This window comes from Lelliottia jeotgali, assembly GCF_016771845.1.
Lineage (GTDB): Bacteria > Pseudomonadota > Gammaproteobacteria > Enterobacterales > Enterobacteriaceae > Enterobacter > Enterobacter jeotgali.
The window spans coordinates 1-115,343 of the sequence record NZ_JAENMQ010000004.1 but is presented as its reverse complement, the minus strand read 5'-3'; the positions used below and the strand labels follow the sequence as shown (position 1 = coordinate 115,343).

Genomic DNA, 115,343 nt, shown 5'->3' with positions numbered 1-115,343 from the left:
CGTCGGACAGATCGGTATCGGTAAACTTATCGCTGTTGAACAGCCCTTCCAGACCGCCCGCCAGCCCTTCGCCCAGACGCGAGTTGCGCGTGTGTTCGTACTGCGCCCAGTTGCTGGTGGTCACGCCATTATCCCAGCCGCCGTTCCAGGTCAGCGCCCAGTTCTGGCGGTAGATACGGTTGGTCTCTTTGCCGTAATTCTTCTTCACCAGCCCGTTGGAGCTGTCGTCGTTGTTGGTGTTCTGCGTATCGCCCGCGTAGAGGTTGTTCTGGCGGCTGTAGCCCGCTTCAAACTCCAGGGACTGCATCGGGGCAAAGTCCCAGCGCACGACGCCGTTGATGTCTTTGTTTTCCACGCCTTCACGACCGGCAGGCAGGGTGCTGGAATACATCCCGGTACGCTCAGACTGATGGCCCTGGTTGATATCCCACGCGTCGGCCTGGGTTTTGTCCAGGTTGCCGAACATGCGGAAGCTGAAATCGCCGCCCAGTGGGCCGCTCAGGCTGAAGTTAGTACGCTTGGTGGAGCCTTCGTCTTTATGCTCCGGTGCGTTCAGATAGGTGTTCCACGAACCATGCCACTGGTTGTCGAATTTTTTGGTGATGATATTCACCACGCCGCCCGCTGCGCCGTTACCGTAACGCGCGGCCGCCGGGCCACGAATGACTTCGATACGCTCAACCATTTCAGGCGGCACCCAGCCGGTATCGCCACGGGTATCGCGTTCGCCGCGCCAGCCCAGACGGATGGAGTTACGGCTGGTGACCGGTTTGCCGTCGATCAGGATCAGGGTGTTTTCCGGGCCCATGCCGCGAATGTCGATCTGGCGGTTGTTCCCGCGCTGGCCGCTGGTGGAGTTCCCGGTCAGGTTCACGCCCGGCATGGTACGAATGATTTCGGCCACGTCACGAGCGGGAGGATTTTTACGGATTTCGTCTGCGGTGATGGTGGAAACGCCCGGCGCCTGCAGGTTCTGCTCGGCGGCGGTGATCACCATGGTGTCTTCGTGCGCGGCACTGCTGGCGGTTTTGTCTTCTGCCATTGCGGGCATAGCCGCGCCGTAAATCCCCAGGTTGACCAGCAAGGCCAGGGAGTGAATCTTCTTATTCATTGTACGTCCTGCTTTTCGTTGCCGCGTCCCCTTGGCTCCATTCCCTAACGGGAGAGGAGGCGGCATGACTTATCACCGGCACGTTGCGTAAGCAGCCCTGTCCTCGAGCGCACACAATGCGTGGCATGGTTGTTTTTTGAGCGCGCTTCCCACAGCGCGGGCACTACGCTATTGCAAATGCAAATAGTTATCAATAATATTATCAATATATTTTGTCTTGTAACAAAAAAGACGCGAAAAACATGAGGTTAAACGGGTGACGGCGCTAACAACGGGAAGTGATGCCTGGTGGCAGTCAAAAAAAGGTCCGGAATGGGTGCGCGAACAGGATAATTTTCGTGTGACGTTCTGGTGGCGCGATCCGGCAGGGACGCAGCGCACATCGCAGGTTCAGCGGGTGTGGATTTACATCACCGGCGTGACCGACCACCATCAAAATGCCCGACCACAATCCTTAACCCGTCTCCCCGACACCGACGTCTGGCAATGGCAGGGGGAATTCAGCCCCGAGTGGCGCGGCAGCTACTGTTTTATCCCCTCCTATAACGCCCAGGATTTCGACGATATCGTCTTTACCGCCGACGCGCCGGACCGCATCGCGCTGCGTGAAGGCTGGCGCAAACTGCTGCCGAAAGCGATTGCCGATCCGCTGAATCCGCAAAGCTGGCGCGGTGGACGGGGCCATCCGGTGTCGGCGCTGGAAATGCCGAATGCACCGGTTCAGCCGGGCTGGAATCATCCCGGTACGCCGTACTCTGCGCCGCAATGTATTGAGTGGCACAGTCAGCGTCTGGGGAATGTGCGCCGCGTGTGGGTATTTACCACCGGCGAGGAAAACCCGACCGAGCGCCCGCTGGCGATTCTGCTCGACGGGCAGTTTTGGGCTGAAAGTATGCCCGTCTGGCCCGCGCTGGCGGCGCTTACGAACGAACGGCAATTGCCGCCGGCGGTCTACGTTTTGATCGATGTGATCGACACCGCCCATCGCAGCCGCGAGTTGCCCTGCAACCCGGATTTCTGGCTGGCGGTGCAGGAAGAGTTACTCCCGCAGATCCACGCCATCGCACCTTTCAGCGAACGCGGCGATCGCACGGTTGTCGCCGGACAAAGTTTTGGTGGCCTGTCGTCCCTGTACGCCGGACTCAACTGGCCGCAACGTTTCGGCTGCGTGCTCAGTCAGTCGGGTTCCTACTGGTGGCCGCATCGCGGCGCGCAGCAGGACGGGCTGCTTATCGAACAACTCAAAGCGGGTGAAAAATCCGCCGAACACCTTCGCATCGTTCTTGAAGCGGGCCAGCGCGAGCCGCTTATCTTCCGCGCCAATCAGGCCATTTACGCCCAACTACAACACACACAGCAGTCGATTTTCTGGCGTCAGGTTGACGGCGGACATGATGCGCTTTGCTGGCGTGGCGGGCTGACGCAGGGGCTTATTACCCTCTGGCAGCCACTCATTCACTAACGCCAGGCAGGCGATTTTTTTCGACAGGAGTTTGGTATGGAATTCAGTAATCCCTTCGACAACCCGCAAGGACTATTCGCTATTTTGCAAAACGAAAACGGTCAGTACAGCCTGTGGCCCGCCCAGTGCGCACAGCCTGCGGGCTGGCGACAGGTGTGTGAACCGCAGTCGCAGGATACCTGCCAGCAGTGGCTTAGCGAAAACTGGCAAACACTTATCCCGTCTCATTTTGCGGAGGAAAATGCATGAGCACGCATCTTCCTCTTGTCGCCGCCCAGCCGGGAATCTGGATGGCAGAACAGCTTTCGACCCTGCCGAACGCCTGGAGCGTGGCGCACTACGTTGAACTGAAAGGCGAAATTAATGCGCCACTGTTTTCGAAAGCCATCGTCGAAGGCATGATGCAGGCCGACACGTTGCGCACCCGTTTTAGCGAAGACAACGGCGAGGTATGGCAGTGGATCGATGAATCGCTGGTTTTGGCTGAGCCGCACATTATCGACCTGCGCGACAGCGCCGATCCGCACACTGCCGCCGTGGCGCTGATGGACGCTGATCTTGCACAAAACCTGCGCGTCGACAGCGGCCAGCCACTGGCATTTCAGCTCCTGATTCAGGTCGATAGCAACCGCTGGTACTGGTATCAGCGCTATCATCACTTAGTCGTCGATGGCTTCAGTTTCCCGGCCATTACCCGCCAGATCGCCGCCATTTACGCCGCATGGGCGAAAGACGAACCGACGCCAGCATCGCCGTTTACACCGTTTGCAGAAGTGGTGGAAGAGTATCAGCGCTATCGCGAAAGCGAAGCGTATCAGCGCGACGGCGCATTTTGGGCTGAACAGCGCAAACAGCTGCCGTCGCCGGTTTCGCTATCGCCTGCTCCGCTGCCGGGCCGCGCTGCGTCCACCGATATTTTACGTCTCAAACTGTTGGCCGATCGCCGCGCATTCAGCCAACTGACCGCGTCCTGCCCGCAGGTTCAGCGCACGGATCTGGCCCTCGCGCTGGTGGCTCTGTGGCTGGGCCGCTTGACCGGTCGGCTGGATTACGCAGCGGGCTTTATCTTCATGCGCCGCATGGGATCGGCGGCGCTCACCGCCACCGGTCCGGTGCTCAACGTTCTGCCGATGGCGATCAATATCCAAGCGCAGGAAACCTTGCCGGAACTGGCCCTGCGCCTGGCAAATCAGCTGAAAAAGATGCGTCGTCATCAGCGTTACGACGCCGAGCAGATTGTGCGTGACAGTGGTCGTGCCGCCGGAGACGAAGCGTTGTTTGGCCCAGTGCTGAACGTGAAGGTCTTTGATTATCAGCTCGATATCGACGGCGTGCAGGCGATAACGCACACGCTGGCGACGGGGCCAGTGAACGATCTCGAACTGGCGCTGTTCCCGGACGAGCAGGGCGGTTTAAGTATTGAGATTCTGGCGAACAAACAGCGCTACGATGAGGCGACGCTCACCCGCCACGTGGCGCGCCTGAACGCGCTGTTGGCGCAGTTTGCTGCCAATCCTGCGCTGCCTTGCGGCGAGGCGGAAACCGTCTCCGAAGAGGAGTATCACCAGCTGGCGCAGATCAACGACACTGGCGTGATGCTCGAAGCCACCACCCTGAGCGCGCTGGTGGCGGAGCAGGCGCACAAAACGCCGGATGCCCCGGCGCTGGCAGATGCCCACACGGAACTGAGCTATCGCCAGATGCGCGAGCAGGTTGTCGCCCTGGCAAACGGGCTTCGTGAACGCGGCGTGAAACCCGGCGACAGCGTGGCAGTGGCGCTACCGCGCTCGGTATTCCTGACCCTGGCCCTGCACGCGATTGTTGAAGCGGGTGCCGCCTGGCTGCCGCTGGATACGGGCTACCCCGACGACCGCCTGCACATGATGCTGGAAGACGCGCGCCCTTCTTTACTCATTACTACCGACGATCAGCTCCCGCGCTTTAGCAGCGTGTCGGATCTTACGACCCTGTGCTACGGCGAATTACTGCCTGCGAACGGCAGCGAACCGCTGAATCTCAGCACCCCGGAACAGACCGCCTACATCATCTTTACCTCCGGTTCAACCGGGCGCCCGAAAGGGGTGATGGTCGGGCAAACCGCTATCGTCAACCGCCTGCTGTGGATGCAAAACCACTACCCGCTGGACGTGAATGATGTGGTGGCGCAGAAAACGCCGTGCAGTTTTGACGTCTCAGTGTGGGAGTTCTGGTGGCCGTTTATCGCCGGGGCAAAACTGGTGATGGCCGAGCCGGACGCCCATCGCGATCCGCTGGCGATGCAGCAGTTCTTCGCCCGATACGGCGTCACCACCACCCACTTTGTGCCGTCGATGCTGGCGGCGTTTGTCGCCTCGTTAACGCCGGAAAACGCCCACTGCTGCACCAGCCTGAAGCAGGTGTTCTGCAGCGGGGAAGCGCTGCCGACCGAACTGTGTCGCGAGTGGGAAGTGCTGACTCACGCGCCGCTGCACAATTTATATGGCCCGACGGAAGCGGCGGTAGACGTGAGCTGGTATCCGGCGTTTGGCGACGCGCTGGCGTTAGTCGAAGGTAACAGCGTGCCGATTGGTTTCCCGGTGTGGAATACCGGCCTGCGCATTCTCGACGGGATGATGCGCCCGGTGCCGTTTGGCGTGGCGGGCGATCTCTATCTGACCGGCATTCAGCTGGCGCAGGGGTATCTGGGCCGCCCGGACCTGACCGCCAGCCGCTTTATTGCCGACCCGTTCGCACCGGGCGAACGTATGTATCGCACCGGTGACGTCGCCCGCTGGCTGGACAACGGCGCGGTGGAGTATCTCGGGCGCAGCGACGATCAGCTCAAAATTCGCGGTCAGCGCATAGAGCTTGGCGAAATCGACCGCGCGATGCAGGCCTTACCTGACGTGGCGCAGGCGGTGGCCCATGCCTGTGTGTTCAATCAGGCGGCAGCAACCGGCGGCGATGCGCGACAATTAGTGGGCTATGTGGTGTCGGACTCCGGTTTACCGCTGGACCGCGACGCGCTGCTCGACGCCCTGAAAGCGCAGCTCCCGCCGCATATGGTGCCGGTGGTGCTGCTGCAAATCAGCGAACTGCCGCTGAGCGCCAACGGTAAGCTCGATCGCAAAGCGCTGCCGTTGCCAGAATTGACCAGCAAAGCGTCGGGCCGTGCACCGGAAACGGCGACGGAAATCGCGGTGGCGCAGGCGTTCTCCGCGCTTTTAGGCTGCGAGATGAACGACATCGAAGCCGATTTCTTCGCTCTCGGCGGCCACTCGCTGCTGGCGATGCGTCTCGCGGCGCAGCTCAGCCGCGCGTTCTCCCGCAAAGTCACGCCGGGGCAAATCATGGTCGCTTCGACGGTCAACCAACTGAGCACGCTGCTGGATTCCGCGATGAGCGACGAACAAGCGCAGCGTCTGGGGTATGAAACAGTTCTCCCACTGCGTCAAAGCACCGGCCCAACGCTGTTCTGCTTCCATCCGGCGTCTGGTTTTGCCTGGCAGTTTAGCGTGCTGGCGCGCTATCTCAGCCCGCGCTGGTCGATTACCGGGATTCAGTCACCACGCCCGGAAGGCCCGATGGCGCAGGGCGCGACGCTGGATGCGGTGATCGAACATCATCTGCACACTCTGCGTACCCAGCAGGCGCACGGGCCGTATTACCTGTTCGGTTACTCGCTCGGTGGGACCTTAGCGCAGGGCATCGCCGCGCGTCTGCGTGAGCAGGGTGAGGAAGTGGCGTTCCTCGGCCTGCTGGATACCTGGCCGCCGGAGACGCAAAACTGGGCGGAGAAAGAAGCCAACGGGCTGGACCCGGAAGTGCTGGCGGAAATTGAACGCGAACGCGAAGCTTTCATGGCGGCCCAGCAGGGGCAAGCGTCAGGCGAGCTGTTTACCGCCATCGAAGGCAACTACGCCGATGCTGTGCGCCTGTTGACCACGGCGCACAGCTCGCGGTTTGACGGTAAAGCGACGCTGTTTGTTGCCGAACGCACGCGAACGATGGACCCGCATCAGGCGTGGGGCGAGTGGGTGGGTGAGCTTGACGTTTACAGTCAGGATTGCGCCCACGTGGATATCGTTTCTCCGCAGGCGTTCGAGCAGATTGGACCGGTATTGAAGGGGATTTTGGGGTAGTTGCGCGCTGTTGCCCTCACCCTAACCCTCTCCCACAGGGAGAGGGGACTCTGACTCCCTCTCCCTTTGGGAGAGGGCCGGGGTGAGGGGATCAAACTGCACGTTTCCCCAGCGGCACCACCAGCGGCGTTCCCGCTACCGGATCGTCAATAATCATGCAGCGCATTCCGTAGATACGCTCGATAAGCTCTGGTGTCACAATCTCCTTCGGCGCGCCTTGCGCCACAATCTTTCCGTCACGCAGCGCAATCAGATGCGTGGCGTAGCGGCACGCCTGATTCAGATCGTGCAGCACCGCCGCCAGCGTATAGCCCTGAGTGCGGTTCAGATCGCTCAGCAACTCAAGTAAATCAATCTGATGGCTAATATCCAGCCAGGTAGTCGGCTCGTCGAGCAGCATAATCGCCGTCTCCTGCGCCAGCACCATCGCGATCCACGCGCGCTGCCGCTGACCGCCGGACAGCGTATCGACGCTTTGCCTTGCCAGATCGGTGATCCCCGTTGCCTGCATCGCGCGGGCCACGGCCTCTTCGTCCTCTTTGCGCCAGCGGGTAAACAGCGGCTGATGCGGATACCGCCCGCGCGCTACCAGCTCCTGCACGGTGATATCTCCCGGCGTGGTGGCATTTTGCGCCAGCAGTCCAATCCGCCGTGCCACCTCTTTGCTGGCATAGCTTTGGATTTGCTCCCCGTCGAGAAACACGCTGCCGTGCTGGGGCGTCATCAGACGGCTCAGGGTGCGCAGCAAAGTCGATTTTCCGCAGCCGTTCGGACCAATAATCGCCGTGAAATGGCCGTCGGGAATCGACACGGTCAGCTCGTCGACCACGATTTTTTTACCGTAGCCGAGGGTCAGTTTTTCGCCGCGCAAGCGGGATGTTGTGGCATTCATTTCTTGCGGGACTCCTGGACTAACAAGACGATGAGGTAAATCCCGCCAAGGCTGACAGTCACGACGCCCACCGGAAGTTGATAAGGCATAAACAGCTGCTGGGCGCAGAGGTCGGCGGCCAGCAATAACAACGCGCCGCACAGCGCCGACTGGGTCAAACCCCAGCGGGCGGTGCCGCTGATCCGTCGCGCGATGTGCGGGGCGACCAGCGCAATAAACGAAATCGGCCCGGCGATAGCGGTGGAGGCGGCGGTTAGCACCACGGCGACCAGCATCAGCGTCAGGCGCGAACGCTCAACGCTCACCCCCAGCGCACAGGCGCTGTCGTCACCCATCTCCAGCAGGCGCATTTTGCGCACCAGCAGCCAGGAACAGACCATCATCAGCGCGATAATTGGCGTGGCGGGCAGAGTTTTCGCCCACGTCAGGCCGTTGAGTGAACCCGCGTTCCACAGCCCTGCGGAAAGCGACGTTTCTAACGAGGCGTGCAGCAGAAGCCAGGTGTTAAACGCCATCAGCATAGCGCGGATGCCGATGCCGATAATGATCAGACGGAAGGTTTCGATGCCGTTGCGCCAGGCGAGCAACCAGACGACCAGCGATGTGAGAATGCCGCCCGCCATCGCCGCGAAGGCAATCGCCGTGAGATGCTGACCAAACAGTACCATCGCCACCAGCACACCGCTCCACGCCCCGGTGTTGAAGCCCATCACATCCGGGCTGCCGAGCGGGTTGCGCAGTAACGACTGGAAAATCGCGCCGCTCACGCCGAGCGCCGCGCCGACCAGAATCGCCATCACCACGCGCGGCAGGCGCCACTCCGTGACGACCATAGTGATATTACGCGGTGCGCTGCCGGTGAGGGCGTTAAAGACCTGGCTGAAATCGAGCGTCACCGCGCCGCTGCGCAGGCTCCAGACGGCAATCAGCAGGCTGGCGGCGACCAGCAGCAGGCAGGAGAACACTAAACGTCGGGACGGAGACATCACAGGGCACCTCCGCGCTGGCGTCGCACCAGGAAGATCAGCACCGGCGCGCCGATAAAGGCGCTAACTACCGACACGCGCAGCTCACCCGGCACCAGCACGCGCCCGATGATATCGGCAAACAGCAGCAGGGTCGGAGTGGCGAGTAGCGTGACCGGAAGCGACCAGCGGTGATCGGACCCGACAATCCAGCGCGCCATGTGCGGCATCATCAGGCCGATAAAGGCAATTGGGCCGACGACGGCGGTCGCGCTTCCGCACAGCACGGTGATCGCCAGTAAACCCATCAACTGGGTGCGCGCCACGCGGCTGCCCAGCGCGGTGGCGGTATCTGTCCCGAGACTCAGGCTGTTCAACGCCCGGCTGGAAAAGAGCGCCACGGCGGCGGCGATCAGCACCGGAATGGTGACCACTTTCAGGGTTTGCAGCGTGCGAATGTCCAGCGAACCCGCCTGCCAGAAACGCAGCTGATCCCAGACGTCAGGGTTAAGCAGGGCGATGCCTGAGGATAAGCCTTCGAGCACCGCGCCGAGCGCTATGCCCGCCAGCGTCAGACGCACCGGGCTGAGCTGTCCACCGCCCTGGCTGCCGGTAAAGGCTACCAACAGGGATGCAGCCAACGCGCCGCAAAAGGCCATCAGCAGTTGTTCGGTGGGGGAGGAGAAGCCAAACAGCGCCGCGCCGAGGACGATGGCAAAACTGGCACCGGCGTTAACGCCGAGAATACCGGGGTCGGCAAGCGGATTGCGGGTCAGGGTTTGCATCAACGCCCCGGCAAGGCCCAGCGCTGCACCGGCCAGCAGCCCGGCAAGGGTTCGCGGCAACCGCGCATCGAGCACAATAATGCAGTCTGCACTCTGACATGTTCCGGAAAGGGCATCGACGATCGTGGACGCGGGCAGCGGTTTCGCGCCGACCAGCAGGCTGAGTGCAACAGCAAAAAACAGCAGTATCAGTAAAACGGGCACGGCAGTGGCGCGCACCGTCAAAGAGGAAGACGACATAGCAACATCCATGATTTGATAATGATAGTAATTATCGTTATCTATCTTATTTGGCTATGTTAGCATGTGCGGCCAAGGAATTGGTATAAAAGAAACCGTTAAGGCCCTGTAATGACCCGACAATCCTGGCTGCTCAACCTCAGTCTGCTCAAGACTCACCCGGCGTTTCGCGCCGTGTTTATCGCCCGTTTTATCTCCATTTTATCCCTCGGCCTGCTCGGTGTTGCCGTCCCGGTCCAGATCCAGGCCATGACAAACTCCAGCTGGCTGGTCGGTCTTTCTGTAACTTTGACGGGCAGCGCGATGTTTATCGGCCTGATGGTCGGTGGCGTGCTGGCGGACCGTTACGAGCGCAAAAAGCTGATCCTGCTGGCGCGCGGCACGTGCGGCGTGGGCTTTGTCGGGCTGTGCCTGAACGCCATGCTGCCGGAGCCGTCGCTTGTCGCGATCTATGCGCTCGGTTTGTGGGACGGATTCTTTGCCTCGCTGGGTGTGACGGCGCTGCTGGCGGCAACACCTGCGCTGGTCGGGCGTGAGAATCTGATGCAGGCCGGGGCAATCACTATGCTCACGGTGCGTCTGGGGTCGGTCATTTCGCCGATGGTCGGCGGCCTGCTGCTGGCGACCGGAAACGTGGCCTGGAACTACGGACTGGCGGCGGCGGGGACATTTATCACCACGCTGACCTTGCTGCGCCTGCCATTGCTGCCGCCACCGCCGCAGCCGCGCGAACATCCGCTGAAATCCCTGATGGCGGCGATCCGTTTTCTGTTCAATAATCCGTTGATTGGCGGCATTGCGCTGCTGGGCGGACTGCTGACGATGGCGAGCGCGGTGCGCGTGCTTTATCCGGCGCTGGCGCTGGAGTGGCAGATGGGCGCTTCGCAAATTGGCCTGCTGTACGCGGCCATCCCGCTCGGCGCAGCGTTTGGCGCGCTGACCAGCGGTAATCTGGCGCAGAGCGCACGTCCGGGGCTGATTATGCTTTCGGCCACGCTGGCGTCGTTTATCGCTATCGGCTTCTTCAGCCTGATGCCGTTCTGGGCGCTGGGCGTGGTGTGTCTGGCGCTGTTTGGCTGGCTGAGCGCCATCAGTTCTCTGCTGCAATACACCCTGATTCAGACGCAAACGCCGGAAGGGATGCTCGGGCGAATCAACGGCCTGTGGACCGCTCAGAACGTGACGGGCGATGCGATTGGCGCGGCGATTTTAGGCGGGCTGGGGGTCATTATGACGCCAGTAGCGTCGGCGAGCAGCAGCGGGTTTGTGTTAGCCATCATCGGGGTAATTTTATTGATGACGTTAGCGGAGTTACGTCGGTTCCGTCAGGAGCCCGTCGTTATCGAAGAAGTTTAAGGTTTTTGTCGTTATGTAGGCCGGGTAAGGCGTAGCCGCCACCCGGCAGAAAACGCCCGGTGGCGCTTCGCTTACCGGGCCTACGGGGAAGGTGCCGTTTATTTGAAAATGGCCTCTAAACGCTGCAACACCAGCATCGCGCTGTAATAATCCAGGCGGAAGGTTTCCGTCCCGAGCGCCCAGACGCGTTTGTTTTCGACGGATGGGAGATGCGCCAGCAGCGGATTCGCGTAAATCGCGTCGACATCTTTCTGGTCACCCGCAAACAGGAACAGCCCTTGTCCGTTCAGACCCGTCGCCAGGTTTTCACCGCCCAGCTGAATGATGTCGTGGCGTTTGCCCTGGCTTTTTGAGGTTGTCAGACCGGCAGGCAGTTCAGCCAGCTGGAAGCCCAGCTGTTGCAGGAATTTGCCCTGCGCGGATTCAGTGGTCCACAGGTTCGCGCTGTGCGCGGCGGCAGTGTAAACGATGGCGTTGACCGGCTGCGGCGGCAGCTTCATGTTCTGTTTAACCTGCGCCAGTTGCTTATCAAATTCCGCGATGCGCGCGGCGGCCTGTTTTTCCTGCCCGGTGATGGTCCCCAGCTGCGTCAGCAATTCCTGCCAGCTTTTGTCGTCGTAGTTGATGATGAGCGTCGGCGCGATAGCCGACAGCTGATCGTACAGCGCCAGCGCAGAATCGCCGCCGGTGGCGCTAATCAGAATCAGATCCGGCATTTGTGCAGCCACGGCTTCCGCGCTCGGTTCGCCGATATACAGACGAGCCAGTTTGCGTTGTTTCGCGATGTCGCCCCACTGGCGCATAAAGCCCTGTGCGTCCGCCACGCGGTTATTCGGGGTGGTCGCCCCGCTGGCAATGACCGGTGCGTCAATTGCCAGCAGCGAGCCGGTGAGGGTCACGCTGGTGGAGACAATGCGCGTGGGTTTGGCTTCAAGCGTGTGCGTCCCGTGGCTATCGCTCACCTGACGCGGCCAGTCGGCGGCGGTGGCTGAGGTTAGTCCTAAAACAAAAAGTCCTGCTAAAAGCAGGGTGTTACGACAAACAGCAGGGAGTTTCACAAAGCGGCATCCTGTTTTTGTTGAGGTTAATGCTTCTCATTTTCATGATTGCGTCGAAGGGATGCAAGCGATAGTCGCACAAGATGCGCTGTCGGCGGTTGACACCACCGCGCTCTGCGATTAGGTTAGCCATCGAAAATATAAATGATAACTATTCGTAATGCGTTTATCGTTTAAGGAGGATGATATGGATACGTCATTGGCTGAGGAAGTTCAGCACACCGCGACCACGCTGCAATCAGACAGCTTTTTCTTTATGTCGCCTTATCGCAGTTTCACCACGTCAGGCTGTTTTGCCCGCTTTTCTGAATCCGCCGTCGGCGGCGACGATCTGGCTGGTGCTTTCCAGCAAAAGCTGGCGCAGGCCTTCCGGCAGGCCAAAGCCCAGGGGATAACGCACCCGATTATGGTCGGCGCGATCCCGTTCGATACCCGCAAACCGTCGTCACTGTTTATTCCGCAAAGCTGGCAAACCTTCTCGCGCCCGGCGCGACAGAAATCTGCGCGCTACCTTCCAGGGGCGCAGGAACTGAGCGTCACGACGCGCACCGAAATCCCCTCGCAGCCGATTTTTGAAGAGATGGTGGCCCGCGCCGCTGCGCTTACCGCCACGCCACAGGTCAATAAAGTGGTGCTCTCGCGCCTGATTGATATCGCCGCCGATCAGAAGATCGACAGCGGGGCGCTGCTTGAGCGTCTGATCGCGCAAAACCCGGCCAGCTTTAACTTCCACGTGCCGCTCGAAGACGGTGGTGTGCTGCTGGGCGCAAGCCCGGAGCTGCTGCTGCGCAAAGAGGGGACGCACTTTAGCTCGCTGCCGCTGGCCGGTTCCGCGCGCCGTCAGCCGGACGACATGCTGGACCGCGAAGCCGGGAACAAACTGCTGGCCTCGGAAAAAGATCGTCACGAGCACGACCTGGTGACGCAGGCGATGAAAACCGTGCTCGAAAAACGCAGCCACTATCTGACCATGCCCTCTTCACCGCAGTTAGTGACCACGCCGACGCTCTGGCATCTGGCGACGCCTGTCGAGGGCGAAGCGCACGAACACGAAAACGCGCTGACGCTGGCCTGCCTACTGCATCCGACGCCAGCGCTGAGTGGTTTCCCGCATCAGGCGGCGAAACAGCTGATTGCGGAACTCGAGCCGTTCGATCGTGAACTGTTCGGCGGCATCGTCGGCTGGTGCGACAGCGAAGGCAACGGCGAGTGGGTAGTGACCATCCGCTGCGCGCGCATTCATCAGAATTCGGTTCGCCTGTTTGCGGGCGCGGGCATTGTCCCGGCTTCTTCGCCGGTCGGCGAGTGGCGCGAAACCGGGGTCAAACTCTCCACCATGCTCAACGTTTTTGGTTTGCACTGAGGAACGAACATGACGATTCCCTTTACCCGCTGGCCCGAGGAATTTGCCCGGCGCTACCGTGAAAAAGGCTACTGGCAGGATCTGCCGCTAACCGATATTTTGACCCGCCACGCCGACAGCGATGCGACGGCGATTGTCGACTGCGAGCGTCAGTACTCTTATCGCCAGTTCCATCAGGCGGTGAACAATCTGGCGTCTGCCTTGCAGGCGCAGGGCGTGAAGCGCGGTGAGACGGCGCTGGTGCAGCTCGGCAATGTGGCGGAGTTTTACGTGACGTTCTTCGCGCTGTTACAGGTGGGCGTTGCGCCCGTCAATGCCCTGTTCAGCCATCAGCGCAGCGAACTGAACGCCTACGCCACGCAGATTGAACCGGCTTTGCTGATTGCCGACAGGCAGCACGCGCTGTTTGCGGGCGATGATTTCCTGAATACCTTTGTCGACCAGCATCGCTCCGTGCGCGTGGTGCTGCTGCGCGGTGATACGGGCGAACATGCCCTGGAAGCGGCGATAGCGCGCCCGGCGGATAACTTTATCGCCAGCCCAACGCCTGCCGATGAAGTGGCGTTTTTCCAGCTCTCCGGCGGCAGCACCGGCACGCCGAAACTGATCCCGCGCACCCACAATGACTACTACTACAGCATTCGTCGCAGCAACGAGATTTGCGCCATCAACAGCCAGACGCGCTACCTGAATGCGCTGCCTGCCGCGCATAACTACGCGATGAGTTCCCCCGGCTCGCTCGGCGTGTTCCTCGCGGGCGGCTGCGTGGTGCTGGCCAACGATCCAAGCGCGACGCTGTGCTTCCCGTTGATCGAAAAACATCAGATTAACGTGACCTCGCTGGTGCCACCGGCGGTCAGCCTGTGGTTGCAGGCGATTGCCGAAGGCGCGGGCAACGCCCAGCTCGCGACGCTGGCGCTGTTGCAGGTGGGCGGCGCACGTCTTTCTGCCACGCTTGCCGCGCGTATTCCGGCGGAAATCGGCTGCCAGTTACAGCAGGTGTTTGGTATGGCGGAAGGGCTGGTGAACTACACCGCGCTCGACGATTCGCCGGAAAAAATCATGAACACCCAGGGCCGCCCGATGTGCCCGGACGACGAAGTGTGGGTGGCGGATGAACACGGCAATCCACTGCCGCGCGGCGAAGTCGGACGCCTGATGACGCGCGGGCCGTACACCTTCCGCGGCTATTTTAAAAGCCCGGAGCACAACGCCAGCGCCTTTGACGCCGACGGTTTTTACTGCTCGGGCGATCTGATCGCCATCGACGAACAGGGCTACATCACCGTTCAGGGGCGCGAAAAAGATCAGATCAACCGTGGTGGCGAGAAGATCGCTGCCGAAGAGATCGAAAACCTGCTCCTGCGCCACGACGCGGTGATCCACGCGGCGCTGGTCAGCATGGAAGACAGCCTGCTGGGTGAGAAAAGCTGCGCGTATCTGGTGGTGAAAACCCCGCTGCGGGCGGTGGAGGTGCGGCGTTTCCTGCGTGAGCAGGGCGTGGCGGATTTCAAGCTGCCGGATCGCGTCGAGAGCGTGGATGCGCTGCCGCTGACGCCGGTAGGAAAAGTGGACAAGAAACAATTGCGCCTGTGGCTGGCCGAACGCGCCAAGGGCTGAGGAGTTAAATATGGCAATCCCAAAATTAACCGGTTATGCGCTGCCAACGGTGGCCGATCTGCCGAACAACAAAGTGAGCTGGGCGTTTGAGCCTGAGCGCGCGGCGCTGCTGATCCACGACATGCAGGAATACTTCCTCAACTTCTGGGGCGATAACTGCCCGATGATGGAACAAGTGGTGGCGAACATCGCTCAACTGCGTGATTACTGCAAAAAACATAACATTCCGGTCTATTACACCGCCCAGCCGAAAGAGCAGAGCGATGAAGATCGCGCCCTGCTGAACGACATGTGGGGACCCGGCCTGACGCGTTCCCCGGAACAGCAGCGCATTGTTGCCGAACTGGCTCCGGACGAAGCCGACACCGTGCTGGTGAAATGGCGCTACAGCGCGTTCCACCGTTCGCCGCTGGAGCAGATGTTGAAAGAGACAGGCCGTAATCAACTGCTGATTACCGGTGTCTACGCCCATATCGGCTGCATGACCACCGCGACGGATGCGTTTATGCGCGATATCAAACCGTTCTTCATCGCCGACGCGCTGGCTGATTTCAGCCGTGAAGAGCACCTGATGTCCCTCAACTACGTGGCGGGCCGTACCGGTCGTGTGGTGATGACCGATGAACTGCTGCCGTCTGTGCCAGCAAGCATTGAGGCGCTGCGCGCCGTGGTGTTGCCGCTGCTGGATGAATCCGACGAGCCGATGGATGACGAGAACCTGATCGATTACGGTCTGGACTCCGTGCGCATGATGGCGCTCGCGGCCCGCTGGCGCAAAGTGCACGGCGATATCGATTTCGTGATGCTGGCTAAAAATCCAACCATTGATGCCTGGTGGGCGCTGCTTTCCCGCGAGGTGAAGTGATGGCCGGTTTCGATTTCAGCGGTAAAACCGTCTGGGTAACCGGGGCCGGAAAAGGCATCGGTTACGCTACAGCGTTGGCCTTTGTTGAGGCTGGCGCGCAGGTGACCGGTTTTGATCTCGCGTTCCCGGAGCAGGATTACCCGTTCGCGACCGAAGTGCTGAACGTGGCGGATGCGACTCAGGTGAGCGACGTCTGCGGGCGCGTGCTGGCGACGACCGAGCGCCTCGACGTGCTGGTGAACGCGGCAGGGATTTTGCGCATGGGGGCGACGGATCAGCTCTCGCAGGACGACTGGCAGCAGACTTTTGCGGTCAACGTCGGCGGGGCGTTTAACCTGTTCCAGCAGACGATGGGGCAGTTCCGCCGTCAGCAGGGTGGGGCAATCGTCACCGTCGCATCTGACGCGGCGCACACCCCACGCATCGGGATGAGCGCGTACGGCGCATCGAAAGCGGCGCTGAAAAGCCTGGCGCTGACCGTCGGTTTAGAGCTGGCGGGCAGCGGCGTGCGCTGCAATATTGTCTCGCCAGGATCGACCGATACCGACATGCAGCGCACCCTGTGGGTGAGCGATGACGCCGAGCAGCAGCGCATTCGCGGATTTGGTGAGCAGTTTAAGCTGGGCATTCCGCTCGGCAAAATTGCGCGACCGCCTGAAATTGCCAACACCATTCTGTTCCTCGCCTCGGATCTGGCCAGCCACATCACGCTGCAGGATATTGTGGTCGACGGCGGCTCAACCCTGGGGGCGTAGATGATCTGGAAACGTCATTTGTCCCTTGAAGAGCTGAACGCCACCAGCCTGAATACGATGGTGGCGCATCTTGGGATGGTTTACACCCGCATCGGCGATGACACCCTCGAAGCCGAAATGCCGGTGGATGCGCGGACGCATCAGCCGTTTGGCCTGCTGCACGGTGGTGCCTCGGCGGCGCTGGCGGAGACGCTGGGCTCGATGGCCGGTTTTCTGATGACCCGCGACGGGCAAAACGTGGTGGGGACGGAGCTGAATGCGACCCATCACCGTGCCGTGTCGCAGGGCAAAGTGCGCGGCGTGTGTCAGCCATTGCATCTGGGGCGTCAAAATCAAAGCTGGGAGATCGTGGTGTTCGACGAGCAGGGACGGCGGTGCTGTACCTGTCGGTTGAGTACGATGGTGTTGGGGTAGGTTTGGTGCCCGCGTGTTTGTCGGGTGGCGGCTGCGCCTTACCCGACCTACAAAATCCCCGAACATCGGCTCGGTAAGGCGCAGCTGCCACCGGGCAATATGTCCGCCCGAAGTTTGTAGGCCCGGTAAGCGTTAACGCCACCGGGCAATGCCACCATGAAAGTGATCTACGTAACACAGTCACGTAAATATCTGGTTTGACCACGCATTATTGAGTTTCAAAGTTGTTAAATTTTAAGCCGTGATCTAGAAACAAAATGTAACATCTCACTGTTTCACGCTAACGGATATCAACTATGAACAACTCAGGGAAATACCTCATCTGGGCAGTGCTCTCCGTTGTGGGCGCATTTGCTCTGGGCTTTATCGCCCTCAATCGTGGTGAACAGATCAATGCGCTATGGATTGTCGTCGCTTCCGTCTGCATTTATCTGATCGCGTATCGTTTTTATGGTCGTTTTATTGCCGACAAAGTCCTGGCGGTGGATGCCACGCGTATGACGCCTGCGGTTCGTCATAACGACGGGCTGGACTACGTACCAACGGATAAAAAAGTGCTGTTCGGTCACCACTTTGCGGCGATCGCCGGAGCGGGGCCGTTAGTCGGGCCGGTGCTGGCCGCGCAGATGGGCTATCTGCCTGGGATGATCTGGATCCTCGCGGGCGTGGTGCTGGCCGGGGCGGTGCAGGACTTCATGGTGCTGTTTGTCTCCACCCGCCGCGACGGGCGTTCGCTCGGTGAGCTGGTGAAAGAAGAGATGGGCGCAACGGCCGGGGTGATTGCGCTGATTGCCACCTTTATGATCATGGTGATCATTCTGGCGGTGCTGGCGATGATCGTAGTGAAAGCCCTGACCCACAGCCCGTGGGGCACTTACACCGTGGCCTTTACTATCCCGCTGGCGATTTTCATGGGGATCTACATTCGCTACATCCGCCCTGGGCGCATTGGTGAAGTGTCGGTCATTGGCCTGTTCTTCCTGGTGTTCGCGATTATCTCCGGTGGCTGGGTGGCGGAAAGCCCGACCTGGGCGCCGTACTTTGACTTTACCGGCGTGCAGCTGACATGGATGCTGGTGGGCTACGGTTTTGTCGCGGCAGTGCTGCCGGTCTGGCTGCTGCTGGCTCCACGCGATTACCTCTCTACCTTCCTGAAAATCGGCACTATCGTTGGTCTGGCGATCGGTATTCTGATTATGCGCCCGACCCTGACGATGCCTGCCCTGACCAAATTCATCGACGGTACTGGCCCGGTCTGGACCGGCAACCTGTTCCCGTTCCTGTTTATTACCATTGCCTGCGGGGCGGTGTCGGGCTTCCACGCGTTGATTGCTTCCGGGACTACGCCGAAAATGCTGGCCAATGAAAATCAGGCCTGCCTGATTGGCTACGGCGGCATGCTGATGGAGTCTTTCGTCGCGATCATGGCGCTGGTCTCGGCCTGCATCATCGATCCGGGCGTGTACTTTGCGATGAACAGCCCGATGGCGGTGCTGGCTCCGGCGGGTACTGTTGATGTGGTGGCCTCTGCGGCGCAGGTGGTGAGCGGCTGGGGCTTCGCGATTACCCCGGAAACCCTGACCCACATTGCGAACGAAGTGGGCGAGCAGTCGATCATCTCCCGTGCGGGCGGTGCGCCAACGCTGGCGGTAGGGATGGCGTACATCCTGCACGGCGCGCTCGGCGGGCTGATGGATGTGTCGTTCTGGTATCACTTTGCGATTCTGTTTGAAGCGCTGTTTATCCTGACGGCGGTGGATGCCGGGACGCGTGCGGCGCGCTTTATGCTGCAAGATCTGCTGGGGGTGATTTCACCGAACCTGAAGCGCACCGATTCGCTGCCTGCCAACCTATTGGCGACGGCGCTGTGCGTGCTGGCGTGGGGATATTTCCTGCATCAGGGCGTGGTGGACCCGCTGGGTGGGATCAATACCCTGTGGCCGCTGTTTGGTATCGCTAACCAGATGCTGGCGGGAATGGCGCTGATGCTTTGCGCGGTGGTGCTGTTTAAAATGAAGCGCCAACGTTATGCGTGGGTAGCACTGGTGCCAACGGCGTGGCTGCTGATTTGTACGCTCACCGCTGGCTGGCAGAAAGCGTTTAGTCCGGACAACAAAGTCGGCTTCCTTGCGATTGCCAATAAGTTCCAGGCGATGATCGACAGCGGTAAGATCCCGGCACAGTACACCGAGTCGCAGCTGTCACAACTGGTATTTAACAACCGTCTGGATGCCGGGCTGACCGTCTTCTTTATGGTGGTGGTTGTGGTGCTGGCGTTGTACTCTCTGAAGACCGCCCTGGCGGCGCTGAAAGAAGACAAGCCGACTGCGAAAGAGACCCCGTACGAGCCGATGCCGCAAAATCTGGAAGAGATTGTGACGCAGGCGAAAGGGGCGCATTAACAAAACCATGCCGGGTGGCGCTAGCGCTTACCCGGCCTACGCTTCTTATCCCCCTCTCCCTTTGGGAGAGGGCTGCGGTGAGGGGACAACACGAGAATTAACCATGTTCGATACCTTATCCAAAGCAGGAAAATACCTCGGCCAGGCGGCCAAAATGATGATCGGTGTACCGGATTACGACAACTATGTCGAACACATGCGCGTCACCCATCCAGACCAGACGCCGATGACTTACGAAGCGTTTTTCCGCGATCGTCAGGACGCTCGTTACGGCAGCAAAGGCGGGCCGAAGTGCTGTTAACCCTCTTTCGGGAAGTAGAGGCTGATTTGTTCCTGAGTGCAGCCGTAAATGGCGGCCAGCTTTTCGCGGGTACGTTTTTGCGGGCGGGAGTCCAGCGCTTCGAGCTGTGAAACGGCGGACTGACTGATGCCCAGTTTATCGGCCACTTCCTGTTGAGATAAACCGCGCAGGATACGCCAGGCGGCCTGCAGGCTGACGTTTTCGTAAGTCATGATGCTGCAAACGTCACCTGGTAGCTCGACATCATCATAGATATCATGCTCGCACTCGATATCCTCCAGATCGTCATCAGTCTCGTCGTCGATTTCTGACATCTGCAAACACATACGAAAATACTCGTTATACGGGATAACGGCGTACTGCGGATTCCCTTCGTGATCATTAATTATTTGAACGGCCATAGGGTACACATTCCTCATGTAGATAATTGGTAGACGTTCTGCGCTTGACAGACAGAACATGACAGACGCTTGGCTCGCCGTCGTCCATTGTGAGGATGATTCGATAATCTCCCACGCGCAGGCGGTAATGATTTTCTGTCGCGGACATTTTTCTGAGATCGGGTTTTGGTGCTGAATGATCGTTAAGGCTGGATAACCTCTCCTCGATTCGTTTTTGATACCTGCTGTCGATTCTGCTCAACTCTTTTTTCGCCACATTCGACCAGACAACCCTCATCTGTTCCTCCACTTTACACCCCATTTTTTATAAGGAAATAATAAGACTATTAGAAAAATTCCGAATTTCTTATGGGGTACTGTAGAGCGCGGGATTTTACGGCGAAAGGGGCAAAACGAAGGGGGGCGAGGCGGCTCGCAAGCGCCTCTGTCAGGCGACAGAGGCGTGCAAAAAATGTGGAAGCAGGCTTCAGGCGTTTAAGCCGCCGTCCACGTCCAGACCGGTGCCAGAGATTTGCCCGGCGGCAGGGCTTGCGAGGAAGGTCACCGCCGCCGCGATATCTTCCGGCTGGCCGTAATGACCGGTGGCAATCAGCTGGCGCTGAGAGTCAGCCTGCTCGCCATCTTCCGGGTTCATGTCGCTGTTGGTTGGGCCGGGATGGACCAGATTGACGGTGATTCCGCGCGGCCCCAGATCGCGGGCCAGACCTCGGGTGAGAGAGTTAAGGGCAGATTTGGTCATCGAGTAGACGGAGATTCCGGGCTGGGCGACGCGGTTGGCGAGACAGCTGCCAATGTTAATGATGCGCCCGCCGTCAGACAGATGGACTAATGCAGCCTGGGTGGCGATGACTACACCGCGGATGTTGACGTTGATCAGGGCATCGATGTCCGCCAGCGTCATGGACTCCAGCGGGCCGCCGCGCGCAATCCCGGCGTTATTGACCAGAATATCCAGCCCGCCCAATGTTCGCGCGGCCTGCGTCACGGCATCCTGAATGGCCTGTGCGCTGGCGCTGTCGGCCTGAATCGCCTCGCTGTGACGCCCAAGTGCGGCTATCTCATCGGCGACGGCCTGGGCTTTATCAGCGGATTTTTCATACGTAATAACCACGTCAGCCCCCGCCTGGGCCAGCGACAGCGCGATGGCACGCCCCAAACCACGACTGGCGCCGGTAACCAGCGCCTTCTTACCCGTTAAATCAATCTGCATGATGACCTCGTTGCGAGAGTGGTGAGAATCATCATTAGGTATAGACGGTCGAGGCGATTAGCGGCTGAAGTTTTCCACCTTCACCAGCGCAGCGTAAAGCGTCTCTGGCGTGAGGGTGACCGGGAGGAAGTGAATCGACTCCACCGGGCGCAGCGTATGGGCGATCACCCTGTCCAGCTCAGCGCGATTAGTGATATCCACGTCAAGTTCACGAAGCGTAGTTGGCAGATGAAAACGCTGATATGCGGCAATTAACTGCGCAAGAACATCGTCCTGACCGAGCAGGGCGCTTTGCACCAGAATGCCGTAAGCGACTTTGGTGCCGTGCAGGAATTTCTCAGTCTGTGGCAGCACCGTTAACCCGTTGTGCACCGCATGCGCCGCCGCCACGCGGGTGTAGCGCTCACCTAGCCCGCCGACCATTCCACCACCGGCGATAATGGCGTCGACCACATCGCGAAACGCCTGAGTTTGTTCGCCACGATCCTGATCCGCCAGCGCCTGTTCGCTGCTCTCCAGCAATACGTCGCGGATCGCCAGTGCGCCGTTGATGCCGAGCCGCACCGTCAGAGACAGTTCTTCCGGTTTCGGCGCCAGCACCACCGCTTCGTACCATTTCGCCAGCGTATCGCCGATGCCCGCCAGCAGATACTCCGCCGGGGCGTTGAGGATAATTTGCGGCTCGACCAGCACCAGGAAATTGGCGTCATCGAAAATCTCAAACTGTAACGCCTGACCGGCGTCGTTGTACCACACGGACAGCGGCGTCCACGCTGCGCAGGTGGCAGCGATGGTGGGAATACCGACGAACGGTGCACCGAGTCGACGCGCCACCGCTTTGACGGTGTCGAGCACCGCGCCGCCGCCAACGCCGATCACCACGCTAACGTCCGAACCTGATTCATTCACCAGATGAGTAACATCGCGCTCGCTGCAGTGGCCTTTAAACAGCAGATGCTTCGCGCCAGGCGCGTTGAAGCTTTCAGGCAGAAAAGGGCGTGCGCCTTCGATGGCGCGTTCGCCGTAAATCCACACCGCGCGGGAAAGCTGTTCCGGGGTGAAAAAATCACTCAGACGCGCGAGGCTGCCCGAGTGCGAAAAATAGTTTGCCGGGCCGGGTACGACTCGAATATCTGTGTTGCTCATGAGGGTGTCCTTTTTGCGAAGCGCTAACCTGATGTTATGTCTGGACATCCGGATGGCTAATAATATTTCGCTTTATCTTATGCCTTTTCACTCATTGCCAGTCAACCCCAGCTGTGAAAAATTCAATAAATCAAAATATTAAATGAGAAGGAATGACAGCGGATGGGTTCCAGTCGCCTTGAGATGCGTGGTATCAGCCTGGCCTTTTCGGGGTTTCAGGCACTGTCGCGCGTAGATTTCACGCTTACGGGCGGTTCCGTCCATGCGCTGACGGGGGCAAACGGGGCCGGAAAGTCGACGCTGATGGCGGTGCTGTGCGGCACGCATGACCATTACGAGGGTGAAATCAGCATTAACAATCAGCCGGTGGGTATCCGCGAACCGCTGGATGCCAAACTGCTGGGTATTCATCTGGTGCAGCAGGAAGTCGATGTGGCGCTGATTCCTGGCTTAAGCATCGCCGAAAACATCATGCTCGATAATCTGGCGCAGCCGGGTCATCGCTATCGTTGGCGTGCGATTCGCGAACAGGCGCAGCAGGCCCTGGCGCAGCTGGATATTTCCCTCAACGTTCGTCGTTCCATCGACAGCTGCACTCTCGCCGAAAAGCAGCAAATTCTGCTGGCGCGGGCCCTGTCGCACCACTGCCGTTTTCTGATTCTGGATGAACCCACCGCGCCGCTGGATGCCCACGAAAGCGAGCGCCTGTTTGCAGTCGTCAAGCGCCTGCAACAGCAGGGGATCGGCGTGGTGTTTATCTCGCACCGCATTCATGAGCTGAAAGCGATTTGCGACACCTTAACGGTGCTGCGCGACGGTAAGCTGATTGAGTCCGGCCCGATGGCAGCGCTTTCTGGTGAAGCCATCGTCGAGAAGATGCTCGGCCACGAGCTGAGCGATATCTACCCGCCTGCACGCCCAAAGCACAGCGACGAAACCCTGCTGCGCGTGGAAGGGCTGCACGATGAAACGCTGCTGAAAGATATCTCCCTGCACCTGCGCAAAGGCGAAATTCTCGGTATCGCTGGGCTAGCCGGGGCCGGGAAAACGGAACTGTGCAAGGCGCTGTTTGGCGCCTCGAAAAGCCGTATTGACAGCGGAGAACTGAATCATCAGGCATGGAAACCGCGTGACCCGGCAGATTCAGTGATGCGCGGGCTGGCACTGGTGCCGGAAGAGCGGCGCAAAGAGGGCATTTTTATCGACGAACCGGTGAGCATGAACCTGGCGGTGAGTGCGGATAACAGCTTCTCGCGCTGGAGCCTGTTTGGCCATCGTCAGGCGTGGCGCTGGGCCGAGGAAGTGATCGCCCGCGTCGGCGTGCGAGCGCGCGGGCCGGGGCAGATTCTGCGTCGTTTGTCGGGCGGGAACCAGCAGAAAGTGGCAATTGGCAAATGGCTGCGCGGTAACGCCAGCGTGCTGATCTTTGACGAGCCGACCAAAGGCGTGGACGTGAAGGCCAAAACCGATCTGTTCCAGCTGATCGACGGTCTGGCGCGTGAAGGCAAAGGGGTGATTTACGCCTCCGGCGAGTTTGCCGAGCTGGTGGGATTGTGCGACCGCATCTGCGTGCTGTGGGACGGCAAGATCGTGGCAGAAATCGCCGGGGCCGAGGCCCGCGAAGAGACATTACTTTATTATTCAACCGGAGGTACGGCGTCGTGAGCAAGGCCCTTTCAGTGAATGCGACGGCGTCGGGCCGTCAGCAGTTTTTCGATTTTCTCTACAAATGGGGCATGTTGCTGACCGTGGTCGCGCTGGTGGCGATTTTTGGTATTGCGTCGGACAACTTCCTCGATCCGTTCAACATCATCAACATTTTGCGTTCCATCGCCATTGTGACGGTGATTGCGATTGGGGTGTCGATTTCCCTGACCGTCGGCGGGTTTGATCTCTCCGTCGGTTCGACGGCGTCGCTGGCAAATGCGCTGGTGATTTCGCTGTTCGTCTGGCATGGCTTTGGGACGACCGAGTCGATCCTGATCACCCTCGCGCTCTGTACGCTGGTCGGGCTGTTTAACGCCTTTCTGATTGTCATCCTGCGCATCCCGGACATGCTGGCGACGCTCGCCAGTCTGTTCGTCATTCAAGGCGTGGCGATGACCTACAGCTACGGTGGCTCCATTACCGAAAACATGGTGCTGCCGAGCGGCGACATGGCGGAAGGGACCATTCCAGCGGCGTTTGGCCTGCTCGGCCAGGTGCCGACGATTGTGATTATCATGCTGGTGGTGACGGTGCTGGCACAGTTGGGACTGTCGCTGACCACGCACGGGCGGCGCATGTACGCCATCGGCGGCAATCCTGAAGCGGCGCGGTTGTCCGGCATTCGCACTACGCGTTACAAAGTGGCGGCGTATGTGATTGCTTCTTTGCTGGCCGGGTTAGGCGGAATTTTGCTGGCGTCACGCATTGGATCGTCACAGGTGAATGCGGGCGGTGGGTATCTGATGGATGCGGTGGCCGCGGCGTGGATTGGTTTTTCGCTGGCGGGTTCCGGCAAGCCTAATGCGCTGGGGACGCTGGTCGGGGCGGTGATTTTAGGCGTGCTCTCCAACGGGCTGGTGATGCTCTCGGTGCCGTATTACGCGATGGACATTATAAAAGGGCTGGTGCTGGCAGTGGCGCTGGCGATTACCTACATACAAAAACGTTAAAAACTTAACAACACAACGGGATAACAAAATGAAAAAAATAGCACTCTCTTTGGTGGCGCTGGGATTACTGACGGCATTGCCTGGCTACGCCGCGACGCCTGCGCCGGTTCCGGCGGCGATTGCTAACCACGAAGGCCCGATTCGCATTGCGGTGATTCGTAACCTCGGTTCTGATGACAACACCACCCAGTTTGTCTCGGGCGCGATTCAGGAAGGGAAAAAGCTCGGCTTTAAAGTCAGCACCTTCTTAAGCAACGGCGATGACGCCAAATTCCAGGATTTCGTTAACCAGGCCATCAGCCAGAAATATGACGGAATCATCCTTTCTCAGGGGCGTGATCCGTACTCCACGGCGCTGGTGAAAAAAGCCGTCGATGCCGGGATCAAAGTGGCGGTGTTCGATACCGCCGTCAACGGTGAAATTCCGGGCGTGACCGTCACCCAGCAGGACGACGCCTCTCTGACCAACCTGTCGTTTGGCCAGTTGGCGAAAGATTTCAACGGCAAAGCCAACATCATCAAGCTGTGGGTCGCGGGCTTCCCGCCGATGGAACGTCGTCAGGCGGCGTACCAGGAGCTGCAAAAGCAGTATCCGGGCATCAAAGAGCTGGAGTCGATTGGCGCGGTGTCGTCTGACGTGCAGGGCGACACCGCGAACAAAGTCGGCGCAGTGCTGGCGAAATACCCGAAAGGCCAGATTGACGCGATCTGGGGAACCTGGGATGCCTTCAGCCAGGGCGCTTATAAGGCGCTGAAAGAGAACGGTCGCACCGAGATCAAACTCTACAGCATTGATATTTCCAACCAGGATTTGCAGCTGATGCGCGAATCCGGCAGCCCGTGGAAAGTGAGCGTGGCGGTTGATCCGAAGCTGATCGGGGCCACCAACGTGCGTCTGATTGCCAATAAGATCGCGGGCGAAACCACACCTGCGACCTACGACTTTAAAGCAGCAGCCATTCCACAGGCGTTGCTGGCGGCCCAGCCGGGTGCGGTCAACGTGGCGTCGCTCGGAAAAATCATTCCGGGCTGGGGCCAGACCGAAGATTTTATCGCGCCGTGGTTTGCGACGCTGGAAGCCAAGAGCAAGTAACATTGCCCGGTGGCGCTGCGCTTACCGGGCCTACAAAAAACGTAGGCCGGATAAGGCGCAGCCGCCATCCGGCAAAAGGAACGGATATGTCCTCTCAATTACCTCGCCCCGACTACACCCGCAATATGCGGCTGATTGGTCACAGCGATCAGGGCGGTCGCCCGGACGGCGTGCAGCTGATGGTGCATCGTGGTTTTGCCTATATCGGCCATATGGTGTCGCAGGGCTTTTCCATCGTCGACGTGCGCGACCCGAAAAATCCAAAAGCGGCGGGCTATGTGCCTGCGCCGCCGGGTACCTGGAATGTGCATTTGCAGGCGCATGACGATCTGCTGCTGGTGATCAATGCCCGCGATCTGTTTGCCGACGCCCGTTTTGCCGACGAAAAGGTCTACTACACCCGCCAGGTGGGGCACACCGTCAGCGACGTGCAGGACAAAGGCTGGAGCGCGGGGCTGCGGATTTTTGATATCTCCACGCCGGACAAACCGCGTGAAATCAGCTTCCTGTCCCTCGACGGGATCGGTATTCACCGCATCTGGTACGTCGGTGGGCGCTGGGCCTATGTCTCGGCGCTGATCGACGGTTTTACCGACTACATTTTCCTGACCATCGATCTGGCCGATCCGCGCAAACCGGAAGTGGCGGGCCGCTGGTGGTTACCGGGGATGAATCAGGCGGCAGGCGAACAACCGACATGGCCGGAAGGCAAACGCTACGCCCTGCATCACGCGATTATCGCGGGCGATACCGCCTACGGCAGCTGGCGCGACGGCGGTCTGACGCTGCTGGATGTGAAGGACAGAACGCAGCCGAAGCTGATTAGCCATCGCAACTGGAGCCCGCCGTTTGGCGGCGGAACGCACACCGCGCTACCGCTGCCGGACCGGGATCTGCTGGTGGTGCTGGATGAAGCGGTGCTTGATAATCAGGAAGATGGCGAAAAGCTGATCTGGCTGTTCGACATCCGCGAGCCGTCGAATCCGGTCAGTATTTCAACCTTCCCGCAGCCCGATGAAACGGACTATGTGGCAAAAGGGGCGCACTTTGGGCCGCACAATTTGCACGAAAACCGGCCTGGGAGTTTTATCAGCTCGACGCTGATTTTCGCGACCTACCAGAATGCGGGCGTGCGCGCGTACGATATTTCGAACCCGTACCGCCCGGTGGAAACCGGTGCGCTGGTGCCCGCCGCGCCGACAAAAATGATGGACACACGCCCGAATCGCCCGCAGGTGATTCAGTCATGCGATGTGTTCGTGGACGCGCAGGGGATTATTTACAGCACCGATTACAACGGTGGGTTGTCGGTGATTGAGTATTTGGGATAGGTGCATTTATCTCCCTCTCCCTGTGGGAGAGGGTTGGGGTGAGGGCAACAAACCGCACTCAACTATACTGACGCACCCGCGCCACTAACTCCTCGGCGCTGTCGATACGGTCGGCGATCACAATCAACGCTCTGCCGAGGGTGATGGCGTGGCGCAGGCATTCGTGGCGCATCGCCTCGTCGGCGATGGTGTCGATATCCGCCACGTGCGACAGCCCTACACTGCGGCGGATCAGCTCCGTACCGCAAAAACCAATCGCATCGGTCCAGACTTTTTTCAGAAACTCAGAGGCATAGCCCGGCGCGCTCAGGGCCGCATCTCGGGTCTTCTCTCGCGCCAGCGCCTGGAAGCGTTCTGCGAAAGTGTTCCACAGCTCCTGAATATCCGTCAGACGTTGCTCGCGGGCGGCAGCCGCATCACGAATGCCCAGATGGCCCGGCAGACCGCAGAAGTTCAGCAACAGATTGCCGATGGCAGTACCGATATCGAACCCAATTGGGCCGTAATAGCCGAACTCGGCGTCAATCGCCTTGAGGCTGCCGTCAGCAACAAAAATTGAGCCGCTGTGAATGTCGCCGTGCAGCAGGGCTTCGGCCTGCGAGAAGAAGCGGTGCTTGAGCGACGCGACAGCGACTTTTAGTCGATCGTCATTTCGCAGGGCGGCTACGTCTGCTTCCAGCTCAGCCGGATAGTTATTGCGCTCGTGGATCTGGTACGGATCGTTGAAGAACAGATCTTCAGTGATCTCGCACATCTCCGGGTTAATGTACTTCGCCACCTGCGCTTTTTTAGCGTGCGGGTGCAGGTAAAAATCGCTGGTGTGGAACAGGGTGTGGGCCAGATATTCCCCCAGCTGACGTGAAGCCTGTGGGTAATACGCCCCGCTAATCAGCTCGCCGCGCCAGATTTTATGGCTGGAGAGATCTTCCATCACCATCACCGCCAGCTCCGGGTCATAGTGGTGGATTTTGACCGTATGCTGCGGGCTATGCTGATAGTGCTCGACCAGGGTCTGCGCTTCAAGACGGGCGCGATCCAGCGTCAGCGGCCAGGACTCGCCGACGCAGCGCACATAGGGCAGCGCCTGTTTGACGATGATGCGGCTCACGCCCTCGGCATCAAAAATTTTAAACACCAGATTGAGGTTGCCGTCGCCCACTTCCTGCGCCTCCACCAGCGATGATGGGTTATCGAGGCCGCCAAACTGCTTTGCATATTCCACGGCATCCTGGGCGGTAAAGGTACGGTATTGCGACATTGCCTGTTCCTCATCAGTTCTGGTAATAAAGACATTTAGACGTCTATACATCTGAATTTTATCCTGACACAATGTGATACAACAACGCAACAGAGAATTAACGACATGCAGACATTACAGACGACCAGCCTGCGGGTGGCGGATAATCAGCTATTTATTCTCGACCAACAGGCGCTTCCGCAGGAGAAACGCTGGCTGGACGCTTCAACGGTAGAGGCGCTGGTCGGCCACATTCACGCGCTCAGAGTGCGCGGCGCGCCGCTGATCGGGCTGTCTGCCAGTCTGTTGCTGGCACTGTTGGCCGAGTCCGGGAAAAGCCGCGATGAACTGGCTGAATCACTGGAAACTCTGCGCGCGTCACGTCCGACCGCGGTGAATCTGATGAACAATCTCGACCGAATGAAGGTGGCGCTGTGGCAGGAGGATTTTGTTCCCGCTTTGACGGCAGAAGCGCTGCGTCTGATTGAGGAAGACAAACAGCTCTGCGACGCCATCGCCCGCGCGGGGAGCGAACTGGTCAAACCGGGAAGCCGTCTGCTGACCCACTGCAACACCGGTGGCCTGGCGACGGCGGGCGTCGGCACCGCGCTGGGGGTGATTGCGATTGCGCATCAGCAGGGCAAAATCGCCAATGTCTGGGTGGATGAAACGCGTCCGCTATTGCAGGGCGGCAGGCTGACCGCCTGGGAACTGGGTGAGCTGGGCGTGCCGTATCAGCTGATCACCGATTCTATGGCCGCCAGCCTGATGGCAAAAGGGCAGGTGGATGCGGTGTGGGTCGGGGCGGATCGCATTGCCGCCAACGGCGATGTGGCGAATAAAATCGGGACTTACTCTCTGGCGGTGCTGGCGAAATTCCACGGTATTCCGTTCTACGTTGCGGCCCCGCAAACCACGCTCGATCCAAACTGTCCGAACGGTGAGGCGATCCCGATTGAGCAGCGCGCCGCCAGCGAAGTGACGGGCGTCGCCGGGAGTTTTGGCGCGGTGCAGTGGGCTCCGGAAGAGGCGAAAGTCTACAACCCGGCGTTTGACGTTACGCCTGCGGCGTTGATCAGCGGCTGGGTACTGGATACGGGCGTGGTGTGGCCGCACGAGGTGGCAGCAGGGAAATTCGCCTGAGTCCGGCTATCCTTTAAGGGCCTTCCCCGAAGAGGATCAAACCGTGACGCTCAATCCTGATACTGACTTAAAACTGGAACGCGTGGTGAATGCGCCACGCGACCTGCTGTGGCTGTGCTGGACAACGCCCGAGCACATCAAACAGTTCTTCATTCCTGTTCCCCATAAAGTGACCGAGTGTGACCTCGACCTGCGCGTAGGCGGGCGTTTTAACACGGTGTTTGAGGTGGACGGCCAACGGATGGACAACAAAGGCGTCTTTCTGGAGATCGAACCGGGTAAGAAACTGGTCTTTACCGATGGCTACACGGAAGGCTGGAAACCCGCCGAACACCCGTTCATGACCGCCATTTTGCTGCTGGAAGATGTGGGAGAAGGGCAAACGCGGTATACCGCCATTGCACGTCATCCCACGGCGGAAATCCGCGAGCAGCACGAGAAGATGGGCTTCCATGAAGGCTGGGGGATTGTGTTGGACCAGCTGGTGGTTTACGCGAATGGGTTGCCGCGGTCGCTGTAAAAAAGCCGGGTGGCGCTGGCGCTTACCCGGCCTACGGGATCGGAGATTGAATACACCGGGTGGCGCAGCCGCCACCCGACACTGTTTTTAAGCCAGGCGCGGATAGCCGTCCGCAATCTCACTCCCGGTAAACTGTGCCACCCATCCTTCGGGGTTATCGAAAATGCGGATCGCGGTAAAGTTCGGCTCAGAACCCATATCAAACCAGTGCGGCGTTCCGGCGGGGACGGAGATGAGATCGTTTTTCTCGCACAGCACCTGATAAACCTGGTCTTCGATGTGCAGACAGAACAGCCCGGCGCCCTCGACGAAGAAACGCACTTCGTCTTCGCCGTGGGTATGTTCGTTGAGGAACTTCGCGCGCAGCGCCTCTTTCTGCGGGTTGTCCGCGCGCAGGCTGATCACATCCCAGCTCTGATAGCCTTTCTCCGCCACCAGTTTATCGATCGCATGTTGATACGCATCGATCACCGTCTCCGGCGCAGGATCGTGGCCTAAATCGCGATCGGCTTCCCAGCGTTCAAAGCGCACGCCGCGGGCGTTGAGCTTTTCAGCGATTTCGTCCGCGTGTGTACTGTGCCACAGCGGGGTACGGGTGTCGGTGTCGGAATAAAGGGTCAATGCGCTCATGAAGGGATCTGCTCCGGATTAATCTCGTCGAATCGATGTATTTGATGGTGGTGGCTTGCGCCATCCTCATCACCGCGAATCAATTGCAGGGTACGAAAACCTGCCTGTTCAGCGGCGTCCAGCTCCTGGTGAATGTCTGAGAGGAACAGGATTTGCGACGGGGCGATGCCGGTTTGCGCGGCAATGGTGGCGTAAGATTGCACTTCGCGCTTCGCACCCACATGGGTATCAAAATATCCGCTGAACAGATGAGTAATATCACCTTCGTCGCTGTAGCCAAATAACAGTTTCTGCGCCGCCACTGAGCCAGAGGAATAAACATAGAGATCAATGTTTTGCGACTTCCATTTTTCCAGTGCAGGCAGAACATCCGGATAGAGATGGCCGGTGAAATCGCCGTTAACGTAACCGTCCTGCCAGATTATCCCTTGCAGGGCTTTTAGCGCGGTGGATTTGCGGTCTTCATCCATAAACGTAAACAACGTGTCGATAAGCGTGCTTACGCTGGCGTGCGGCTCACTGATTTCATCACGCAGGTTGTCCAGAATGGATTTCACCGGTTCGGCGTACTGCTGGGCGGTAACAAACGCCGCCAGCCGCTCGCGCGCGTAGGGGAATAACACATTGTGAACAAAACGAATATCGCTGGTGGTCCCTTCAATATCCGTCACTATCGCGCGAATCATAATCTCTCCAGTTGTCGTAAACGCATTTCGCATTCAAATAAGAATTCAAGGCCTTCAAGGTGACGGCGGGCTTCGGCCACATCGCGTCCCCAGCAGGTTAAGCCATGACCGCGCAGAAGAAAACCATAATTAAGCGGGCGTTCCTGCGCGTAATGGGCGATTCGTGAGGCGAGGGCGTCAATGTCCTGATCGTTGTCGAACACCGGAATGGTGAGCGTATCCAGATGGGTAGTCTGTCCGCTGAGGGACTTTTGCATCTCAAAACCGCTGATCGACAGTTCAGGCGTCTTCGTCAGACGCGACAGCACCGTCGCGTTGACGGTGTGAACGTGCAGCACCGCGTTGGCCTGCGGAAACAGGCGATAAATTAGCGTGTGCAGGCCCGTTTCCGCCGAGGGTTTGCGCCCGGAAGGCGCGCGGTTGGTAGCAATCTCCACTTGCAGAAAATCGTCCGTGGTCAGGCTGCCCTTGTCTTTACCGGATTCGCTGAGCCAACAGAGCGTATCGTCCTGACGTACGGACATGTTACCGCCGGTTGCGGGCGCCCAGCCTTTTGCGCCAATCCAGCGGCAGGCGTCGACGAGCTGTGTGAGTTGCAGGTGGTCTGTCATTTCCTTTTACCCTCTCGGCCAGGAATATTCATATGGTATAGACGTCTAAGCGTCTTGATTGCCAAAGACTAACATCGTGTTATAGTGTCAGCAACATAAGTATTACACGCAGGCGCGATACAATGAGCAATAACCCGTTGATTCCTAAGAGCAAACTTCCCAACCTGGGTACGACTATCTTTACGCAAATGAGCGCCCTGGCTCAGCAGCACAACGCCATTAATCTTTCGCAGGGATTCCCGGATTTTGATGGGCCAGGGTATTTGCAGGAAAGGCTGGCTTACCACGTTGCGATGGGTGCGAATCAGTATGCGCCGATGACGGGCGCACTGCCGCTGCGTGAAGCGATCGCCGACAAAACGCGGGAACTGTATGGCTACAAGCCGGATGCTAACAGTGAAGTCACTGTGACGGCGGGCGCGACGGAGGCGTTGTATGCAGCGATTACCGCGCTGGTGCGTACCGGCGATGAGGTGATTTGCTTCGACCCAAGTTATGACAGCTATGCGCCAGCGATTGAACTCTCCGGCGGAGTGGTAAAACGTGTGGCGCTTCAGCCGCCGCATTTTCGCCCTGACTGGCACGCCTTCGCGGCGTTGCTGAGCGACAAAACCCGTCTGGTCATCCTGAATACACCGCACAATCCGTCAGCGACCGTCTGGCGCAAAGCGGATTTCGCCGCCCTGTGGCAGGCGATTGCCGAGCGTGAAATCTATGTCCTGAGTGACGAAGTGTACGAACACATCTGTTTTGCCGAAGAAGGGCATGCCAGCGTGCTCGCCCATCCGCAGCTGCGTGAACGGGCGATTGCGGTGTCGTCATTTGGTAAGACCTACCATATGACCGGCTGGAAAGTGGGTTATTGCGTGGCGCCTGCCGCGATCAGCGCGGAGCTGCGCAAGGTTCATCAATATCTGACCTTTGCAGTGAATACCCCGGCGCAGTTGGCGCTGGCGGATATGCTCCGCGCCGAGCCGGAACACTATCGGGAGTTACCGGAATTTTATCGTGCGCGCCGCGATCTGTTTGTGAATGCGCTCAGCAGCAGCCGACTGGAAATTCTGCCTTGCGAAGGGACCTACTTTTTACTGGCAGATTACAGCGCGATTTCCAGTCTGGATGACGTGAGTTTTTGCCAGTGGCTGACCAAAGAGGCAGGCGTTGCCGCCATTCCATTATCAGTATTTTGCGCCGATCCGTTCCCGCACAAACTGATTCGGCTCTGTTTTGCGAAGCAGGAATCGACGCTGTTAGCGGCTGCCGAGCGCCTTAACACACTGTAGTTATTTCACTGTCCAGGCTTCTGAATAACGACGGTCTGCAAACAGTTCCAGCAGGCCGTTGATTTGCTTCAGGCGCAGCACTTCATCGCTGTCCATCCCTAGCTCCTTGCCGATCTTCTCATCGTTCCAGCCCAGCAATACCAGTTCGCGGATAATCTCCGACATGGAGTTGATTTGATGACGACCGCGTGCACGGTTATGCCGGATAGTCGACGCCATTCGGTCGAACTTTTCCTGCCGCTCTTTACGCAGACAGGTGACGGGCAAATAGCCCTTCAGCTGGCGCTTCAGCGCTGCCCGATGGGTACCAATTTCATGCCGGTGAAAGCCATCCACGATGACATAATGATGCGGGCAGTTTTCACTCACCAGGATGGGCTGCGTAAAACCATCCAGTTCCAGCGATTTGCTGAGCAGGCGTTTTTCTGGCGGTGCCACATTATTAGGGTTGTAATCGTTGGCGGTGATCTCTTCTTGTTTTACCCAAAGTACACAGTCGACAGGCTGTTCACGAAAGGGGCTGAGTTCATGAATGGCTTGACGGAAAGAGTTGATGGCGGCAATTTTCTCATCTTCAGAAAGTGATTGCAGATAATGTTTCATTTCATGAATTAATCGCTGTTGCATAAAATTCCCCACTCCTGACGTTTGTTTTTCATTCGGTCGCTGTAGCGCTGGTAATGTTTAGGTTTATTTGGGCTAAATGATAATGCGCGACACCAGTAATCATTATTAAGAAGCACCTTGCAAATTCTTCGCCAGGAGGGGATATCTTTTGAACCAATATCTCCGGTCTGCGTATCGGGAATATTGTTTTCCCCGTGCTTTTGATACCAGTGTAAATAGACCGCAATTTTGTTGCGATAATGTTCCGCCGTCTTCTCTGGCATGCTGTCGAGTAATAACATGGCGTATTCTTGCCAGCAAAGATGCTCAGGTTTAAGGATTTTACGGTGACCGTAGAAATGGTTGTCGTGGCCTGCGTAGATTCCTCCACTTCTGACGCCGCTGACGCGTTCGCACATCGCCGCCCAGCGCTCAGGTTCAAGCACATGGTAGAGCCATAACCCCTGGCGCTGTTCCGGGCCAAAAGGTTCGCAAATACGCATATAGCGTAACGGAACACCGGCCTGATACATCAGGTTGTACAACGGGTTATAGCAACAGCCGCTTTTGGCAAACCAGGTCCAGATATCGGCTGTTTTCCAGTCATAGATTGGATACAGATACCAGGCGTGGCCGCCCGGCGCGATGGTGGTCCACGGCTTATCGTCCGCAAAGCGCTGTTTGCGCGCATTGGCGATGCTCAGAAAGCGGTTATAGGATTCATCAGCGCGAATGCCAATCATCACGGCCGCAGGGCGTTTTTGGGCGTACCAGTCGGAAAACGCTCTGACAAAGCATTCAAAGGTCATACCCTGCTGATAAAAATCAAAGTAAAGCGGGTCGGTGATGGCATCCGCAGGCGGCTGGCGGACCCAGTCAGTGCCGGGTTCCCAGCACTGCCACTCGGGTTGAAATTGTGACAGCGAATTTTGGGTGGTGAGTGGCAAAGCAACCCAATAAAATTGGTCGATCACGTCGTGATACTGTGCGCGCATGTTTTCGATGTGAGCAATAGTGCAGGAAAATTGCGCCTCCCAGTCGATAAATAATACGCTAATTTTGCGCTTCTGCTGGCGTGCGCGTTGTGCCGTAAGATGCAACATGATAGTGGAATCTTTTCCACCCGAAAAAGAGACGCAAACTTTAGATAAGTTTTCCAGTGTCCAGTCGATTCTCTCTATTGCCGCGTCGAGGACATCATGATTAAGGGGATATTTATAGATAGACATGTTTAACCTCGATATGGCTATTTGATGCCATAATAGGCCTTTAACTTAAATTAGCTTCTGATAATAAAGCAATTCTTCATAATGTGTAAAAAGAAAATCATGAGTGATTGATAATGGCCGGGTGTGATTAGCGTGAACGCTGATTTGAACGGACGGTATTCGCGAGTTTTTTATTTTTATGAGGGGCTGTCTGGGTCTGTGAATAATAAACCACATGAATGTTTAAATATAAAATATTATTATTTTGTATTTTTAATGGTTAAATAAAATCGCTCCTTGTTCGGTCAAACCTATCACAGCCATAGACACGAATGCTTCTGCGGTGGATTGCTCAATGTGCGTCCGGGTGGTGTAATCGTTTCGCTGTTACAACCTGACTCAGGTGATGTAGAGCGCAACGCAACGCCAGCGCATGCTGGCACTGAATGACCTTGTAGGGAGTTCAGGTATCTGGGCCGCCCTCTGAGGCGGCCTTTTTACTTTTGGTCCCATCCAAAACGTTCACAACGATGTCTTGTTCGGGTTGTAAGGTATGGCTGATTGATTTGATACGGCAAACGCATTAGCCGCCTCGGCCAAAGTTCGTTACCTTACATCTCAACGACAACACGGAGGAAGTACAGATGTCTTTGATTAACACCAAAATTAAACCTTTCAAAAACCAGGCGTTCAAAAACGGTGAATTCGTTGAAGTGACCGAGAAAGATACCGAAGGTCGCTGGAGCGTATTCTTCTTCTATCCGGCTGACTTCACCTTCGTTTGCCCGACCGAACTGGGCGACGTAGCGGATCATTACGACGAACTGCAGAAACTGGGCGTGGACGTTTACTCTGTTTCCACCGATACCCACTTTACTCACAAAGCTTGGCACGGCAGCTCTGAAACCATCGCCAAAATCAAATACGCGATGATCGGCGACCCGACTGGCGCCCTGACCCGTAACTTCGAAAACATGCGTGAAGATGAAGGTCTGGCAGATCGTGCAACCTTCGTTGTTGACCCGCAGGGTATTATCCAGGCGATCGAAGTTACCGCTGAAGGTATCGGCCGTGATGCATCTGACCTGCTGCGTAAAATCAAAGCAGCGCAGTACGTGGCTTCTCACCCAGGTGAAGTGTGCCCGGCTAAGTGGAAAGAAGGCGAAGCAACGCTGGCTCCATCCCTGGACCTGGTTGGTAAGATTTAAGATTTTCAGGCGCTTTGAAGCCGGATGGCGCTACGCTTATCCGGCCTACAAGACCGGTCTACAAACGGGTGCACCACGCACCCGTTTTATTCCAAACCCCATGATGCAAGCCGCATTCAGGCCGCCCAACAAGGCAGCTTGCATGATGATGTTTTTTAAGCAGGAGATTAATGATGCTCGACACCAACATGAAAACCCAGCTCAAGGCCTACCTTGAGAAACTGACCAAACCTGTTGAGTTGATTGCCACGCTGGATGACAGCGCTAAATCGGCAGAAATCAAGGAACTGCTGGCGGAAATCGCTGAACTGTCACCGAAAGTGACCTTTAAAGAAGACAATACGCTGGCGGTGCGCAAGCCGTCATTTTTGATTACCAATCCGGGTTCTGACCAGGGGCCGCGCTTTGCTGGCTCTCCGCTGGGCCATGAGTTTACTTCTCTGGTGCTGGCGCTGCTGTGGACCGGTGGACATCCGTCGAAAGAAGCGCAGTCTTTGCTTGAGCAGATAAGCCAAATCGACGGTGATTTTGAGTTCGAAACCTACTATTCGCTCTCGTGCCACAACTGTCCGGACGTGGTGCAGGCCCTGAACCTGATGTCGGTGCTTAACCCGCGTATCAAACACACGGCCATCGACGGCGGCGTATTCCAGAATGAAATCACCGATCGCAACGTGATGGGCGTTCCGGCGGTTTACGTGAACGGTAAAGAGTTCGGCCAGGGGCGAATGACGCTGACCGAAATCGTAGCCAAAATCGATACCGGCGCGGAGAAACGTGCGGCAGAAGAGCTGAACAAACGTGACGTGTACGACGTGCTGATTGTCGGCTCCGGCCCGGCGGGTGCGGCAGCGGCTGTTTACTCGGCGCGTAAAGGGATTCGTACTGGCCTGATGGGCGAGCGTTTTGGTGGTCAGGTGCTCGACACCGTGGATATCGAAAACTACATCTCCGTGCCAAAAACCGAAGGTCAAAAACTGGCGGGCGCACTGAAAGCGCACGTTAGCGATTATGAAGTGGACGTGATCGACAGCCAGAGTGCCAGCAAACTGGTTCCGGCGGCGCAGGAAGGTGGCTTACATCAGATTGAAACCGCCTCCGGCGCGGTGCTGAAAGCGCGCAGCGTGATCATTGCCACCGGCGCGAAATGGCGCAACATGAACGTGCCGGGTGAAGATCAGTATCGCACCAAAGGCGTGACCTACTGCCCACACTGCGACGGCCCGCTGTTTAAAGGTAAGCGCGTCGCAGTGATCGGCGGTGGTAACTCCGGCGTGGAAGCCGCCATCGATCTGGCCGGCATTGTGGAACACGTAACGCTGCTGGAATTTGCACCAGAAATGAAAGCCGACCAGGTATTGCAGGATAAAGTGCGCAGCCTGAAGAACGTCGATATCGTGCTGAACGCACAGACGACGGAAGTGAAAGGCGATGGCACTAAAGTGACCGGCCTGGAATACCGCGACCGCGTGAGCGGTGACGTTCACAGCGTGCCGCTGTCAGGGATTTTCGTGCAGATTGGTTTGTTGCCAAACACCACCTGGCTGGAAGGCGCCATTGAGCGCAACCGTATGGGCGAAATCATCATCGACGCCAAATGCGAAACCAGCGTGAAGGGCGTGTTTGCGGCGGGCGACTGCACCACGGTGCCGTACAAGCAGATTATCATCGCCACCGGCGAAGGGGCGAAAGCGTCATTAAGCTCATTTGATTATCTGATTCGCACCAAAACAGCATAATAAAAGAAAGTAAGGCTGCACCTGCACCAGACAAAACCCCGCGAAAGCGGGGTTTTTCTTTTGGGTGATTATCTGACAACCATCACCGGAATGTGGGTGTGGCGAATCACGCTGGAGGCGTTAGAGCCCAGCAGATGGGTGCTGATCGACGGATTGCGTGAACCGATGACCACCACGTCGGCTTTCAGTTCGTTGGCCATTTCGTTCACCGCATCGCGCACGCTGCCGAAGCGAACGTGGGTTTTGATTCTCGACGGATCGATGCTGAAGTGGCTCACCATAGTTTGTAACCGGGCTTCGGCTTCGTGCTGGAGATGCTCTTCAAAGCGGCGGACATCGGCAGCAAAGCGATGCAGGCTCAGACTGGCAGATCCAGGTAAGACGTGAAGAAGATGAATTATGCCGTCCTGTTGCGCCAGAAACTCGGCGTGGCGTACGGCCTTGTCGCTCAGTTCCATTTCAAAAACATCAACCGGCATAATGATTGTCTGGTACATACCCGTTTCTCCATGTTTATAAACGCTGAAATCATTCAAACATAAAATAATATCTGTTTCTGATAGCTGTCAGACACTTTTTCATATCGTTGCGTTTATTGACGTAGATTTGCGAACTGTGGGCGGGAATTTAAGGCTACCAGTGGCGTTCGAGGTAAAGCACGGCCGTGACGATTATCGCCAGAAAAATGAAATAGATCAGGGAGATGACCACTATCTCATTCATGTCCGTCCTTAAGGTGATGAAACGGATTAAGCCTGGATGAAGATAATTATGGCATCTATAAGAAATTAAGGTGATTTTACGGAAAGAGGATGCAGACGCATCCTCTGGGCAAAGCGGTGATGGCGCTTATTCAGATAGGATTAACGAAGGTAATCGCCAGCGGCTTCTGGCTGGTATAGCAATTCCAGCACTTCCAGATGCGCCGAGGTACCGCCGGGTAATTCCCAGTGAATAGTATCGCCAGTACGCAGGCCGAGCAGCGCGGCGCCGACTGGCGCGAGCACTGAAAGCTGGGTGCTGCTGTCAGTCATTTGCGCCGGGTAGACCAGCGTACGGGTGCGCTCTTCACCGGTGGTGAGATCGCGGAATTTCACCTGGCTGTTCATCGTCACCACGTCGTGTGGCATCGTCTCCGGGGTACACATTTGCGCCCGGTCCAGCTCGGCGTTTAGGGCATCGGCAACGGGCAGTGAAGCAAATTCTGCTTTTTCCAGAAGGCGATCGATACGTTCTGCGTCGAGCTCATTAATGATAATTGTAGGTCTGGACATTTTTACTCCATGTCGTTAATGCTGCGTATCCCGCAGAAACCAATCCAAAAGAAAACCCTCGCCGTCTGGCAGCGAGGGTTTTATCTCTCCTGATGATACTCACTGAGCACCTAACTTTGAAGTGATGAATGTCACATTCATTGCGCAGATGGCTTTTATACCGGCATGATTTCAGGGTTGCTGCTGCACCAGGCGAGATCGCGCGGCATAATGAGGTTCTGACTATTCACTGGAGAGCATAGTGTACTTTTATCAGCCTTCGCAGGGACATGGTTTGCCGCACGATCCCCTGAATGGCATTATCGGCCCGCGGCCAATCGGCTGGATTGCCTCACAGGATGCCGTAGGGCATACCAATCTGGCACCGTACAGTTTCTTCAACTGTTTTAATTACCGTCCGCCCATTATTGGTTTTGCCAGCAGCGGCTGGAAGGACAGCGTACGAAATATCGTCGAGACCAAAGAGTTTGTCTGGAATCTTGCCACGCGCGAACTTGCTCAGGCGATGAATGAAACCTCCGCCAGCCTTCCTCAAGGGGAAGATGAATTTGTGTTTGCGGGGCTAACAAAAGCTGAGAGCAGGCTGGTCAAGGTGCCGCGGGTGGCAGAAAGCCCGGTGAACTTTGAGTGCCGACTGTCGCAATGCATTCAACTGACCGCCGCAGACGGAACGGCGATTGATAGCTGGCTGGTACTGGGTGAAGTCGTCGGAATTCATATTGCACAGTCGCTGCTGGAAGACGGCATTTATCAGACCGCGAAGGCCAATCCGGTGCTACGTGCGGGCGGGCCTTCGGCTTACTATTCCATAAGCGAAGACCACCGTTTTGATCTGGTGCGCCCGGATGCGCGCAGGGGGTAATATGCCTGAGCGCTCCTTACCCGCCGATCAGCAGTTTTTTGCCGACCTGTTCAGCGGTCTGGTCCTCAATCCGCAGCAGCTGGGACGTGTCTGGTTTGCGCATTGTCATGCCATGCTTCCTGCGGGTTGTTTTAGCATTGAGTGGCCACGTCTTGATGTGGTGTTGCGCGGTGAATACGGCAACCGGCTGGTTGCTGAACAAAAGGTGATCGGGCAGGGGGAGATGCTGTTTATTCCCGCCGGAGCCGCGAATATGTCGGCGTTTGAAAAACCGACCATGTTGCTGAGTATTGTCTTTGCCCCTTCATGGCTCGGTCTGGCGTTTCTCGACTCTCGCAGCGGGCAGCCCGTGTATCCACAACGAAAAATTGAATTACCGCATCCTGAACGGGGCGAATGCGCGGCGATGCTGATGGCGTTGACCCATCTGAGCGCCTCGCCGCAGGATCAGGCGATCATTCAGCCGCTGACCCTGAGCGTGTTGCACTGGTGCCGTAAAGTGGTGAGTACAAAGCCTGAGCCGGGCTTATCGCGCGGGGATTTTCTCTATCAGAGCATCTGCAACTGGGTGCAGGAAAATTATGCCGGGTCGGTCTCACGCGAGAGCGTCGCCGCGCTGTTTACCATCACTCCCAACCATCTGTCCCGCCTGTTTTCACAGCAAGGAACCATGAACTTTGTGGATTATGTGCGCTGGGTGCGGATGGCCAAAGCGCGCACGATTTTGCAAAAGTACCACCTGCCCGTGAGTGAGGTGGCGAAACGCTGCGGCTACCCCGACAGCGACTATTTTTGTCGGCTGTTTCGGCGCCAGTTTGGCCTGACGCCGGGTGAGTACCGCGCACGTTTTTCAGTTACGGTCAGAAGCTGAGTTCGGCGTTGAGCAGATCAAGGATCTGTTGGGGGGAATTGGCCGCAAACAGCGACGCGCGAAACGCTTTGTTGACCAGTTTACGCGCGAGCTGAGAGAAGACTTTGACGTGGTTGATCCCTTCCTGCGCGCCGAGCGTCAGCATGATCACCAGCTCTACTTCACCCATATCGGACTCCCAGTCGATGGGCTTTTCCAGGCGTGCGATGCTGATGCTGGAATGGCGTATCCACGCGGATTTGGTGTGCGGAATGGCCACGCCGAAACCCACTGCGGTGGTGACAATTTCTTCGCGCTGCCAGAGATCTTCTTCCAGCTCTAGCGGGTTATCTGTACGCCCTTGAATCGCCAGATTGCCGCACAGGAACTGGAGCACTTGCTCTTTCGACGTGAGCGGCTCATTTACCACAATATTCTCCAGCGCCAGCAGCGGGCGCGCAGGTTCTTGCGGGGTGAATTCGGTAAGCAGTTCTTCTATTTCCTCCGCGCTGCGGCATTCGCAGGCGTTATCGGCCAATGCCTGACAGGCGAGACTTTCAAGCTGGCGTAGCTGCGTTTTCACCGGCGGGATTCGAGGGCCGCTCATGCTGAACTCATCAATGCCCAGCCCCAGCAGCAGAGGAAGATAGCGGCATTCACCGGCGAGTTCACCGCAAATACCGACCCATTTCCCGTGACGGTGGGCGGCGGTGACAATCTGGCGCACCATGCGTAAAAATGACGGCGTGATCGGGTTATACAGCGGCGACACGCGCGGGTTGTTGCGATCGACCGCATACAGATATTGGGTCATGTCATTTGAGCCGATGCTGAAAAAATCCACCTCGTCACAGAAGTGATCGATGATGAAACAGACCGAAGGCACCTCGACCATGATGCCCAGCGGCAGATGCGAGGTATGACGCAGCCCTTGCGCTTTCAGCGCCTCCTGTACGTTCCGCAACTCCTGTTTTACCCATAAAATTTGATCGAGACTGTGCACCATCGGGATCATCAACAGGGCGTTACCGCTCGCTCCTGCGCGCAAAATGGCGCGTAGCTGGGTGCGGAAAAGCTCGACAAACTCAGGGTAGATGCGCACCGCGCGGTAGCCGAGAAACGGGTTCTCTTCTTGCGGAATATTGAGCCACGGGATCTGTTTATCCCCGCCGATATCCATCGTGCGGAAAATGACCGGTTTGCCTTCGGCGGACAACAGCACTTGCTGGTAGGCCTCAAACTGTTCCTGCTCGTCCGGCGCCGCGTCACGATCCATGTACAGCATTTCTGTGCGAAACAGCCCCACGCCCTGAGCGCCGTTGGCAAAGGCACCGGGCGCTTCCAGCGCACTGCCGATATTAGCGGCGATCGCCACCGGGACATTATCCCGCGTCACTGCGGGCAATCCGGCGTGCTTGATCTGCTGCTGATGACGTTTGTCGGCGAGGCGTTGTGCCACGCTGTAGTAGTGGCTGACGGCTTCGTCAGGTTCGACGACGAGCACGCTGCACACCCCGTCCAGAATCACCTCTTTGCCGATATCCGCCGTTAGCGACGCCACGCTAAGCCCACTCATCACCGGCACTGATGCCGCACGCGCCAGAATAAGCGTGTGGGAGGTGCGACCGGTTTTCTCGAGGATCAATCCCTGAAGCTTGCGAGTGTCGAGACTTAAAAACTGACTGGGTGTTAAATCCTCAGCCGCCAGAATGGTCGGCGTCTCCAGCGCAAAGGTGGTGGTCTGGCTCAGTTCAGGCCAGGTAATGCTCAACAACTGTTCGCTGATGTCGCGGATATCGCTGACCCGCTCACGCAGGTAGTCACTGGCGGAGAGCGAAAGCTTGTCGCAGATTTGCTCCATATTGCGAATGATGGCATTCGCCAGGCTCAGGCGTTCTTCTGCGATCAGACGACGAATATTGCCGCCAAATTCGTCGTCCTGAATAAGCGACAAATGGGCGCTGATGATGGTTTTACTTTCGCCATCCAGCCCGCGCAAGCGCTGATTGAGCTGTTCGGCGAGGGTCGCCAGACTGTGCTCCAGACGCGTGATATCTTCCGCGCTTGCCGGGTTCTGGCGATAGCGTTCGAGGTTATCGCTCTGCAGACGGCGAAGCGTGCCTGTGCCAATGCCGCTTGCCAGGGTAATGGCCTGACGTAACTGGGGATTGAGCCGCACCAGCGAGCGGGGAAGGGGATGTGCGATATGGGGCGCATCGCCCGATGGAATGCTGTCGCTGTCGATGAACGCGACAGTGAGGTAATGCTCAAGGACGCGCCGGGCTTGTTCTTCGTCGCTGCCGCTGATTTCCAGTACGCAGCTGTCATTAAAGAGTGTGCCGGTACTGATCAGCGCCAGCGAGCTTTTGGCATCCGCGTGGGTGTTGAGGCGCTTGTTGATAAAGCGGATGTCGCTGCGCCACGCGCTGCACTGTTCTTTTAATGCCCAGGCCGGGCGAGCGTGCAGGCCGTTGGGCAGCGGGCAACAGAACTCAATCGATAACATGTTTATCTCCGTTCATCGTGAGGAAAGCATCTGAAGTCCGACAGATGCGCTACGGTCTCACGATTCAGACGAGCCACCAGGGCAACAAGCAGCTGGTGGGTATGGTCAATATCCTGGGTATCGGCGATGGATGCGGCGCAATGGCCGTGCCGGGTCGGTGGCCCGAGCACCACGGTCGGCACGCCGGTGCCGGAAAGGTGGATAGCGCCGCCGTCGGTGCCGCCGTTGCTGAACATATCTTTTTGCAGCGGGATGCACTGCGCGCGTGCAACCTCTTCAACGAAAGCGGTCAGCTTCGGCGGGGCAACGAGCGATTTGTCATACAGCACCAGCATCGGCCCGGCTCCCGTCTGGCGGTGGTTGGCGTTGCTGTAATCGAAGTTTTTTGACCAGCAGGCGGTGTCCAGCACCAGGGCGAGATCGGGATTTACAGCTCGGCTGGCCGTTTGCCCGCCCCGCAGTCCGACCTCTTCGCTGGAACTCGCCACCAGCCACAGCTCGCAGTCCAGCGGTGTGGCGTGCAGCTCGCGCAGCAAGGTTATCAGCAGATAGCAGCCGAGACGGTCGTCAAAGGCTTTGCCCATCACGCGCTGGTGGGGAAGGGACTGAAAACGGGTGTCAAATGTCACGCGGTCGCCCGCGTCTATACCTGACGCCAGAACCTCGTCGGCGGATGTGGCCCCGATATCGACGCGCAAATTCTCGACGGTTTCGCCCTTCGTCTCGCCATCCAGCAAGCCGGGAATTTTACGCCCGTCGCGGGTAGTGATCCGCACCGGCTGCAGCGTACGCGCCATCATGCGGACATTGCCGACGGGCAACACGTCGATAGCCCCTTCTCGTGAAACAGAGCGCACGATGAAACCGACTTCATCCATATGGGCGCAGACCATCACCTTTGGACCGTCGCTGTGATTGACGCGGATAAGCACTGAGCCAAGCCCGTCAAACTGCACTTCTTTCCCGTAATGTTGTGCTTCGATAAGCAGGAGATCGCGCACCTCTTGCTCAGAGGCGGCGATGGCATCGGCTTCGCTCAGCTTTCGCAGCAGTTCTGTGTCCATCAGTTTTCCCCTGTGGCCAGTAGCGTTTTTCCCATAGTGTAAAGAACCTCAGCACCCGTGGCCGTCATCAGCACCACGTCTTCAATACGCACACCGCCCAGGCCATCGATATAGATACCCGGCTCAACGGTGAGCAGCATGCCGGGTTGTAGCAAGGTCATGTCGGTCGGCGAAAATCGCGGATTTTCATGCACGTCGATGCCAATCGCATGCCCGGTGTTGTGGCCGAACTGCGGGCCGAAACCCGCGCGTTCGATGACCGTTCTGGCGGCGGCATCTATCTGCTGACAGGCGACGCCCGGCCTGATAGCTGCGATGGCGGCGAGCTGTGCCTCAAGTACCGTCTGGTAAACGCGGTAGAGCGGATGGTCCTCCGGTTTCTGGCCTTGCCCGGCGACAAGGAACGTCCTCGTCATGTCCGAACAATACCCCTGGTGTTGGGCGCCAAAATCGAGTGTGACCATCTCGCCGGCGGCAATCACTTTGTCCGTGGCTTTACCGTGTGGTAATGCTCCGCGTGCTCCGCTGGCAACGATGGTGTCAAAAGAGGGTTTATCCGCTCCCTGCTGCTTCATAAACCATTCCAGTTCAGCCGCCACCTCGCGCTCGCGCATGCCGGGCTGGATAAAGCAACGAATATGCTGTGCCGCGCGGTCGGCAATCTGGCAGGCCGCGCGAATACGGTCGATTTCATCCGCGGTTTTAATCTGTCGCAACGCATCGAGGGAGATACTGCAAAGCTTCGCATCCAGCGTATCGCGCCATTGGCTTCCGGTTTGCCAACTGACCTGTTCGCCTTCAAAGCCCAGCGTGGCGATCCCCTCTTCAGCGATCAGGCTGTTTAGCAACGCAGTCAGCGGGTTAGCTGCATCCAGCAGGTGAAGGCTATAACCCGACACGCGCGAGGCGATATCGCTGTAATAGCGAAAGTCCGTCAGGATATGCGCGGCTTGATGCGTCACCAGCACGTAGCCCGAAGCGGTTGAAATCCCCAGATGCGGCTGTTTGTTCTGGCGCGAGGAGATCAGCACAGCATCCAGTTTTTCGGCGGTCAGCCAGGCGCGCAGCCTTGTCAGTAACTCCATCTTAAGACCTCTTTACAGCGTATCGACGGAGAGTTTTCCGCGCTTGTGCATGTTGTTGCGAATCAGCACCACCAGCAGGGCGGTGATGGTTGCACCCACCAGAATGCTGAGCATATAGGCTCCCAGATTGGTGACCAGCGGCCACGCCCAGATAGCGGACTCCGGGAACCACTGGACGGCACCGAGCGCAGTGGCCGTCATTGCCCCGGCAATCGCGCCCACCATATAGGCCGGTAAAGTGGCGAGCGGGTTCTCCAGCAGGAAGGGAATGGCCCCTTCGCTGATGCCCATGAACGCCAGGAACATCGCCGTTTTCCCCTGCGGGTAAAGCTGCGGGCTGAACAGGCGTTTGCCGGTCAGGCGGTGGTCGATCAGCGTCGCCAGCCCCAGACCAATCGGCGGGATAACAATCGCGACGGCGCGGGAGGTGATCGGCAGCACGTGGTCGGTGGTGAGACCGAGCCCGACGAAACCTGCCGCTTTGTTGATCGGCCCCCCGAGATCGATAGCGGTCGCCGCCGCCATGCCGATGGCGTACATCATCGAGCCGGACTGGCCTGCGGCGAGCAGCAAGGCGCGCATACCGGCATTTAACCAGCCGCCAATTGGGGTGATGACGTAATACATTGCCAGCATCACAAATAGCGCGGAGAGGATCGGGATCAGGAAGGTGCTTTTAAACGCCAGCAGATATTGAGGGAGCGCGATTTTGCTGTTCAGCCATTTAACCAGATAGCCCGCGGCAATGGCGATAATCAGTGCGCCAATAAAGGTCGAGGGCACCGGTTTTGTCGCAAGCCAGGTGAGCTTTTCCGCGTCGAAATTCAGCACCAGCGTTGGCTGGGTGGAGACCAGTCCACCGATAAAACCGGCCGGAAAGGCCAGCTTGCCGCCGATGGAGTTGGCGACAAAGGCGGAGAACATCGGAATGGCGAAGCTGAACAGCAGCCCGCCGAAGGATTCCGTCAGATAACCAAACTTCAGCACTGACAGGTTAAAGCCCGTAAATTTCCCGGAATTTAGCGCATCCATAATGCCGGTATCCGGCGGGATTTCCAGCCAGACATAGGCGATGAGCTGTGAAATGGCGAGGATCACCCCGCCCATAATAAGCGTTGGCACCATGCGGGAAATTCCCGACATGATGTGCTGCGGAAGTTCTTTCCAGAAGGTATTGCCCGTTGCGACGGGGGCAGCTTTGAGGGCAAGAGTATCGCCTTCGTGACCGTCCGACCGAACCGCACTGCGTTTTTTAATTGCCATAACGAAGACCCCTGAGGTGGAGGATTATTGTTGTTCTGCAGCAATCAATTCTTCGATGTCCTTCAGGGTTCCCGCCGCATTTTTAATGGCGTCCTGAAGGGTGATTTCGTACACATCTCGCGTTTCAAAGCGCTCGTTGTCTTCCGGGGTGATGGCGATGGCGTGGATAATGATGTCTGCTCCCGCGATATCCTGTGGCGTTAAGCGGTTCTGAATCCCATCCGCCCCCTGAGTTTCAATTTTGACTTCGTAGCCCGCTTCTACTGCGGCCTCTTCCAGCGCCTGAGCGGCCATAAAGGTATGGGCCAGCCCCATCGGGCAGGCGCACAGCGCAATCAGTTTTTTAGCCATGTGAACATTCTCCTGTTGATGACACCGCGATTATGGCGGGGAGGTTTCACGATTGTTTACCGGAGAAATGATGCATTGGCTGGATAAAAGTGATGTGAGATCAGAAGTGTGACGCTGGTCGTCATATAAGGGAAAAGGATGAAACGCCGGACGCGGGATCGTCCGGCAGAGGATCAGTAGCCGACTTTATCGATGACAAACTGCTTGCCGCAGTTGCCTGGATGAGGCTGCGGGGCGAAGGACGCGGCAGTCAGCGGGGCGTTGATCGTCGCGGCGTTGAGTGAGATCTGCATTTCGGTGAGGTAAGCGGGGGTGTTGTTACAGGTCAGTTTGACCGCTTTGACCGACGCTTTGCCCCAACTTTTGGCGACTGCTTCGTCAAAGTCGCGGCGCGAAACGGTTTTACCGTAATTATTGGCAAGGAATTTCCCCAGTGCGCTGCCTTTCACTTCCTGATTCATGCGCACCATAGTGCCAAAATAGGCATCGGGGTCGAACCCAAAGCATACGCCGTGCTTGGCGTATTCGTAGCGTTCCAGACAGGATTCACCGCCAGCCCCTGGCATTACGCTGTTGAGCTTAGCGGCGGCTTCGAACGACAGCCCGGTTTCGGCAGCGGCGCATTTACGGCTGGCTTTGGCTTCCGGCATGTTGGGAATAGGGCGAGTGGCGCAGCCAAAACGCGTCCAGCGGCGATCGTCTACTCCACGCGAGGCGATAGATTTAGGCAGGCTCGGCCATAGACCGTGAACCGTCAGGAAGTCCGTTTTGTTCTGGCTCTCTTTTTGCAGTCGGCACTCGTCAGGTTCGTTTCGATCGCGATCGTGCATGCTCTGGCAAAATCCAGTTTGCCAGGAAAGTGCCAGAACGTAGCGATCGAAATCGGCATACTGTGTGGCCTGAAGCGGGGCGGCATGGGCTGAGAATGCGCACAGCGCAAGGGCGGTTGCACTGAACCGAAGAAAAATATCCTTCCTGAACATTTGAATTCCTGATGATTAAAGGGAAATTAATTCCAGGAACTTATTAAAGCACAAAAAGCGCCCGTGGGCGCTTCGGTGTGATGTTTGATGCCGGGTGGCGCTGCGCTTACCCGACCTACAAAACGACTCTGCGGTCTGGTGCCCTCACCCTGGCCCTCTCCCACGGGGAGAGGGAACAAACATTAAAAACGACAACTTACGTTGCCGTTTTGCTTTTACCTCGCTTAATGCGCGACCGTACCCGGCACCAGAATTTCGGTGGCGATAATCACAATCACCAGGCCGACCAGCACCGGAACGGAGGTGCGTTTCACAACTTCGAACGGCGAAATTTTTGCCATCCCAGCGACCGCCACGACCACGCCAGATACTGGCGAAATTGTACGACCAAGGTTGGAAGCCTGCAGCATTGGAATCGACAGATAAGCCGGGTTAATACCGGAAGAGTGCGCCAGTTTTGGAATCATCTCTACAAACGCATAGAACGGCGCGTTACCGGAACCCGTGGTCATCGCCGCCAGCATGGTCAGGACAACCAGAACCAGCATCAGAATAATGCTGGCAGAGCCGAACGAGGTGGCGATGGAAATCAGGCTCTGGATAAAGCCGATGGTGCTCAAACCCTGGGCGAATACACCCGCCGCGACCAGCAGCATGACTACGCCCGCGAAGGCATCTGCCATTCCGCGATACGCGACTTCCAGCCCGGAGAACACTTTCTGAGTGTTAAAACCACGCACAAATTCCAGCACCGCCGCCAGCAACATGCAGATCACCAGAATGGTAATAATGTGCAGCTGTGGACCCCATTTGCCGTCAAAAATCAGTACGCCAATGATCGGCGTGAACGGCAGAATGGCGTAGAACGAAGGCGCGGTGGTGGTGATTTCGCTGACATCCAGCATCTCGTGGCTGATGTTCTCTTTTTTATCGAGATACTTCTGCCAGAAATAGTGCGCGACAGCCATGCCAATAATCGCGGCAATGGAGATTGGCAGCGTAGTTTTAAAGGCAAAGTCGATGAGCGGCATTTCGGCGGCTTTCGCAGCCAGCACCACGTCGCCCGATGTCGGAGAAAGAATAATCGCCGCAGGGGAGGCGCAAATCGCCGCAGCAGCGCCACGGCTGATCCCAACGTTCACCATGACCGGGAACAGGGTTGCCATCAGCAGCACGCCGAGACCGGTAGCGGATGAGACCGCCAGCGACATCAGGCATGCCACGAAATAGGCGGCAATCATCAGAATGTACGGGGAATTAATATATTGCAGCGGTTTAGAGGCCAGTTTGACGACCATATCGTTAGCACCGATATGGGTCATATAGGCGGCAAAACCACACAGCATCATAATCATCATACCGAGGTCGCCACCGCGACTCATCAGCAGAATTTTAATATATTCCACAATATCGGTGGCGGTATATCCGGTGCTGGTTTCGCTGGCCGGTAACACCTGGTGGCCCATTAGCGCGCTAATAATCAGCAGGGTTAAACCCCCGACGAATAATACCCCGGTGGCTGAATAGCCTTTAATGATGTAGCGCGCAACGCCGACAATGACGACCACTCCGATGAGGAGTTCGATAAAGGTAAGCATGGTTTCCCCTGTGCGTGCGCTCCCCAGAGAGCACGGAAAATCAAAAAATAAGAAGTGTGGAAATGTGCCGAATAAATGGGCAGTCATTGATGACTAAAATCAATAAAACCACTACTAGAACTATCATCGACGATATTTTGCCACCACTGCGTCATTTGTGTCATCACACTATTGACCGTAGCTATGATTATTATATGTCACTAAGTTGATAATTAATTGTTGTGATATTTGAAGGGTTTTATCAGCGAACAGATAAAGAACGTAAAACTATTTAAAATAGCTTTAATTTCAACACGCGCTGTTCATATACTCGGGCTCCTTTTGATACCCGACGACGCGAATATGCATGCCAGCTGGACTTACCGCCTGCGCTTTCTGAAAAAACATCTGCTGATGTTTTTGCTCGCGTTTGGCTGGCTGCTGATCCAGAGCCAGGTCGCGGTGGCGTCTCATGACTGCTCCCTGAGCCCGCGCGGCGAAAGTGCCATGATCCAGCATATGGATATGATGGACACGCCGCAGCATCACCAACTCAGCACTATTTCTCCCCTGTGTGAAAAACACTGCGTGCCGGATCAGGTGCAAAAAGATCCTGCTCAGCCGCAGCTGGTCGCTATTCCGGCGGCCATGACGATCACCTTAAACACGCCGTCGTGCAGCGAAGTCGCGCATTCGGCATGGTCCCTGACCCCTCCCGCAGCAGGGCCGCCGGCAACGATTCGTTTTTGCCGGTTCCGGGAATAACTCACTGTTAATTCGTTGAATTTATTTTTCATTTACGATTAACAGGAGTTTTATCATGCGTTCAATTATTGTTTCTGCGCTTACGGGCGTACTGCTTTCCCTTTCTTCTCTTTCTGTTCAAGCTACCGAGCCGTCCGCTGCGCAGCACTGGCAAGGCCAGGGCGTGGTTCAGGAAATCTCTCCGCCACAAATTATCCTGCAACATCAGGCGATTCCCGAGCTGAACTGGCCCGCAATGACCATGCCCTTTGTGCTGGCGAAAAGCGCGGATACTGCCTCGGTGAAAGTGGGCGATCGCGTCACCTTTACGCTCGAACGAGCGGGTGACGGATTCCAGATTATCTCGCTGACGCCGCTGCACTAAGGGAGCACACCATGAAACCACAAACACTGAGCCTCTGGCTCGGTGGGGTGCTGCTCGGCTTTTTAAGCTCAGCGGTTCAGGCGCAGCCCTGGACGCTCGCGCAAACCCTGACCGAAGCCCAGCGCTATTCCGCCGAACTTTCTGCCAGCCGTAATGAGGCGCAGGCCCTGGATATGATGGCGGATTCTGCCACGCAACTTCCCGATCCTAAGCTCAAATTTGGCATCGAAAACGTGCCAGTTCAGGGAAGTAATGACCAGCGTTTTACCCGCGAAGGGATGACGATGCAGCGCATTGGCATCATGCAAAGCTATGTGAGTGCTGAAAAACGGGAGCGTAAATCGCAGACGTTACAGGCACAAGCGCGCGGGGTGGAGGCGAAATCCGAGACCATTCGCGCCGCGCTTCAGCGTGATACGGCCCAGGCGTGGCTCGATCTGGCTTTATCAACTCAGGCGTTGGATGCAGCTAAAAAACTGGTGAACGAAACGGAACGCCAGCAGGGTGCGCAAAAAGCCAGTGTTGGCACGGGAAGTGCGGCGCCGGATAGTGTGCTATCGCTGCAAATGACCCTGAGCGCGATGCGCGACAAAGTCACCCTGGCGACACGGGATGTTCAGCTGGCGCAAAGCCGTCTGTTCCAGCTCACCGGACAATCCATCACCGAGGTGCAAGGCCCGCTGCCGCGCTATCAGCGCTTGCCCGCCGATGAGAAAACGCTGGAGGAGGCGATTGTCCGCCACCCGGAAGTAGAAGCCGCACAGCGAGAATCGGAAACGGCGAAAGCGCGATCGGCACAGTCAGCGGTCGCAGCCATTCCCGACGTCGATGTGGAAGTGTTCTATTCCCATCGCGCTGAAGGGTATGACGATATGGCCGGGGTGATGTTTACCGTGGATCTGCCGTTATTCCAGTCGCGCAGGCAGGACAAAGATTACGCCGCCGACGTGTCGCGCTCGATGCAGGCGGTGGATCAACTGACGTTGATTCAGCGCGAGCATGTCGCGCAAGTGCAGTCGCTGGTGGCGCAATACCAGGCCGCCCAGACTCTGTGGCAGCGCCAGCGCGATGACATCTTGCCGCTCCAGCATAAACGGCTGGACGTGCTCGCCGCACAGTACCGAGCCGGGCAGTCGGAGCTTCCGGCGCTTCTTGAGGCGCGTCGCAGCGTGCTCGACACCGAACTGGCAGCAAACCAGGCCGAGCGCGAAATGGCGCGGACCTGGGCGGCCATTCAATGGCTTTCCCCGCAGGAAATCACACAATGAAAACACTCGCCCTTAGCGCGATCGCGCTGGCCGTGCTGTTGGCGGCAGGCGGCGGCTATTATTTTGGCCAGCATCAGAATCATGTTGCTTCCGACGCAGCTAAACCCGCCGAACGCAAAGTGCTCTACTGGTACGACCCCATGATGCCTGGCCAGCGTTTTGATAAACCGGGCAAATCCCCCTTTATGGATATGGAGCTGGTTCCGCGCTACGCCGATGAGGAAAAAGCGGCGGCAGGCGTGGCGATTAGCACGCAGCAGCAGCAAAACCTCGGGATGAAAACAGCCCGCGTTGAGAAGCGGCAGCTCGCGCAATCTTTTTCCTCTTATGCGACGGTATCGATTAATGAACGCAGTCTGACCAGCTATCCGGCGCCTGCCGCAGGAGTGATCGCCAAACTGTACGTTCGCGCTCAGCAGCAGCAGGTCAAAGCCGGTGAGCCGCTGGCAGAGATTTGGGTTCCGCAATGGACAACCGCGCAGCAGGAATATCTGGCCGTGCGTCAGTTGGGTGACGCGACACTTACCCGCGCGGCGCGCGAGCGACTGGCGTTGCAATTTATGCCGGAAGAGATCATTCGCGGCGTCGAGCGTAGCGGCAAACCGCAAACCCGACTGACGCTGCGAGCCGAACGCGCTGGATATGTCGTTAAACTGGAGGCCAGGGAAGGGGCGCAAGTGGCGGCCACTGCGCCGCTGTTTGACATCGCCGCGCTGGATACGGTTTGGCTGGTGGTGGATTATCCGCAAACGCAGGCGCAATCGCTTATCGCAGGCAGTGACATGATCGCCACTTCCGAAAGCTGGCCGGGGATACGTTTTCACGGAAAAGTCAGCGAACTGTTACCGCAGATGGAAACCACCACGCGTACGCTCCAGGCGCGCATCGTGCTGGACAACCCGGATAACAAACTGAAGCCAGGTATGTTCCTGAATGTGTCTCGTGCAGAACAAACACATGGAGCGGCAGTGCTCGCCGTTCCGGAAGAGGCGGTTATCAATAGCGGCGAATCTCAGCGGGTACTGCTGGCAACGGGCGACGGCTATTTCCGTCCGGTTAACGTGACGACGGGGGCCACCGCCGGGGGCTGGACTGAAATCACCACGGGCGTGAAAGAGGGCGATAACGTTGTCACCTCAGGGCAATTCCTGATCGACTCAGAAGCCAGCCTGCGTAGTGCGCTGCCGGAGGTGACGCAATGATTGCCGCTGTGATTCGTGCTTCGCTGCGTAACCGGCTGTTAGTCATTCTCGCAGCAGTGATTATGGCAGGCTGGGGCTGGTGGGCAATGCAACGAGCACCTCTGGATGCGCTGCCTGATTTGTCTGACGTGCAGGTGATCGTCAAAGCCAGTTATCCCGGTAAAGCACCGCAGGTGATTGAAGATCAGGTCACGTGGCCGCTGACCACCTCGATGCTCTCTGTGCCAGGCGCAAAAACCGTGCGCGGCTTTTCAATGTTTGGCGATGCGTATGTCTATGTGCTGTTTGAAGATGGTACCGACTTGTACTGGGCGCGTTCCAGAGTGCTGGAGTATTTAAGCCAGGTTCAGTCGCAATTACCGACTGGGGTGAAAGTCTCGCTGGGACCGGACGCCACAGGCGTGGGCTGGATTTATGAATATGCATTGATCGACAAAACAGGCAAGCACAGCCTGGCGGATTTACGGGCGCTTCAGGACTGGACGTTAAAGTTTGAACTGAAGACCGTGCCAAACGTCTCGGAGGTCGCCAGCATTGGCGGAATGGTGCGCCAGTATCAGATTGTGGTATCGCCTGAGAAAATGCGCGCCCTGAATATCACGCATGGACAGGTCGTGAGTGCGGTTCAGGCGGCCAATAAAGAGAGTGGCGGCGCCTTGCTGGAGATGGGCGAGGCAGAATACATGGTGCGCACCACTGGCTATTTACGCGCGCTTGATGATTTTCGCAACGTGGTGCTCACCTCGCGCGACGGTAAACCGGTGTTGCTAAGTGATGTCGCCACGGTGAACTACGGTCCCGAAATTCGTCGCGGCGTGGCTGAACTGAACGGCGAAGGTGAAGTGGCCGGCGGCGTGGTAGTGATGCGCTACGGGCAGAACGCGCTGGAAACCATTCATGCAGTGAAAGACAAACTCCAGGCGCTGCAAAAAACGCTGCCGGAAGGGGTAGAAATTGTTCCGGTGTACGATCGCTCAACGCTGATTGAAGATTCGGTCAAAACCCTCACCCACAAGCTGCTGGAAGAGTTTGCAGTGGTGGTGCTGGTGTGTGCGTTATTCCTCTTCCATTTCCGCTCGGCGCTGGTGGCGATCGTCTCGCTGCCGCTGGGGATTTTGGGCGCGTTTGTGGTGATGCACTATCAGGGTATCAACGCGAATATCATGTCGCTCGGCGGGATTGCGATTGCTATCGGGGCGATGGTGGACGCTGCGATTGTAATGATTGAAAACATGCACAAAGTGCTAGAGCAGTGGAGGCATGAGCATCCGGGTCAAGAGCCGTCGTCAGGCGACTACTGGCACCTGGCTGAGCGCGCGGCGGTCGAAGTGGGTCCGGCTCTCTTTTGCAGTTTGCTGATCATAACGCTGTCGTTTATTCCGGTCTTCTCCCTCGAAGCGCAGGAAGGGCGGATGTTCTCGCCGCTGGCTTTCACCAAAACCTGGTCGATGGCGATGGCCGCAGGGCTCGGGATTACGTTGATTCCGGTGCTGATGGGCTATTTCATTCGCGGCAAAATCCCGGATGAGAAAGCGAACCCTATCAACCGTTTTTTGATTCGACTGTATGAACCGCTGCTGGATAAAGTGCTGACGTTCCCAAAAACCACGCTGGCACTGGCACTGGCGCTTTTACTGGTGACATTGTGGCCGCTCAGCCGGTTGGGCAGCGAATTTATGCCGCCGCTGGACGAGGGCGACTTGCTGTATATGCCATCGACGTTGCCGGGGATTTCGGCGCGCGAAGCCAGCCGTCTGCTGCAACAAACCGATCGTCTTATCAAAAGCGTTCCAGAAGTCGCCAGCGTATTTGGCAAAGCAGGACGGGCTGAAACGGCTACCGATCCTGCACCCCTCACGATGGTTGAAACCACCATTCACTTCAAACCACGAGACCAGTGGCGACCGGGCATGACGCCCGAAAAGCTGGTGGATGAGCTGGATAAAACCGTCTCGGTTCCTGGCATTGCCAACGTGTGGGTGCCACCGATTCGCAACCGTCTGGACATGCTGGCAACGGGGATTAAAAGCCCGATTGGCATCAAGGTAAACGGCAACAATATTGGCGATATCGAGCGCGTTGCCGCGCAGATTGAATCGATTGTGAAAGAGGTGCCAGGTGTGACCTCCGCGCTGGCTGAACGGCTGGCTGGCGGGCGCTACGTCGATATTCGTATCGACCGGCAGAAAGCGGCGCGTTATGGCGTTTCTGTCGATGAGCTGCAAAGCATGGTGTCTACGCTTGTGGGCGGTGACAATATTGGCGAGGTAATCCAGGGGCGCGAGCGCTATCCGATTAACGTGCGTTACCCCCGCGACCTGCGAGAAAACGTCGATAAACTGCGGGTGTTGCCGGTGGTAACCGCGAACGGCGGGCAAATTGCGCTGGGCGAGCTGGCGGACATTGTGGTGACAGAGGGGCCGCCAATGTTGAAAAGCGAAAATGCGCGATTGTCGAACTGGATATATGTCGATTTGCGCGGGCGGGATTTGAAATCGGCGGTGGAGGAAATGCAACAAAGAGTTGCCGAAAAGGTCACATTGCCGCAGGGCGTTTCGCTCGCGTGGTCAGGGCAATTTGAATATCTGGAGCGTGCGACGGAAAAACTGAAAGTGGTTCTGCCAGTAACGCTAATGATTATCTTTATATTACTGTGGCTGACGTTTAAACGCGTTTCAGATGTCTTATTAATTATGGGGTCATTACCTTTCGCACTTATTGGCGGCGTCTGGTTACTGTGGCTGCTGGGATATAATCTTTCTGTCGCAGGTGCTGTTGGGTTTATTGCGCTCGCAGGCGTTGCCGCTGAGTTTGGCGTTATTATGGTGCTGTATCTTAATCAGGCGCTGGATAAGTATCCCGGCGGCGGAAACACTCAGTTGATGCGGGCTATCCACGAAGGCGCGGTGCTGCGCGTGCGTCCAAAAGTGATGACAGTGGCGACGATCATGGCGGGGTTGCTGCCTATCATGTGGGGAGGTGGCAGTGGTTCGGAGGTGATGCAACGCATCGCAGCCCCGATGATCGGCGGGATGATAACGGCGCCGTTATTGTCGATGCTGGTTATTCCTGCTTTGTATAAATTGTTACATAAACGTTAAGTTGTGTATGCGCCTCGCCTATATTGAGGCGCATCCTTACCGTTCAGTAGGAATATTCCCATTTTGAAAGTAAATAATTCGGAATAAAACCGATTTTATTAAGTCTTCATTTAATTAAAATTTGTTAAGATCGCCCCGAATACAAAAAATGGTAATCTCATTGTGACGGTAAGAAATAATATTTATTTAGTGTTGTTGTTTATTTTGGGGCAACTGGCGTTGTCGTCTTCGGCAATGGCAGAAGAGAATGCAGCAGGCAAAGGCTGGTTTTCAACGTTCACCGATAACGTGGCGCAAACCTGGAATGAACCAGAGCATTACGACCTCTATGTTCCGGCAATCACTTGGCATGCACGCTTTGCCTACGACAAAGAGAAAACGGACCGTTACAACGAACGCCCGTGGGGTGCCGGTTTCGGTCAATCCCGTTGGGATGAAGAGGGTAACTGGCACGGTCTTTACCTGATGGCGTTTAAAGACTCCTATAACAAATGGGAGCCGATTGGCGGTTACGGTTGGGAGAAAACCTGGCGTCCGCTGGCGGATGATAATTTCCATCTGGGTCTGGGATACACGGCAGGGTTCACGGCGCGTGATAACTGGAAGTACATCCCGATCCCAGTGCTGTTGCCGCTGGCCTCGATTGGCTATGGCCCGGCGACATTCCAGATGACCTACATTCCGGGCACTTACAATAACGGAAACGTTTACTTTGCCTGGATGCGCTTTCAGTTTTAACTGAAAAATGGCGCCTGACTGGCTGAAAAATACACGTTATTTGTGTCAAAAAGAATAAAAAGCCAGCCGATAAAATTAACGCGACTTTTGTCACTTTTTGATAAAGAACCGCTGGACAAAACGCCCCACAATTGTTGTACTGATACCCGACACAGCATTTGTGTCCATTTTTCATGTAAAGGTAATTTTGATGTCTAAGATTAAAGGTAACGTTAAGTGGTTTAATGAGTCCAAAGGATTCGGTTTCATTACTCCGGAAGATGGCAGCAAAGATGTGTTCGTACACTTCTCTGCAATCCAGACTAATGGTTTCAAAACCCTGGCTGAAGGCCAGCGCGTTGAGTTCGAAATCACTAACGGTGCCAAAGGTCCTTCTGCTGCTAACGTAACTGCTCTGTAATTCGAGCCGTTCAGCAAGAACTTCAAAACCCGCTCATTGAGCGGGTTTTTTTTGGCTTTTTTTTCAGCTAAAACAGATAGATTTTCAGGAAGCTGGCGACGATAAGTACACTCAGTAACACCATGCCTGCGCTCATCACTTTATCTTTCATTTGATCACCCCTGGTCGGTTTGTCGACCAGAGTGACAGAGAAAAATTAAGCTAACATTAATGTGCCTGCGCTTAGTGCGCGCTGGCGGCAGAAAATAACCAAAATGCGAGCGCGGTCATTGCAAACGAACCGAGCATATTGACAGCGATGTTGGTCAGCGCCCAGCCAAAACGCCCGTCCTGGAACAGGAATACCACTTCGGCAGAGAAGGTGGAAAACGTTGTTAAGCCGCCGCAAAAACCGGTGGTAATCAGTACCTTCCAGACGGGGTCAATATTGGTCATTCGGTTAAACCATGCCAGCCCCATACCAATAATAAATGCGCCAATCAGGTTGGCGGCAAGCGTTCCGATGGGAATGGCCTGATGCATAGGATTAAAACGCATGCTGAGAAACCATCGTGCAACGCTTCCGGTGCCGCCACCAATAAACACGGCTAAAAGGAGTTGTACCACTTGCAATTCCTGCTGTTTGATTGAGTCAGAATAGAGAGTGTATCGCTAACTGAAGTAAGGGGAAAATATGTATGTTGCGGTCGGGCAGTTTGCGGTAACGCCATTGTGGGAGGAAAATGCCCGTCAGTGCGTCTTATTGATGGCACAAGCGGCGCGTCAGGGTGCGGCGCTGTTGGTACTACCGGAAGCGCTGCTGGCGCGTGATGACCAGGATCCGGACCTCTCCGTGAAGTCAGCACAACCGCTGGACGGTGGTTTTCTGCAGACATTGCTGGAGGAAAGCCAGCGCAACCGACTCACCACCGTATTGACTGTACATATACCGACGACGCAGGGCAGGGCGGCGAATACGCTGGTAGTTATACGCGAAGGGAAAATCATCGGGACATACGCCAAGCTCCATCTTTATGACGCCTTTACTATTCAGGAATCGCGGTTGGTCGATCCTGGAGGCCAGCTCCCGCCGTTGATAGACGTCGAAGGCATTACATTGGGGCTGATGACTTGCTACGATTTGCGCTTTCCCGAGATGGCGCTGAATCTGGCACTGGCGGGCGCTGAAGTGTTAGTTCTGCCTGCTGCGTGGGTTAAGGGACCGCTCAAAGAGCATCATTGGGCGACCTTATTGGCTGCGCGCGCATTGGACACCACCTGCTATGTGGTGGCTGCGGGAGAGTGCGGAAACAAGAATATCGGGCAGAGCCGGGTTATTGATCCCCTCGGCGTGACTATTGCGGCGGCGGCTGAGGCCCCTGCGCTATTGATGGCAGAAATCGACCGCGAGCGCATAGTGCAGGCGCGGCGGCAATTACCAGTGCTGATGAACCGACGGTTTGCGCCACCGCAATTATTGTGATGTTTTTTTCATCAGAGCTTGATTCACCTTGTTACAGATTGCTATTGTGTGCGCGCGTCGAATGTCCGTTAATAACATCAGGTTTTCTGGCGCTGTATGCAGCCTGTTTTAAGTGAAGAAGGTATCTATGGGTGAGATTAGTATTACTAAACTGCTGGTGGTTGCGGCGCTGGTCGTCCTGCTGTTTGGTACCAAGAAGTTACGTACTCTGGGCGGAGACCTGGGTACGGCCATTAAAGGCTTCAAAAAAGCGATGAATGACGACGATTCCTCTGCGAAGAAAACCGCAGATGATGAAGTCCCGGCTGAGAAGCTGTCGCACAAAGAATAATGGCTACATCCTTCCAGAACTCTGGAAAGAAAAAAACCGGCGTAATAGCCGGTTTTTTTATGCCTGAAGTGTAATAAATTATTACTTCACTTCTTCGCCTTTCGCCTGCATGTCGGCATGATAGGAAGAGCGAACGAATGGGCCACAGGCAGCGTGGGTAAAGCCCATCGCCATTGCTTCGGCTTTCATCTCGTCAAACTCATCCGGGCTCACGTAGCGCTGAACCGGCAGGTGATGGCGGCTAGGTTGCAGATACTGGCCCAGGGTCAGCATCGTGACACCATGACGGCGCAAATCGCGCATCACTTCGATGATTTCCGCATTGGTTTCACCCAGACCGACCATCAAACCTGATTTGGTCGGAATGTGTGGATGCGCTTCTTTAAAGCGTTCCAGCAGTTTTAGCGACCAGTTGTAATCTGCGCCAGGGCGAACCTGACGATACACGCGAGGAACGTTTTCCAGGTTGTGGTTAAACACGTCCGGTGGCGTGGCGGTAAGAATGTCCAGTGCGCGATCCATACGACCACGGAAATCAGGCACCAGCGTTTCAATCTTGATGGTCGGGCTTTTCTCGCGGATGGCGCTAATGCAATCAGCAAAGTGCTGAGCACCGCCGTCGCGGAGATCGTCACGGTCAACGGAGGTAATCACCACATAACGCAATGCCATGTCAGCAATGGTCTGAGCCAGTTTCTGCGGTTCATTGGCGTCAGGTGTGACTGGGCGACCGTGTGCCACATCGCAGAACGGGCAGCGACGGGTGCAAATGGCCCCGAGGATCATGAAGGTTGCCGTACCGTGGTTGAAACATTCCGCAAGGTTAGGGCAAGACGCTTCTTCACAGACGGAGTGAAGGCCATTCTTACGCATCGCCGCTTTGATACCCTGAATGCGTGACGAGTCGGCCGGGAGTTTGATTTTCATCCATTCCGGTTTTCTTAACAGCGCTTCGCGCTCCGTAACCACGTTTTTAACCGGGATAAGGGCCATTTTATCGGCGTCGCGGTACTTAACACCGCGTTCCATCACAATGGGTTTACTCATAGCGTGCGTGTTCCAGTTGCGAAATTCGAGGGAAAGCGTTTCAATTCAAGGGAATGTTGTATTTATCAACTATTTTTGAACGAACGACAGGCAGTATATCATTGATAAGGGCGATAAAGCAGCCTGTGAGGTCGCCAAATTGTAAAATAGTTGTTGTTTTGTGCCCTTTGCCCCCTACGGGACGGGGGCTTGCGCTGGGGAGAGACGTCAAAACGCCTGACGGATAATATTGATCACGTTTTCAAGAACCGGGTCACGCAGGCTCAGTTTGTTGTAATGCAGTGAGATTTCGATAGATTCCGCATTGAGGGGCGCATAGGGAATATGCTCCAGCGGCCAGCACTGATTGAGCAGGTTGTAAAGACGAGCAGGCATAACAGAGAGTAAGTCGCTGCTGCCAATCAGGGCGGCAATCGTGAACATATTGTAACTGCTAAAACTGATTTGACGATCCGGGAACAGTTCATTAATCCGCTGGTGAAGCTGATTGAGATTCTGCCCGTCGTTCATGAACAGCGCGTATTCATATTCACGCAGATTTTCCGCCGTTGCCGTCTGGCTCAATGCCGGATGGTTTTTGCGACACACCAGCAGCAGTCCGTCGGCATAGAGCACATTCTGGGCCAACGCACGGGCACCGAAGGCATTGCTGTCGACGATCAGGTCAGTCTGGAATTGCGATAGCTGGGTTTCGGAATCGCTGACAGGAATATTGCGCAGCAGCAGCTGTGGGGCTTCGCGTTTGACTGCCTGGTAGATAGTAGGTAACACCATCGCACCGACGGACGGTGAAGTTCCGATAGTTATTGTGCGCTGTTTGTCGTAGCTACCGGTGAGATCCAGTGCGCCAAGAATAGACTCCAGACCCTGACTAATGTACTCATGCAGGTGCGTGGCATAGGCGGTTGGTGTGACGCCCTGGCCCTTACGAATAAACAGAGGGTCAGGAAATATCGCGCGTAATTTCTGAATAGACTGACTAATTGCTGAGGGTGTGAGATTAAGAATTTTCGCAGCATTTACGATACCCTTATGGACATATACAGCCTCAAAGATTGTCAATAAATTGAGGTCAATATTACGTAAAGTCCTAAAAACTTGCGGCTTGTCCTGACCGCCGGGCTCATTCAGTCGTTTAGCTGGTAAATTATTATAATCCACGCTGTCACTCCGTATTCATTCACAATATGAATGATAGTTGAATTTAATTATTGTGCTTATTGTTATTGGTAAAGATATTTATGGATGTCATTTGTTTAAGAAAATCAAGAATCTGTGTAATTTTCAATCAAATGAAGGCCAATTCGACAGGTGGTATTCACGCACTGAAATTAAAATAGGCAAATAAGTAAACCTGCTCAAGCGCTTCGAAAATATAGAAACAATGGATTATTGTAAAGCGTAAATGCGGTAAATACGCGATGGTCCATCAAATAAATGGACCATGATGTATTATATATTAAGCGGGAATATATTCGTGCGGTGGATTGTTTAGCAGCGCTAAAAGATGACTGACAAGCGAAGGGCGAATAATATCAGGTGTGGCTTTTTCTACCCACTGACGCATTTGGGTCATTTCCATTCCCGCATAACCGCAGGGATTGATGCGCAGGAAAGGCGAAAGATCCATATTGATATTAAGTGCCAGACCGTGGAATGAGCAGCCTTTGCGGATGCGTAGTCCTAGCGAACAAATCTTCATCTCTCCGACATACACCCCTGGCGCATCAGCGCGCGGATGCGCATCAATGCCGTATTCTGCCAGCGTATTGACCACGGTTTGTTCCAGTACGGTGACCAGTTCACGCACCCCGAGTTTTCGGCGTTTCAGATTCAGCAGCACATACATCACCTGCTGACCGGGCCCGTGGTAGGTCACCTGACCGCCTCGGTCGCTTTGAATCACGGGAATATCACCGGGAACCAGAACATGCTCAGCTTTACCCGCTTGCCCCTGAGTGAAGACAGGCAGGTGCTCGACCAGCCAAATTTCGTCAGGAGTGGTGTCATCGCGTGAGTCAGTGAAATCATGCATAGCCTGAGAGACAGGCTCGTAAGGTTGCAGCCCGAGATGGCGGACAAGAATTTTATCCTGATACAAAACGGCAACTCCGGGGGATGTAGCGACAAAAGGTGAGCGGAAGTATATCACAGAGGAAGAGCGGGTTACCCGGCAAAGCGGGTAACCACGAGGGGACTACAGCACCATACGGACGATTTCGATATTGCCGAGTTCTTCATACAGCGTCTCGACCTGCTCAATATGCGTAGCAGTGATGGTGATGGAAACCGAGTGGTAGTTGCCCTTGCTGCTTGGTTTTACCGTCGGAGAGTAGTCACCCGGCGCATGGCGCTGTACCACTTCAACCACCTGGTCAACCAGCTCCGGCAACGCCTGACCCATTACTTTGTAAGTAAACGGGGTAGGGAATTCAAGCAGTTCGTTAAGTTTGGTTTTCATGTCAGCTCCGGCATTACATCAAAAAATAATAACTCCCACGTGCAGGTGGGAGTTATCAGGATACTTAGTATATGGGGATCAAAATCACACTTTCAAGTGTTCAATTTTTAACCAAACCAATGATGGAACATCAATTTAATGTAATCAATGATTTTGCCGAAGAAATTACCTTCTGGAATTTCGTCCAGCACCACCAGCGGACGCTGATCGATGGTTTTACCGTCCAGCTGGAAGTTAATGGTACCCACCACTTGGTTCTTCTGCAGCGGAGCGTGAAGTTCGCTGGTGTTCAGCACGTAGCTGGCTTTCAGATCTTTCATGCGGCCACGAGGAATGGTCAGGTACAGATCTTTATCTACGCCGAGGGATGCGCGGTCGTTGTCGCCAAACCACACCGGCTCTGAAGCAAACTCTTTACCGGCTTTCAGTGGGTTCACGGTTTCGAAGAAACGGAAGCCCCAGGTCAGCAGTTTTTTACTTTCCGTCTCACGACCTTTAAAGGTACGACCGCCCATCACTGCGGAGATCAGACGCATCTGGCCTTCGGTTGCGGAGGCCACCAGGTTGTAGCCTGCTTTATCCGTATGGCCGGTTTTGATGCCGTCCACATTCAGGCTGTTATCCCACAGCAGACCGTTACGGTTGGTCTGGCGGATGCCGTTGAAGGTGAACTCTTTTTCTTTATAGATAGTGTATTCGTTTGGTACGTCGCGGATCAGCGCCTGGCCAATCAGCGCCATATCGCGCGCGGAGCTGTACTGACCGTCTGCATCCAGGCCGTGAACGGTCTGGAAGTGGCTATTCTTCAGGCCCAGCGCGGAAACGTAGCTGTTCATCAGGCCAACAAAGGCGTCCTGGCTACCGGCGGCGAAATCGGCCATTGCCACACAGGCATCGTTACCGGATTGCAGGTTGATACCGCGGATCAGCTGAGAAACAGGCACCTGCATGCCTGGTTTCAGGAACATCAGGGAAGAGCCCTTGAACACCGGGTTGCCGGTGGCCCAGGCATCGTTACCCACGGTGACCAGATCGGTTTCTTTAAATTTACCGGCTTTCATGGCCTGACCGATGACGTAGCTGGTCATCATTTTTGTCAGGCTCGCAGGATCACGGCGCGAGTCAGCGTTCTGTTCTGCCAGCACTTTGCCAGAGTTGTAATCGATCAGGATGTAGGATTCCGCATCAATCTGCGGGACGCCAGGGATCATGGTCTTGATATTCAGGTCATCAGCGTGAGCGGCTGAAAGAGCGGCTGCGCAAAGGGCCGTGGTCAGCGCCATGCGCTGCAGGAATCGAGCGGAGAGAGTGGTCTTCATGGTCAGAACTACGACATCCGTGATGGAATTAAAAAAAGTGCCTTACTATAGCAAATGCTATACAGGCAGGCATCCGACTTTCAGCGCGAGTTTGTGAACGCAAGTTACATAAGCTGACAATTCGGATACCGCCGATTAATTACTTCGCAACAGCGATAAACGATTGTAATTGCGCTTCGCTTTGCAAACGTTGCTGCAACGATGCGGCCTGAGATTTGCTGGCAAACGGCCCCATCTGAATACGCCAGACGGCTCCGTTTTGCTCAACGCGGCCAGGGACACCAAATTTTTGGCTCAGCTGCTGCTGATACTGCTGCGCACGCGCTTGATCGCTCACTGCACCCACCTGAACCACAAAACTGCCGCTGGCAGAACCCGCCGCTGGCGGCGTTACGACAGCAGGAGCGGTTACGGGGGCTGGTTGAGTAACAGGCGTGGCTGCAACGGGGGCTGGCGTCGGTTCGCTACCTTCGAGAACGCCTGAAGCCAGCGGTGTTGCTGCACCCAGGAAACCACTGCTGTTCACCGGTGCGCCGGTGGCGTCGTCGCTTTTCAGGGTATCGTTGCTGATAGCGCGAACGTTATCCGCAGGTGTGGTGTCCTGTGGCATAGAAGTGGCGCTGCCCATCCCGCCGTTTAAATCCGGGCGAGCAGGGAGGGCGTAAGTCTGTTTTGCCACGGTCGTACACGCCGTACCGGGGCCAGACAGCGTACCGTCTTGTGCCACAATAATCGGGTCGATGCGTACTTTGGTGTTGTTTGAGGTATTCAGACGATCGGCCGCAGCACGGGACAGCGAGATCACGCGGTCGTTGCCATATGGCCCACGGTCGTTGATACGCACCACAATCATACGGCCATTGGCCATGTTCGTGACGCGCACATAGCTTGGGATCGGCAACGTCGGATGCGCGGCAGTGATCTGTGCAGGGTCAAACGCTTCACCGGACGCGGTCAGGTTGCTGCCGGGTTCTGCATCATAAATAGCGGCAAAACCGGCCTGGCTGAAACGCGACGGGTCCTGAACGATTTTATAGCTCTTGCCGTCACGTTGATAATCCTGATTCGCCGTGGCGTTCAGCGGTTCATAAATCGGGTCCGCACCGCTGATTTCAACGACCGGACCGTTACATACCGCAGGCTGCGGCGGCGCGATAGTCGCCTGTTGCTGACCATCGTCACTTGAACAAGCTGCAAGTAAACTTGCTGCGATGCAGATTCCCAGCCACTGCTTACGCATGGCGATCCCCTTATTGTTATACGCTTTTGGACAACATTTTTCTGTGGGTGTGGATAGACATTACTATCCCAAACCCGGCCATCAACACGATCAGTGCCGAGCCTCCGTAGCTCACCAGCGGCAGCGGTACGCCCACCACAGGCAGAATCCCACTCACCATACCAATATTTACGAAGACATAAACGAATAAGATAAGCATCAATCCGCCCGCCATGACGCGACCAAAGGTGGTCTGCGCGCGCGCGGCGATCCACAGTCCGCGCATGATAAGCAGCAGGTAAAGTGACAGCAAAATCAAAATGCCGACCAGACCCAGCTCTTCAGCCAGAACCGCAAAGATAAAGTCCGTGTGACGTTCCGGCAGGAACTCCAGCTGTGACTGCGTCCCGTGCAGCCAGCCTTTGCCACGTAATCCACCCGAGCCAATGGCAATTTTAGACTGAATAATATGATAGCCTGCGCCCAGCGGATCGGTTTCCGGATCGAGCAACATCATGACGCGCTGACGTTGATAGTCATGCATCAGGAAGAACCACAGTATCGGTATAAAGGCCGCCACCAGTACCACCGCAATGCCGATTAAGCGCCAGCTTAAACCTGACAGGAACAGCACGAACAGGCCGGACAATGCGACCAGTATGGACGTTCCCAGGTCAGGCTGCGCCGCCACCAGCAGAGTGGGCAGGAAGATCAGCACCAGCGCAATGGCGGTATTTTTCAGTGAGGGTGGACAAACGTCACGGTTGATAAAGCGTGCGACCATCAGTGGAACGGCGATTTTCGCGATTTCCGAGGGCTGAAAACGCACAATGCCAAGGTCCAGCCAGCGCTGTGCGCCTTTTGAAATCGCCCCAAATGCATCCACCGCAACCAGCAAAATGATACAGATGAAGTATAAGTAGGGTGCCCAGCCTTCATAGACGCGAGGCGGGATTTGCGCCATCACCACCATGATCACCAGACCCATCGCGATCTGACCAATCTTGCGTTCCATCATGCCGATATCCTGGCCGCTGGCGCTCCAGATAACGAGAGCACTGTAGGTCAGTAATGCCAGCAGGATCAGCAGCATGGCCGGGTCGATGTGGATTTTGTCCCACAGCGATTTCTGATTTGGATTATCCGTCATGTTTATTGGTCCTCCGCCGCAGCGGCGGCTGGGTTTTCAGCCGGAAGTTCGGTGTTGTTGTCGCCCAGCATAATGTGGTCGAGGATCTGGCGCATAATGGTACCCACCGCCGGGCCTGCGCCGCCATTTTCAAGAATAATCGCTACCGCAACCTGCGGTTTATCATAAGGCGCAAACGCGGTCATAAGTTTATGGTCACGCAGACGCTCGGCAATTTTGTGCGCGTTATAGGTTTCGTTCGCTTTCAGACCGAAGACCTGCGCGGTACCGGATTTCGCCGCGACTTTGTAAGGGGCCCCGGCGAAGTATTTGTGTGCGGTCCCGTTAGGACGGTTGGCCACGCCGTACATGCCGTCTTTGGCTATTTCCCAGAAGCCGGAATGAATATCGCCCACCGGCGCTTCATGTGGCTGTGACCACGGAACCTGCTTGCCATCTTCGACGGTACTCATCAGCAGATGCGGCACTTTCACCACGCCATCGTTAATGAGGATCATCATCGCTTTGTTCATCTGAATTGGCGTTGCGGTCCAGTAGCCCTGGCCGATACCGACCGGGATGGTGTCGCCCTGATACCACGGTTTTTTAAAGCGTTTTAGCTTCCACTCGCGCGTCGGCATGTTTCCTGAACGTTCTTCAGATAAGTCCACGCCAGTGTAATGGCCATAACCAAATTTGCTCATCCATTCCGACAGACGGTCGATCCCCATGTCATAGGCGACCTGGTAGAAGAAGGTATCCGCCGACTCTTCCAGAGATTTGGTGATATTCAGATGACCGTGACCCCATTTTTTCCAGTCGCGATAACGCTTATCTGAACCTGGCAACTGCCACCAGCCGGGGTCAAACAGGCTGGTATTGCGATTGATGACGCCAGCGCTCAGCGCGGAGACGGCGACATAAGGCTTGACGGTAGATGCTGGCGGGTAAACACCCTGGGTGGCACGGTTCACCAGCGGGGTGTTTGGATCGTTCAACAGACCGGAATAATCTTTGCTGGAGATCCCATCGACGAACAAGTTGGGATCGTAGCTTGGCATGGAGACCAGTGCCAGAATTCCGCCGCTGCGAGGGTCGGTGACGACTACCGCAGCGCGACTGCCTGCTAACAGCGTTTCGATATACTGCTGGAGCTTAAGATCCAGCGTCAAATAGACGTCGTGACCGGCTTGAGGCGGCACTTCTTTCAACTGGCGAATCACACGGCCACGGTTGTTAACTTCAACCTCTTCGTAGCCGGTTTGCCCATGCAGAACGTCTTCATAGAAGCGCTCAATGCCAAGTTTACCGATATCATGAGTCGCGGCGTAGTTCGCCAGCTTGCCGTCTTTATCGAGCCTGTCGACATCTTTATCGTTTATTTTGGAAACGTAGCCGATGACGTGCGTCAGCGCGGAGCCGTAAGGATAGAAACGACGCTTATAGCCTTTGACTTCAACGCCGGGGAAGCGGTACTGATTCACCGCAAAGCGGGCGACCTGAACTTCCGTTAAATTGGTTTTTACGGCGATTGAGGTAAAACGGTGTGAACGAGAACGTTCTTTTTTGAAGGCGGCGATATCATCATCAGTGAGATCCACCACGCCTTTCAGCGCATCCAGCGTGTCCTGCACATTATCGACTTTTTCCGGCATCATCTCGATTTGATAGATGGTGCGGTTTAACGCCAGCGGCGTGCCGTTACGATCGTAGATAATCCCGCGGCTTGGCGCGATGGGCACCAGCTTGATTCGGTTTTCGTTGGAACGGGTTTGGTAGTCGGTAAAACGGACGATTTGCAGATTGTAGAGGTTGGCGACGAGCACGCCAGACAGCAGCAAAATCCCGGTAAAAGCGACCAGCGCCCGGCGCACAAACAGCGCGGACTCAGCCGAATAGTCGCGAAAAGAATTCTGTAGTTTCATCCGCTGCTTAATTTGCCCTGGTCAATCATTACTCACGGTGATAAGGGTGGTTGGTAGTAATGCTCCACGCGCGATAAAGACTTTCTGCCACCAGCACCCGAACAAGTGGGTGGGGCATCGTCAGCGCGGAGAGGGACCAACTTTGTTCTGCGGCCGCTTTGCAGGCGGGGGATAACCCTTCCGGACCGCCAATCAACAGGCTAACGTCGCGGCCATCCTGCTTCCAGCGTTCCAGTTCAAGCGCCAGCTGCGGCGTATCCCAGGGTTTTCCTGGGATATCGAGGGTCACAATGCGGTTTTTGCCAGCGGCCGCCAGCATTAACTCACCCTCTTTGTCGAGAATACGTTTGATATCCGCGTTCTTGCCGCGCTTTCCTGCTGGGATTTCCACCAGTTCGAACGGCATGTCTTTAGGAAAACGACGCAGATATTCAGTAAAACCCGTCTGTACCCAGTCCGGCATTTTTGTGCCGACGGCTACCAGTTGCAACTTCACGCATTAACCCCAGAGTTTTTCCAGCTCATACAGACGACGGCTCTCTTCCTGCATGACGTGGACAATCACATCGCCAAGGTCGACAACAACCCAGTCAGCAATGGCCTGGCCTTCTACGCCCAGTGGCATAAGACCTGCCATACGCGATTCCTGAACCACATGGTCAGCAATAGAGGCAACGTGACGCGTGGATGTGCCGGTGCAAATGATCATGCAGTCGGTGATACTGGATTTACCTTGAACGTCGATGGTGATGATGTCCTGACCTTTCAGGTCATCAATTTTGTCGATAACAAAATCCTGGAGTTCTTTACCCTGCAAGTTTTCCCCCTGGTGAGTGAAGTTGAGCAACGATTAAATGGATAGCCTGGCAGTATACCTTAACTGACGGCTGTGTCGGGACAAATGTCACCTGACGGACTTTTTAAGGCGGGTATCATCCCATCCCCGGCCTGACAATGCATCGCCATTTTTGTAAAACAATTTCTGTAAAGCTATGACTGGCAGGAACTCAGGCTGCGGAGGATATCAGCCTGAAAAGGGCTGTCAATGGCAGGGCGGTGAATTACGCGATTTTTCGCGTATCGCCTCATTCATCTGTGCTTTTCTGATACAACCCCTGCTGGCGGATGTAGTTGAGAACGGGCGCGGGCAGAAGGTCGTCGCAGGATAAATCTTGCTGTAGACGTTCACGAATGAGGGTTGCGGAGATATCAAACCACGGCGTCTCGGCCAGGTAAATTTTACCGGCGGGCAGGGTGTGCAGATCTTCCACGTTGTTCGTTAGATGGGTGTCGAGCCACTCCTGGTGCTGCTCTTCCTTCATGGTCAACGGGTAGCCCGGACGGCGGCAGACGATAAGATGACTGTTCTGCAGAATGGTTTCGTATTGATGCCAGGAGGGGAAATTCAGCAGCGAATCCTGGCCGATAATAAATCCCAGCGGTTGTGTTGGGCCACGCTCAGCGCGCCACTCCTGCAATGTTTGCGAAGTATATGACGGCGTATCGCGGCGCAGTTCGCGCTCGTCCAACTGAAACAGCGGCTTATCCACAATAGCCAGTTCCAGCATGTGCTTACGCTGTTCAGAGGTAGCTTCAGGCTGCGGGCGGTGCGGCGGGACGTTATTCGGCATGATAATCACGCGCTGCAGGCCGATCAGGTTCGCCAGTATTTCTACCGGCTTCAGATGGCCGTAATGGACCGGATCGAATGTACCGCCAAACAGCGCCTGTAAAGAGCTCATATCATCCATCAATAAAAACGTCTGCCAGTGCCTTGTGGCACAACAGCAGAGAAAGACTTTCCAGTTCGGCCCACACCGACTGACCGTAATCCTGCTTCAGCGTCAGCTCAGCACGCGTCAGCAGGTGTACCGCCTGGCGAAGTTGTTCAGCGCTAAGACGATTGATCGCTTCAGTGGTCATGGCGCGGCGGTTTTGCCAGACGCGGTGTTTATCGAACAGCGCGCGCAAAGGGGTGTTAGCTGACTGGCGTTTTAACGTATTGAGCAGCAGCAGTTCGCGCTGCAGTGTACGCAGCAAAATGACCGGCTCGCTGCCTTCGAGCCGCAATTGCTGCAGAATATGCAGCGCGCGTTTGCTCTTGGCTGCCAGCAGCGCATCGACCCAGTGGAACGGGGTAAAGTGCGCCGCGTCGTTCACCGCCTGTTCGACACGCGGTAACGTCAGTTTGCCGTCTGGCCAGAGAAGCGACAGGCGATCCAATGCCTGCGCCAGCGCCAGCAGATTACCTTCGTAGCAATAGCACAGCAGCTGATTGGCCGCGTCGTCCAGCTGCAGATTATTTTGTTTTGCGCGCACTGCGACCCACTTTGGCAGCTGTGCCTGTTCAGGCGTCTGGCACGTCACCTGCACGGAGTTCGCCGCGAGCTGGGTAAACCAGGCGGCGTTTTCCTGCGCTTTGGTGAGCTTATTCCCGCGCACAATCAGCAGTAAATCCGGATGCAGAAGACTCACCAGCGTGGCGAGCTGTTCGTTAATGGCCGCATTGGGACCATTTTCCGGCAGCTGAATCAGGATAGTCTGGCGCGAAGCAAACAGGCTCATCGCCTGGCACAGCGAGAAGATCGTCTGCCAGTCGGTGCTGTTGTCTATCTGGAAGGCGTGGTGTTCATCAAAGCCCTGAGTCGCTGCCACCTGGCGCACGGCGTCCTGGCTTTCCTGAAGCAAAAGCGGATCGTTTCCGAGAAGCAGATACGCCGCGCGCAGCCCTTCATTGAGCTGCGCGCGGAGTTGTTCAGGATACAACCGAACCATTAGTTACCCAGGGTTCCGGTCACTTGCGGCGTAGTATCCAGCGGAACAGAGTGTTCCGTGCTGGTCTCTTTCGATGCAACCTGAATGCTTGGCAATTTACGGATCAGCTGTTCTGCAGCCTTGTCGTACATTTCATTGATAATGATCTGCTGCTCGGCATCTTTCGCCAGCGCAGTTTGCGGGTTATCAAAGAATGAACGGTAGACTTTAGTGCTGATCGGATAAATGTCTTTACCCGGTATCAGGACAGCAGCGCTGACCGACATCACCATCTGGTATTCCGCCGTACGACCATCCTGGAAGATGGACGCCGTGTCTTTGCTCAGGGAAGAGGTCAGTACACGGAAGGACGGAACATCCTGACGCAAGGTGCCTTTTTCGATAAGCTCAACGCCATTCAGGCGCAGCTGGTTACGAATAGCGCGGCTCAATGGGCCGTTCGGATCTCCAGAATCGAAGATCATGGTTTTCATCTGAGCAGGCACTGCTGTTGTATTACGCAGGTGCCAGCCACAGCCAGCGGTGACAAGCACCGCCAGAGATAAGAGTAATGTTGCCAGAAGTCGCACGTTTCCTCCCGCGCTTAGCCAACGACCAGATTCAGCAGTTTACCGGGAACGTAGATCACTTTACGCACGGTAACGCCATCAAGATACTTCGCCACCAGATGTTCCTGGCCAGCGCGCTCACGAACCTGTTCTTCCGTAGCATCGACAGCCACGGTAACTTTGCCGCGCACTTTACCGTTAACCTGCACCACCACCAGCATAGTGTTTTCAACCATCGCGGATTCATCCGCAACCGGCCACGGTGCATTATCGATATCGCCTTCGCCTTTCAGCTCCTGCCACAGGGTAAAGCTGGCATGAGGGGTGAACGGGTTCAGCATACGCACGATTGCCAGCAGCGCTTCACGCATTAAGGCACGATCCTGCTCGCCTTCCTGCGGCGCTCGCGCCAGCTTGTTCATCAGTTCCATAATAGCCGCAATTGCGGTATTGAAGGTCTGGCGACGACCAATATCATCGGTCACTTTGGCGATAGTTTTGTGAACATCGCGACGCAGTGCCTGCTGATCTTCGCTCAGCGCAGCCACGTTCAGTGCTGGCGCATCACCCTGAGAGGTATGCTCGTAGACCAGTTTCCAGACGCGTTTCAGGAAGCGGTTTGCGCCTTCTACGCCGGATTCCTGCCATTCCAGAGTCATATCCGCCGGAGACGCAAACATCATGAACAGACGCACGGTATCTGCGCCGTAGCGCTCTACCATCACCTGCGGGTCGATGCCGTTGTTTTTGGACTTCGACATTTTGCTCATGCCGGTATACACCAGCTCATGACCTGCCGCGTCTTTGGCTTTCACGATACGGCCTTTCTCGTCGCGTTCAACGATGGCGTCAACCGGAGACACCCAGTTGCGCTCGCCGTTTTCGCCGAGATAGTAGAACGCATCAGCCAGAACCATCCCCTGACACAGCAGCTGTTTGGCTGGCTCATCAGAGTTCACCAGGCCCGCATCGCGCATCAGTTTGTGGAAGAAGCGGAAGTACAGCAGGTGCATGATCGCGTGTTCGATACCGCCGATGTAGATATCCACTGGCAGCCAGTAGTTAGCGGCTTTGGAATCCAACATGCCTTCCTGATACTGCGGACAAGTGTAGCGCGCGTAATACCAGGACGATTCCATAAAGGTATCGAAGGTGTCGGTTTCACGCAGGGCAGGCTGGCCGTTAACGGTGGTTTTTGTCCACTCAGGATCGGCTTTGATTGGGCTGCTGATACCGTCCATCACCACGTCTTCAGGCAGGATCACCGGAAGCTGATCTTCAGGCGTTGGGATCACGGTGCCGTCTTCCAGGGTCACCATTGGAATTGGCGCGCCCCAGTAACGCTGACGAGAAACACCCCAGTCGCGCAGACGATAGTTCACTTTACGTACACCGACGCCCAGCGCTGCCAGTTTATCGGCGATGGCGTTGAAGCCTTCTTCGAAGCTCAGGCCGCTAAACTCACCGGAGTTGAACAGGGTGCCTTTTTCGGTCAGTGCGTGCTCGGACAAATCGGGTTCAGAACCGTCTGCTGCCAGGATAACCGGCTTGATGTTCAGACCGTATTTGGTCGCAAATTCATAATCGCGCTGGTCGTGGCCCGGAACCGCCATCACTGCGCCGGTACCGTATTCCATCAGAACGAAGTTAGCTGCCCAGACAGGGATCGCTTCACCGGTCAGCGGGTGAATGGCGTTAAAGCCCGTCGCCACGCCGCGTTTTTCCATGGTCGCCATTTCGGCTTCGGCCATTTTGGTATTGCGGCATTCATCGATGAAGGCAGCCAGTTCTGGATTCGTTGCCGCAGCCTGTTGTGCCAGCGGATGACCCGCAGCCACGGCCAGGTAAGTAGAACCCATGAAGGTGTCTGGACGGGTGGTATAAACGGTCAGTTTCTGATCGCTGTTCTGCACGTCGAAGGTTATTTCTACGCCTTCAGAACGGCCAATCCAGTTGCGCTGCATGGTTTTAACGGTATCTGGCCAGTGGTCCAGATTATCCAGGTCGCGCAGCAGTTCGTCAGCGTAAGCGGTGATTTTAATAAACCACTGTGGGATCTCTTTACGCTCAACTTTGGTATCGCAGCGCCAGCAGCAGCCGTCGATAACCTGTTCGTTCGCCAGAACGGTTTGATCGTTAGGGCACCAGTTCACAGAAGATGTTTTCTTGTACACCAGGCCTTTTTTGTACAGCTCGGTGAAGAATTTTTGCTCCCAGCGATAGTATTCCGGGGTGCAGGTCGCCAGCTCGCGGCTCCAGTCATAACCGAAGCCCAGCATTTTGAGCTGGTTTTTCATGTAGGCGATGTTGTCGTACGTCCACGGCGCAGGTGCGGTGTTGTTTTTGACGGCCGCGCCTTCGGCTGGCAGACCAAACGCATCCCAGCCGATAGGCTGCAGAACGTTTTTACCGAGCATACGCTGATAGCGTGCGATCACATCACCGATGGTGTAGTTACGCACGTGGCCCATGTGTAGTCGACCAGAAGGATAGGGAAGCATCGACAGGCAGTAATACTTCTCTTTGCTCTCGTCTTCAGTGACTTCGAAGGTACGCTTCTCGTCCCAGTGTTGCTGGACTTTTGATTCTATCTCTTCCGGGCGGTATTGCTCTTGCATGGCAGCCAGTGGTCCTGTTCTCAATACAGCTACAAACGTAGCCAATGGATGTGGTATTTCAGATCCGCATAGCATAGCCCAAACGCCCGCGTCAAAACAGCCCTTATCTGTCTGCACAGAAGGAGGCGTAAATTGACGTTTTTAGCAGGGGTCATAAATGATCAGGTTTCATATTCCGATAATTGCCTGTGGGTTTCGTCCTCTTTAATGTACTGAAAAGGCAGCAGATGTATTTTTGCCTGGTGGAAAAACCACTCTGCATTGTTGCGCTCAAGGGTATCGCCCGGTTGAAAGCATACGCCTGATGCCTCGCGCACAATGGCATATTTGCCATTGCTGAAGACAACGCTGTGGATGCAGAAAGGGTGGCATGTTTCTCCGAGCCGTCGGCTTTCGACGATATGCCCTTCAATAAACACCGCTTTTTTGGTTTTCATAAGCCCCTCTCTGCATACAGCAATAATGGATAGACCCTGTTAAGTATAGGCCTTTAATGCTGGGTAATTTCCACCTGATGATGATTCCCGTCATCCACGAGTGGAATCTGATCATCCGGGAGCTGCACGCCATCCATTGTGACCCGGTAAAGCTCGCTGCCCCTTGAAATGGAGATCTGATACTGACTGCCGCCATGCTGATACGTCATGCTGATCGACGGCCAGTGGGCAGGTAGCTGTGCATGGACAGTGATGATGTCACCGAAACGCTTAATCCCCAGTAACTCCTCGGTCAGCAGACGATACGCCCAGCCCGCCGAGCCGGTATACCAGCTCCAGCCACCGCGTCCGATATGCGGCGCGACGCTATACACATCGGCGCTCATGACGTACGGCTCGGTTTTATAGCGCTCAACGTCATCGGGAGTGAGGGCATGGTTGACGGGGTTGATCATCGACCACAGTTGCCACGCGCGTTCCGAATTGCCCATCCGCGCAAAGGCCATGACGGCCCAGATGGCACCGTGCGTGTACTGTCCGCCGTTTTCCCGCACGCCGGGCAGATAGCCCTGAATGTAGCCCGGGTTCGGCCCGTGACCGTCGAACGGCGGCGTCAGGAGTTTGATAAGCCCCGCGTCGTCATCTACCAGCAGTTTATCCAGCGACTGCATGGCACGCGCGCTGCGCTCAGGGCTGGCCGCACCAGAGAGAATCGACCAGCTTTGTGCAATGGCATCAATCCGACAGTCCTGCGAGGCTTTCGATCCCAGCGCTTCGCCGCCGTCAAAATAGCCGCGTCGATACCACTCTCCGTCCCAGGCGGAGGTTTCGAGGTTTTTCTGTAGACGGGAGGCTTCAGTGCGGCACAGTTCCGCAATCGTATCGTCCTGACGCAGTTCGGCGAGATCCGCAAAACGCTGCAAAATGTCGTACAGGAAAAAGCCCAGCCAGACGCTTTCGCCTTTTCCGTCGATGCCGACCCGGTTCATTCCGTCATTCCAGTCCCCCGCGCCCATCAGCGGCAACCCGTGCGAGCCGAACTGCAAACCATGCCGGATGGCTTTCACGCAGTGCTGCCACAGGGTTTCTTCGACGGCGCTGATGACCGGTGTATCGTAGACCGACTCTTCGCCGGGCTGGAGCAGGCGACCATCCAGATACGAAACACGCTGCTCAAGTACGCCGGTGTCGCCGGTGGTTTGCACGTAGTGACAGGTCGCCAGCGGCAGCCAGAGATAATCATCCGAGCAGCGGGTGCGCACGCCATTACCGTGAGGCGGGTGCCACCAGTGCTGCACATCGCCTTCGATAAACTGCCGTGAGGCGCAGAGCAGAATTTGCTCGCGCAGGCGTTCCGGCGCAGGGTGGCTCAGCGCCAGTGTGTCCTGCAGCTGATCGCGAAAACCAAACGCGCCGCCGGACTGATAGTAGCCGCTGCGAGCCATCAAACGACAGGCCACCGTCTGATACAGCAGCCAGCCGTTGGTGAGTAAATTGACGGAGGTATCAGGCGTGTGGACGACGATTTTATCAAGTACGCTGTGCCAGTAACGGTGTACGCGACTGAGCTCCTCGCGGGCGGCATCTTCATTCAAGTATCGCGCGAGAAGCGTCTGTGCTTCGACCGCGTCTTCGCCAACGCCCAGCACAAATATAAAGGTCTTCTGATCGCCATCGATCAGTGTGACGGCAGATTGCACCGCACCACAGGGGTCAAGCCCTGCACCTGTTTTGTCCGACAACCAGCGCAGATGCATAGCCGCCGGGTTTTGCAGGGAACCGTTGCGACCGAGAAACTCGCGGCGGTCGCCCGTCAGGGAGCAGTGCGCACCCGTCACGGCGAAAAAGGCGGTGCGCCCGGCACCGTTGCTGCCGTAAAAGTTATTCGCCATCACGCCGCAGCCGTCCGCAACGCTGGCCGCATGGGTCACGATGTGCAGCGCCGATGAGGTGCGAGACTCGCCGAGCGTCCACTCCACATAGCCTGTCGCGGAGAGTTTTCGCGTCCTCCCGGAGTTATTGCTGATCGTCAGGATCGCCAGTTTGACCGGCGCCTCTTCGGCGACCAGCACCGTCAGTTCGCTGTCGATGCCGCTCTCTCGATGGGCAAACACGCTGTAGCCGAAGCCGTGGCGAGACAGATAATCCCCCTGACCGCGCACCGGTAAGGTGGTCGGTGACCAGCACGCGCCGCTCTCTTCGTCACGCAGATAAAACACTTCACCACCGCGATCGCTGACGGGGTCGTTTTCCCACGGCGTTAAGCGATATTCGTGGGCGTTTTCATACCAGCTGTAGGCTTGCCCGGCCTCGGACAACACGCTGCCGAAGCGGGCGTTAGCCAGCACGTTTGACCACGGAGCGGGTGTCGGTTCATTTTCCCGCAACACAATCTGGTACTCGCGACCGTCCTGCGAAAACCCGCCGTGACCGTTGAAATGCAGGAGTTTATCGGTATTCGGCGTCCAGGGAATGTGCAGATTGATGCCCGGAACGCTGTGAGCAACGAAGGGTCTTGGAACCGTTTTTAACGCGTGCAGGCGCTGATCGAGCTGTTCGTTCAGCCCGCCCGCGCGGTCATCCAGACACAGATGCGCCACACTTTGCAGCAGCAGTTTGTCCTCGGCGGAAAGATGTTCGCCGTTACGGACAAAAATCCCACCCGATTTATCCAACAGGCTGGCCTCAGACCCGGCATAAATCAGATCCATGATGTGATTTTGCAATGCTTGCTGATAGCCGCCGGGGCTGTCGTTGAGGATCACTAAATCCGCACCCAGCCCTTTGAGGCGCCAGTAGCGGTGCGCCTGAATCAAAGTGGTAATGGACAGAATACTCTCTTCGTTGCTGATGATGAGCAGCACGATCGGCAAGTCGCCGGAAATCGCCCAGCCCCACAGGCCGGACTGACCGCGCCGGTTGCGGCTGATGGCCTGTCCGTCGGCCCGCAACTCCTGGCACGGATAAAGAATGGCCCCGGCGAGACGGTTAAACAGCGCGGCGTCATCTTCGTTGGCGTTAATCTGGCGCAACACCACCAGGCTGTGCGACCAGGCAAGTTCAAATACGCGGTCGGCGATAGGGTGATCGCGATATTTTTCCAGCAGCGCCAGGCTGAGCTGGCGGTTTTCGCTCACGCCATACAGGATATCGACGGTGACCGGGAGGCCGGGTTGCAGGGTGATGGTCTGGCGGATCGCCAGCATCGGGTCCAGCACGGAGCCGGAGCTGTTACTGAGCGGCCCGCTTTGCCCGGCTGCCTGTGCATCCGCTGGCGTCCTGCCACGTCCGAGGAACTTCGCCCGGTCAGTTTCAAACGAGACGCTTTGACTGCTGCCATGCACCACCATCATGTGGAATAACCAGGGGCTCTTTTCGTCTGGTGCCCGCGTGCGGCGGTGGCACAAAATGGCGTTCTGCGCGGGGACTAGCTCCGTCTGGATAAACAGATTACTGAACGTCGGGTGCGCCAGATCGCTGGTGGCTGGGGCCAGCACGACCTCGGCGTAGGTGGTCAGTTCAATGGTGCGCGGCTGACGCCCGCGATGCAGAAGGGTGACGCGCCGCAGTTCGATATCGTCTTCCGGCGACACCACCACCTGCGTTTTGACGTTCAGGGAGCCGAACGTGCGTTTAAATTCTGCGCCCGCATCGGTAAAGATCACTTCGTCGTTGCTGTCTGTTTCGCCGGCCGGTTGCCAGGTATTGCTCCAGATGTCGCCCGATTGCAGATCGCGGATGTAGCAGAAAGCGCCCCAGTTATCGCGGGTGGTATCGCTGCGCCAGCGGGTGAGGGCCAGGTCGTTCCAGCGGCTGTAACTCCCGCCGGTGTGGGTCATCATCAGATGGTAATGGCTGTTGGAAAGCAGTTGCACCTCTGGGATCAGGCTGTCGGCAGCGGTGAAAATACGCGGTTCGTAGCGGACAGGTTTAACGCGCCCTTCGTGAGACTCAAAGTGACGGCGCGGGCTGTAGAGATCGACCGCATCAGGCACGCGTTCCTGTAACAGCAGGCTCGCGGACTGGAAGGCGGTGCTGGCCATAAACCGGTCGGCCATTGGCGCATCGAGCAGGACGTGCGCCAGCGCCTGGAATGCCATCCCCTGATGGTGCGCCATCCACGACTGCACCACGGCGTAAAGCTGACCAGTGGCGAGGCGCGACGGCGTATAGTCGAGCGCTTCATAGAAACCAAACTCGCCGCGCGCGCCGTTTTTCTCCAGACGGGCCAGATTGTCACAGGCTTTTTGTGGGGCAATCATCAGCGCAAGCAGCGTAGCGTAAGGAGCGACAACCATATCGTCCGCCAGGCCGCGACGCAGGCCAAGGCCCGGAACACCAAAGGCCTGATACTGATAATTCTGCTGAACATCAAACGCATGGTAGCCAGATTCCGACACGCCCCACGGCACGCCGCGCTCTTTGCCCCAGTGTATCTGGCGCGTTACGGCTGACTGGCTCATTTCATCGAGCAGGCTGCCGGGCCAGGTGGGCATCACCAGATTCGGCATCAGGTATTCAAACATCGAACCGCTCCAGGACATCAGGGCGGTGTCGCGATCGATGGTGGTAAACAGCCTTCCCAGCGCGTACCAGCTTTTCAGTGGCAGCTGGTTGGTGGCGATGGCGATAAAACTGGTCAGGCGAATTTCAGAGGGCAGCAGGTCGTAATGGCTTTTATCCAGCATATTGCTGTCGCAGTTGTAGCCGATGCTGAGCAGGCTGGTCACTTCGCTGTACAGGAAGGTGAAATCCATCCGTGCGTGCTCATTCAGCCGCTGTTCCAGTTCGGTAATGATATCCAGGCGCATACGCGCCAGGGCAATCGCCGAGGCGGACGGCGTGCCTTCCCCGCTGTGTTTAGCAGTAGCCAGCCAGCTCAGGGACGGCAGCGTCTGCGAGTCCCAGGCGGGCGTGATCCAGCCAAGGAGATGCGACCACTCGTGGCACATCATCACCAGTTGGCGCTGTAAATGCTCGATCCAGCGCAGGGTGAGTGTGTTGTCCTGATGACAGAGCGTGGTCAGGTGATTGCTTTGGGTACGCATCTGTTTCAATTCGATAAACAGCTGCGCGGGCGACAACGAAACGGCGCTAAGACAGTGTTTACGCAACAGCCGCAAACCCGTGGGGGCGTTCTGCCCCCAGTGTTTCTCCAGAATCCCCAGCGTGTCGTTCAGCCCGGCCAGCACCTGGACGCTGTTTAATACCGGCTGATTGCGCATCGCCGACAGCCCTTCGCGCAGGGTCAGCAGATGGCCCGCCATATTGCCGCTGTCGACGCTGGATACATAGCGCGGACTAAGCGGGGCGAGGGTCTGCGTGTCGTACCAGTTATACAAATGCCCGCGGAAATGCTCCATTTTATCGAGCGTATCCAGGGTCAGCGTCACGCGCTGTAACACTTCGCCAGACGGAAGATAGCCAAAGTCCCAGGCGGTCAGATTCGCCATCAGCGACAGGCCAATGTTCGTCGGCGACGTTCGATGGGCAATCACCGGGTGCGGGATCTCCTGATAGTTATCCGGCGGCAGCCAGTTCTCTTTCGCGATGACAAAGGTTTCGAAAAAGGCCCAGATTTCACGGCTCGTCTGGCGCAGTAACTGCTTCTGCTCTTTGTTCGGTGAAAACACGCTGCGGGCGGGCGAGCGACTCATCCAGCTCAGCAGCAGCGGCGTCAGGCACCACAGCAAACTGACCGGCAGCGCGATGAACGAAAACAGCGGTGCGATATGCGCGGTCAGAACGGTGAGCGCCACGCCGGTGGCGACATTCATCCACATCGCCCGGTAAAAGCGGATGGGGGAGGTTTTTTCCCGATCGTTGTCGGGGCTGTAGCTGGCCCACTGGCTTAGGTTGCGTTGGCTGAATCCCAGACGCCAGAGCGTCACGGCAATCGCATACAGAGAATATCCTGCCTCATGAGGCAGGATGGCGAAATTCATCCCGACGCGGGAAAGGCGTTTCAGCGCCCCGGTGGCGACCAGCAGCAGATGCTGCACAACAGGGCGACGGGTCGGTTTGTTAAGCAGATCCCAGGCGACCGCCAGCCCGGTGGGCAGGAGCCACACCAGTACCAGCACACCCAGCCAGTAAAACGGATTCGGCACCCACAGCAGGGTGCAAAACAGCAGCGCTAACAGGGATGGAGCGACCAGGCTGCGGCGCAGGTTATCGAATAATTTCCAGTACGACAGAGCGGAGAGCGGGTTTTTATCGCGTGTGCCATCCGCTTTTCTGACGCGCGGTTTGAGCCAGTTCAGCAACTGCCAGTCGCCGCGGATCCAGCGGGTCCGGCGTGCAACATCGGAGAGATAGTTGTTCGGGTACTGCTCGTAGAGCAGCACTTCGCTCAGCAGCCCCGAGCGGGCGTAACATCCTTCCAGCAAATCATGGCTGAGGACCAGGTTTTCCGGGCAGGTGTTGTGCGTGGCCTGCACAAAAATATCGACATCGTAAATGCCTTTCCCGACAAACGATCCTTCGTTGAACAGATCCTGATAGATATCAGACGACATCATCGAATAGGGGTTATTTCCGGCGATGCTGCTGCACATGGCGGCATAGCGCCCCTGTCCGTTGCGCGGCATCTCTTCGGCCAGCCCCGGTTGCAGAATGCCGTAGCCTTTCACCACGCGCTGGCGGGCGGCGTCATATTCCGGTTTGTTCAGTGGGTGCGCCATGGTGGCGACCAGCTTATGCGCCGTATCGCGTGGCAGAAGGGTGTCGCTGTCGAGAGTGACTACGTACTTGATCCGCTCCGGCAGCTGGTGCGCAGGCAGGTCGGCGACGCTGGAAAATTGTTTGTCCGGCTGGCGTAACCAGCTGTTCAGCAGCGCCAGTTTCCCGCGTTTGCGTTCATAACCCATCCACACGCCCTGCGGCGGGTTCCATTCGGGGGCGCGGTGGAGCAGATAAAAACGCGGGCGGCTGGCCGGATAGCGCCGGTTGAGATCCTGCGTCAGCGACATGGCCTGGTCGAGCAGGGCCGTGTTTTGCGAAGAGGATTCATTCGCCGAATCGGTAAAGTCCGTCAACAGAGCGAAGCACAGATGCTCGCTCTGATTGCCCAGCCAGCATACTTCCAGACTGGCGATCAGCTTGCTGAACCCGTCGGGGCTGGTGAGCAGGCAGGGGATCACCACCATGGTGGCGGAATCAGCCGGAATACCGCTGGAATAATCCATCCGCGGCAGCGGGCGTGGGGTGCGAAAACGGGTGGTCGCCTCGCTGAGCAGATCGCTGGCGAGCTGACTGAGCACAATAATCAACGGGATTGCGAGGAGGATCAGCAGCCAGCCCAGGCCTTGCTGCGCGGTGTGGTGCAGGATTTCAGCGGTAGCTGCGGTGGTCAACAGGCTCAGGCTACCGAGCCAGGACATCAACGGGATCTGGTTGAAACTGTGCCGCAGGCGGATGAGCCGTGAGGCATCGGCGGATAGCAGGATTTCCAACTGCTGACGCCCTTCGCCCATCAGGTAATAGCCAATATGGGCGCCCGGCGTGTCGGGGGCGTTTTCACCGGCCAGCGCCAGCACGCGGCGGGCCACTTCCGGCTCGCTGAAATGGCTGTCTCGCGCCAGAAGTTCAATCACGTGGCGATAGTGATCGCGCGTATCGAAGTGCATCAGCGGGTAAATCCCGGCCGGATCCTGGCGCAGCGTCTGTTCAACCACGCTCATGGCCTCGGCAAAGTCTGCCCAGTTAGTTTCACTCAGCAAGCGCAGGCCCGCGATGCTGTTGCTTACGGAAAGCTGGCTGGCGGCTAACTGCTGATTGAATCGGTGAATGAGGGTATCCGTGGTCACGCCCTGTTCAGTCAGGCGCTGTTCGATCCAAGTCAGGGGCAGCGCCAGCATATTGCCGCGTCCCTGCAGACGACGCACCAGTTCCGCCACAAAGGCGCTGCTTAACGGTGGGCGCGAGCGTGCCATATCGGCGATCACCATGATCAGCTCGGCGGGCGTGTTCTCTGCGCACTCGAAAATGCGTGTGACCCAACTGTCCGCCAGATTGCGTTCCTGCTGGGCTTTGACAACGTCGATACTGACCCGACGCAGGTTTTCGATTAGCGCCAGACGCATCATGCCCGGCAACGCCCAGACTTCGCCCAGCGTCAGCGGCGTTTCCTGCTGATAAGCCGTGATGTAGCTGGTCAGATTCGCGGCGTCCCAGCGCCCGTCACCGTGGGCGATGGCTTCGGCGGCGATATCATAGATGCGCGGACAATCATGCGGCGAAGCCAGCGCCGGAAGCCCTTTGCCGAAATTCTTCGGCAGGTGCTGGCGCACGATGCGGATCTGCTCCTCGATCAGGTAGTAGTTATCCAGCAGCCATTCTCCGGCGGGCATGATGCTCGCTTTTTTTCCGGCATTGAGGACGTAGCAGTTTTGTGTAATCACCGTCTCATTGTCATCGAGGCGTTTGAGCAGGTAATAGGGCAGCTTATTCGGGGATAACTTGTGCGAGCGGGCCAGTTTTTGTCCGTATCGTGCCATCTGGGCCGTCGAAAATAGCTCAGCTTTAAAACTGTTTTCTGCTGCAGGTTCGTGGCCCAAAAGGGCAGGAGCCAGCGCAGGGGGCAACGAACGGGAGCCACTCCGCCACTTCTTAAGGTTCATTTTCATAGCGATGCTCTGGTGCGACGTGAACGCGCAGGAGCAGTTGCGAAATCAGATCAGAAACGTTCTCTCAGGATGGGTGTGGGGCATCAGGGATTTAACAGCTGCTGGAATCTTACTTAAGTATAGAACACCGATTTTGCGCCAGAACGCGCGTGGGGATCAGCGCGGCGCAACAAACAGCGCTTTACAGCCTGGGCACAGCATCGCCTGTTTCAGACGGATTTTAGATGTTGGGTGTGAGGATTTGAGCCCACAGTGCGGGCAGGTGACGGTGGTGGTCGATGCTCCACCGATGAGCTTCATTGCGTAATCGAGAAGAGACATGATGATTAACCTTTCAATGAATGAGCTTCATCTTAGCACGAAGTGTTCAAATACTATGCAAGGTATCGCATTTCCCCTTTGCAGGAATTTACCCGCTGTGTGGCTGACCTGACAAAGCGGTTGCCAAATAAGGTCTATTATTAGAGACAGTTACTTACCTGGGAGGCGAAAGGATGAACAAGGTTGCTCAATTTTACCGCGAACTGGTTGCCACACTCACGGAACGCCTGCGTAACGGCGAACGTGATATCGATGCTCTTGTCGAACAGGCACGGGCGCGCGTCGTGCAAACGGGTGAGTTAACGCGGACTGAAGTAGAAGAGGTGACGCGGGCTGTGCGCCGCGATCTGGAAGAGTTTGCGCGGAGCTACGAAGAGAGCCAGGACGAGGTCACCGACAGTGTATTTATGCGGGTGATTAAAGAGAGTCTGTGGCAGGAGCTGGCGGATATTACGGATAAAACCCAGCTGGAGTGGCGCGAAGTTTTCCAGGATTTGAATCATCACGGCGTGTATCACAGCGGCGAGGTGGTAGGGCTGGGGAATCTGGTGTGTGAGAACTGCCATTTCCATCTGGCGGTGTATACGCCTGACGTCCTGCCGCGCTGCCCAAAATGCGGGCACGACCAGTTCCAGAGAAGGCCGTTTGAGCCGTGATTTTCCACCCTCACCCTAACCCTCTCCCTGAGGGAGAGGGGATCAGATCGGCGTGGTTTTCTCCCTCTCCCTGTGGGAGAGGGCCGGGGTGAGGGCACCAGACCGCACTAGTTATAAAACTTCAACCGTTCTGCGATTAAATCTACAAACGCTTCCCGGTCGACATCCACCATCAGCGTGGTATTTGGCGTATTGCCGGTCAGGGAGTAGTAATCCACGACCGTCATCCCCTGGGTATATTTCCCCTGCGTCTCTACGCCGACCCAGCGATTCACCGTGGTAAAAATCTCCGGTTTTAGCAGCCAGGCGACAGTGCAGGGATCGTGCAGCGGCGCGCCGTGGAATCCCCATTTCTCGGTTTTATGGTATTCCATAAAGAAGTCGAGCAGCTCGGCGACGGTGGTCGCGACAGGATTGCCGATGGCGCGAAAACGCTCAATATCTTCCGCCATGATCTGCGCCCGGTGGGTGACATCCAGACCGGCCATTACAATTGGTATGCCCGACTGGAAGACAATCTCTGCGGCTTCCGGGTCGACGAAAATGTTGAACTCCGCCGCTGGCGTCCAGTTCCCCAGCCCCATCGCACCGCCCATGATAACGATCCGCGCGATCTTCGCGTGCAGTTCCGGGTGGCTGTTGAGCAGCAGCGCGACGTTAGTTTGCGGGCCCGTTGCCACCAGCGTCACCGGCTCGCGGCTGTCGCGCAGCACTTTCGCCATCAGCTCAACGGCAGTGCAATCCTGCGGTTTAAAGCCCGGTTCAGGCAGCGCGGGGCCATCCAGGCCGCTTTCGCCGTGAACGTTATCGGCGATGATCAGATCGCGCATCAACGGTTTTACCGCACCGCCCGCCACCGGAATATCCGTACGTTTAAGCAGCGTTAACATGCGCAAAACGTTACGCAGGGTTTTATCCGGCGTCTGGTTGCCGGCAGAAGAGGTGACCGCTTTGAGGTCTAATTCCGGTGACGCGAGGGCAAGGACCAGAGCGATGGCGTCATCATGACCGGGATCGCAATCGAGAATGATTGGCTGTGGCATAGCAAGCTCCATTTTTGGCGTTATTTTGTGACAAGGTTAACGCTGCAAGATGAAGCAGACGAGAAGCAGAGACGTAAAGCGTGAAGTGGTGCGCAATCCGAAGATTACGCACCGTATTGATTAATGCAGGATTTTGGCGAGGAAGTCTTTGGCGCGGTCGGACTGCGGGTTGGCGAAGAAATCTTCTTTCGGCGAATCTTCGACAATTTTGCCTTCGTCCATAAAGATCACGCGGTTGGCGACTTTGCGGGCGAAGCCCATTTCGTGCGTCACCACCATCATGGTCATCCCTTCGTGCGCCAGTTCAACCATAACGTCCAGCACTTCGTTGATCATTTCTGGGTCGAGCGCGGAAGTTGGCTCATCGAACAGCATAGCAATCGGGTCCATACAGAGCGCACGCGCAATCGCCACGCGCTGCTGCTGGCCACCGGAAAGCTGCGCCGGGAACTTATCAGCATGAGCCGACAGCCCAACGCGTTCCAGCAGTTTTAAGCCCTTATCACGCGAGGCTTTTTTGTCGCGTTTCAGCACTTTTACCTGCGCCAGCGTCAGGTTTTCAATAATCGACAGGTGCGGGAACAGCTCGAAGTGCTGGAACACCATCCCAACGTGGGAACGCAGCTTTGCCAGATCGGTTTTTTTGTCGTTCACTTTGGTGCCATCGACCACGATCTCGCCTTGCTGCACGGGTTCAAGGCCATTGACGGTTTTAATCAGCGTCGATTTACCGGAGCCGGAAGGGCCACACACAACGACCACCTCGCCTTTTTTCACTTCGGTTGAGCAGTCGGTCAGCACCTGAAAGTGCCCATACCATTTAGAAACATTTTTCAGGGAAATCATGAGACCGTCCTTTTCTTCAGCCAGGTCACCAACAGCGACGCGCTTAAACTAATTGCAAAATAAACTGCACCTGCGAACAGGATCATCTCGACCTGCGTACCGTCACGCTCACCGATAGTGGAGGCGGTGCGGAAGAAGTCCGCCAGACTCAGCACATACACCAGCGATGTATCCTGGAAGAGAACGATACCCTGCGTCAGCAGCAGCGGGACCATAGCGCGAAACGCCTGTGGCAGAATAATGAGCTTCATCGACTGCCAGTGGGTCATGCCTAGCGCCAACGCCGCGCTCGATTGTCCGCGGGAGATACTCTGAATACCCGCGCGAATAATTTCTGAATAGTAAGCGGCCTCAAACATCGAGAACGCCACCATCGCCGAGATCAGGCGGATATCCGTTTTAGGCGACAGTCCCAGTACGTTTTGCAGCAGGCCAGGAACAATCAGATAAAACCACAGCAGCACCATGACCAGCGGAATGGAGCGAAAAACGTTGACGTAGGCGGTCGCGAACCAGGCGAAAGGCTTGAAGCTCGACAGGCGCATGACGGCGAGGATCGTGCCCCAGACAATGCCAATGACGATAGCAATGGCGGTGATTTTTAAGGTGATGACCAGCCCATCAAGCAGATAGGGCATGGCAGGAACAATGGAACTCCAGTCAAACTCGTACATTATTTGCCCCCCAGATTGCCCGGCAGGCGAGTTTTACGTTCAACCAGGTTCATCACCAGCATGATGAATGCGTTAATCAAGACATACGCCACGGTGATGGCAGTGAAGGATTCCCACGCGTGTGCGGAGTAATCCAGCAGCTTGCCCGCCTGCGCCGCCATATCGACCAGACCGATGGTGGAGGCGATGGCCGAGTTTTTCACCAGGTTCATCATCTCGGAGGTCATCGGCGGAACGATCACGCGATAGGCGTTCGGCAGCAGCACGTAGCGGTAGCTTTGCGGCAGCGTCAGGCCCATTGCCAGCGCGGCGTTTTTTTGCCCGCGCGGCAGAGACTGAATCGCGGCACGCACCTGCTCGCAGACGCGCGCAGCAGTGAACAGCCCAAGGCACAGCATCGAGGAGACAAAGAACTGAATGTTCGGGTCCAGCTCCGATTTAAACCACATACCGAGATTTTCCGGCAGCAGTTCAGGAACGACCAGATACCAGGTAAAGAATTGCACGATTAACGGAACGTTACGGAACAGTTCGACGTACAGCGTGCCGAGCATAGAGAGAAAACGGTTGGGGACGGTACGTAAAATACCGAACAGCGAACCGACCAGAAACGCGATAATCCAGGCCGTTATCGATAACGCGACGGTGACCTGAAAGCCGCTCCACAGCCAGCCTAAATAGGTGGTGTTGCCGAACGGGGCCTGTTGCAGAAAAATGCCCCAGTTCCAGTCTATTGACATAATAAACTCCAGAAAAAAAAGGGTAGCAGCGCTACCCTCGAAGATTGGTGAGAAGCTCAATGTTCGCGCTGAGTGGGGAACGACCACTCAACGTATAGTCTGTCCGCGCTTCCCGACAATCGAGAGGGCAGGAGATCCCGCCCCTTAATGGTTCTAATTAGTTAAGTGCTTTGTCGTTAGGTTCTTTAAACAGGGCTTTCATGTCGTCAGACAGTTCAAAGTTCATGTTGAGATTTTTTGGTGGAATCGGATTCTTGAACCACTTATCGAACCATTTTTCCGCTTCGCCGGAGGTCTGTACCTGAGCGATGGTGTCATCGATCAGTTTTTTGAAGCCTGCGTCGTCTTTACGCAGCATACAGCCGTACGCTTCTTTCGACTGCGCCGTGCCGACGATTTCCCAGTTGTCTGGTTTCTTCGCTTTCGCACGTTCACCCGCCAGCAGCGCGTCATCCATCATAAATGCCACCGCGCGGCCGCTTTCCAGAGTACGGAAAGAGTCACCGTGGTCTTTGGCGCTGATGATGCGCATATCCAGTTTCTTCTCGTCGTTCAGCTTGTGCAGCAGCACTTCAGAGGTGGTACCGGAAGTCACAACGACCGCTTTGCCTTTCAGGTCTGCGAAGTCTTTAATCTCGCCGCCTTTTTTGGTCAGCAGACGCGTACCAACCACGAAGATGGTGTCGGAGAAGGCCGCTTGTTTCTGACGTTCGAGGTTGTTAGTGGTGGAGCCACACTCAAAATCGAAGGTGCCGTTTTGCAGCAGGGGAATACGGTTTTGCGACGTAATTGGAATTAGCTTCACCTGCAGATCAGGTTTGTTGAGCTTCTTCTTGACCGCTTCTACGATCGCGTTGGAGTAGTCCTGAGAGTAGCCTACGACTTTTTGCGTGTTGTCGTAGTATGAGAACGGGACGGAAGATTCACGGTGGCCGACCACGATCACGCCATTTTTGGCAATCTTGTCGAGAGTGCTCCCGGCAGCCGGTGCGTCTTCAGCGTGAACGACGCCTGCGGACACGCCCATTACCAGCATTGCTGTGGCCAGTTTACGTAATTGCATACCCAACTCCTTTATTATCTGCGCCAATGACGCATTGATACCCATTGTGATGTTGTTATATCTCGCGCGATGCGAGTGCAGTGTTATGCAAGCTTGTTAACATTTAGTCTGGCTTAATGTAAAGATTTTGCTGCGTTATTGTTTATTTTTGCGAAGCGCGCCGCACCATTCAGAGGCAAAAATATCTCGTTGCACCTTTTGGGTGCTACCGATGAACTGCGATGGTGCGACAAAGTTGCACGTTAAGCCAAACCACTGTATCTGTGATTTAACAAAGCAATAGGCGTGCCAGAAATGGAATTTGAGAGGGGATTTGCCGGGTGACGGCTGTGCCTTACCCGGCCCACGGGGATGGGTTTTGCAGGCCCGGCAAGCGAAGCGCCGCCGGGCAGAAAGGACTATCTACGACGCTGACGAAGGCTCATCAGCAGTGCGCCAAAACCAAACAGCGCGGTCAGAATCCACAGCGGCCAGTTGCCGGTGCGAGCATACGGCGTCAGGCCCGTCGTTGGCGTGACTTTGGTGGTCAACACCGCGCGGGTGAACTGCGGGAGCATCGCCTGGATTTCGCCTTTCGGACCAATCACCGCCGTAATCCCGTTGTTGGTGCTGCGCAGCAGCGGACGTGCCAGCTCAAGCGAGCGCATGCGTGCCATCTGGAAGTGCTGCCACGGGCCGATCGACTTACCAAACCAGGCGTCGTTGGAGATGGTCAGCAGATAATCCGTATCCGGACGGAAGTTATCGCGCACCTGCTCGCCCAGGATGATTTCGTAGCAGATCGCCGGCGTCAGTGCAAAACCGTGCGCATGAAGCTGCGGCTGAACGTAGGAACCCCGGCTAAAGGACGACATCGGCAAGTCGAAGAACGGTGCCAGCGGGCGCAGAATCGATTCCAGCGGTACAAACTCACCAAAAGGAACAAGGTGATTTTTGTTGTAGCGATTCGCCGATTCGTAGCTGTACGGATTGTCTTTTCCGAGCGTGATAATGGTGTTGTAAGTGTCGTAACGGTTCTGCTGGTTCAGACGCGCATCGACAATCCCGGTGATCAGCGTGCTGTTTTTGGCGCGCAGGAGATCGTCCATCATGCTCAGGAAACGCTGCTGATTGATTTCCAGATCCGGAATCGCAGACTCCGGCCAGATGATCAGGCTGGATTTACCCATCTCTTTTTGCGTCGCATCAAGATAGATTTTCAGCGTATTAACCAGCTGGTTCTCATCCCATTTCAGCGATTGTGCAATGTCTCCCTGCACCATCGACACCTGCGTCGCGCGTTCCGGCTCCAGGGTAAACCACTGGATAAAGCGCAGTGGGAAGGGAAGGGCGAACAGTACAACGGCGGCGACCAGCGGTTTCCAGTTTCGCTGAACCAGCGCCAACACCAGCAGGCCGCTCACCACCATCAGCAGGAAGTTGATCGCCTCCACACCCATCACCGGGGCCAGGCCTTTCAGCGGGCCATCAATCTGGCTGTAGCCGAACTGCAGCCACGGGAAGCCGGTTAGCACCCAGCCGCGCAGGAATTCGGTAATTTGCCAGACCACGGGAGCGGCAATAGCGACGCGCAGCCAGGTGGTTTTCGGCCACAGGCGCGACAGAATGCCCGCAAACAGACCCGTATACAGCGAGAGATACGCAGCCAGCAGCACCACCAGGAAGACGTTCACCGGGCCAGGCATTCCGCCAAACTGCGCGATACTGACGTACACCCAGTTAATGCCGGAACCAAACAGGCCCAGACCCCAGAAGTAGCCGATAGCCGCAGCCTGAACCGGGCGACGATTCAGCGTCAGCCCTTGCAGCCCCATCAAAGAGAGAAGGGCAGCAGGCCAGATATCATAAGGAGAAAAAGCCAGCGTTCCGCTGGCTCCGAGCAACAGCGCCAGCAGCAAACGGACGCGCTGGCGTTCAAGTAATGGGGCAAATGCCATTTACATTAATCTTCCAGTTTTGGCACCGGGGAGTCGTCCGGCATTCTGACGTGAACCTGAATAATACGTCGGCTGTCGGCCATAGCGACCTTGAACTGGTAACCATCGATGTCAACGGACTCGCCGCGCGCCGGGAGATGGCCAAAGGCCTGCATCACCAGCCCGCCAATGGTGTCCACCTCTTCATCGCTGAAGTGGGTGCCAAAGGTCTCGTTGAACTCTTCAATGGACGCCAGAGCGCGCACCGTCCAGGTGTGACGGCTCAGCTGACGGAATTCGATATCGTCTTCTTCGTCGTACTCATCTTCGATTTCACCGACGATCAGTTCGAGAATATCTTCGATAGTCACAAGGCCGGAAACACCGCCAAATTCATCGATAACAATCGCCATGTGGTAGCGCTGGGAGCGGAACTCTTTGAGCATGCGGTCAACGCGCTTGCTTTCCGGAACCACCACCGCCTGGCGTAACACTTTTTCCATGCTGAAAGCGTCGGCATCGCTGCGCATAAACGGCAGCAGATCTTTCGCCATCAGAATCCCTTCGATGTGATCTTTGTCCTCGCTAATCACCGGGAAACGCGAGTGGGCCGATTCGATGATCACATCGAGGCACTCGTCCAGAGTCTGGTTGCGTTTCAGGGTAATCATCTGCGAGCGGGGGATCATAATATCGCGAACGCGCTGGTCGGCGATGTCCATGACCCCTTCGAGCATTTCGCGCGTATCTTCGTCGATAAGATCGTTCTGCCCGGAATCACGAATCAGCTCCAGGAGTTCATCACGGTTTTTCGGTTCACCGTGGAAAAGCTGGCTCAGAATGAGGGAGAAAAATCCCTTCTTGCTGGTTGTCGTGTCGCTACTGTGTGAATTGTCGTCGCTCATGGCGTAAGTTTAGGGTTCTCTTGTGAGTGTAAAGCTCGCCGCCGCAATGTTCCTTGTGCGACGGCATGGTCGGTCAGTGTCGCAAGATGCTTAACTGACTATTCTTTCTCGGCAATGTACGGATCCTCATAGCCCAGAGCAAGCATTATCTCTGTCTCGAGGGATTCCATCTCTTCCGCTTCTTCGTCTTCAATATGATCATAGCCAAGCAGATGCAGACTGCCGTGGATAACCATGTGCGCCCAGTGTGCGTCGAGCGGCTTTTGTTGCTCTTTCGCTTCCTGTTCAACCACCTGGCGGCAGATGATCAGGTCACCCAGCAGCGGCATTTCGATGCCCGGCGGTGCTTCAAACGGGAAAGAGAGCACGTTGGTCGGCTTATCTTTCCCGCGATAGGTCAGGTTCAGCTCGTGGCTTTCCGCTTCGTCAACCAGGCGAATCGTGACTTCTGACTCTTCCTGAAACTGCGGAATCACCGCATCCAGCCATGTTTGAAACTGACTTTCTTCCGGTAAACCGGAATTGTCATCACAGGCCAGCTGTAAATCGAGAATTACCTGACTCATTTGTGTTCTTGCTCCTGGGCTTCGCGTTTACGTTCCGCGGCCTGTTCTGCTTTACGTTTTTGTTCTGCTTCTTCCCATGCTTCATAGGCGTTAACGATGCGGGCGACCACTGGATGGCGCACGACATCTTCGCTGTTGAAGAAGTTGAAGCTGATTTCGTCTACTTCCGCCAGCACTTCGATGGCGTGACGCAGACCGGATTTAGTACTGCGCGGCAGGTCGATCTGAGTGATATCGCCAGTAATGACCGCTTTCGAGTTAAAGCCAATACGCGTCAGGAACATCTTCATCTGTTCGATGGTGGTGTTCTGGCTCTCGTCGAGAATGATGAACGCGTCGTTTAACGTGCGCCCGCGCATGTAGGCGAGTGGCGCTACTTCGATGACGTTACGTTCGATCAGCTTTTCGACTTTCTCAAAGCCGAGCATTTCAAACAGAGCGTCATACAGCGGGCGCAGATACGGATCCACTTTCTGACTTAAATCGCCAGGCAGGAAGCCCAGCTTTTCACCGGCTTCTACCGCCGGGCGGGTCAGCAGGATACGACGAATATCCTGGCGCTCCAGCGCATCGACAGCAGCGGCGACGGCCAGATAAGTTTTACCTGTACCCGCCGGGCCCACGCCGAAGGTGATGTCGTGGTCGAGAATATTGGCGATGTACTGCGCCTGATTTGGTGTTCGCGGCTTGATGACGCCACGCTTGGTTTTGATATTGATGGCTTTACCGTAGTCAGGCACGCTGTCGGCGCTCTGCTCCAGCACGCGCGCTTCTTTGATGGCGAGGTGGATATGTTCAGGCTCAATGTCCTGAGTCTCGCCGCGCATCGGGGCGGTATCGACATACAGGCTGCGCAGAATATCGGCAGCGGCGTTGACGCAGATGGCGCGTCCGGTAAGTTTGAAATGGTTATCGCGACGATTGATTTCGATACCCAGACGTCGCTCCAGTTGTTTGATGTTGTCATCAAACGGCCCGCACAGACTCAGCAGGCGAGCGTTGTCTGCTGGCTCAAGGGTAAGTTCACGCGTTTCTGTATTCAAACTGTTCCTCTTAATTTGAGTGTCGTCTTACAAGAAATTATTCACGCCACAGAAAAAAGGCGCAAGCTTATGCTTGCATATTGGGGACGCCGAGGGGAAATACAAGGCCTGCCAGAGCGACAGGCCTGAAGGAATTAAGGCTGGTAAACACCGACACCTAAATCATTCTCTTTACGGGTACGGGCGATAACGGACTCCGGCGTTTCGGCCACGCGCAGTCCCATTTCCGCTTCGGTGCGCACCAGTTTGCCGCGCATGGAGTTGGTCAGCACTTCCTCAATCTCGATATCAACAAACTTACCGATCATATCTGGCGTACCTTCGAAGTTCACCACGCGGTTGTTCTCGGTGCGCCCTGACAGCTGCATCAGACTTTTACGCGAGGTGCCTTCCACCAGGATACGCTGCGTGGTGCCGAGCATACGGCGGCTCCAGGCGGTCACTTGCTGGTTGATACGCTCCTGCAGAATATACAGACGCTGCTTTTTCTCTTCTTCCGGCACATCGTCCACCATATCGGCGGCAGGCGTGCCTGGACGCGCAGAGAAGATAAAGCTAAAGCTGGTATCAAAATTCACTTCACCAATCAGCTTCATGGTGCGGGCGAAATCATCGGTGGTTTCGCCAGGGAAGCCGACGATAAAATCGGAGCTTATCTGGATATCCGGGCGCGCTTCACGCAGTTTGCGGATAATCGCTTTGTATTCCAGCACCGTATGGGTACGACCCATCAGGTTCAGCACGCGGTCGGAACCGCACTGCACCGGCAGATGCAGGAAGCTCACCAGTTCAGGCGTATCGCGATAGACATCGATGATGTCATCGGTAAATTCAATCGGATGGCTGGTGGTGAAACGGACGCGGTCGATACCATCGATAGCAGCCACCAGACGCAGCAACTCGGCGAACGTGCCGGTAGAACCATCGTAGTTTTCGCCACGCCATGCGTTCACGTTCTGACCGAGCAGATTCACTTCACGCACGCCTTGGGCGGCTAGCTGGGCCACTTCGAACAGAATATCATCGCACGGGCGGCTGACCTCTTCACCGCGTGTATAAGGCACGACGCAGTAGGTACAGTATTTGTTGCAGCCTTCCATGATGGAGACGAACGCGCTTGGGCCATCGGCGCGCGGCTCTGGCAGGCGGTCAAATTTCTCGATTTCCGGGAAGCTGACGTCAACCACCGGGCTGCGATCGCCGCGAACCGAGTTGATCATCTCCGGCAAGCGGTGCAGGGTCTGCGGGCCAAACACGATATCGACATAATGCGCGCGTTGGCGAATCATTTTGCCTTCTTGTGAGGCCACGCAGCCGCCGACGCCGATAATCAGGTCCGGATTTTTCTTTTTGAGGAGTTTCCAGCGACCTAACAGGTGGAAGACTTTTTCCTGCGCTTTTTCACGGATTGAGCAGGTGTTAAGCAGCAGTACATCGGCTTCCTCTGCCACTTCAGTCAGTTGATACCCGTGGGTGGCATTCAGCAGATCGGCCATCTTCGATGAATCGTATTCGTTCATCTGACAGCCCCAGGTTTTTATATGGAGTTTTTTAGTCATCGACTTGCTCAGGCTCAGGATTGCAAGCCGCGTATTGTAATGGTTTGGTGGGGTTGTGACCAGTATGAAGGTTGGCTGCCTCAAGGGCGAAAAAATCCGGTAAACTTAAGGGATTCTCTTAGAAAGGATTATTGACCATGACACTCCAGAAAACCGAAATCGCCGTGGTCGGCGGTGGGATGGTCGGCGGCGCACTGGCGCTCGGACTGGCACAACAGGGATTTCAGGTAACGGTTATCGAGCAGGCTGCGCCGCCCGCGTTTGATGATGCTCAGCAGCCGGATGTGCGGATCTCGGCGATCAGTGCCGCGTCGGTCGATCTGCTGCGCGGTCTGGGTGTATGGGAGGCGATCCTGGCGATGCGCGCCCATCCGTATCGCCGTCTGGAGACATGGGAGTGGGAAAACGCACACGTGAAGTTTGACGCCTCAGAGCTCAAGCTGCCGCTGTTGGGTTACATGGTGGAAAATAACGTGCTGCAGTTAGCGCTCTGGCAGGCGCTGGAGGCGCACGACAACGTGACGCTGCGGGTGCCGGATTCCCTGAAAGCACTGCATTGCCATGAGGGCGGATATGTGCTGGCGCTGGATAACGGTGATGAGCTGGCTGTAAAGCTGGTGGTTGGTGCTGATGGTGCAAATTCACAGGTGCGGCAGATGGCCGGGATTGGCATTCATGCATGGCAGTATCAACAATCCTGCATGCTGATTACCGTTAAGTGCGAAAACGATCCGGGCGACAGCACCTGGCAGCATTTTACCCCCAACGGTCCGCACGCCTTCTTACCGCTGTTTGACTGCTGGGCGTCGCTGGTGTGGTACGACACTCCGGCGCGTATTCGCCAGTTACAGAGTTTGTCGATGGAGCAGTTACAGCGTGAAATCGAGAAACACTTCCCGGCGCGTCTTGGCAAAGTCACTCCGGTGGCGGCGGGTGGATTCCCGTTGACCCGTCGCCATGCCCTGCAATACGCGCGCGAAGGGCTGGCGCTGGTGGGGGATGCGGCGCATACCATTCATCCACTGGCGGGGCAGGGTGTGAACCTGGGCTATCGTGACGTGGAAGCGTTGTTGTCGGTGATGAGCAGCGCGCGCGGCCATGCGGAACCCTGGGCGAGTGCCGGTGTACTTAAGCGCTACCAGACGCGGCGTATGGCAGATAATTTCCTGATGCAGTCGGGGATGGATCTGTTTTACGCGGGGTTCAGCAACGATCTCGCACCAGTGCGTGTTCTGCGCAATATCGGCCTGATGGCAGCAGAACGCGCAGGCGGCCTGAAACGTCAGGCATTGAAGTATGCGCTCGGACTTTAGGCAGCTTTTCCCCTCTCCTTTGGGAGAGGGCCAGGATGAGGGAAACAAGCCGCACCGAGCAAAGCACAAAAACAAAAAAGCCCGCAGAGCGGGCTTTTTTGCTGTTAAGTGGCTGGGGTACGAGGATTCGAACCTCGGAATGCTGGTATCAGAAACCAGAGCCTTACCGCTTGGCGATACCCCAACAGGGTGCGTTAAACATCTAACGACTTTTTGAAATTGGCTGGGGTACGAGGATTCGAACCTCGGAATGCTGGTATCAGAAACCAGAGCCTTACCGCTTGGCGATACCCCAACAATTTTTTCTAGTTTACCGAAATAATCGATAAATTTCTAATTTGGTGGCTACGACGGGATTCGAACCTGTGACCCCATCATTATGAGTGATGTGCTCTAACCAACTGAGCTACGTAGCCAAACTGCTTTCTTCGATGGCTGGGGTACCTGGATTCGAACCAGGGAATGCCGGTATCAAAAACCGGTGCCTTACCGCTTGGCGATACCCCAATAATGCGGAGAACCGCTAAATCGAAGAATATGGCTGGGGTACCTGGATTCGAACCAGGGAATGCCGGTATCAAAAACCGGTGCCTTACCGCTTGGCGATACCCCATCCGTACAACGCTGACCTGGAAATGGTGCGGGAGGCGAGACTTGAACTCGCACACCTTGCGGCGCCAGAACCTAAATCTGGTGCGTCTACCAATTTCGCCACTCCCGCAAAAAAGATGGTGGCTACGACGGGATTCGAACCTGTGACCCCATCATTATGAGTGATGTGCTCTAACCAACTGAGCTACGTAGCCATCTTTTTTTCGCGTTACCTTATCGGCGTTGCGGGGCGCATTATGCGTATTGAGCCTTGCAGCGTCAATATCTTTTTCAATGAAAATCGCTGGATTGTGACTGTTTGGTTAGGTTGCGAACAGCGTGGCCGAATAATCGGCAATTATTGGTTATTAATCGCTTTTGTTCAGCAAAACGTGAGCAATAAAAAAGGCCCCGAAGGGCCTTCATGCGATCTCTGCGATTACTTATACGCTGACTGGTGAACCCCGACAGCGCGTCCTGATGGATCGTTCATGGATTTGAAAGATTCATCCCATTCGATGGCTTTCGCCGAGGAGCAGGCCACTGACGGGCCGCCAGGAACACATTCCGCAGCGCTCGGTACCGGGAACAGCTCTTCGAAAATTTCACGGTACAAATATGCTTCTTTCGAGCCTGGCGTGTTGTACGGGAAGCGGAAGCTGGCGGTTTCCAGCTGTTGATCGGTCACTTGCTTCGCCGCCACTTCTTTCAGAGTATCGATCCAGCTGTAGCCCACGCCATCAGAGAACTGCTCTTTCTGACGCCATGCGACGCTTGCTGGCAGGTAAGATTCAAAACATTCACGCAGAATATGTTTTTCCATTTTCCCGTTGCCGCACATTTTATCCTGCGGGTTGATGCGCATCGCCACGTCGAGGAACGATTTATCCAGGAACGGCACGCGGGCTTCAACGCCCCACGCAGACATCGCTTTGTTCGCACGAGCACAGTCAAACATGTGCAGCGCCTGCAGTTTACGCACCGTCTCTTCGTGCAACTCTTTGGCGTTTGGCGCTTTATGGAAATACAGGTATCCGCCAAACACTTCGTCAGAACCTTCGCCCGACAGCACCATTTTAATGCCCATCGCTTTGATTTTACGCGACATCAGATACATCGGCGTCGAGGCGCGAATGGTGGTCACATCGTAAGTTTCGATGTGATAGATAACGTCGCGAATCGCATCCAGACCTTCCTGCACGGTGAAGTGAATTTCATGGTGCACGGTGCCCAGATGGTTTGCCACTTCCTGCGCGGCTTTCAGATCCGGCGCACCTTCGAGGCCTACGGCGAAGGAGTGCAGTTGCGGCCACCAGGCCTCAGAGCGTTCACCGTCTTCCACGCGACGTGCGGCGAATTTCTTGGTGATGGCAGAGATAACGGAGGAATCCAGCCCACCAGAAAGCAGCACACCGTACGGCACATCTGACATCAGGTGGCTTTTGACGGAGTCTTCCAGCGCCTGACGCAGTTCGTTTTTGTCGGTGACGTTGTCTTTCACTGCGTCAAAATCAAACCAGTCACGCTGATAGTAATGGCGAATTTCGCCGTCTTTGCTCCATAGATAGCTGCCGGCCGGGAACTCTTTAATGGTGCGGCAAACCGGGACCAGGGCTTTCATTTCAGAGGCAACGTAGAAGTTACCGTGTTCGTCGTGGCCCATGTACAGCGGAATAATACCGAGATGATCGCGGCCGATCAGGTAGGCGTCTTTTTCGCTATCGTACAGCGCGAAGGCAAACATGCCCTGCAGATCGTCGAGGAACTCAGGCCCTTTTTCCTGATACAGGGCAAGGATCACTTCGCAGTCGGAACCGGTCTGGAAGGCGTAGCGGTCGCCATACTCTGCGCGCAGCGCCTGATGGTTGTAGATTTCACCGTTAACGGCCAGCGCGTGCGTTTTTTTCTCGTTATACAGCGGCTGGGCACCGGCGTTGACGTCGACAATCGACAGACGTTCGTGAGCTAAAATGGCTTTATCGCTTGCGTACACGCCGGACCAGTCTGGGCCGCGATGGCGCATCAGGCGAGAAAGCTCCAGTGCCTTTTTACGCAGTTCGCCCGCGTCAGTTTTAATATCCAGTACGCCAAAAATTGAACACATAACCTTCTCCGTTAACCCTGTTGCAGTGTGATGTTGCTTGCTTATGAAAATGCCGCAAAACAGGGTGTGCGCGCAACACTTTTACGGGTGGAAAAGCAAATAACGCAACAGGCATTGCCGAATGTTGAAAAAAGAGTATGTCGCGAGCGGTTTTATTGATGATTATTCAATGAATGACGATTTTTGTTAGATGCGGTGATGTTTTTGCGGCTTAAAAATGAAAAACCACGCTCGAGGGCGTGGTTTTTTGTCAGATAACGTCGATTTCAGCCACCGACGGATAAATCCAGCTCGGTCGGAACGGCATGGCGTCGATGTCGTCGAGCGTCGACACACCCGAGAGCACAAGGATCGTTTCAAGCCCGGCCTGGAAACCGGCCAGAATATCGGTGCGCAGATTATCGCCGACAATCACCGTGTGCTCGGAGTGGGCCTGCATTTTGTTGAGCGCCGCGCGGACAATCCACGGGCTCGGTTTGCCCACTACAAAGGGTTTGCGGCCAGATATTTTCTCGATACCGGCACAGAGCGCACCGCACGCCGGGTAGTAGCCACGGCCATGAGTGTCCGGGTTGGTGGCAATAAAGCGTGCGCCGTTCGCCACGAAGTAGGCCGCTTTGTGCATCATTTCCCAGTTAAAGGAGCGGGTCTCGCCGACAATCACAAAATCAGGATTCACATCGGTGATGGTAAAGCCTGCTTTATACAGCTCATGGATTAATGCGCCTTCGCCGACCACGTACGCTTTTTTCCCTTCCTGACGTTTCAGGAAATCGGCGGTCGCCATCGCGGAGGTGTAAAACACGCTATCCGGCACGTCGACGCCAGCGGTGGCGAAGCGGTTGGCCAGATCCTGCCCGGTCTGCGACGGATAGTTGGTCAGCAGAACCAGCGGCATTCCTTTTTCCAGAATACGGTTCAGAAACTCAGCGGCACCGGGCACCGCAACGTTATCGTGCATCAGCACGCCGTCAATATCACAAATCACATTCTGAATGGTCATGAACTACCTGGCATCTCAAAAAAAGAAGGCGTCACTATAAAGCGCTCTTAGCTTTCCAGCAAACGCTGGAGCAGCAGACCGTTAAGCATGGCGCGTTTCACCAGCGCAAAAGCGCCAATGGCGGAGCGATGATCGAGCGTCGAGCGCACCACCGGCAGATTCTGACGGAAGGCTTTCAGCGCCTGAGTATTAATGCAGCCTTCGATCGCCGGAAGCAGCACTTTCTCAGCCTCGGTGATCTCACCGGCGATCACCACTTTCTGCGGGTTAAACAGGTTGATGGCAATGGCGATGGTTTTGCCCAAATGACGGCCCACTTGCTCAATCACTTCGCAGGCGAGGGCGTCGCCTTTGTTGGCGGCTTTGCAGATGGTGTTGATCTTGCAGTCTTCCAGCGTGATGCGGCTTTGATAGCCCTGTTCAAGCAAATGGCGCACACGATGTTCAATCGCAGCATTGGCGGCGACCGTTTCCAGACAACCAAAATTGCCGCAGTGGCAGCGCTCGCCAAGCGGGTCTACCTGAATGTGTCCAATCTCACCGACGTTGCCGTTACGGCCAATAAAAATGCGTCCGTTGGAGATAATCCCGGCACCTGTTCCTCGGTGTACGCGCACCAGAATAGAGTCTTCGCAATCCTGACTCGCACCAAAGTAGTGCTCCGCCAGCGCCAGGCTGCGGATATCGTGCCCGACATAACAGGTGACGTTGAAACGTTTTTCCAGCGCACCGACCAGCCCCCAGTTTTCAACCTGAATATGCGGCATATAACGAATCACGCCGCTTTCCGGGTCGACCAGGCCAGGCAGGATAACCGAGATGGCGATCAGCTCGCGGATTTTACGCTGGCAGCTTTCAATAAACTGCGCAATGGTATTCAGCAGGGCGTGTTCCAGCGTTTCTTGCGTGCGTTCCGGCAGGGGATAGTGTTCTTCTGCCACTACTTTGCTGCTCAAATCATACAGAGTGAGCGTGGTGTCATGACGACCCAGGCGCACGCCAATGGCGTGGAAATTGCGGGTTTCAGTAATGATAGAGATGGCGCGGCGGCCCCCGGTGGAGGCCTGCTGATCGACTTCTTTAATCAAGCCGCGCTCAATAAGCTGACGCGTGATTTTAGTCACGCTGGCGGGTGCAAGCTGGCTCTGTTCGGCAATCTGTATGCGCGAGATCGGACCATGCTGGTCAATCAGGCGATACACCGCCGCACTGTTAAGTTGTTTAACGAGGTCAACATTACCAATTTGAGCTTGTCCGCCAGATGTCATACTTTTACTTACTCAGTGACGACCTCGTTACCATTAACGATGGTCTTAATAATTTTATAATCGCGTGTGAAGGCGGTGAGGTTGGCCACCATGCCCGGTGCGATACCGCCCAGCTCTTTATCCACGCCGATAGCGCGAGCCGGGTAGAGTGTTGCCATACGCAGCACTTCATCCAGCGCAATGCCGCAATGTTCAACCAGGTTACGTACCCCTTCGATCATCGTCAGCGCCGAGCCGCTCAGCGTTCCGTTCTCATCCACGCACAGTCCATTGCGGTAGTATATTGTTTTACCAGCAAAAATGAACTGCTCAATGTTTGCCCCTGCTGGCGCCGTGGCATCAGTCACCAGGCACAGCTTATCGCCCTTGAGGCGTTTCGCGTTGCGGATATTGGTGTAATCCACATGCAGGCCATCAGCGATAATGCCACAGTAAACGTCTGGCTCATCAAGAATCGCACCGACCAGCCCAGGTTCACGACCGGTAATGTACGGCATCGCGTTATAAAGGTGCGTTGCAAAGGTAATACCTGCACGGAAACCGGTTTTGGCTTCGGCGAGCGTGGCGTTGGAATGACCCGCAGAAACCACGATACCCGCGGCTGCCAGTTGACTTATCACTTCTGGCCCGGTCATTTCAGGCGCCAGCGTTACTTTGGTGATCACGTCCGCGTTGGCGCACATGAAATCGACCAGCTCGGCGTCCGGCTTGCGCACGTAATTCGGGTTATGCGTGCCTTTCTTGACGATGTTCAGCCACGGACCTTCAAGGTGCAGACCCAGCGCCTGATGCGGATATTTCGCCAGGTATTCACGCATCACGCGGATACCTTGCTTCATTAATTCGTCGTCGGAGGTAATGAGTGTTGGCAGATAGCTGGTACAGCCCGATTTCTCGTTGGCTTTCTGCATGATCTCCAGCGTTTCAACGGTGACTGCCTCTGGCGAGTCGTTGAACTGCACGCCGCCGCAGCCGTTCAGCTGGACGTCGATAAAACCGGGGGAGATGATTGCTCCATTGAGTGAGCGTTGTTCGATCTCCGGCGGCAGTTCAGCCTGCGGGCAGACACGTTCAATCAAGCCATTGGCGATAACAATCGCATGGTCATCCAGAATTTCATGGCCGGTATAAATCCGACCGTGGGTTAAAGCGTACATAAGACCCCCGGTTTAAAAATTCAGCCGCCTCTTTGGGAAGAGGCGGCTAGTCAATTACAGACCTTTAATATTTTCAGCTTCTAACTCGTTGAAGTATTTCAGCGTCTTCACTTTCAGTTCCATCGTAGATGGCTCGTCGCATACCACCACGGCTTTTGGATGCAGCTGCAGGCAGCTGATGGTCCACATGTGGTTCACGTTGCCTTCAACGGCGGCTTGCAGCGCCTGTGCTTTCACATTGCCCAGCACCAGAATCATCACTTCTTCGGCATCCAGCAGGGTGCCCACGCCAACGGTCAGGGCGTATTTAGGCACCTGATTCACGTCGCCGTCAAAGAAGCGGGAGTTTGCCACGCGGGTGTCATGGGTCAGGGTTTTAATACGGGTACGAGAGGCCAGTGAAGAAGCCGGTTCGTTGAACGCGATATGACCGTCGTTACCCACGCCGCCCATGAACAGGTTAATTTTGCCATAAGAGCGGATTTTTTCTTCGTACTGACGGCATTCTGCGTCAATATCAGGCGCGTTGCCATTCAGCAGGTTAATATTTTCAGGTTGAATATCAACGTGATCAAAGAAATTGCGGTGCATGAAGCTATGGTAGCTCTCCGGATGCTCCTTCGCTAAGCCTACGTATTCGTCCATGTTGAAGGTCACAACATGTTTAAAGCTAACCTGGCCTGATTTATGCATTTCGACCAGAGCCTTATACGCGGTCAGCGGGGTGCCACCGGTTGGCAGGCCGAGAACGAAAGGACGATCGGCAGTAGGTTTGAACGCGTTGATACGGTTAACGATATGGCGTGCAGCCCATTTACCGACTTGTTCAGCTGTAGCCAGGGGAATCAGTCTCATTGTTCACCTCTAAAGTTAAAGTTAAAAAAAGTGGGCGGATGGCGCGCCTTGACCTTAAATAAGCGTAACCTGGATCACGCAGGGCAGGGGTCAATCCGACTTGATTTTTTGAATGATAAAATAAGTTTTCACTGTTAGCCAGCAAAAGGGAGGGTTAATAACGGAATTTGGTGACAAAACTCACAAAAAGTATGCATTTAATTTGCGATACGAATTAATTTCTCACACACTCAGAATGCCAGTGATTCATCAACTGTATCGATAAGTTAGTGACACAATAAAAAACAGCTGAGAACGTGCCTTAAACGGGGTCTCATAGGGGGAAGCACAAGTGAGTATTCTAGGTTATTTACAAAAGGTTGGCCGCGCACTGATGGTGCCGGTTGCCACGCTGCCAGCGGCAGCAATTCTGATGGGTGTGGGCTACTGGATTGACCCAGTAAGCTGGGGTGGTGATAACGCACTTGCGGCGCTGTTCATCAAGTCCGGTTCCGCGATCATCGACAATATGTCTGTGCTGTTTGCGATTGGTGTCGCTTACGGTATGTCCAAAGATAAAGACGGTGCAGCAGCATTAACCGGTTTTGTGGGCTTCCTGGTGTTGACCACACTCTGTTCTCCGGCAGCGGTTGCCATGATTCAGAAGATCCCAGTGGACCAGGTGCCTGCTGCGTTCGGTAAGATCAGCAACCAGTTCGTCGGTATCCTCGTGGGTATCATCTCTGCAGAACTGTACAACCGCTTCAGCGGCGTTGAGCTGCCGAAGGCGCTGTCGTTCTTCAGCGGCCGTCGTCTGGTGCCGATTCTGACCTCCTTCGTCATGATCGCTGTGGCGTTCATCCTGATGTACGTCTGGCCGGTTATCTTCGACGGTCTGGTAAACTTCGGTGAGCACATTCAGAAACTCGGTTCTGCGGGCGCAGGTATTTACGCCTTCTTCAACCGTCTGTTGATTCCGGTCGGTCTGCACCACGCCCTGAACTCCGTGTTCTGGTTTGACGTTGCAGGTATTAACGATATCCCTAACTTCCTCGGCGGCGCACAGTCCATCGAAACAGGTAAAGGCATTGTCGGTATTACCGGTCGTTATCAGGCGGGCTTCTTCCCGATTATGATGTTCGGTCTGCCGGGTGCGGCGCTGGCCATCTACCACTGCGCACGTCCAGAGAACAAAGCGAAAGTTCTGGGTATCATGATGGCAGGCGCATTCGCGGCCTTCTTCACCGGTATCACCGAGCCGCTGGAATTCTCCTTCATGTTCGTGGCGCCGGTTCTGTACGTGATCCACGCTGTGTTGACCGGTATCTCCGTGTTCATCGCTGCTTCGATGCACTGGATTGCAGGCTTCGGCTTCAGTGCGGGTCTGGTGGATATGGTGCTGTCGTCCCGTAACCCGCTGGCGACTCACTGGTGGATGCTGATCCCTCAGGGTCTGGTGTTCTTCGTGATTTACTACGTGGTGTTCCGCTTCACTATCACCAAATTCAACCTGATGACTCCGGGTCGCGAGCTGGCTGTTGCCGGTAGCGAAGCTGATGGCCAGGACGTGAATGTGAGCGGTGATAAAGAGCAGGACGTTGCAGGCCTGGCGCGTCAGTACATCGCCGCTGTTGGTGGTTCTGACAACCTGACCGGCATCGACGCCTGTATCACGCGTCTGCGCCTCAACGTGAAAGATTCTTCTCTGGTTAACGAAGCGCTGGCAAAACGCCTGGGTGCATCTGGTGTGATTCGTCTGAACAAAACCAGCGTGCAGATTATCGTAGGCTTCGTGGCGGAAAAAATCGCTAACGCCATGAAAACCACCGGTCCGGTAGCGGCTTCTGAAGCTGCTCCTGTCGCCGCTGCACCTGTTGCGGCTAAACCTCAGGCGGTTCCTAACGCTACCACCATCGCGGCGCTGGTTTCTCCAGTCACCGGTGAAGTCGTTGCCCTGGAGCAGGTTCCTGATGAAGCATTCGCCAGCAAAGCGGTCGGTGACGGCGTAGCAGTGAAACCAACGGAAAAAACCGTGGTTTCTCCAGCAGCCGGCACCATCGTGAAAATCTTCAACACCAACCATGCGTTCTGCCTCGAAACTGAGAAGGGTGCTGAGATCGTGGTCCACATGGGTATCGACACCGTTGCCCTGGGTGGTCAAGGCTTCACGCGTCTGGTTGAAGAGGGTGCCGAAGTGGTGGCAGGTCAGCCGATTCTGGAAATGGATCTGGACTTCCTGAACGCCAATGCGCGCTCCATGATTAGCCCGGTTGTTTGCAGCAACATCGACGACTTTAGCGGTCTGGTTCTCCAGGCGAAAGGTCAGGTCGTTGCCGGTCAAACGCCACTGTACGAGATTAAAGGCAAGTAATCGCTCCTGAGTAGAGTCATGCCTTAAGCGGCGGGGGTAATCCTCCGCCGCTTTTTTTTGCAGCAATCCTCCCCAATATTCACTTCAAAGCCATTTTTTGCATAACTAAAGGTTGTCACTACGTCCGGCTTATAAGATCATATCCCGTTATACGTTGTTGACGCTTTGAGGAATCCACGATGAGTGAGGCTGAAGCCCGCCCGAGTAACTTTATTCGCCAGATCATCGATGAAGATCTGGCCAGTGGTAAGCACACCACAGTTCATACCCGTTTCCCGCCGGAGCCAAACGGCTACCTGCATATCGGTCATGCGAAATCCATCTGCCTGAACTTCGGCATTGCGCAAGACTACCAGGGCCAATGCAACCTGCGTTTCGATGACACTAACCCTGTTAAAGAAGACATCGAATACGTTGAGTCCATTAAGAACGACGTGCAATGGTTAGGCTTCAGCTGGTCTGGCGATATCTGCTACTCCTCGGACTATTTCGATCAGCTGCACGCGTACGCCGTAGAGCTTATCAACAAAGGCCTGGCCTACGTTGACGAGCTGTCTGCTGACGAAATCCGCGAATACCGTGGCTCGCTGACGGCGCCGGGTAAAAACAGCCCGTTCCGCGATCGCAGCGTCGAAGAAAACCTCGCGCTGTTCGAGAAAATGCGTGCAGGTGGCTTCGAAGAAGGCAAAGCCTGTCTGCGTGCCAAAATCGACATGGCGTCACCGTTCATCGTGATGCGCGATCCGGTGCTGTATCGCATTAAATTTGCCGAGCACCACCAGACTGGCAACAAGTGGTGCATCTACCCGATGTACGACTTCACCCACTGCATCAGCGATGCGCTGGAAGGCATTACGCACTCTCTGTGTACGCTGGAGTTCCAGGACAACCGTCGTCTGTACGATTGGGTTCTGGATAACATCACCATCCCTGTGCATCCGCGTCAGTACGAATTCTCTCGTCTGAATCTGGAATACACCGTGATGTCCAAGCGCAAGCTGAACCTGCTGGTGACCGACAAGCATGTCGAAGGCTGGGATGACCCGCGTATGCCGACTATCTCTGGTCTGCGTCGTCGTGGCTATACCGCAGCGGCTATTCGCGAGTTCATCAAACGTATCGGCGTGACCAAGCAGGACAACACCATTGAGATGGCGTCTCTGGAATCCTGCATTCGCGAAGATCTGAACGAAAACGCGCCGCGCGCTATGGCAGTTATCGATCCGGTTAAACTGGTTATCGAAAACTACCCGCAGGGCGAAAGCGAGCAGGTCACCATGCCGAACCATCCGAACAAACCGGAAATGGGCAGCCGTGAAGTGCCGTTCAGCGCTGAGATCTGGATCGATCGCGCTGACTTCCGCGAAGAAGCGAACAAGCAGTACAAACGTCTGGTGCTGGGCAAAGAAGTTCGCCTGCGCAATGCGTACGTGATTAAAGCTGAGCGCGTTGAGAAAGACGCCGAAGGCAACATCACCACTATCTTCTGCAGCTACGACGCGGAGACCCTGAGCAAAGACCCTGCGGACGGACGCAAAGTGAAAGGCGTGATTCACTGGGTGAGCGCAGCACACGCGCTGCCGGTCGAAATTCGTCTGTACGATCGTCTGTTCAGCATTCCGAACCCTGGCGCGGCGGAAGATTTCCTGGCGACCATCAACCAGGAATCATTGGTTATCAAGCAGGGTTATGCAGAACCTTCCCTGAAAACAGCCGAAGCGGGTAAAGCGTATCAGTTCGAGCGTGAAGGTTACTTCTGCCTTGACAGCCGTTATGCAACCGCTACCAAACTGGTATTTAACCGTACCGTTGGTCTGCGTGATACCTGGGCCAAAGCTGGCGAGTAAGCCTGGTCAATGAGAGACAAACGCCGCTTAACGCGGCGTTTTTTTTGCTTATCGATCATGCGATTACTTGAAGTGAATATTTTTGACGTAAAAATAGTGCGTCAATGAGCTGCTACTTATTTTTTTTAATAAAGTTTCGAGTAACTTGAATTAAGTCGAATAAAGAGATGTAAGCGCTATCAAATAAGTTTACCTACTGAATTTTACCGATTTTTTCCGCTTAAGCCTTGTCGGAAGCGATATGTTTCAAATCGCTACCAATTATGTGCACTTCGTCATAATCCTGCATTTTGCTCACTGAAAAGCATTGATAATTCGCGTCGCGAAAAATAGTCTAAAGGCGGTAGTTAATTCGAGGGTATTTCTGACTACCCCTGACCATTAGGTCTTTTAGATTTTTCGCCGTTTAAGGCGCTTTTATTCGTCAAAGAGGAACAATCTATGCGTACGTTCAGTGGCAAACGTAGTGCGCTGGCGATGGCTATCGCCGGTGTGACAGCAATGTCGGGCTTTATTGCAGCTCCGCAGGCTCAGGCAGCAGGCTTTATCGATGATTCGACACTCACGGGCGGTATCTATTACTGGCAACGTGAACGTGACCGTAAAGACGTCACCGATGGCGACAAATACAAAGTAAACCTTTCTCACTCCACCTGGAACGCTAACCTGGATTTCCAGTCTGGTTATGCCGCTGATATGTTCGGTCTGGATATTGCTGCGTTCACCGCTATCGAAATGGCGGAAAACGGCGATAGCGCGCACCCCAACGAAATCGCGTTCTCCTCCAGTAACAAAGCCTACAAAGAAGACTGGTCTGGCGATAAGAGCGGGATCAGCCTGTATAAAGCGGCAGCTAAATTCAAATACGGTCCAGTATGGGCGCGTGGCGGTTACATTCAGCCAACCGGCCAGACGCTGTTAGCACCACACTGGAGCTTTATGCCGGGTACCTATCAGGGTGCTGAAGCTGGGGCAAACTTTGATTACGGCGATGCGGGTGCGTTGAGCTTCTCCTACATGTGGACCAACGAGTACAAAGCGCCGTGGCACATCGAGATGGACAAGTTCTACCAGAACGATAAAAAGACCCGCGTGGAATATCTCCACTCTCTCGGCGCGAAATATGACTTCAAAAACGATCTCGTGCTGGAAGCGGCGTTTGGTCAGGCTGAAGGTTATGTCGATCAGTACTTCGCCAAAGCCAGCTACAAATTCGATATCGTTGGTGGCCCATTGACCACCAGCTACCAGTTCTACGGCACACGCGACAAAGTCAGCGATGGCAGCGTGAACGATCTGTATGACGGCACCGCATGGCTGCAGGCGCTGACTTTTGGCTACAAAATCGGGCAGGTGGATTTACGCCTCGAAGGGACTTACGTCAAAGCCGAAGGGCAGCAGGGCTACTTCCTTCAGCGTATGACGCCAACCTATGCATCGTCCAACGGTCGTCTGGATATCTGGTGGGATAACCGCTCTGACTTCAACGCCGACGGCGAAAAAGCACTCTTCTTCGGTGCGATGTATGACCTGAAAAACTGGAATCTTCCGGGCTGGGCAGTGGGTGCTTCCTACGCTTACGCATGGGATGCGAAGCCGGGTGACATGGCGACGCCAGACGCTTACTACGATCCTAACTATCGTCTGAAAGAGTCTTCTTACAGTCTCGATGCGATGTACACCCTGCAGGACGGTCGCGCTAAAGGCACTATGTTCAAACTGCACTTCACGCAGTATGACAACCATTCCGACATTCCAAGCTATGCAGGCGGTTACGGCAACATCTTCCAGGATGAGCGTGACGTGAAATTCATGGTTATCGCGCCATTTACCATCTTCTGATGAACTGTCCGGCGGGACATTCCCGCCGGAATGGAGACCGACATGTTGAAGAAATTAGTCATTGTCGCAGTACTGGCATCAGGACTGGCTGCGTGCGCTCAGCCTCAGGCCCCGAAAGAAGATTCTCGTCTCAAAGAGGCTTACAGCACCTGTATCAATACCGCTGAAGGCTCGCCGGAAAAAATCCAGGCCTGTCAGAGCGTGTTGACGGTACTGAAGAAAGAAAAGGCACATGAGCAGTTCGCCACGCAGGAAAACGTCCGCGTGATGGATTACCAGGCCTGTATCCAGGCGCGTAAGACGGGTAATGGCGAAGCGGTGAAAGCCGATTGCGGTCAGCTCTGGCAGGAGATTCGCAACAATAACGCGCAGTAATTCGCGTTGATTAACGCCCGGCAGCGAAAGCTCGCCGGGCGTTTTTGCATTTATTTCAGGCAAAAAAAAGCCAACCGTCAGGTTGGCTCAGAGTATGAAAACACGATTATTTTGTATCGTGAGCGTGCTCGTTTTCGCGGCAATCGCCTTCAGCACAGTGACCATACAGATACAGGCTATGGTTGGTCAGACGGATGCCATGACGAGTGGCGATTTCACGCTGACGTGCTTCGATAGAGTCATCGCTAAACTCAATCACCTTGCCGCAGTCGAGGCAAATCAGGTGATCGTGGTGATGCTGCTGCGTCAGTTCGAAAACGGATTTACCGCCTTCAAAATTGTGGCGGGTGACAATTCCGGCGTCATCAAACTGGTTCAGAACGCGGTATACGGTCGCCAGTCCAATCTCTTCGCCCATGTCGATCAGACGTTTGTATAAGTCTTCCGCACTGACGTGATGGTTGTCCGGTCCTTGCAGAACTTCCAGGATTTTTAAACGAGGAAGCGTCACTTTCAGGCCAGCCTTCTTTAATGCGGTATTGTTGTCAGTCATGCGGAATCTGTCCTGTTGCTAAACGGTTCACTTCTTTAGAGGAAATGAAAGAAAATGCAGTTGGGATAATGCGTCTCATTATAGAACTGCCATGCCTAAATGAAAACTGCAAGTCTCAAGCAAAGTATGCTTATAAAAACGTGGTATCACCAACAAACTTGTTCGATGGCATCCACTGTAACCCTGGGACATTGTACAGGTATGAACACAAAAGTTAAAAATTTGTAGCAATTATTTTGATTGGAATTATCTATCAATGAGGCATGGCGTAAATCGCCATGCCTCACAGATTTGATCAGGCGTTCAGAATATCGTCGAGGTGCAGTTCTTCGCGGATCTGTTTTACCCACTTGTCGACGCGCTCTGCGGTCAATTCTGGCTGACGGTCTTCGTCAATCGCCAGTCCGACAAAGTGATCGTCGTCCGCCAGGCCTTTAGAGGCTTCGAAATGATAGCCCGCCGTTGGCCAGTGGCCGACGATCGCGGCACCGCGTGGTTCAATGATGTCGCGAATAGTCCCCAGCGCATCACAGAAGTATTCCGCGTAGTCTTCCTGGTCGCCGCAGCCAAACAGGGCCACGAGCTTGCCGTTGAAATCGACTTCTTCCAGCGTCGGGAAGAAATCATCCCAGTCACACTGCGCTTCGCCGTAGTACCAGGTCGGAATGCCGAGCAGCAGAATATCGTAGCCTTCGAGATCTTCCTTGCTGCTCTTAGCAATGTCATGCACGTCGGCAACGTCTTTACCAAGCTGTTTTTGAATGTTTTTTGCGATGTTTTCGGTATTACCGGTATCGCTGCCGAAAAAAATGCCGATGATTGCCATGAGTGAAATAACCTCTTGAAACTTAATGGTATGGTGGCGCAATTTGTCCACGGATAAGGGCAATCATAGCAGAACAGGGAAGTCTGCGGAAACAGCTATCACGCGGGACTGCACTCTGTGCTACATGAAAAGGACTATTGGGTGGATTTTCGGACGATCACCTGGTGCTGCGCCATGCCTGAAGTTGTGCCATCAGCATCTCTTCAATCAGCTCACTGCGGCTGATCTCGCGCGCATCGGCCAGCTCCGTTAAGGCGTCGACAGCCTCCGCGTTGAGTTTTAGCTCGACGCGTTTAAGCCCACGACTCTTGTCGCGTTTCAGCTGATTGCGCTTATTGATGCGCAACTGTTCATCACGCGAAAGCGGATTGGTTTTTGGTCGTCCCGGTCGACGTTCAGTCGCGAACAGATCTAATGTCGTGCGGTCCGTTTGTTCTTTGGCCATGATTCAGAGACTTCGGGGGAAAACAAGCAGCCCTGCTATTGCCGGGGCGATGAGCGCGACATCATACATGACGTCAACCTGCACGCCAACGACTGGTAGCCTGCGGGCAATCAGTCGCTGGCTTTTTAATCAAATCGCGTTATCAGAGAGATAGCGGCGTATTGCTCGCAGCACCGCTTCTGGTTTTTCGGCGTGAACCCAGTGCCCGGCTCCGGCAATCACATGCGCACGCGCCTGTGGGAATTGCGCCAACAGGGCGTCGCGATATGCGTCGGTCACATACGGAGAATTGCCCCCGCGAATGAACAGGGTAGGGTGCGGCCAGGCCGGAACCTTCTGCCAGCCGACAATATCCGAATACTGGTCCCACAGCACCGGCACATTAAAACGCCATGCGCCATCGACGAATGATTTCAGCAGAAACTGCACCACGCCTTCTTCATCAAGATGCTCGCGCATTACCGCAGCGGCTTGCTGGCGAGTCGACACGCCTGCATCGGTCACGGCATTAATGGCGGCAAAAATTTCGTCGTGACGGCGCACGTCATAATCCACCGGCGCGACATCAATCACTACCAGCTGATCGATACGCTCAGGCGCCAGCGCCGTCAGCGCCATCACCGCTTTGCCACCCATCGAATGGCCAATCAGCGTCGCCTTTTCAATATTGTTCGCATCGAGCGTATCCAGCAGATCCTGCGCCATCACACTGTAGGTCATCTCCGGGCTGCGATCGGAAAGCCCGTGGTTGCGCATATCCACCTGCAGGATATCGTGGTCGGCCACCAGATCGCGCGCCAGCACGCCCAGGTTATCGAGACTGCCAAACAGGCCATGAACCAGTACGATGGGGGAATTATTGTTCGGCGATTGTGCAGATTGCGCTCGGCTATTCAATTTCATGGCAAAGTTCTTTTTTTACAGGTGTCAGGTTAGGGTATTATGTTGACCATTCTGCCGCCCGGCTGCAAGGTTCCAGTTTAATCTGACTTTTTGCCGCTGGCCGGGCTTGACCCTATTCGCGGTTGGGATTAGCCCTTATAATCCCAACGACTTGTATTCAGATAAGATATTGCACTGGATTAAGATGAAAACAATCGAAGTTGATGATGAGCTCTATCAGTATATTGCCAGCCACACGCGACATATTGGCGAGAGTGCGTCCGACATTTTACGGCGTATGCTGAAATTTTCCGCCGCCTCACAGCCTGCAACTCCGGTTTCTAAAGAGGTTCGTCAGCCAAATGCGGTTGCTGAAGTTAAAGCCGTCGCTCCGGTGAAAGATAAAGTGCGCGCGGTGCGTGAACTGCTGCTTTCCGATGAATACGCCGAGCAGAAAAAAGCGGTTAACCGCTTTATGCTGGTGCTGTCTACACTCTATTCACTGGATAACAAAGCGTTTGCTGAAGCCACCGATTCGCTTCATGGCCGTACCCGCGTCTACTTCGCGATCGACGAGCAAACGCTGATTGCAAACGGCAATCAAACCAAGCCTAAACATGTCCCTGGTACGCCGTACTGGGTGATCACCAATACCAATACCGGACGCAAATGCAGCATGGTCGAACACATCATGCAGTCGATGCAATTCCCGGCGGAATTGATTGAAAAGGTTTGCGGTACCATTTAACCCTTGCACAGGAAGGACCAGGCAATGGCAAATCACGATCGTGCGGGTCAGCCTGCACAACAAAGCGATTTGATTAACGTCGCTCAACTTACCGCTCAGTACTATGTACTGAAGCCAGAAGTGGGTAACGCAGAACACGCAGTGAAGTTTGGGACGTCTGGCCACCGTGGCAGCGCGGCGCGCCACAGCTTTAACGAACCGCATATTCTGGCCATTGCCCAGGCCATCGCGGAAGAACGCGCCAAAAATGGCGTGACCGGTCCGTGCTATGTCGGTAAAGACACTCATGCGCTGTCCGAACCGGCATTCATTTCCGTGCTGGAAGTGCTGGCCGCGAACGGCGTTGACGTTATCGTGCAGGAAGACAACGGCTATACCCCAACGCCTGCGGTCTCGAATGCCATTCTGGTGCACAACAAAAAAGGCGGCGCGCAGGCTGACGGTATCGTCATCACCCCTTCGCACAACCCGCCGGACGACGGTGGTATCAAATACAATCCGCCAAACGGTGGCCCGGCTGATACCAATGTCACCAAAGTCGTCGAAGACCGCGCCAATGCGCTGTTGGCTGATGGTCTGAAAGGTGTAAAACGTATTTCTCTGGATGCCGCGATGGCTTCCGGTCATGTGAAAGAAGTGGATCTGGTTCAGCCGTTTATCGAAGGGCTGGCCGATATCGTTGATATCGCCGCGATTCAAAAAGCGGGCCTGAAGCTGGGCGTGGACCCGCTCGGCGGCTCCGGTATCGAATACTGGAAGCGCATTGCCGAATTCTACAAGCTGGATCTGACCATCGTTAACGATCAGGTTGATCAGACCTTCCGCTTTATGCACCTCGACAAAGACGGCGCCATCCGTATGGACTGCTCCTCCGAGTGTGCGATGGCCGGTCTGCTGGCCCTGCGTGACAAGTTCGATCTGGCGTTTGCTAACGACCCCGACTACGACCGTCACGGTATTGTCACCCCTGCGGGCCTGATGAATCCGAACCACTATCTGGCCGTTGCGATCAACTATCTGTTCCAGCATCGTCCACAGTGGGGCAAAGAGGTGGCCGTCGGTAAAACGCTGGTCTCTTCCGCGATGATTGACCGCGTGGTGAACGATCTGGGCCGTAAACTGGTAGAAGTGCCGGTGGGCTTCAAGTGGTTCGTTGATGGTTTGCACGACGGTAGCTTTGGCTTTGGCGGCGAAGAGAGCGCGGGCGCGTCATTCCTGCGTTTCGACGGTACGCCGTGGTCCACGGATAAAGACGGCATCATCATGTGCCTGCTGGCAGCGGAAATCACCGCCGTCACCGGTAAGAACCCGCAGGAGCATTACAACGAGCTGGCCGCTCGCTTTGGTGCGCCGAGCTACAACCGTATTCAGGCCAGTGCTACTTCCGCGCAGAAAGCGGCGCTGTCTAAGCTTTCTCCAGAGATGGTGAGCGCGGATACGCTGGCGGGTGACCCGATCACCGCGCGTCTGACGGCGGCACCGGGTAACGGCGCGTCTATCGGTGGCCTGAAAGTGATGACGGCGAACGGCTGGTTTGCTGCGCGTCCTTCCGGTACGGAAGATGCGTACAAAATTTACTGCGAAAGCTTCTTAGGCGACGAACACCGTAAGCTGATTGAGAAAGAAGCGGTAGAGATTGTGAGTGAAGTGCTGAAGAACGCATAACTCTGCGGTCTGTTTGCCGGGTGGCGGCTCCGCCTTACCCGGCCTACAAAACTGCTCTGCGGTCTGATGCCCTCACCCCAACCCTCTCCTTGTACGGTCCGGGGACATGGTAGACAGGTGTTCGGGGACATGGTGAACACTATTTAACATCCTTTACCCATGGTGATCGACTTTTTCTTCAGGTCGATCACCCCCACTTTCGTGCTGTACCACCACA

Annotated in this window: 100 protein-coding genes, 7 tRNA genes and 1 pseudogene (1 of these 108 running past the window's edge); 39 read left to right on the top strand and 69 right to left on the bottom strand. The window is 55.9% G+C overall.

The window, feature by feature from the left end; all coding sequences use genetic code 11:
- Positions 1–1,111, bottom strand: the start of a protein-coding gene (locus JBO43_RS11330; RefSeq protein WP_095281156.1) for a TonB-dependent siderophore receptor. 1,142 nt of this gene lie to the left of the window's left edge; 1,111 of the gene's 2,253 nt are visible here — the first part of the coding sequence; the start codon lies at positions 1,109–1,111; its stop codon lies beyond the left edge, outside the window.
- Positions 1,112–1,361: 250 nt separating this feature from the next.
- Between JBO43_RS11330 and fes the strand changes: the two are divergent.
- The 3 genes and pseudogenes from fes to entF all read left to right on the top strand — a co-directional run.
- Positions 1,362–2,573 (top strand): annotated as a pseudogene (gene fes, locus JBO43_RS11325) (enterochelin esterase); the annotation flags it as partial.
- Between the two features lie 36 nt (positions 2,574–2,609).
- A complete protein-coding gene (locus JBO43_RS11320; protein WP_202674326.1) occupies positions 2,610–2,822 on the top strand; it encodes an MbtH family protein in 213 nt (70 codons plus the stop codon).
- Positions 2,819–6,694: an enterobactin non-ribosomal peptide synthetase EntF gene (gene entF / locus JBO43_RS11315; RefSeq protein ID WP_202674325.1), complete on the top strand. Its 3,876-nt coding sequence runs from the start codon at positions 2,819–2,821 to the stop codon at positions 6,692–6,694. The genes JBO43_RS11320 and entF overlap by 4 nt, the downstream gene beginning before the upstream one ends.
- A 91-nt stretch (positions 6,695–6,785) precedes the next feature.
- Here entF and fepC read toward each other — a convergent pair whose 3' ends face one another.
- The 3 genes from fepC to fepD are packed head-to-tail and all read right to left on the bottom strand — an operon-like array spanning position 6,786 to position 9,576.
- Positions 6,786–7,586, bottom strand: a complete 801-nt coding sequence (gene fepC, locus JBO43_RS11310) for an iron-enterobactin ABC transporter ATP-binding protein (RefSeq protein WP_095281160.1) — start codon at positions 7,584–7,586, stop codon at positions 6,786–6,788.
- Positions 7,583–8,575 carry an iron-enterobactin ABC transporter permease gene (gene fepG / locus JBO43_RS11305; RefSeq protein WP_202674324.1) on the bottom strand — a complete coding sequence of 331 codons (993 nt, stop codon included), beginning with the start codon at positions 8,573–8,575 and terminating at the stop codon, positions 7,583–7,585. Before fepG ends, fepC begins: the two co-directional genes overlap by 4 nt.
- Positions 8,572–9,576, bottom strand: coding sequence for a Fe(3+)-siderophore ABC transporter permease (gene fepD, locus JBO43_RS11300; protein WP_202674323.1), 1,005 nt, complete (start codon positions 9,574–9,576; stop codon positions 8,572–8,574). Before fepD ends, fepG begins: the two co-directional genes overlap by 4 nt.
- Before the next feature lie 111 nt (positions 9,577–9,687).
- Between fepD and entS the strand changes: the two genes are divergently transcribed.
- The gene (entS, locus tag JBO43_RS11295; RefSeq protein ID WP_202674322.1) at positions 9,688–10,932 is read left to right on the top strand and encodes an enterobactin transporter EntS; all 1,245 of its coding nucleotides are present in this window, start codon (positions 9,688–9,690) and stop codon (positions 10,930–10,932) included.
- Between the two features lie 98 nt (positions 10,933–11,030).
- Here entS and fepB read toward each other — a convergent pair whose 3' ends face one another.
- Positions 11,031–11,990, bottom strand: coding sequence for a Fe2+-enterobactin ABC transporter substrate-binding protein (gene fepB / locus JBO43_RS11290; RefSeq protein ID WP_202674321.1), 960 nt, complete (start codon positions 11,988–11,990; stop codon positions 11,031–11,033).
- Between the two features lie 187 nt (positions 11,991–12,177).
- Between fepB and entC the strand changes: the two genes are divergently transcribed.
- The 7 genes from entC (at position 12,178) to JBO43_RS11255 (ending at position 19,710) form a co-directional block, all read left to right on the top strand.
- On the top strand, positions 12,178–13,353 hold the full coding sequence (gene entC, locus JBO43_RS11285; protein WP_202674320.1) for an isochorismate synthase EntC: 1,176 nt from the start codon (positions 12,178–12,180) through the stop codon (positions 13,351–13,353).
- A gap of 9 nt (positions 13,354–13,362) precedes the next feature.
- Positions 13,363–14,973: a (2,3-dihydroxybenzoyl)adenylate synthase EntE gene (entE, locus tag JBO43_RS11280; protein WP_202674319.1), complete on the top strand. Its 1,611-nt coding sequence runs from the start codon at positions 13,363–13,365 to the stop codon at positions 14,971–14,973.
- Positions 14,974–14,983: 10 nt separating this feature from the next.
- Complete coding sequence (locus JBO43_RS11275) at positions 14,984–15,838, top strand: isochorismatase (RefSeq protein ID WP_103949472.1); 855 nt, start codon at positions 14,984–14,986, stop codon at positions 15,836–15,838.
- Positions 15,838–16,593, top strand: coding sequence for a 2,3-dihydro-2,3-dihydroxybenzoate dehydrogenase EntA (gene entA / locus JBO43_RS11270; protein WP_103946704.1), 756 nt, complete (start codon positions 15,838–15,840; stop codon positions 16,591–16,593). Before JBO43_RS11275 ends, entA begins: the two co-directional genes overlap by 1 nt.
- On the top strand, positions 16,594–17,007 hold the full coding sequence (gene entH, locus JBO43_RS11265) for a proofreading thioesterase EntH (RefSeq protein WP_012016530.1): 414 nt from the start codon (positions 16,594–16,596) through the stop codon (positions 17,005–17,007).
- 296 nt (positions 17,008–17,303) lie between these two features.
- Positions 17,304–19,409: a pyruvate/proton symporter CstA gene (gene cstA / locus JBO43_RS11260; RefSeq protein ID WP_103949471.1), complete on the top strand. Its 2,106-nt coding sequence runs from the start codon at positions 17,304–17,306 to the stop codon at positions 19,407–19,409.
- A gap of 103 nt (positions 19,410–19,512) precedes the next feature.
- Positions 19,513–19,710, top strand: coding sequence for a YbdD/YjiX family protein (locus JBO43_RS11255; RefSeq protein ID WP_095281171.1), 198 nt, complete (start codon positions 19,513–19,515; stop codon positions 19,708–19,710).
- Here the strand turns inward: JBO43_RS11255 and JBO43_RS11250 are convergent.
- From JBO43_RS11250 to JBO43_RS11235, 4 genes are all read right to left on the bottom strand, one after another.
- Positions 19,707–20,111: a type II toxin-antitoxin system RelB family anti-toxin gene (locus JBO43_RS11250; protein ID WP_095281172.1), complete on the bottom strand. Its 405-nt coding sequence runs from the start codon at positions 20,109–20,111 to the stop codon at positions 19,707–19,709. The genes JBO43_RS11255 and JBO43_RS11250 overlap by 4 nt on opposite strands.
- Positions 20,092–20,388 carry a type II toxin-antitoxin system RelE family toxin gene (locus tag JBO43_RS11245; RefSeq protein ID WP_202674381.1) on the bottom strand — a complete coding sequence of 99 codons (297 nt, stop codon included), beginning with the start codon at positions 20,386–20,388 and terminating at the stop codon, positions 20,092–20,094. The genes JBO43_RS11250 and JBO43_RS11245 overlap by 20 nt, the downstream gene beginning before the upstream one ends.
- A 189-nt stretch (positions 20,389–20,577) precedes the next feature.
- Complete coding sequence (locus JBO43_RS11240) at positions 20,578–21,321, bottom strand: SDR family NAD(P)-dependent oxidoreductase (protein ID WP_095281174.1); 744 nt, start codon at positions 21,319–21,321, stop codon at positions 20,578–20,580.
- A 57-nt stretch (positions 21,322–21,378) separates the two neighbouring features.
- On the bottom strand, positions 21,379–22,467 hold the full coding sequence (locus JBO43_RS11235) for an oxidoreductase (protein ID WP_202674318.1): 1,089 nt from the start codon (positions 22,465–22,467) through the stop codon (positions 21,379–21,381).
- A 162-nt stretch (positions 22,468–22,629) separates the two neighbouring features.
- Between JBO43_RS11235 and JBO43_RS11230 the strand changes: the two genes are divergently transcribed.
- From JBO43_RS11230 to JBO43_RS11215, 4 genes are all read left to right on the top strand, one after another.
- A complete protein-coding gene (locus JBO43_RS11230; RefSeq protein WP_202674317.1) occupies positions 22,630–24,132 on the top strand; it encodes a sugar ABC transporter ATP-binding protein in 1,503 nt (500 codons plus the stop codon).
- A complete protein-coding gene (locus JBO43_RS11225) occupies positions 24,129–25,124 on the top strand; it encodes an ABC transporter permease (protein ID WP_102104200.1) in 996 nt (331 codons plus the stop codon). Before JBO43_RS11230 ends, JBO43_RS11225 begins: the two co-directional genes overlap by 4 nt.
- A 28-nt stretch (positions 25,125–25,152) precedes the next feature.
- Positions 25,153–26,217, top strand: coding sequence for a sugar ABC transporter substrate-binding protein (locus JBO43_RS11220; protein WP_095281178.1), 1,065 nt, complete (start codon positions 25,153–25,155; stop codon positions 26,215–26,217).
- An 86-nt stretch (positions 26,218–26,303) separates the two neighbouring features.
- Positions 26,304–27,548, top strand: a complete 1,245-nt coding sequence (locus tag JBO43_RS11215; protein ID WP_202674316.1) for an LVIVD repeat-containing protein — start codon at positions 26,304–26,306, stop codon at positions 27,546–27,548.
- Between the two features lie 58 nt (positions 27,549–27,606).
- Here the strand turns inward: JBO43_RS11215 and mtnK are convergent, their stop codons facing one another.
- Positions 27,607–28,806 (bottom strand): S-methyl-5-thioribose kinase, encoded by a 1,200-nt coding sequence (gene mtnK, locus JBO43_RS11210; RefSeq protein WP_202674315.1) that lies wholly within the window; start codon positions 28,804–28,806, stop codon positions 27,607–27,609.
- Between the two features lie 105 nt (positions 28,807–28,911).
- Here mtnK and mtnA point away from each other — a divergent pair, with 105 nt between their 5' ends.
- Positions 28,912–29,928, top strand: coding sequence for an S-methyl-5-thioribose-1-phosphate isomerase (mtnA, locus tag JBO43_RS11205; protein WP_202674314.1), 1,017 nt, complete (start codon positions 28,912–28,914; stop codon positions 29,926–29,928).
- A 43-nt stretch (positions 29,929–29,971) separates the two neighbouring features.
- Positions 29,972–30,448: an SRPBCC family protein gene (locus tag JBO43_RS11200; protein ID WP_095281182.1), complete on the top strand. Its 477-nt coding sequence runs from the start codon at positions 29,972–29,974 to the stop codon at positions 30,446–30,448.
- Between the two features lie 87 nt (positions 30,449–30,535).
- Here JBO43_RS11200 and JBO43_RS11195 read toward each other — a convergent pair whose 3' ends face one another.
- From JBO43_RS11195 to JBO43_RS11185, 3 genes are read right to left on the bottom strand one after another with little or no spacing between them, the layout of a single operon-like run.
- Positions 30,536–31,078, bottom strand: coding sequence for a 1,2-dihydroxy-3-keto-5-methylthiopentene dioxygenase (locus JBO43_RS11195; protein ID WP_095281183.1), 543 nt, complete (start codon positions 31,076–31,078; stop codon positions 30,536–30,538).
- Positions 31,075–31,764, bottom strand: coding sequence for an acireductone synthase (gene mtnC, locus JBO43_RS11190; RefSeq protein WP_202674313.1), 690 nt, complete (start codon positions 31,762–31,764; stop codon positions 31,075–31,077). The genes JBO43_RS11195 and mtnC overlap by 4 nt, the downstream gene beginning before the upstream one ends.
- Positions 31,761–32,375, bottom strand: coding sequence for a methylthioribulose 1-phosphate dehydratase (locus tag JBO43_RS11185; protein WP_202674312.1), 615 nt, complete (start codon positions 32,373–32,375; stop codon positions 31,761–31,763). Before JBO43_RS11185 ends, mtnC begins: the two co-directional genes overlap by 4 nt.
- A 122-nt stretch (positions 32,376–32,497) precedes the next feature.
- Here JBO43_RS11185 and JBO43_RS11180 point away from each other — a divergent pair, with 122 nt between their 5' ends.
- Positions 32,498–33,658 carry a pyridoxal phosphate-dependent aminotransferase gene (locus JBO43_RS11180; RefSeq protein WP_202674311.1) on the top strand — a complete coding sequence of 387 codons (1,161 nt, stop codon included), beginning with the start codon at positions 32,498–32,500 and terminating at the stop codon, positions 33,656–33,658.
- Here JBO43_RS11180 and JBO43_RS11175 read toward each other — a convergent pair whose 3' ends face one another.
- Positions 33,659–34,285 carry an IbrB-like domain-containing protein gene (locus tag JBO43_RS11175; RefSeq protein ID WP_202674310.1) on the bottom strand — a complete coding sequence of 209 codons (627 nt, stop codon included), beginning with the start codon at positions 34,283–34,285 and terminating at the stop codon, positions 33,659–33,661.
- On the bottom strand, positions 34,270–35,493 hold the full coding sequence (locus tag JBO43_RS11170) for a phosphoadenosine phosphosulfate reductase (protein ID WP_202674309.1): 1,224 nt from the start codon (positions 35,491–35,493) through the stop codon (positions 34,270–34,272). Before JBO43_RS11170 ends, JBO43_RS11175 begins: the two co-directional genes overlap by 16 nt.
- 623 nt (positions 35,494–36,116) lie before the next feature.
- Between JBO43_RS11170 and ahpC the strand changes: the two genes are divergently transcribed.
- Complete coding sequence (gene ahpC, locus JBO43_RS11165) at positions 36,117–36,680, top strand: alkyl hydroperoxide reductase subunit C (RefSeq protein WP_095281189.1); 564 nt, start codon at positions 36,117–36,119, stop codon at positions 36,678–36,680.
- 173 nt (positions 36,681–36,853) lie between these two features.
- Positions 36,854–38,419 carry an alkyl hydroperoxide reductase subunit F gene (gene ahpF / locus JBO43_RS11160; protein ID WP_095281190.1) on the top strand — a complete coding sequence of 522 codons (1,566 nt, stop codon included), beginning with the start codon at positions 36,854–36,856 and terminating at the stop codon, positions 38,417–38,419.
- A gap of 68 nt (positions 38,420–38,487) precedes the next feature.
- On the opposite strand, the gene uspG is transcribed toward ahpF, so the two are convergent.
- From uspG to rnk, 3 genes are all read right to left on the bottom strand, one after another.
- Complete coding sequence (gene uspG / locus JBO43_RS11155) at positions 38,488–38,916, bottom strand: universal stress protein UspG (RefSeq protein ID WP_095281191.1); 429 nt, start codon at positions 38,914–38,916, stop codon at positions 38,488–38,490.
- Positions 38,917–39,052: 136 nt separating this feature from the next.
- The gene (yldA, locus tag JBO43_RS23120; protein WP_276329564.1) at positions 39,053–39,142 is read right to left on the bottom strand and encodes a small membrane protein YldA; all 90 of its coding nucleotides are present in this window, start codon (positions 39,140–39,142) and stop codon (positions 39,053–39,055) included.
- 140 nt (positions 39,143–39,282) lie between these two features.
- Positions 39,283–39,693 carry a nucleoside diphosphate kinase regulator gene (rnk, locus tag JBO43_RS11150; RefSeq protein ID WP_095281192.1) on the bottom strand — a complete coding sequence of 137 codons (411 nt, stop codon included), beginning with the start codon at positions 39,691–39,693 and terminating at the stop codon, positions 39,283–39,285.
- Positions 39,694–39,934: 241 nt separating this feature from the next.
- On the opposite strand from rnk, the gene JBO43_RS11145 reads away from it, so the two are divergent.
- A complete protein-coding gene (locus tag JBO43_RS11145; protein WP_202674308.1) occupies positions 39,935–40,555 on the top strand; it encodes a flavin reductase family protein in 621 nt (206 codons plus the stop codon).
- Position 40,556: 1 nt separating this feature from the next.
- A complete protein-coding gene (locus tag JBO43_RS11140; protein WP_237730017.1) occupies positions 40,557–41,426 on the top strand; it encodes a helix-turn-helix domain-containing protein in 870 nt (289 codons plus the stop codon).
- Here JBO43_RS11140 and ptsP read toward each other — a convergent pair.
- The 7 genes from ptsP to dcuC all read right to left on the bottom strand — a co-directional run bounded on the left by ptsP (position 41,416) and on the right by dcuC (position 50,255).
- A complete protein-coding gene (gene ptsP / locus JBO43_RS11135; RefSeq protein WP_202674306.1) occupies positions 41,416–43,911 on the bottom strand; it encodes a phosphoenolpyruvate--protein phosphotransferase in 2,496 nt (831 codons plus the stop codon). The two genes, JBO43_RS11140 and ptsP, sit on opposite strands and share 11 nt — an antisense overlap.
- 2 nt (positions 43,912–43,913) lie before the next feature.
- Positions 43,914–44,975 carry an aminopeptidase gene (gene ypdE / locus JBO43_RS11130; RefSeq protein ID WP_103949457.1) on the bottom strand — a complete coding sequence of 354 codons (1,062 nt, stop codon included), beginning with the start codon at positions 44,973–44,975 and terminating at the stop codon, positions 43,914–43,916.
- A complete protein-coding gene (ypdF, locus tag JBO43_RS11125) occupies positions 44,975–46,060 on the bottom strand; it encodes an aminopeptidase (protein ID WP_202674305.1) in 1,086 nt (361 codons plus the stop codon). The genes ypdE and ypdF overlap by 1 nt, the downstream gene beginning before the upstream one ends.
- A gap of 12 nt (positions 46,061–46,072) precedes the next feature.
- Positions 46,073–47,323: a PTS fructose transporter subunit IIC gene (locus JBO43_RS11120; RefSeq protein WP_095281198.1), complete on the bottom strand. Its 1,251-nt coding sequence runs from the start codon at positions 47,321–47,323 to the stop codon at positions 46,073–46,075.
- Positions 47,324–47,347: 24 nt separating this feature from the next.
- Positions 47,348–47,674, bottom strand: a complete 327-nt coding sequence (locus JBO43_RS11115; protein ID WP_103946688.1) for a PTS fructose transporter subunit IIB — start codon at positions 47,672–47,674, stop codon at positions 47,348–47,350.
- A 173-nt stretch (positions 47,675–47,847) separates the two neighbouring features.
- Positions 47,848–48,657 (bottom strand): ribonuclease I, encoded by an 810-nt coding sequence (gene rna / locus JBO43_RS11110; protein WP_202674304.1) that lies wholly within the window; start codon positions 48,655–48,657, stop codon positions 47,848–47,850.
- A 224-nt stretch (positions 48,658–48,881) separates the two neighbouring features.
- Positions 48,882–50,255, bottom strand: coding sequence for an anaerobic C4-dicarboxylate transporter DcuC (dcuC, locus tag JBO43_RS11105; protein WP_095281201.1), 1,374 nt, complete (start codon positions 50,253–50,255; stop codon positions 48,882–48,884).
- A 342-nt stretch (positions 50,256–50,597) separates the two neighbouring features.
- On the opposite strand from dcuC, the gene JBO43_RS11100 reads away from it, so the two are divergent.
- The 7 genes from JBO43_RS11100 (at position 50,598) to cspE (ending at position 58,072) form a co-directional block, all read left to right on the top strand.
- Complete coding sequence (locus JBO43_RS11100; protein ID WP_202674303.1) at positions 50,598–50,999, top strand: hypothetical protein; 402 nt, start codon at positions 50,598–50,600, stop codon at positions 50,997–50,999.
- Positions 51,000–51,054: 55 nt separating this feature from the next.
- Positions 51,055–51,363 carry a copper-binding protein gene (locus JBO43_RS11095; RefSeq protein WP_202674302.1) on the top strand — a complete coding sequence of 103 codons (309 nt, stop codon included), beginning with the start codon at positions 51,055–51,057 and terminating at the stop codon, positions 51,361–51,363.
- A gap of 11 nt (positions 51,364–51,374) precedes the next feature.
- Positions 51,375–52,631, top strand: a complete 1,257-nt coding sequence (locus JBO43_RS11090) for a TolC family protein (protein WP_202674301.1) — start codon at positions 51,375–51,377, stop codon at positions 52,629–52,631.
- Positions 52,628–53,833, top strand: a complete 1,206-nt coding sequence (locus JBO43_RS11085; protein ID WP_202674300.1) for an efflux RND transporter periplasmic adaptor subunit — start codon at positions 52,628–52,630, stop codon at positions 53,831–53,833. Before JBO43_RS11090 ends, JBO43_RS11085 begins: the two co-directional genes overlap by 4 nt.
- Positions 53,830–56,934 carry an efflux RND transporter permease subunit gene (locus JBO43_RS11080; RefSeq protein WP_202674299.1) on the top strand — a complete coding sequence of 1,035 codons (3,105 nt, stop codon included), beginning with the start codon at positions 53,830–53,832 and terminating at the stop codon, positions 56,932–56,934. Before JBO43_RS11085 ends, JBO43_RS11080 begins: the two co-directional genes overlap by 4 nt.
- A gap of 162 nt (positions 56,935–57,096) precedes the next feature.
- Entirely contained in the window at positions 57,097–57,672 is a 576-nt protein-coding gene (gene pagP / locus JBO43_RS11075; protein WP_095281207.1) for a lipid IV(A) palmitoyltransferase PagP, read from the top strand.
- Positions 57,673–57,862: 190 nt separating this feature from the next.
- The gene (cspE, locus tag JBO43_RS11070; RefSeq protein ID WP_000034826.1) at positions 57,863–58,072 is read left to right on the top strand and encodes a transcription antiterminator/RNA stability regulator CspE; all 210 of its coding nucleotides are present in this window, start codon (positions 57,863–57,865) and stop codon (positions 58,070–58,072) included.
- 222 nt (positions 58,073–58,294) lie between these two features.
- Here the strand turns inward: cspE and crcB are convergent, their stop codons facing one another.
- Positions 58,295–58,678, bottom strand: coding sequence for a fluoride efflux transporter CrcB (gene crcB, locus JBO43_RS11065; RefSeq protein ID WP_095281208.1), 384 nt, complete (start codon positions 58,676–58,678; stop codon positions 58,295–58,297).
- A gap of 67 nt (positions 58,679–58,745) precedes the next feature.
- On the opposite strand from crcB, the gene JBO43_RS11060 reads away from it, so the two are divergent.
- Entirely contained in the window at positions 58,746–59,534 is a 789-nt protein-coding gene (locus tag JBO43_RS11060) for a deaminated glutathione amidase (protein WP_095281209.1), read from the top strand.
- A gap of 127 nt (positions 59,535–59,661) precedes the next feature.
- Complete coding sequence (gene tatE, locus JBO43_RS11055; RefSeq protein ID WP_095281210.1) at positions 59,662–59,865, top strand: twin-arginine translocase subunit TatE; 204 nt, start codon at positions 59,662–59,664, stop codon at positions 59,863–59,865.
- A gap of 81 nt (positions 59,866–59,946) precedes the next feature.
- Here the strand turns inward: tatE and lipA are convergent, their stop codons facing one another.
- The 17 genes from lipA to JBO43_RS10970 form a co-directional block, all read right to left on the bottom strand.
- On the bottom strand, positions 59,947–60,912 hold the full coding sequence (lipA, locus tag JBO43_RS11050) for a lipoyl synthase (protein ID WP_095281211.1): 966 nt from the start codon (positions 60,910–60,912) through the stop codon (positions 59,947–59,949).
- A gap of 207 nt (positions 60,913–61,119) precedes the next feature.
- Positions 61,120–62,073: a YbeF family transcriptional regulator gene (locus JBO43_RS11045; RefSeq protein ID WP_095281212.1), complete on the bottom strand. Its 954-nt coding sequence runs from the start codon at positions 62,071–62,073 to the stop codon at positions 61,120–61,122.
- Between the two features lie 298 nt (positions 62,074–62,371).
- The gene (lipB, locus tag JBO43_RS11040) at positions 62,372–63,013 is read right to left on the bottom strand and encodes a lipoyl(octanoyl) transferase LipB (protein WP_095281213.1); all 642 of its coding nucleotides are present in this window, start codon (positions 63,011–63,013) and stop codon (positions 62,372–62,374) included.
- Between the two features lie 96 nt (positions 63,014–63,109).
- Positions 63,110–63,373 carry a DUF493 family protein YbeD gene (gene ybeD / locus JBO43_RS11035; RefSeq protein WP_095281214.1) on the bottom strand — a complete coding sequence of 88 codons (264 nt, stop codon included), beginning with the start codon at positions 63,371–63,373 and terminating at the stop codon, positions 63,110–63,112.
- A 107-nt stretch (positions 63,374–63,480) separates the two neighbouring features.
- Positions 63,481–64,692 carry a D-alanyl-D-alanine carboxypeptidase DacA gene (dacA, locus tag JBO43_RS11030; protein ID WP_095281215.1) on the bottom strand — a complete coding sequence of 404 codons (1,212 nt, stop codon included), beginning with the start codon at positions 64,690–64,692 and terminating at the stop codon, positions 63,481–63,483.
- A 139-nt stretch (positions 64,693–64,831) separates the two neighbouring features.
- Positions 64,832–65,932, bottom strand: coding sequence for an endolytic peptidoglycan transglycosylase RlpA (gene rlpA, locus JBO43_RS11025; protein ID WP_103946680.1), 1,101 nt, complete (start codon positions 65,930–65,932; stop codon positions 64,832–64,834).
- A 16-nt stretch (positions 65,933–65,948) separates the two neighbouring features.
- Positions 65,949–67,061, bottom strand: coding sequence for a peptidoglycan glycosyltransferase MrdB (mrdB, locus tag JBO43_RS11020; RefSeq protein ID WP_095281217.1), 1,113 nt, complete (start codon positions 67,059–67,061; stop codon positions 65,949–65,951).
- A 2-nt stretch (positions 67,062–67,063) separates the two neighbouring features.
- Positions 67,064–68,965: a peptidoglycan DD-transpeptidase MrdA gene (gene mrdA, locus JBO43_RS11015; protein ID WP_095281218.1), complete on the bottom strand. Its 1,902-nt coding sequence runs from the start codon at positions 68,963–68,965 to the stop codon at positions 67,064–67,066.
- 28 nt (positions 68,966–68,993) lie between these two features.
- Positions 68,994–69,461 (bottom strand): 23S rRNA (pseudouridine(1915)-N(3))-methyltransferase RlmH, encoded by a 468-nt coding sequence (rlmH, locus tag JBO43_RS11010; protein WP_095281219.1) that lies wholly within the window; start codon positions 69,459–69,461, stop codon positions 68,994–68,996.
- Between the two features lie 3 nt (positions 69,462–69,464).
- On the bottom strand, positions 69,465–69,782 hold the full coding sequence (gene rsfS / locus JBO43_RS11005; RefSeq protein ID WP_095281220.1) for a ribosome silencing factor: 318 nt from the start codon (positions 69,780–69,782) through the stop codon (positions 69,465–69,467).
- A gap of 268 nt (positions 69,783–70,050) precedes the next feature.
- A complete protein-coding gene (gene nadD, locus JBO43_RS11000) occupies positions 70,051–70,716 on the bottom strand; it encodes a nicotinate-nucleotide adenylyltransferase (protein WP_202674298.1) in 666 nt (221 codons plus the stop codon).
- Positions 70,709–71,740, bottom strand: coding sequence for a DNA polymerase III subunit delta (holA, locus tag JBO43_RS10995; protein WP_103946679.1), 1,032 nt, complete (start codon positions 71,738–71,740; stop codon positions 70,709–70,711). The genes nadD and holA overlap by 8 nt, the downstream gene beginning before the upstream one ends.
- Entirely contained in the window at positions 71,740–72,309 is a 570-nt protein-coding gene (lptE, locus tag JBO43_RS10990) for an LPS assembly lipoprotein LptE (RefSeq protein WP_095281223.1), read from the bottom strand. Before lptE ends, holA begins: the two co-directional genes overlap by 1 nt.
- A 14-nt stretch (positions 72,310–72,323) precedes the next feature.
- The gene (gene leuS, locus JBO43_RS10985; protein WP_202674297.1) at positions 72,324–74,906 is read right to left on the bottom strand and encodes a leucine--tRNA ligase; all 2,583 of its coding nucleotides are present in this window, start codon (positions 74,904–74,906) and stop codon (positions 72,324–72,326) included.
- 161 nt (positions 74,907–75,067) lie between these two features.
- Positions 75,068–75,343 (bottom strand): hypothetical protein, encoded by a 276-nt coding sequence (locus JBO43_RS10980; protein ID WP_095281225.1) that lies wholly within the window; start codon positions 75,341–75,343, stop codon positions 75,068–75,070.
- A 53-nt stretch (positions 75,344–75,396) separates the two neighbouring features.
- Positions 75,397–83,970: a GH36-type glycosyl hydrolase domain-containing protein gene (locus JBO43_RS10975; protein WP_202674296.1), complete on the bottom strand. Its 8,574-nt coding sequence runs from the start codon at positions 83,968–83,970 to the stop codon at positions 75,397–75,399.
- A gap of 156 nt (positions 83,971–84,126) precedes the next feature.
- Positions 84,127–84,291 carry a YnfU family zinc-binding protein gene (locus JBO43_RS10970; protein WP_164971751.1) on the bottom strand — a complete coding sequence of 55 codons (165 nt, stop codon included), beginning with the start codon at positions 84,289–84,291 and terminating at the stop codon, positions 84,127–84,129.
- 173 nt (positions 84,292–84,464) lie between these two features.
- Between JBO43_RS10970 and JBO43_RS10965 the strand changes: the two genes are divergently transcribed.
- A complete protein-coding gene (locus tag JBO43_RS10965) occupies positions 84,465–84,947 on the top strand; it encodes a zinc ribbon-containing protein (protein ID WP_095281227.1) in 483 nt (160 codons plus the stop codon).
- A gap of 107 nt (positions 84,948–85,054) precedes the next feature.
- Here the strand turns inward: JBO43_RS10965 and rihA are convergent, their stop codons facing one another.
- The 10 genes from rihA to miaB all read right to left on the bottom strand — a co-directional run bounded on the left by rihA (position 85,055) and on the right by miaB (position 95,302).
- Positions 85,055–85,990, bottom strand: coding sequence for a pyrimidine-specific ribonucleoside hydrolase RihA (gene rihA / locus JBO43_RS10960; RefSeq protein ID WP_202674295.1), 936 nt, complete (start codon positions 85,988–85,990; stop codon positions 85,055–85,057).
- A gap of 120 nt (positions 85,991–86,110) precedes the next feature.
- On the bottom strand, positions 86,111–86,836 hold the full coding sequence (locus tag JBO43_RS10955) for an amino acid ABC transporter ATP-binding protein (protein ID WP_095281229.1): 726 nt from the start codon (positions 86,834–86,836) through the stop codon (positions 86,111–86,113).
- Entirely contained in the window at positions 86,833–87,510 is a 678-nt protein-coding gene (gene gltK, locus JBO43_RS10950; RefSeq protein ID WP_095281230.1) for a glutamate/aspartate ABC transporter permease GltK, read from the bottom strand. The genes JBO43_RS10955 and gltK overlap by 4 nt, the downstream gene beginning before the upstream one ends.
- Positions 87,510–88,250: an amino acid ABC transporter permease gene (locus tag JBO43_RS10945; RefSeq protein WP_095281231.1), complete on the bottom strand. Its 741-nt coding sequence runs from the start codon at positions 88,248–88,250 to the stop codon at positions 87,510–87,512. Before JBO43_RS10945 ends, gltK begins: the two co-directional genes overlap by 1 nt.
- Positions 88,251–88,407: 157 nt before the next feature.
- Positions 88,408–89,313: an amino acid ABC transporter substrate-binding protein gene (locus JBO43_RS10940; RefSeq protein ID WP_133159637.1), complete on the bottom strand. Its 906-nt coding sequence runs from the start codon at positions 89,311–89,313 to the stop codon at positions 88,408–88,410.
- A gap of 398 nt (positions 89,314–89,711) precedes the next feature.
- Positions 89,712–91,250 (bottom strand): apolipoprotein N-acyltransferase, encoded by a 1,539-nt coding sequence (lnt, locus tag JBO43_RS10935; protein WP_095281232.1) that lies wholly within the window; start codon positions 91,248–91,250, stop codon positions 89,712–89,714.
- Positions 91,251–91,255: 5 nt separating this feature from the next.
- The gene (gene corC, locus JBO43_RS10930) at positions 91,256–92,134 is read right to left on the bottom strand and encodes a CNNM family magnesium/cobalt transport protein CorC (protein WP_095281233.1); all 879 of its coding nucleotides are present in this window, start codon (positions 92,132–92,134) and stop codon (positions 91,256–91,258) included.
- 98 nt (positions 92,135–92,232) lie between these two features.
- Positions 92,233–92,700: an rRNA maturation RNase YbeY gene (gene ybeY, locus JBO43_RS10925; protein ID WP_095281234.1), complete on the bottom strand. Its 468-nt coding sequence runs from the start codon at positions 92,698–92,700 to the stop codon at positions 92,233–92,235.
- Positions 92,697–93,743: a PhoH family protein gene (locus tag JBO43_RS10920; protein ID WP_165790668.1), complete on the bottom strand. Its 1,047-nt coding sequence runs from the start codon at positions 93,741–93,743 to the stop codon at positions 92,697–92,699. Before JBO43_RS10920 ends, ybeY begins: the two co-directional genes overlap by 4 nt.
- 134 nt (positions 93,744–93,877) lie before the next feature.
- A complete protein-coding gene (gene miaB / locus JBO43_RS10915) occupies positions 93,878–95,302 on the bottom strand; it encodes a tRNA (N6-isopentenyl adenosine(37)-C2)-methylthiotransferase MiaB (protein ID WP_103946674.1) in 1,425 nt (474 codons plus the stop codon).
- 137 nt (positions 95,303–95,439) lie between these two features.
- Here miaB and ubiF point away from each other — a divergent pair, with 137 nt between their 5' ends.
- Positions 95,440–96,615: a 3-demethoxyubiquinol 3-hydroxylase gene (ubiF, locus tag JBO43_RS10910; RefSeq protein ID WP_202674294.1), complete on the top strand. Its 1,176-nt coding sequence runs from the start codon at positions 95,440–95,442 to the stop codon at positions 96,613–96,615.
- Between the two features lie 109 nt (positions 96,616–96,724).
- On the opposite strand, the gene JBO43_RS10905 is transcribed toward ubiF, so the two are convergent.
- The 12 genes from JBO43_RS10905 to nagB all read right to left on the bottom strand — a co-directional run bounded on the left by JBO43_RS10905 (position 96,725) and on the right by nagB (position 103,593).
- A tRNA-Gln gene (locus JBO43_RS10905) sits at positions 96,725–96,799 on the bottom strand.
- Positions 96,800–96,835: 36 nt separating this feature from the next.
- Positions 96,836–96,910 (bottom strand) — tRNA-Gln (locus JBO43_RS10900).
- A 44-nt stretch (positions 96,911–96,954) separates the two neighbouring features.
- Positions 96,955–97,031 (bottom strand) — tRNA-Met (locus JBO43_RS10895).
- Between the two features lie 16 nt (positions 97,032–97,047).
- Positions 97,048–97,122 (bottom strand) — tRNA-Gln (locus JBO43_RS10890).
- Positions 97,123–97,153: 31 nt separating this feature from the next.
- A tRNA-Gln gene (locus JBO43_RS10885) sits at positions 97,154–97,228 on the bottom strand.
- A 23-nt stretch (positions 97,229–97,251) separates the two neighbouring features.
- Positions 97,252–97,336, bottom strand: a tRNA-Leu gene (locus JBO43_RS10880).
- Positions 97,337–97,344: 8 nt separating this feature from the next.
- Positions 97,345–97,421 (bottom strand) — tRNA-Met (locus tag JBO43_RS10875).
- Between the two features lie 224 nt (positions 97,422–97,645).
- Positions 97,646–99,310 (bottom strand): asparagine synthase B, encoded by a 1,665-nt coding sequence (asnB, locus tag JBO43_RS10870; protein WP_095281238.1) that lies wholly within the window; start codon positions 99,308–99,310, stop codon positions 97,646–97,648.
- Between the two features lie 250 nt (positions 99,311–99,560).
- Entirely contained in the window at positions 99,561–100,313 is a 753-nt protein-coding gene (nagD, locus tag JBO43_RS10865; protein WP_095281239.1) for a ribonucleotide monophosphatase NagD, read from the bottom strand.
- A gap of 47 nt (positions 100,314–100,360) precedes the next feature.
- On the bottom strand, positions 100,361–101,581 hold the full coding sequence (gene nagC / locus JBO43_RS10860; RefSeq protein ID WP_095281240.1) for a DNA-binding transcriptional regulator NagC: 1,221 nt from the start codon (positions 101,579–101,581) through the stop codon (positions 100,361–100,363).
- Between the two features lie 8 nt (positions 101,582–101,589).
- Positions 101,590–102,738, bottom strand: coding sequence for an N-acetylglucosamine-6-phosphate deacetylase (nagA, locus tag JBO43_RS10855; protein ID WP_095281241.1), 1,149 nt, complete (start codon positions 102,736–102,738; stop codon positions 101,590–101,592).
- Between the two features lie 54 nt (positions 102,739–102,792).
- A complete protein-coding gene (gene nagB / locus JBO43_RS10850; protein WP_095281242.1) occupies positions 102,793–103,593 on the bottom strand; it encodes a glucosamine-6-phosphate deaminase in 801 nt (266 codons plus the stop codon).
- Between the two features lie 331 nt (positions 103,594–103,924).
- On the opposite strand from nagB, the gene nagE reads away from it, so the two are divergent.
- The 4 genes from nagE to chiQ all read left to right on the top strand — a co-directional run bounded on the left by nagE (position 103,925) and on the right by chiQ (position 110,007).
- Positions 103,925–105,943: an N-acetylglucosamine-specific PTS transporter subunit IIBC gene (nagE, locus tag JBO43_RS10845; protein WP_095281243.1), complete on the top strand. Its 2,019-nt coding sequence runs from the start codon at positions 103,925–103,927 to the stop codon at positions 105,941–105,943.
- Between the two features lie 179 nt (positions 105,944–106,122).
- Positions 106,123–107,790 (top strand): glutamine--tRNA ligase, encoded by a 1,668-nt coding sequence (glnS, locus tag JBO43_RS10840; protein WP_103946670.1) that lies wholly within the window; start codon positions 106,123–106,125, stop codon positions 107,788–107,790.
- A gap of 441 nt (positions 107,791–108,231) precedes the next feature.
- Entirely contained in the window at positions 108,232–109,632 is a 1,401-nt protein-coding gene (gene chiP / locus JBO43_RS10835) for a chitoporin ChiP (RefSeq protein WP_103946669.1), read from the top strand.
- Positions 109,633–109,677: 45 nt separating this feature from the next.
- A complete protein-coding gene (gene chiQ, locus JBO43_RS10830; protein WP_095284209.1) occupies positions 109,678–110,007 on the top strand; it encodes a ChiQ/YbfN family lipoprotein in 330 nt (109 codons plus the stop codon).
- Between the two features lie 106 nt (positions 110,008–110,113).
- Here the strand turns inward: chiQ and fur are convergent, their stop codons facing one another.
- From fur to ybfF, 4 genes are all read right to left on the bottom strand, one after another.
- Positions 110,114–110,560 carry a ferric iron uptake transcriptional regulator gene (gene fur, locus JBO43_RS10825; protein WP_064325325.1) on the bottom strand — a complete coding sequence of 149 codons (447 nt, stop codon included), beginning with the start codon at positions 110,558–110,560 and terminating at the stop codon, positions 110,114–110,116.
- Between the two features lie 295 nt (positions 110,561–110,855).
- Positions 110,856–111,386: a flavodoxin FldA gene (gene fldA, locus JBO43_RS10820; RefSeq protein ID WP_059178645.1), complete on the bottom strand. Its 531-nt coding sequence runs from the start codon at positions 111,384–111,386 to the stop codon at positions 110,856–110,858.
- A 157-nt stretch (positions 111,387–111,543) separates the two neighbouring features.
- On the bottom strand, positions 111,544–111,831 hold the full coding sequence (ybfE, locus tag JBO43_RS10815; protein WP_095281246.1) for a LexA regulated protein: 288 nt from the start codon (positions 111,829–111,831) through the stop codon (positions 111,544–111,546).
- Positions 111,832–111,960: 129 nt separating this feature from the next.
- Complete coding sequence (gene ybfF / locus JBO43_RS10810) at positions 111,961–112,734, bottom strand: esterase (protein WP_202674293.1); 774 nt, start codon at positions 112,732–112,734, stop codon at positions 111,961–111,963.
- 184 nt (positions 112,735–112,918) lie between these two features.
- On the opposite strand from ybfF, the gene seqA reads away from it, so the two are divergent.
- Positions 112,919–113,461, top strand: a complete 543-nt coding sequence (gene seqA, locus JBO43_RS10805; protein WP_095281248.1) for a replication initiation negative regulator SeqA — start codon at positions 112,919–112,921, stop codon at positions 113,459–113,461.
- Between the two features lie 24 nt (positions 113,462–113,485).
- Entirely contained in the window at positions 113,486–115,126 is a 1,641-nt protein-coding gene (gene pgm, locus JBO43_RS10800) for a phosphoglucomutase (alpha-D-glucose-1,6-bisphosphate-dependent) (RefSeq protein WP_103946666.1), read from the top strand.
- The last annotated feature ends 217 nt before the right edge of the window (positions 115,127–115,343 follow it).

What these genes read in the sequence shown, in the direction of transcription:
- JBO43_RS11320 (WP_202674326.1), top strand. Translation starts at nt 2,610, where the DNA reads ATGGAATTCAGTAATCCCTTCGACAACCCGCAAGGACTATTCGCTATT.
- entF (WP_202674325.1), top strand. Translation starts at nt 2,819, where the DNA reads ATGAGCACGCATCTTCCTCTTGTCGCCGCCCAGCCGGGAATCTGGATG.
- fepC (WP_095281160.1), bottom strand. Translation starts at nt 7,586, where the DNA reads ATGAATGCCACAACATCCCGCTTGCGCGGCGAAAAACTGACCCTCGGC.
- fepD (WP_202674323.1), bottom strand. Translation starts at nt 9,576, where the DNA reads ATGTCGTCTTCCTCTTTGACGGTGCGCGCCACTGCCGTGCCCGTTTTA.
- entS (WP_202674322.1), top strand. Translation starts at nt 9,688, where the DNA reads ATGACCCGACAATCCTGGCTGCTCAACCTCAGTCTGCTCAAGACTCAC.
- entC (WP_202674320.1), top strand. Translation starts at nt 12,178, where the DNA reads ATGGATACGTCATTGGCTGAGGAAGTTCAGCACACCGCGACCACGCTG.
- entE (WP_202674319.1), top strand. Translation starts at nt 13,363, where the DNA reads ATGACGATTCCCTTTACCCGCTGGCCCGAGGAATTTGCCCGGCGCTAC.
- JBO43_RS11275 (WP_103949472.1), top strand. Translation starts at nt 14,984, where the DNA reads ATGGCAATCCCAAAATTAACCGGTTATGCGCTGCCAACGGTGGCCGAT.
- entA (WP_103946704.1), top strand. Translation starts at nt 15,838, where the DNA reads ATGGCCGGTTTCGATTTCAGCGGTAAAACCGTCTGGGTAACCGGGGCC.
- entH (WP_012016530.1), top strand. Translation starts at nt 16,594, where the DNA reads ATGATCTGGAAACGTCATTTGTCCCTTGAAGAGCTGAACGCCACCAGC.
- cstA (WP_103949471.1), top strand. Translation starts at nt 17,304, where the DNA reads ATGAACAACTCAGGGAAATACCTCATCTGGGCAGTGCTCTCCGTTGTG.
- JBO43_RS11255 (WP_095281171.1), top strand. Translation starts at nt 19,513, where the DNA reads ATGTTCGATACCTTATCCAAAGCAGGAAAATACCTCGGCCAGGCGGCC.
- JBO43_RS11250 (WP_095281172.1), bottom strand. Translation starts at nt 20,111, where the DNA reads ATGGCCGTTCAAATAATTAATGATCACGAAGGGAATCCGCAGTACGCC.
- JBO43_RS11245 (WP_202674381.1), bottom strand. Translation starts at nt 20,388, where the DNA reads ATGAGGGTTGTCTGGTCGAATGTGGCGAAAAAAGAGTTGAGCAGAATC.
- JBO43_RS11240 (WP_095281174.1), bottom strand. Translation starts at nt 21,321, where the DNA reads ATGCAGATTGATTTAACGGGTAAGAAGGCGCTGGTTACCGGCGCCAGT.
- JBO43_RS11235 (WP_202674318.1), bottom strand. Translation starts at nt 22,467, where the DNA reads ATGAGCAACACAGATATTCGAGTCGTACCCGGCCCGGCAAACTATTTT.
- JBO43_RS11230 (WP_202674317.1), top strand. Translation starts at nt 22,630, where the DNA reads ATGGGTTCCAGTCGCCTTGAGATGCGTGGTATCAGCCTGGCCTTTTCG.
- JBO43_RS11220 (WP_095281178.1), top strand. Translation starts at nt 25,153, where the DNA reads ATGAAAAAAATAGCACTCTCTTTGGTGGCGCTGGGATTACTGACGGCA.
- JBO43_RS11215 (WP_202674316.1), top strand. Translation starts at nt 26,304, where the DNA reads ATGTCCTCTCAATTACCTCGCCCCGACTACACCCGCAATATGCGGCTG.
- mtnK (WP_202674315.1), bottom strand. Translation starts at nt 28,806, where the DNA reads ATGTCGCAATACCGTACCTTTACCGCCCAGGATGCCGTGGAATATGCA.
- mtnA (WP_202674314.1), top strand. Translation starts at nt 28,912, where the DNA reads ATGCAGACATTACAGACGACCAGCCTGCGGGTGGCGGATAATCAGCTA.
- JBO43_RS11195 (WP_095281183.1), bottom strand. Translation starts at nt 31,078, where the DNA reads ATGAGCGCATTGACCCTTTATTCCGACACCGACACCCGTACCCCGCTG.
- mtnC (WP_202674313.1), bottom strand. Translation starts at nt 31,764, where the DNA reads ATGATTCGCGCGATAGTGACGGATATTGAAGGGACCACCAGCGATATT.
- JBO43_RS11185 (WP_202674312.1), bottom strand. Translation starts at nt 32,375, where the DNA reads ATGACAGACCACCTGCAACTCACACAGCTCGTCGACGCCTGCCGCTGG.
- JBO43_RS11180 (WP_202674311.1), top strand. Translation starts at nt 32,498, where the DNA reads ATGAGCAATAACCCGTTGATTCCTAAGAGCAAACTTCCCAACCTGGGT.
- JBO43_RS11175 (WP_202674310.1), bottom strand. Translation starts at nt 34,285, where the DNA reads ATGCAACAGCGATTAATTCATGAAATGAAACATTATCTGCAATCACTT.
- JBO43_RS11170 (WP_202674309.1), bottom strand. Translation starts at nt 35,493, where the DNA reads ATGTCTATCTATAAATATCCCCTTAATCATGATGTCCTCGACGCGGCA.
- ahpC (WP_095281189.1), top strand. Translation starts at nt 36,117, where the DNA reads ATGTCTTTGATTAACACCAAAATTAAACCTTTCAAAAACCAGGCGTTC.
- ahpF (WP_095281190.1), top strand. Translation starts at nt 36,854, where the DNA reads ATGCTCGACACCAACATGAAAACCCAGCTCAAGGCCTACCTTGAGAAA.
- uspG (WP_095281191.1), bottom strand. Translation starts at nt 38,916, where the DNA reads ATGTACCAGACAATCATTATGCCGGTTGATGTTTTTGAAATGGAACTG.
- yldA (WP_276329564.1), bottom strand. Translation starts at nt 39,142, where the DNA reads ATGAATGAGATAGTGGTCATCTCCCTGATCTATTTCATTTTTCTGGCG.
- rnk (WP_095281192.1), bottom strand. Translation starts at nt 39,693, where the DNA reads ATGTCCAGACCTACAATTATCATTAATGAGCTCGACGCAGAACGTATC.
- JBO43_RS11140 (WP_237730017.1), top strand. Translation starts at nt 40,557, where the DNA reads ATGCCTGAGCGCTCCTTACCCGCCGATCAGCAGTTTTTTGCCGACCTG.
- ptsP (WP_202674306.1), bottom strand. Translation starts at nt 43,911, where the DNA reads ATGTTATCGATTGAGTTCTGTTGCCCGCTGCCCAACGGCCTGCACGCT.
- ypdE (WP_103949457.1), bottom strand. Translation starts at nt 44,975, where the DNA reads ATGGACACAGAACTGCTGCGAAAGCTGAGCGAAGCCGATGCCATCGCC.
- ypdF (WP_202674305.1), bottom strand. Translation starts at nt 46,060, where the DNA reads ATGGAGTTACTGACAAGGCTGCGCGCCTGGCTGACCGCCGAAAAACTG.
- JBO43_RS11120 (WP_095281198.1), bottom strand. Translation starts at nt 47,323, where the DNA reads ATGGCAATTAAAAAACGCAGTGCGGTTCGGTCGGACGGTCACGAAGGC.
- JBO43_RS11115 (WP_103946688.1), bottom strand. Translation starts at nt 47,674, where the DNA reads ATGGCTAAAAAACTGATTGCGCTGTGCGCCTGCCCGATGGGGCTGGCC.
- rna (WP_202674304.1), bottom strand. Translation starts at nt 48,657, where the DNA reads ATGTTCAGGAAGGATATTTTTCTTCGGTTCAGTGCAACCGCCCTTGCG.
- dcuC (WP_095281201.1), bottom strand. Translation starts at nt 50,255, where the DNA reads ATGCTTACCTTTATCGAACTCCTCATCGGAGTGGTCGTCATTGTCGGC.
- JBO43_RS11100 (WP_202674303.1), top strand. Translation starts at nt 50,598, where the DNA reads ATGCATGCCAGCTGGACTTACCGCCTGCGCTTTCTGAAAAAACATCTG.
- JBO43_RS11095 (WP_202674302.1), top strand. Translation starts at nt 51,055, where the DNA reads ATGCGTTCAATTATTGTTTCTGCGCTTACGGGCGTACTGCTTTCCCTT.
- JBO43_RS11090 (WP_202674301.1), top strand. Translation starts at nt 51,375, where the DNA reads ATGAAACCACAAACACTGAGCCTCTGGCTCGGTGGGGTGCTGCTCGGC.
- JBO43_RS11085 (WP_202674300.1), top strand. Translation starts at nt 52,628, where the DNA reads ATGAAAACACTCGCCCTTAGCGCGATCGCGCTGGCCGTGCTGTTGGCG.
- JBO43_RS11080 (WP_202674299.1), top strand. Translation starts at nt 53,830, where the DNA reads ATGATTGCCGCTGTGATTCGTGCTTCGCTGCGTAACCGGCTGTTAGTC.
- cspE (WP_000034826.1), top strand. Translation starts at nt 57,863, where the DNA reads ATGTCTAAGATTAAAGGTAACGTTAAGTGGTTTAATGAGTCCAAAGGA.
- JBO43_RS11060 (WP_095281209.1), top strand. Translation starts at nt 58,746, where the DNA reads ATGTATGTTGCGGTCGGGCAGTTTGCGGTAACGCCATTGTGGGAGGAA.
- tatE (WP_095281210.1), top strand. Translation starts at nt 59,662, where the DNA reads ATGGGTGAGATTAGTATTACTAAACTGCTGGTGGTTGCGGCGCTGGTC.
- lipA (WP_095281211.1), bottom strand. Translation starts at nt 60,912, where the DNA reads ATGAGTAAACCCATTGTGATGGAACGCGGTGTTAAGTACCGCGACGCC.
- ybeD (WP_095281214.1), bottom strand. Translation starts at nt 63,373, where the DNA reads ATGAAAACCAAACTTAACGAACTGCTTGAATTCCCTACCCCGTTTACT.
- dacA (WP_095281215.1), bottom strand. Translation starts at nt 64,692, where the DNA reads ATGAAGACCACTCTCTCCGCTCGATTCCTGCAGCGCATGGCGCTGACC.
- rlpA (WP_103946680.1), bottom strand. Translation starts at nt 65,932, where the DNA reads ATGCGTAAGCAGTGGCTGGGAATCTGCATCGCAGCAAGTTTACTTGCA.
- mrdB (WP_095281217.1), bottom strand. Translation starts at nt 67,061, where the DNA reads ATGACGGATAATCCAAATCAGAAATCGCTGTGGGACAAAATCCACATC.
- mrdA (WP_095281218.1), bottom strand. Translation starts at nt 68,965, where the DNA reads ATGAAACTACAGAATTCTTTTCGCGACTATTCGGCTGAGTCCGCGCTG.
- nadD (WP_202674298.1), bottom strand. Translation starts at nt 70,716, where the DNA reads ATGGATGATATGAGCTCTTTACAGGCGCTGTTTGGCGGTACATTCGAT.
- holA (WP_103946679.1), bottom strand. Translation starts at nt 71,740, where the DNA reads ATGGTTCGGTTGTATCCTGAACAACTCCGCGCGCAGCTCAATGAAGGG.
- leuS (WP_202674297.1), bottom strand. Translation starts at nt 74,906, where the DNA reads ATGCAAGAGCAATACCGCCCGGAAGAGATAGAATCAAAAGTCCAGCAA.
- JBO43_RS10980 (WP_095281225.1), bottom strand. Translation starts at nt 75,343, where the DNA reads ATGAAAACCAAAAAAGCGGTGTTTATTGAAGGGCATATCGTCGAAAGC.
- JBO43_RS10975 (WP_202674296.1), bottom strand. Translation starts at nt 83,970, where the DNA reads ATGAAAATGAACCTTAAGAAGTGGCGGAGTGGCTCCCGTTCGTTGCCC.
- JBO43_RS10970 (WP_164971751.1), bottom strand. Translation starts at nt 84,291, where the DNA reads ATGTCTCTTCTCGATTACGCAATGAAGCTCATCGGTGGAGCATCGACC.
- JBO43_RS10965 (WP_095281227.1), top strand. Translation starts at nt 84,465, where the DNA reads ATGAACAAGGTTGCTCAATTTTACCGCGAACTGGTTGCCACACTCACG.
- rihA (WP_202674295.1), bottom strand. Translation starts at nt 85,990, where the DNA reads ATGCCACAGCCAATCATTCTCGATTGCGATCCCGGTCATGATGACGCC.
- JBO43_RS10955 (WP_095281229.1), bottom strand. Translation starts at nt 86,836, where the DNA reads ATGATTTCCCTGAAAAATGTTTCTAAATGGTATGGGCACTTTCAGGTG.
- gltK (WP_095281230.1), bottom strand. Translation starts at nt 87,510, where the DNA reads ATGTACGAGTTTGACTGGAGTTCCATTGTTCCTGCCATGCCCTATCTG.
- JBO43_RS10945 (WP_095281231.1), bottom strand. Translation starts at nt 88,250, where the DNA reads ATGTCAATAGACTGGAACTGGGGCATTTTTCTGCAACAGGCCCCGTTC.
- JBO43_RS10940 (WP_133159637.1), bottom strand. Translation starts at nt 89,313, where the DNA reads ATGCAATTACGTAAACTGGCCACAGCAATGCTGGTAATGGGCGTGTCC.
- lnt (WP_095281232.1), bottom strand. Translation starts at nt 91,250, where the DNA reads ATGGCATTTGCCCCATTACTTGAACGCCAGCGCGTCCGTTTGCTGCTG.
- corC (WP_095281233.1), bottom strand. Translation starts at nt 92,134, where the DNA reads ATGAGCGACGACAATTCACACAGTAGCGACACGACAACCAGCAAGAAG.
- ybeY (WP_095281234.1), bottom strand. Translation starts at nt 92,700, where the DNA reads ATGAGTCAGGTAATTCTCGATTTACAGCTGGCCTGTGATGACAATTCC.
- miaB (WP_103946674.1), bottom strand. Translation starts at nt 95,302, where the DNA reads ATGACTAAAAAACTCCATATAAAAACCTGGGGCTGTCAGATGAACGAA.
- ubiF (WP_202674294.1), top strand. Translation starts at nt 95,440, where the DNA reads ATGACACTCCAGAAAACCGAAATCGCCGTGGTCGGCGGTGGGATGGTC.
- asnB (WP_095281238.1), bottom strand. Translation starts at nt 99,310, where the DNA reads ATGTGTTCAATTTTTGGCGTACTGGATATTAAAACTGACGCGGGCGAA.
- nagD (WP_095281239.1), bottom strand. Translation starts at nt 100,313, where the DNA reads ATGACCATTCAGAATGTGATTTGTGATATTGACGGCGTGCTGATGCAC.
- nagC (WP_095281240.1), bottom strand. Translation starts at nt 101,581, where the DNA reads ATGACATCTGGCGGACAAGCTCAAATTGGTAATGTTGACCTCGTTAAA.
- nagA (WP_095281241.1), bottom strand. Translation starts at nt 102,738, where the DNA reads ATGTACGCTTTAACCCACGGTCGGATTTATACCGGCCATGAAATTCTG.
- nagB (WP_095281242.1), bottom strand. Translation starts at nt 103,593, where the DNA reads ATGAGACTGATTCCCCTGGCTACAGCTGAACAAGTCGGTAAATGGGCT.
- glnS (WP_103946670.1), top strand. Translation starts at nt 106,123, where the DNA reads ATGAGTGAGGCTGAAGCCCGCCCGAGTAACTTTATTCGCCAGATCATC.
- chiP (WP_103946669.1), top strand. Translation starts at nt 108,232, where the DNA reads ATGCGTACGTTCAGTGGCAAACGTAGTGCGCTGGCGATGGCTATCGCC.
- fur (WP_064325325.1), bottom strand. Translation starts at nt 110,560, where the DNA reads ATGACTGACAACAATACCGCATTAAAGAAGGCTGGCCTGAAAGTGACG.
- fldA (WP_059178645.1), bottom strand. Translation starts at nt 111,386, where the DNA reads ATGGCAATCATCGGCATTTTTTTCGGCAGCGATACCGGTAATACCGAA.
- ybfE (WP_095281246.1), bottom strand. Translation starts at nt 111,831, where the DNA reads ATGGCCAAAGAACAAACGGACCGCACGACATTAGATCTGTTCGCGACT.
- ybfF (WP_202674293.1), bottom strand. Translation starts at nt 112,734, where the DNA reads ATGAAATTGAATAGCCGAGCGCAATCTGCACAATCGCCGAACAATAAT.
- seqA (WP_095281248.1), top strand. Translation starts at nt 112,919, where the DNA reads ATGAAAACAATCGAAGTTGATGATGAGCTCTATCAGTATATTGCCAGC.
- pgm (WP_103946666.1), top strand. Translation starts at nt 113,486, where the DNA reads ATGGCAAATCACGATCGTGCGGGTCAGCCTGCACAACAAAGCGATTTG.